Origin of the sequence: Aquimarina gracilis (genome assembly GCF_035285365.1) — a bacterium.
GTDB lineage: Bacteria > Bacteroidota > Bacteroidia > Flavobacteriales > Flavobacteriaceae > Aquimarina > Aquimarina gracilis.
This window is the reverse complement of sequence record NZ_JAYKLX010000007.1, coordinates 1-115,343: the sequence shown is the minus strand read 5'-3', so window position 1 is coordinate 115,343 and position 115,343 is coordinate 1. Positions and strand designations below refer to the sequence as shown.

97 protein-coding genes and 1 tRNA gene (1 of these 98 running past the window's edge) are annotated in these 115,343 nt (G+C 35.4%); 58 read left to right on the top strand and 40 right to left on the bottom strand.

Annotated elements, in window-relative coordinates:
• Positions 1-7,917, top strand: partial view of an MBG domain-containing protein gene (locus U6A24_RS15290; protein ID WP_324180867.1) — the 3' portion only. 1,101 nt of this gene lie to the left of the window's left edge; the window shows 7,917 of its 9,018 coding nt (coding positions 1,102-9,018); its start codon lies off the left edge, out of view; its stop codon occupies positions 7,915-7,917.
• Between the two features lie 68 nt (positions 7,918-7,985).
• Positions 7,986-8,681 carry a fibronectin type III domain-containing protein gene (locus tag U6A24_RS15285; protein ID WP_324180866.1) on the top strand — a complete coding sequence of 232 codons (696 nt, stop codon included), beginning with the start codon at positions 7,986-7,988 and terminating at the stop codon, positions 8,679-8,681.
• Positions 8,682-8,731: 50 nt separating this feature from the next.
• On the opposite strand, the gene U6A24_RS15280 is transcribed toward U6A24_RS15285, so the two are convergent.
• The gene (locus U6A24_RS15280; RefSeq protein WP_324180865.1) at positions 8,732-9,973 is read right to left on the bottom strand and encodes an ABC transporter permease; all 1,242 of its coding nucleotides are present in this window, start codon (positions 9,971-9,973) and stop codon (positions 8,732-8,734) included.
• Positions 9,974-9,981: 8 nt separating this feature from the next.
• On the opposite strand from U6A24_RS15280, the gene U6A24_RS15275 reads away from it, so the two are divergent.
• Both U6A24_RS15275 and U6A24_RS15270 read left to right on the top strand, forming a co-directional pair.
• Positions 9,982-11,298 (top strand): exo-beta-N-acetylmuramidase NamZ family protein, encoded by a 1,317-nt coding sequence (locus U6A24_RS15275; RefSeq protein WP_324180864.1) that lies wholly within the window; start codon positions 9,982-9,984, stop codon positions 11,296-11,298.
• A gap of 196 nt (positions 11,299-11,494) precedes the next feature.
• Positions 11,495-12,178 carry a Lipl32 family lipoprotein gene (locus tag U6A24_RS15270; protein ID WP_324180863.1) on the top strand — a complete coding sequence of 228 codons (684 nt, stop codon included), beginning with the start codon at positions 11,495-11,497 and terminating at the stop codon, positions 12,176-12,178.
• A 79-nt stretch (positions 12,179-12,257) separates the two neighbouring features.
• On the opposite strand, the gene U6A24_RS15265 is transcribed toward U6A24_RS15270, so the two are convergent.
• Complete coding sequence (locus tag U6A24_RS15265; protein ID WP_324180862.1) at positions 12,258-12,752, bottom strand: YkgJ family cysteine cluster protein; 495 nt, start codon at positions 12,750-12,752, stop codon at positions 12,258-12,260.
• Between the two features lie 39 nt (positions 12,753-12,791).
• Between U6A24_RS15265 and U6A24_RS15260 the strand changes: the two genes are divergently transcribed.
• Positions 12,792-13,505: a class I SAM-dependent methyltransferase gene (locus U6A24_RS15260; protein ID WP_324180861.1), complete on the top strand. Its 714-nt coding sequence runs from the start codon at positions 12,792-12,794 to the stop codon at positions 13,503-13,505.
• Between the two features lie 131 nt (positions 13,506-13,636).
• The gene (locus U6A24_RS15255; protein ID WP_324180860.1) at positions 13,637-14,413 is read left to right on the top strand and encodes a hypothetical protein; all 777 of its coding nucleotides are present in this window, start codon (positions 13,637-13,639) and stop codon (positions 14,411-14,413) included.
• A gap of 35 nt (positions 14,414-14,448) precedes the next feature.
• On the opposite strand, the gene U6A24_RS15250 is transcribed toward U6A24_RS15255, so the two are convergent.
• The 3 genes from U6A24_RS15250 to U6A24_RS15240 all read right to left on the bottom strand — a co-directional run bounded on the left by U6A24_RS15250 (position 14,449) and on the right by U6A24_RS15240 (position 17,974).
• Positions 14,449-16,083, bottom strand: a complete 1,635-nt coding sequence (locus U6A24_RS15250) for an amidohydrolase (protein WP_324180859.1) — start codon at positions 16,081-16,083, stop codon at positions 14,449-14,451.
• A gap of 102 nt (positions 16,084-16,185) precedes the next feature.
• The gene (locus U6A24_RS15245) at positions 16,186-16,953 is read right to left on the bottom strand and encodes a LytR/AlgR family response regulator transcription factor (protein ID WP_324180858.1); all 768 of its coding nucleotides are present in this window, start codon (positions 16,951-16,953) and stop codon (positions 16,186-16,188) included.
• On the bottom strand, positions 16,943-17,974 hold the full coding sequence (locus U6A24_RS15240; RefSeq protein WP_324180857.1) for a sensor histidine kinase: 1,032 nt from the start codon (positions 17,972-17,974) through the stop codon (positions 16,943-16,945). The genes U6A24_RS15245 and U6A24_RS15240 overlap by 11 nt, the downstream gene beginning before the upstream one ends.
• Positions 17,975-18,207: 233 nt before the next feature.
• Between U6A24_RS15240 and U6A24_RS15235 the strand changes: the two genes are divergently transcribed.
• The 3 genes from U6A24_RS15235 to U6A24_RS15225 all read left to right on the top strand — a co-directional run bounded on the left by U6A24_RS15235 (position 18,208) and on the right by U6A24_RS15225 (position 22,264).
• Complete coding sequence (locus U6A24_RS15235; RefSeq protein ID WP_324180856.1) at positions 18,208-19,410, top strand: hypothetical protein; 1,203 nt, start codon at positions 18,208-18,210, stop codon at positions 19,408-19,410.
• 387 nt (positions 19,411-19,797) lie between these two features.
• Positions 19,798-20,121, top strand: coding sequence for a hypothetical protein (locus U6A24_RS15230; RefSeq protein ID WP_324180855.1), 324 nt, complete (start codon positions 19,798-19,800; stop codon positions 20,119-20,121).
• Positions 20,122-20,428: 307 nt separating this feature from the next.
• Positions 20,429-22,264 carry a phytoene desaturase family protein gene (locus U6A24_RS15225; protein WP_324180854.1) on the top strand — a complete coding sequence of 612 codons (1,836 nt, stop codon included), beginning with the start codon at positions 20,429-20,431 and terminating at the stop codon, positions 22,262-22,264.
• 309 nt (positions 22,265-22,573) lie between these two features.
• Here U6A24_RS15225 and U6A24_RS15220 read toward each other — a convergent pair whose 3' ends face one another.
• The 4 genes from U6A24_RS15220 to U6A24_RS15205 form a co-directional block, all read right to left on the bottom strand.
• Positions 22,574-23,092 carry a hypothetical protein gene (locus U6A24_RS15220; RefSeq protein ID WP_324180853.1) on the bottom strand — a complete coding sequence of 173 codons (519 nt, stop codon included), beginning with the start codon at positions 23,090-23,092 and terminating at the stop codon, positions 22,574-22,576.
• Between the two features lie 75 nt (positions 23,093-23,167).
• Positions 23,168-23,437 (bottom strand): hypothetical protein, encoded by a 270-nt coding sequence (locus U6A24_RS15215; RefSeq protein ID WP_324180852.1) that lies wholly within the window; start codon positions 23,435-23,437, stop codon positions 23,168-23,170.
• 279 nt (positions 23,438-23,716) lie between these two features.
• Positions 23,717-24,268, bottom strand: coding sequence for a glutaredoxin domain-containing protein (locus tag U6A24_RS15210; protein WP_324180851.1), 552 nt, complete (start codon positions 24,266-24,268; stop codon positions 23,717-23,719).
• Between the two features lie 1,042 nt (positions 24,269-25,310).
• Positions 25,311-26,033 (bottom strand): hypothetical protein, encoded by a 723-nt coding sequence (locus U6A24_RS15205; RefSeq protein WP_324180850.1) that lies wholly within the window; start codon positions 26,031-26,033, stop codon positions 25,311-25,313.
• 299 nt (positions 26,034-26,332) lie between these two features.
• Here U6A24_RS15205 and U6A24_RS15200 point away from each other — a divergent pair, with 299 nt between their 5' ends.
• The 3 genes from U6A24_RS15200 (at position 26,333) to U6A24_RS15190 (ending at position 29,308) form a co-directional block, all read left to right on the top strand.
• Complete coding sequence (locus tag U6A24_RS15200; protein WP_324180849.1) at positions 26,333-27,184, top strand: helix-turn-helix domain-containing protein; 852 nt, start codon at positions 26,333-26,335, stop codon at positions 27,182-27,184.
• A 91-nt stretch (positions 27,185-27,275) separates the two neighbouring features.
• Positions 27,276-28,112, top strand: a complete 837-nt coding sequence (locus U6A24_RS15195; protein ID WP_324180848.1) for an NmrA family NAD(P)-binding protein — start codon at positions 27,276-27,278, stop codon at positions 28,110-28,112.
• 458 nt (positions 28,113-28,570) lie between these two features.
• The gene (locus tag U6A24_RS15190) at positions 28,571-29,308 is read left to right on the top strand and encodes a hypothetical protein (RefSeq protein ID WP_324180847.1); all 738 of its coding nucleotides are present in this window, start codon (positions 28,571-28,573) and stop codon (positions 29,306-29,308) included.
• Between the two features lie 181 nt (positions 29,309-29,489).
• Here the strand turns inward: U6A24_RS15190 and U6A24_RS15185 are convergent, their stop codons facing one another.
• The 4 genes from U6A24_RS15185 to U6A24_RS15170 all read right to left on the bottom strand — a co-directional run bounded on the left by U6A24_RS15185 (position 29,490) and on the right by U6A24_RS15170 (position 37,095).
• Complete coding sequence (locus U6A24_RS15185) at positions 29,490-31,280, bottom strand: DUF885 domain-containing protein (protein ID WP_324180846.1); 1,791 nt, start codon at positions 31,278-31,280, stop codon at positions 29,490-29,492.
• 88 nt (positions 31,281-31,368) lie between these two features.
• Positions 31,369-32,181: a M23 family metallopeptidase gene (locus U6A24_RS15180; RefSeq protein ID WP_324180845.1), complete on the bottom strand. Its 813-nt coding sequence runs from the start codon at positions 32,179-32,181 to the stop codon at positions 31,369-31,371.
• 83 nt (positions 32,182-32,264) lie between these two features.
• A complete protein-coding gene (locus U6A24_RS15175; protein WP_324180844.1) occupies positions 32,265-34,049 on the bottom strand; it encodes a TonB-dependent receptor in 1,785 nt (594 codons plus the stop codon).
• Positions 34,050-34,077: 28 nt separating this feature from the next.
• Positions 34,078-37,095, bottom strand: coding sequence for a tetratricopeptide repeat protein (locus U6A24_RS15170; protein ID WP_324180843.1), 3,018 nt, complete (start codon positions 37,093-37,095; stop codon positions 34,078-34,080).
• A 295-nt stretch (positions 37,096-37,390) separates the two neighbouring features.
• On the opposite strand from U6A24_RS15170, the gene U6A24_RS15165 reads away from it, so the two are divergent.
• Positions 37,391-38,074 (top strand): cell division ATP-binding protein FtsE, encoded by a 684-nt coding sequence (locus U6A24_RS15165; protein ID WP_324180842.1) that lies wholly within the window; start codon positions 37,391-37,393, stop codon positions 38,072-38,074.
• 669 nt (positions 38,075-38,743) lie between these two features.
• Here U6A24_RS15165 and typA read toward each other — a convergent pair.
• The gene (typA, locus tag U6A24_RS15160) at positions 38,744-40,543 is read right to left on the bottom strand and encodes a translational GTPase TypA (protein ID WP_324180841.1); all 1,800 of its coding nucleotides are present in this window, start codon (positions 40,541-40,543) and stop codon (positions 38,744-38,746) included.
• A 1,258-nt stretch (positions 40,544-41,801) separates the two neighbouring features.
• A complete protein-coding gene (locus U6A24_RS15155; RefSeq protein WP_324180840.1) occupies positions 41,802-45,326 on the bottom strand; it encodes a BspA family leucine-rich repeat surface protein in 3,525 nt (1,174 codons plus the stop codon).
• Between the two features lie 1,103 nt (positions 45,327-46,429).
• Between U6A24_RS15155 and kdsA the strand changes: the two genes are divergently transcribed.
• Entirely contained in the window at positions 46,430-47,248 is an 819-nt protein-coding gene (gene kdsA / locus U6A24_RS15150) for a 3-deoxy-8-phosphooctulonate synthase (RefSeq protein WP_324180839.1), read from the top strand.
• Here kdsA and U6A24_RS15145 read toward each other — a convergent pair.
• Positions 47,235-47,597, bottom strand: coding sequence for a DUF5655 domain-containing protein (locus U6A24_RS15145; RefSeq protein WP_324180838.1), 363 nt, complete (start codon positions 47,595-47,597; stop codon positions 47,235-47,237). The two genes, kdsA and U6A24_RS15145, sit on opposite strands and share 14 nt — an antisense overlap.
• Positions 47,598-47,693: 96 nt before the next feature.
• On the opposite strand from U6A24_RS15145, the gene U6A24_RS15140 reads away from it, so the two are divergent.
• The 7 genes from U6A24_RS15140 to U6A24_RS15110 all read left to right on the top strand — a co-directional run bounded on the left by U6A24_RS15140 (position 47,694) and on the right by U6A24_RS15110 (position 52,053).
• A complete protein-coding gene (locus U6A24_RS15140) occupies positions 47,694-48,299 on the top strand; it encodes a hypothetical protein (protein ID WP_324180837.1) in 606 nt (201 codons plus the stop codon).
• Positions 48,300-48,328: 29 nt separating this feature from the next.
• Entirely contained in the window at positions 48,329-48,622 is a 294-nt protein-coding gene (locus U6A24_RS15135) for a winged helix-turn-helix domain-containing protein (RefSeq protein WP_324180836.1), read from the top strand.
• A gap of 52 nt (positions 48,623-48,674) precedes the next feature.
• Positions 48,675-49,142, top strand: a complete 468-nt coding sequence (locus U6A24_RS15130) for a Coq4 family protein (protein WP_324180835.1) — start codon at positions 48,675-48,677, stop codon at positions 49,140-49,142.
• Positions 49,133-49,432 (top strand): hypothetical protein, encoded by a 300-nt coding sequence (locus tag U6A24_RS15125; protein WP_324180834.1) that lies wholly within the window; start codon positions 49,133-49,135, stop codon positions 49,430-49,432. The genes U6A24_RS15130 and U6A24_RS15125 overlap by 10 nt, the downstream gene beginning before the upstream one ends.
• 10 nt (positions 49,433-49,442) lie before the next feature.
• A complete protein-coding gene (locus U6A24_RS15120) occupies positions 49,443-50,087 on the top strand; it encodes a DUF1361 domain-containing protein (RefSeq protein ID WP_324180833.1) in 645 nt (214 codons plus the stop codon).
• A gap of 28 nt (positions 50,088-50,115) precedes the next feature.
• Positions 50,116-51,471 (top strand): cell envelope integrity protein CreD, encoded by a 1,356-nt coding sequence (gene creD, locus U6A24_RS15115; RefSeq protein ID WP_324180832.1) that lies wholly within the window; start codon positions 50,116-50,118, stop codon positions 51,469-51,471.
• 84 nt (positions 51,472-51,555) lie between these two features.
• Positions 51,556-52,053 carry a DUF192 domain-containing protein gene (locus U6A24_RS15110; RefSeq protein ID WP_324180831.1) on the top strand — a complete coding sequence of 166 codons (498 nt, stop codon included), beginning with the start codon at positions 51,556-51,558 and terminating at the stop codon, positions 52,051-52,053.
• Between the two features lie 74 nt (positions 52,054-52,127).
• Here the strand turns inward: U6A24_RS15110 and secDF are convergent, their stop codons facing one another.
• From secDF to mdh, 3 genes are all read right to left on the bottom strand, one after another.
• On the bottom strand, positions 52,128-55,145 hold the full coding sequence (secDF, locus tag U6A24_RS15105; RefSeq protein ID WP_324180830.1) for a protein translocase subunit SecDF: 3,018 nt from the start codon (positions 55,143-55,145) through the stop codon (positions 52,128-52,130).
• A gap of 158 nt (positions 55,146-55,303) precedes the next feature.
• Complete coding sequence (locus U6A24_RS15100; protein WP_324180829.1) at positions 55,304-55,927, bottom strand: hypothetical protein; 624 nt, start codon at positions 55,925-55,927, stop codon at positions 55,304-55,306.
• 189 nt (positions 55,928-56,116) lie between these two features.
• Positions 56,117-57,043 (bottom strand): malate dehydrogenase, encoded by a 927-nt coding sequence (mdh, locus tag U6A24_RS15095; RefSeq protein WP_324180828.1) that lies wholly within the window; start codon positions 57,041-57,043, stop codon positions 56,117-56,119.
• Positions 57,044-57,235: 192 nt separating this feature from the next.
• Here mdh and U6A24_RS15090 point away from each other — a divergent pair, with 192 nt between their 5' ends.
• Complete coding sequence (locus U6A24_RS15090; protein ID WP_324180827.1) at positions 57,236-59,173, top strand: outer membrane protein assembly factor BamB family protein; 1,938 nt, start codon at positions 57,236-57,238, stop codon at positions 59,171-59,173.
• A gap of 97 nt (positions 59,174-59,270) precedes the next feature.
• Here the strand turns inward: U6A24_RS15090 and U6A24_RS15085 are convergent, their stop codons facing one another.
• Entirely contained in the window at positions 59,271-60,272 is a 1,002-nt protein-coding gene (locus U6A24_RS15085; protein WP_324180826.1) for a DUF6588 family protein, read from the bottom strand.
• Positions 60,273-60,363: 91 nt separating this feature from the next.
• Entirely contained in the window at positions 60,364-62,304 is a 1,941-nt protein-coding gene (gyrB, locus tag U6A24_RS15080; protein WP_324180825.1) for a DNA topoisomerase (ATP-hydrolyzing) subunit B, read from the bottom strand.
• Positions 62,305-62,809: 505 nt separating this feature from the next.
• Here gyrB and U6A24_RS15075 point away from each other — a divergent pair.
• Complete coding sequence (locus U6A24_RS15075) at positions 62,810-63,976, top strand: M12 family metallopeptidase (RefSeq protein WP_324180824.1); 1,167 nt, start codon at positions 62,810-62,812, stop codon at positions 63,974-63,976.
• Between the two features lie 132 nt (positions 63,977-64,108).
• On the opposite strand, the gene asnB is transcribed toward U6A24_RS15075, so the two are convergent.
• Positions 64,109-65,773, bottom strand: a complete 1,665-nt coding sequence (asnB, locus tag U6A24_RS15070; protein WP_324180823.1) for an asparagine synthase B — start codon at positions 65,771-65,773, stop codon at positions 64,109-64,111.
• Between the two features lie 258 nt (positions 65,774-66,031).
• On the opposite strand from asnB, the gene U6A24_RS15065 reads away from it, so the two are divergent.
• Positions 66,032-66,565: a DUF2911 domain-containing protein gene (locus U6A24_RS15065; RefSeq protein WP_324180822.1), complete on the top strand. Its 534-nt coding sequence runs from the start codon at positions 66,032-66,034 to the stop codon at positions 66,563-66,565.
• 1,692 nt (positions 66,566-68,257) lie between these two features.
• Here the strand turns inward: U6A24_RS15065 and U6A24_RS15060 are convergent.
• Together U6A24_RS15060 and U6A24_RS15055 are read right to left on the bottom strand one after the other, a co-directional pair.
• On the bottom strand, positions 68,258-68,887 hold the full coding sequence (locus tag U6A24_RS15060) for a 7-carboxy-7-deazaguanine synthase QueE (protein ID WP_324180821.1): 630 nt from the start codon (positions 68,885-68,887) through the stop codon (positions 68,258-68,260).
• Between the two features lie 114 nt (positions 68,888-69,001).
• Positions 69,002-69,445 (bottom strand): RidA family protein, encoded by a 444-nt coding sequence (locus U6A24_RS15055; RefSeq protein ID WP_324180820.1) that lies wholly within the window; start codon positions 69,443-69,445, stop codon positions 69,002-69,004.
• A gap of 109 nt (positions 69,446-69,554) precedes the next feature.
• Between U6A24_RS15055 and U6A24_RS15050 the strand changes: the two genes are divergently transcribed.
• The 11 genes from U6A24_RS15050 to U6A24_RS15000 all read left to right on the top strand — a co-directional run bounded on the left by U6A24_RS15050 (position 69,555) and on the right by U6A24_RS15000 (position 79,226).
• Positions 69,555-71,090, top strand: coding sequence for a helicase HerA-like domain-containing protein (locus U6A24_RS15050; RefSeq protein ID WP_324180819.1), 1,536 nt, complete (start codon positions 69,555-69,557; stop codon positions 71,088-71,090).
• 35 nt (positions 71,091-71,125) lie between these two features.
• Positions 71,126-71,692: a hypothetical protein gene (locus U6A24_RS15045; protein WP_324180818.1), complete on the top strand. Its 567-nt coding sequence runs from the start codon at positions 71,126-71,128 to the stop codon at positions 71,690-71,692.
• 13 nt (positions 71,693-71,705) lie between these two features.
• The gene (locus tag U6A24_RS15040) at positions 71,706-72,071 is read left to right on the top strand and encodes a cupin domain-containing protein (protein WP_324180817.1); all 366 of its coding nucleotides are present in this window, start codon (positions 71,706-71,708) and stop codon (positions 72,069-72,071) included.
• Positions 72,071-72,910 carry an alpha/beta fold hydrolase gene (locus U6A24_RS15035; RefSeq protein WP_324180816.1) on the top strand — a complete coding sequence of 280 codons (840 nt, stop codon included), beginning with the start codon at positions 72,071-72,073 and terminating at the stop codon, positions 72,908-72,910. Before U6A24_RS15040 ends, U6A24_RS15035 begins: the two co-directional genes overlap by 1 nt.
• Before the next feature lie 101 nt (positions 72,911-73,011).
• Positions 73,012-73,836 (top strand): 23S rRNA pseudouridine(2604) synthase RluF, encoded by an 825-nt coding sequence (rluF, locus tag U6A24_RS15030; RefSeq protein WP_324180815.1) that lies wholly within the window; start codon positions 73,012-73,014, stop codon positions 73,834-73,836.
• 95 nt (positions 73,837-73,931) lie between these two features.
• Positions 73,932-74,888, top strand: a complete 957-nt coding sequence (locus tag U6A24_RS15025) for a YybH family protein (RefSeq protein ID WP_324180814.1) — start codon at positions 73,932-73,934, stop codon at positions 74,886-74,888.
• A gap of 23 nt (positions 74,889-74,911) precedes the next feature.
• On the top strand, positions 74,912-75,343 hold the full coding sequence (locus tag U6A24_RS15020; protein ID WP_324180813.1) for a VOC family protein: 432 nt from the start codon (positions 74,912-74,914) through the stop codon (positions 75,341-75,343).
• Positions 75,344-75,458: 115 nt separating this feature from the next.
• Complete coding sequence (locus U6A24_RS15015; protein ID WP_324180812.1) at positions 75,459-76,322, top strand: outer membrane protein assembly factor BamD; 864 nt, start codon at positions 75,459-75,461, stop codon at positions 76,320-76,322.
• Between the two features lie 158 nt (positions 76,323-76,480).
• Complete coding sequence (locus tag U6A24_RS15010; protein ID WP_324180811.1) at positions 76,481-77,416, top strand: sterol desaturase family protein; 936 nt, start codon at positions 76,481-76,483, stop codon at positions 77,414-77,416.
• 42 nt (positions 77,417-77,458) lie between these two features.
• A complete protein-coding gene (locus U6A24_RS15005; protein WP_324180810.1) occupies positions 77,459-78,823 on the top strand; it encodes an aldehyde dehydrogenase in 1,365 nt (454 codons plus the stop codon).
• A 220-nt stretch (positions 78,824-79,043) separates the two neighbouring features.
• A complete protein-coding gene (locus tag U6A24_RS15000) occupies positions 79,044-79,226 on the top strand; it encodes a hypothetical protein (protein ID WP_324180809.1) in 183 nt (60 codons plus the stop codon).
• Positions 79,227-79,322: 96 nt separating this feature from the next.
• On the opposite strand, the gene U6A24_RS14995 is transcribed toward U6A24_RS15000, so the two are convergent.
• On the bottom strand, positions 79,323-80,687 hold the full coding sequence (locus U6A24_RS14995) for an FAD-dependent oxidoreductase (protein ID WP_324181135.1): 1,365 nt from the start codon (positions 80,685-80,687) through the stop codon (positions 79,323-79,325).
• Positions 80,688-80,835: 148 nt separating this feature from the next.
• Positions 80,836-81,639: a class I SAM-dependent methyltransferase gene (locus U6A24_RS14990; RefSeq protein ID WP_324181134.1), complete on the bottom strand. Its 804-nt coding sequence runs from the start codon at positions 81,637-81,639 to the stop codon at positions 80,836-80,838.
• Positions 81,640-81,710: 71 nt separating this feature from the next.
• Here U6A24_RS14990 and U6A24_RS14985 point away from each other — a divergent pair, with 71 nt between their 5' ends.
• The 8 genes from U6A24_RS14985 (at position 81,711) to U6A24_RS14950 (ending at position 88,049) form a co-directional block, all read left to right on the top strand.
• Positions 81,711-82,355: a flavin reductase family protein gene (locus U6A24_RS14985; RefSeq protein WP_324180808.1), complete on the top strand. Its 645-nt coding sequence runs from the start codon at positions 81,711-81,713 to the stop codon at positions 82,353-82,355.
• A gap of 113 nt (positions 82,356-82,468) precedes the next feature.
• A complete protein-coding gene (locus U6A24_RS14980; protein ID WP_324180807.1) occupies positions 82,469-83,857 on the top strand; it encodes an ATP-binding protein in 1,389 nt (462 codons plus the stop codon).
• A 2-nt stretch (positions 83,858-83,859) separates the two neighbouring features.
• Positions 83,860-84,696, top strand: a complete 837-nt coding sequence (locus U6A24_RS14975; protein WP_324180806.1) for an aldo/keto reductase — start codon at positions 83,860-83,862, stop codon at positions 84,694-84,696.
• Between the two features lie 5 nt (positions 84,697-84,701).
• On the top strand, positions 84,702-86,366 hold the full coding sequence (locus U6A24_RS14970) for an FAD-dependent oxidoreductase (protein WP_324180805.1): 1,665 nt from the start codon (positions 84,702-84,704) through the stop codon (positions 86,364-86,366).
• 18 nt (positions 86,367-86,384) lie between these two features.
• Positions 86,385-86,669 (top strand): UBP-type zinc finger domain-containing protein, encoded by a 285-nt coding sequence (locus U6A24_RS14965; RefSeq protein ID WP_324180804.1) that lies wholly within the window; start codon positions 86,385-86,387, stop codon positions 86,667-86,669.
• A gap of 15 nt (positions 86,670-86,684) precedes the next feature.
• The gene (locus U6A24_RS14960) at positions 86,685-87,143 is read left to right on the top strand and encodes a hypothetical protein (RefSeq protein WP_324180803.1); all 459 of its coding nucleotides are present in this window, start codon (positions 86,685-86,687) and stop codon (positions 87,141-87,143) included.
• 106 nt (positions 87,144-87,249) lie between these two features.
• Entirely contained in the window at positions 87,250-87,621 is a 372-nt protein-coding gene (locus tag U6A24_RS14955) for an ArsR/SmtB family transcription factor (RefSeq protein ID WP_324180802.1), read from the top strand.
• A gap of 2 nt (positions 87,622-87,623) precedes the next feature.
• Entirely contained in the window at positions 87,624-88,049 is a 426-nt protein-coding gene (locus U6A24_RS14950; protein WP_324180801.1) for an SRPBCC family protein, read from the top strand.
• Positions 88,050-88,098: 49 nt separating this feature from the next.
• On the opposite strand, the gene U6A24_RS14945 is transcribed toward U6A24_RS14950, so the two are convergent.
• The 3 genes from U6A24_RS14945 to U6A24_RS14935 all read right to left on the bottom strand — a co-directional run bounded on the left by U6A24_RS14945 (position 88,099) and on the right by U6A24_RS14935 (position 89,438).
• On the bottom strand, positions 88,099-88,467 hold the full coding sequence (locus U6A24_RS14945) for a GerW family sporulation protein (protein WP_324180800.1): 369 nt from the start codon (positions 88,465-88,467) through the stop codon (positions 88,099-88,101).
• Between the two features lie 10 nt (positions 88,468-88,477).
• Entirely contained in the window at positions 88,478-88,981 is a 504-nt protein-coding gene (locus U6A24_RS14940) for a hypothetical protein (protein WP_324180799.1), read from the bottom strand.
• A gap of 172 nt (positions 88,982-89,153) precedes the next feature.
• On the bottom strand, positions 89,154-89,438 hold the full coding sequence (locus U6A24_RS14935; RefSeq protein ID WP_324180798.1) for a hypothetical protein: 285 nt from the start codon (positions 89,436-89,438) through the stop codon (positions 89,154-89,156).
• 134 nt (positions 89,439-89,572) lie between these two features.
• Between U6A24_RS14935 and U6A24_RS14930 the strand changes: the two genes are divergently transcribed.
• The 9 genes from U6A24_RS14930 (at position 89,573) to U6A24_RS14890 (ending at position 95,745) form a co-directional block, all read left to right on the top strand.
• Positions 89,573-90,100, top strand: a complete 528-nt coding sequence (locus U6A24_RS14930; protein ID WP_324180797.1) for a GNAT family N-acetyltransferase — start codon at positions 89,573-89,575, stop codon at positions 90,098-90,100.
• Between the two features lie 97 nt (positions 90,101-90,197).
• Positions 90,198-91,046 (top strand): helix-turn-helix domain-containing protein, encoded by an 849-nt coding sequence (locus U6A24_RS14925; protein ID WP_324180796.1) that lies wholly within the window; start codon positions 90,198-90,200, stop codon positions 91,044-91,046.
• 124 nt (positions 91,047-91,170) lie between these two features.
• The gene (locus U6A24_RS14920) at positions 91,171-91,656 is read left to right on the top strand and encodes a hypothetical protein (RefSeq protein WP_324180795.1); all 486 of its coding nucleotides are present in this window, start codon (positions 91,171-91,173) and stop codon (positions 91,654-91,656) included.
• Positions 91,657-91,710: 54 nt separating this feature from the next.
• A complete protein-coding gene (locus U6A24_RS14915) occupies positions 91,711-92,082 on the top strand; it encodes a DoxX family membrane protein (RefSeq protein WP_324180794.1) in 372 nt (123 codons plus the stop codon).
• Positions 92,083-92,623: 541 nt separating this feature from the next.
• The gene (locus U6A24_RS14910; protein WP_324180793.1) at positions 92,624-93,172 is read left to right on the top strand and encodes a carboxymuconolactone decarboxylase family protein; all 549 of its coding nucleotides are present in this window, start codon (positions 92,624-92,626) and stop codon (positions 93,170-93,172) included.
• A gap of 121 nt (positions 93,173-93,293) precedes the next feature.
• Complete coding sequence (locus U6A24_RS14905; RefSeq protein ID WP_324180792.1) at positions 93,294-93,662, top strand: cupredoxin domain-containing protein; 369 nt, start codon at positions 93,294-93,296, stop codon at positions 93,660-93,662.
• 68 nt (positions 93,663-93,730) lie between these two features.
• Entirely contained in the window at positions 93,731-94,309 is a 579-nt protein-coding gene (locus U6A24_RS14900; protein ID WP_324180791.1) for a Crp/Fnr family transcriptional regulator, read from the top strand.
• A 102-nt stretch (positions 94,310-94,411) separates the two neighbouring features.
• Positions 94,412-94,888 (top strand): ester cyclase, encoded by a 477-nt coding sequence (locus U6A24_RS14895; protein ID WP_324180790.1) that lies wholly within the window; start codon positions 94,412-94,414, stop codon positions 94,886-94,888.
• Positions 94,889-95,019: 131 nt separating this feature from the next.
• Positions 95,020-95,745 (top strand): hypothetical protein, encoded by a 726-nt coding sequence (locus U6A24_RS14890; protein ID WP_324180789.1) that lies wholly within the window; start codon positions 95,020-95,022, stop codon positions 95,743-95,745.
• Positions 95,746-95,839: 94 nt separating this feature from the next.
• Here U6A24_RS14890 and U6A24_RS14885 read toward each other — a convergent pair whose 3' ends face one another.
• Positions 95,840-97,006 carry an MFS transporter gene (locus U6A24_RS14885; protein ID WP_324180788.1) on the bottom strand — a complete coding sequence of 389 codons (1,167 nt, stop codon included), beginning with the start codon at positions 97,004-97,006 and terminating at the stop codon, positions 95,840-95,842.
• A 137-nt stretch (positions 97,007-97,143) separates the two neighbouring features.
• On the opposite strand from U6A24_RS14885, the gene U6A24_RS14880 reads away from it, so the two are divergent.
• Positions 97,144-97,992: an AraC family transcriptional regulator gene (locus U6A24_RS14880; RefSeq protein WP_324180787.1), complete on the top strand. Its 849-nt coding sequence runs from the start codon at positions 97,144-97,146 to the stop codon at positions 97,990-97,992.
• Positions 97,993-97,998: 6 nt separating this feature from the next.
• Here U6A24_RS14880 and kynU read toward each other — a convergent pair whose 3' ends face one another.
• Complete coding sequence (gene kynU, locus U6A24_RS14875; protein WP_324180786.1) at positions 97,999-99,294, bottom strand: kynureninase; 1,296 nt, start codon at positions 99,292-99,294, stop codon at positions 97,999-98,001.
• 271 nt (positions 99,295-99,565) lie between these two features.
• Here kynU and U6A24_RS14870 point away from each other — a divergent pair, with 271 nt between their 5' ends.
• Entirely contained in the window at positions 99,566-100,207 is a 642-nt protein-coding gene (locus U6A24_RS14870) for an O-methyltransferase (protein WP_324180785.1), read from the top strand.
• Positions 100,208-100,267: 60 nt separating this feature from the next.
• Here U6A24_RS14870 and U6A24_RS14865 read toward each other — a convergent pair whose 3' ends face one another.
• The 6 genes from U6A24_RS14865 to U6A24_RS14840 form a co-directional block, all read right to left on the bottom strand.
• Positions 100,268-101,761, bottom strand: a complete 1,494-nt coding sequence (locus tag U6A24_RS14865; protein WP_324180784.1) for a S8 family peptidase — start codon at positions 101,759-101,761, stop codon at positions 100,268-100,270.
• Positions 101,762-102,100: 339 nt separating this feature from the next.
• Complete coding sequence (locus U6A24_RS14860) at positions 102,101-102,394, bottom strand: Sec-independent protein translocase subunit TatA/TatB (protein ID WP_324180783.1); 294 nt, start codon at positions 102,392-102,394, stop codon at positions 102,101-102,103.
• A 90-nt stretch (positions 102,395-102,484) separates the two neighbouring features.
• A complete protein-coding gene (locus tag U6A24_RS14855; RefSeq protein WP_407654050.1) occupies positions 102,485-104,791 on the bottom strand; it encodes a M1 family metallopeptidase in 2,307 nt (768 codons plus the stop codon).
• Between the two features lie 60 nt (positions 104,792-104,851).
• Positions 104,852-105,358: a DUF6702 family protein gene (locus tag U6A24_RS14850; protein WP_324180782.1), complete on the bottom strand. Its 507-nt coding sequence runs from the start codon at positions 105,356-105,358 to the stop codon at positions 104,852-104,854.
• 86 nt (positions 105,359-105,444) lie between these two features.
• Positions 105,445-106,200 (bottom strand): hypothetical protein, encoded by a 756-nt coding sequence (locus U6A24_RS14845; protein ID WP_324180781.1) that lies wholly within the window; start codon positions 106,198-106,200, stop codon positions 105,445-105,447.
• Positions 106,201-106,301: 101 nt separating this feature from the next.
• Positions 106,302-107,093 carry a peptidase associated/transthyretin-like domain-containing protein gene (locus U6A24_RS14840; protein ID WP_324180780.1) on the bottom strand — a complete coding sequence of 264 codons (792 nt, stop codon included), beginning with the start codon at positions 107,091-107,093 and terminating at the stop codon, positions 106,302-106,304.
• Between the two features lie 101 nt (positions 107,094-107,194).
• On the opposite strand from U6A24_RS14840, the gene pepE reads away from it, so the two are divergent.
• The 3 genes from pepE to U6A24_RS14825 all read left to right on the top strand — a co-directional run bounded on the left by pepE (position 107,195) and on the right by U6A24_RS14825 (position 109,709).
• Positions 107,195-107,902: a dipeptidase PepE gene (gene pepE, locus U6A24_RS14835; protein ID WP_324180779.1), complete on the top strand. Its 708-nt coding sequence runs from the start codon at positions 107,195-107,197 to the stop codon at positions 107,900-107,902.
• A 10-nt stretch (positions 107,903-107,912) separates the two neighbouring features.
• Complete coding sequence (locus U6A24_RS14830; RefSeq protein ID WP_324180778.1) at positions 107,913-108,827, top strand: glutaminase; 915 nt, start codon at positions 107,913-107,915, stop codon at positions 108,825-108,827.
• A 108-nt stretch (positions 108,828-108,935) separates the two neighbouring features.
• On the top strand, positions 108,936-109,709 hold the full coding sequence (locus tag U6A24_RS14825; RefSeq protein ID WP_324180777.1) for a class I SAM-dependent methyltransferase: 774 nt from the start codon (positions 108,936-108,938) through the stop codon (positions 109,707-109,709).
• On the opposite strand, the gene U6A24_RS14820 is transcribed toward U6A24_RS14825, so the two are convergent.
• The 3 genes from U6A24_RS14820 to U6A24_RS14810 all read right to left on the bottom strand — a co-directional run bounded on the left by U6A24_RS14820 (position 109,706) and on the right by U6A24_RS14810 (position 112,918).
• A complete protein-coding gene (locus U6A24_RS14820) occupies positions 109,706-110,641 on the bottom strand; it encodes a glycosyltransferase family 2 protein (RefSeq protein ID WP_324180776.1) in 936 nt (311 codons plus the stop codon). The genes U6A24_RS14825 and U6A24_RS14820 overlap by 4 nt on opposite strands.
• An 11-nt stretch (positions 110,642-110,652) precedes the next feature.
• Positions 110,653-112,578 (bottom strand): tetratricopeptide repeat protein, encoded by a 1,926-nt coding sequence (locus U6A24_RS14815; protein ID WP_324180775.1) that lies wholly within the window; start codon positions 112,576-112,578, stop codon positions 110,653-110,655.
• A 267-nt stretch (positions 112,579-112,845) separates the two neighbouring features.
• Positions 112,846-112,918 (bottom strand) — tRNA-Gly (locus tag U6A24_RS14810).
• A 313-nt stretch (positions 112,919-113,231) separates the two neighbouring features.
• Between U6A24_RS14810 and U6A24_RS14805 the strand changes: the two genes are divergently transcribed.
• Positions 113,232-115,343 (top strand): beta strand repeat-containing protein (locus U6A24_RS14805; RefSeq protein ID WP_324180774.1); only part of this gene is annotated, 2,112 nt, incomplete at its 3' end.

Here is a 115,343-nt window from a genome sequence, read left to right as displayed (position 1 = left end):
TTTAAAGTATATAGTGCAACGCTGTGCGGAGGAACTCATTATTTTGAATCTACAGGAGTTACCTCATCAATAACACCAGTTTGTTCAGCACCTAATAGCAATAATGGTATTTATTTATATGCAGAACCCACCAATCTACATAACTCTATTGGCGTTGTAAATTTTACAGGAAACAATAATGCAGATGGTAAGATCATGTATATGAGTGATGCAAATAGTTTTACATTACCTACTACCTTACCCGTTGCTTCATTACCTACCGCCAACTCAGATTACTCTGGACAAACAGGTCAAGTTGCCATTTATACGGGTGCAGCAACAGGCTTCAGGGTAACCACTACCGGACTTGATCCAAATACAACATATTATTATGCTGCTGTAAATTACAAAGAGTGTAATGGTGTATTGTACTTTTTCCCAACTGGTATTTATAGCCAACAAACTACCTGTGGTGTTACTTCAGAATTAGCATCAGGTGCAGTGGTAAACAATGTCGATGCAACCGCTATGGACCTAAACTCTTTTACAGCGTCAACGGCAGCGGTAAACGCTCCGGATGGGTATGTTATTAAAATGAATACGACCAACAGCTTTACACCACTAGCTATTGGTACGGCACTACCATCAGGAAATACTGTATATGGTGGCGGAGAACAAGTAATCTATTCAGGAACTTCAGTTACTCCAAATCTTAATATCACAGGTCTTTCTGAAGGAACGCAATATTTCTTTACAATTTACGGGTACAAAGATTGTAATGGCACACCAGTTTATCAACAAACAGGATATACTTTTTCCCAATTTACATTAGGTCTTAACTTTACCCCTCCAACCTTAACGTATGGTAGTGGAGCTACAACTCTGAATGCTACAACGACCAGTACCGGGGCTATTTCATATAGCTTGGTAAATGATACTACCGGAGCTTCTATAGTAGGGAGTGATATTACTCCGGGTAACAGAGGTACCACAACTGTGCGAGTAACAGTAGCTGCAGATGGTATTTACCAGGGAATTTCTAAGGATTATAGTGTAAATATTGTAAAAGGTAATCCTATAATCACCTGGAATCCGCCTGCCAGTATCGAAGCTGGAGTACCCATAGATGCGAGCTACCTAAATGCCGTTACAAACGTTACTGGTACTTTTGAGTATTATCAATTTTATAATTCAAATAATAATACATTCTCTCAAAGTATTATTGAAGGGGTAACTTTTTTTAGCAGCTTTTTTCCAATTGGTAATTTGTATACTCGTTTTGTTCCAGATGATATAAATTATAATGTTGCTGTCGGAAGTACGTCAATTTCGGTTGTAACGTCAAATATAATAGAAATCCTCCCCAATGACGCCATTAAGGCTTTAGGTGGCTCAGATCCAGCTTTAACACACACTATGAGTGGTACATTAACAGGTGGAGATGTAATTTGGGTTCCACTAAAAAGAGAACCAGGAGAAACCTTGGGAACTTATGTGATTTCTGTAGATCAAACCGCACAAGCCCCTGCTAGTTTTGACCGTTTAGGCGTGTGTCCTGCAGGTATTTGTATAGGAAGAGAAAACCCATTTGGAGATGAAGGAGAGATCGTATCGACTACAGGAAATTATGATATACGCTTACAAACAGGAACGTTTACCATTAGCGATAAAGAACAGGTAACCATTACGTTAAACCCATCTGATCTGGGTACTAGCAATTATACTGGAAATCCAAGAAATGCAATAACAGCATCCAGCATTACAGTCACTGCTACAGGAAACCCAGCTTCTCCTGCACCAAATTTAATTTTTACCTATTCTGGTAATAATTATTTAGGTAATCCATATGGTCCATCAACTACACCCCCAACCAATGCAGGTTTTTATGCTGTAACTGCTAGTGTTGATCCAGCTGATGTTAATTATTTTGGGTCTGCTACAGGTAATTTTAGAATCGAACAGTATCGTTTTACTATTACCCCAGATAATCCTCAAGTAAAAGCATATGATGGATCACCTAAAGCTTTTGAGGCTACAGTAACTGGACTATCAGGAGAAAATGTACCGGTGAGAGTATTGTATGATATTGATCTAGGCCCAGGGATTTTATATACCGAAGCAGCACCTACTGAGGTGGGACAATATACGGTCTCAATACTTACCAATGGTGCAGTTAATTATTATATTAGCTATGAAGGTTCTTTTACCATTACAGATAAACAATTAGTAACCATTAATCTGGCAGATCTTACGCAGTCTTATGATGGTACTCCAAAACCGGTAACTATAAGTAGTATTGAAACCAGTCCTGGTGTAGCAGCTACACCCGCTCCTACGGTGCATACTAGGTATCAAGGAATTAACGGTACTTTTTACTCTTTAAGTTCGATAGCTCCTAGACCCGCAGGAGAATATAAAGTCTCTGTATATGTTGATGCAGCAGATGCTAATTTTGCGGGAGCTACTCATCAAGTACTTACTATTCAGGATAAAACATTGGTTACCTTTACCATGGATCCTGCCGATCTTAATGCGACGTATAATGGAAATGCCCAAGGTGTTGATATTACTAGTATAAAAGACGACAATGGAATTGATGTGACTCCAACGTATACCGTAATGTATAGCGGTGAAGATAGTCATGGTAATTCGTACGGGCCATCTGCAACACCGCCAACAAACGCTGGAGATTACACCATAGTAGCAGAGGTAGATGCTGCAGATCCAACCTATAGAGGGCGTAATGAAGAAGATTTTACGATCAACGAAATAGCGCTTACCCTTACTGCCGATGCAAAAAGTAAAACCTATGGTGATGCAGATCCGGCTTTGACGTATCAACTTACCTCTGGAGCACTTATAGGCGGTGATGTATTAACAGGAGATTTATCTCGTGTTGCAGGTGAAAACGTAGGGACCTATGCGATACAGCAAGGAACCGTAACCGCAGGTGTAAACTATAACATCACTTTTGTGTCTAATGACGTAACTATTGGTCAAAGAGCCATCGAAGTTACTGCTGATGCAAAATCTAAAATTTATGGTGATGCCGATCCGGCATTGACCTATCAGATTACATCAGGAAATCTCGTAGGAAGTGATGCATTTATCGGAATCATGACCCGTATTGCAGGAGAAGATGTAGGTACGTATGCCATCCAACAAGATACCTTTACTGCCGGAGCAAATTATAACCTAACTTTTGTTCCTAATGATGTAACAATAACTCCAAGAGCAATTGAGATCACTGCAGATGCAAAGTCTAAGACCTATGGAGATGCAGACCCTGCATTAACTTATCAAATTACGAGCGGTGCATTACAATTTAGCGATGTTTTTACAGGAACTTTAACCAGAGTACTAGGTGAAGATGCAGGAACATACGCAATCCAACAAGGAACCATAAGCGCAGGAAGTAACTATACGTTAAGTTTTGTGCCAAATGACTTAACAATTGGCCAAAGAGCTATCGAAATTACAGTCGATGCAAAGTTGAAGACTTATGGAGATGCAGACCCTGCATTAACCTATCAGATTACTGTAGGAGGATTACAATTTAGTGATTCTTTTACCGGAAGCCTTTCAAGAGTAGCAGGTGAAGATGTAGGAAACTATGCTATCCAGCAAGGAACGGTAACCGCAGGTGATAATTATAACATAACATTTGTTACAAATGATCTAACGATTGGTCAAAGAGCTATACAAATTACTGCAGATGCATTGAACAAAGTGTATGGAGATGCAGACCCTGCATTTACTTACCAAATTACTAGTGGTTCACTAGTGTTTAGTGATGCCTTTACAGGGAGTTTAACTCGTGTGGCAGGAGAAAATGTAGGTAACTATGCCATTAATCAAGGTACTGTAGCCCTTAATGCAAATTATAACCTAACTTATGTAGGAGATGATCTTACTATAGGTCAAAGAGCAATCGAAGTTACTGCCGATGCCAAATCTAAAATTTATGGTGATGCAGACCCTGCATTGACCTACCAGATTACGTCAGGAAGTCTAGTAGGAAGTGATGCATTTATCGGAATCATGACTCGTGTCGCAGGTGAAAATGTAGGTACATACGCTATTCTACAAGATACCTTTACTGCTGGAGCAAACTATAACATCGCTTTTATATCGAATGACTTAACAATTGGTCAAAGAGCTATCGAAGTTACCGCTGATGCAAAAACTAAAACGTATGGTGATGCAGATCCAACCCTAACCTATCAAATTACTTCGGGTGCATTACAGTTTAGTGATGCCTTTACCGGAGTCTTATCTAGAGATGCCGGGCAAGCACAAGGAAACTATGCGATCAATCAAGGAACTTTATCCCTTGGAGGAAACTATAATATTTCTTTCGTAAGCAATAACTTATCTATTGGATATCGTCATATAATTATAGCAGCAGTCGCACCATTACCTCAAAAAGTATATGGAGATGCTGACCCATCATTTAACTTTCCTTATAGAATAGTGCAAGGTTCATTAGCTTTTGATGATAGCTTAGAAACTTTAGGAACAAGTAGATTTTCAGGAGAAGATGTAGGAAGCTATCGTATAGGAGGTTTAGAAGCAAGATTTACATCTACTAACGGAGGAGAATCATCTTATACATATTCATTTACTGGAGCGGCTTCTATTGTATTACAGATTACTCCAAGAGCACTAGAAGTAACCGCAGATGCAAAATCTAAAACATATGGTGATGCTGATCCAACTTTAAGTTATCAGATCACTAATGGTGCATTACAGTTTAGTGATGCTTTCACAGGAAATTTAAATAGAGTCACTGGTGAAGATGTAGGAACGTATGCAATTAATCAAGGAACCTTATCTGCCGGAAGTAACTATACAATGACCTATGTTGGTAATAGTCTTACCATTGATCAAAGAGCTATTGAGATCACAGCAGATGCATTAAACAAAGCCTATGGAGATACCGATCCTGCACTTACTTATCAAATCACTACAGGTTCATTAGCCTTTAGCGATGCATTTACAGGAAGTTTAACTCGTGTAGCTGGTGAAGATTTGGGAACTTATGCTATAAACCAGGGTACAGTAGCTCTTAATGCCAACTATAACCTAACATATGTAGGTGCTAATTTTGAAATTACACAACGTCCTATTACCCTAATTGCCGAGGTAAAATCAAAGACTTATGGTGATGCAGACCCTGCACTTACTTATGGAATACTAAGCGGTTCATTAGTAAATAGTGACGTGTTAACAGGAGCTCTAACACGTGAGCCTGGTGAAAATGTAGGATTTTATAGAATTAATCTTGGTACAATAGACAACCCTAATTATAACATCTCTTTTATTCCTGATAATTTGAATATCAGTGCTAGAGACATTGAAGTAACTGCAGATGCAAAATCTAAAACTTACGGTGATGTTGACCCTGCGCTAACCTATCAACTTACCTCAGGAACATTACAATTTAGTGATGCCCTATCTGGAAGCTTATCTAGAGTTGCAGGAGAAGATGCAGGAAACTATGCCATCCAACAAGGAAGTGTAACCGCAGGTGGTAATTACAACATCGCATTTGTTGCAAATGATCTAACGATTGGTCAAAGAGCAATTGAAGTAACTGCGGATGCTAAAAATAAGGAATATGGAAATGCAGATCCTGCATTCACCTATCAGATTACTTCGGGAAGCTTAGCTGGAAGTGATACACTTACAGGAAACTTAGATAGAGCAACTGGTGAGGATGTAGGTACATATGCCATAAATCAAGGTACCCTGGATAACTCCAATTATGCTATTACTTTTATTGGTAATGACCTAAGTATTACTGTTAGAACAATTCTTGTAGCTCCAAGTAGCTTACAAAAAATATATGGTGAGAGTGATCCAGAATTAAATTTCAGCATTTTAGGACCCCCTTTGGTTTTTGGAGACACTTTCACAGGAAGTTTATCTAGAGCAGCAGGAGAAGATGTAGGATCATATGAAATTAATCAAGGTACACTCTCTTTAAATAATAATTATAGTGTATTTGTCTTACCAAGTCGATTTACTATTAATCCTAGATCTATTGAAATAACTGCAGATGTACAATCTAAAACGTATGGAGATACGGATCTAGCGTTAACCTACCAAATTACTAATGGTTCATTAGCTTTCAGTGATGCATTCACAGGCAGCTTAACTCGTATACCTGGTGAAGATGTAGGAGCGTATGCAATACAACAAGGAAGTGTGGCGCTAAATGCTAACTATGACCTAAGTTATATAGGAAATGATTTTACGATTGGTCAAAGAGTGATTGAGATCACGGCTGATGCCAAATCTAAAACTTATGGTGATACAGATCCTACGCTGACTTATCAAATTACTTCAGGTAGTTTACTTAGTGGTGACACAGTTACAGGTAGTTTAACTCGTATGGCGGGTGAAAATGCAGGTAACTATGCGATACAACAAGGAAGTGTTGCTGTGAACGCAAACTATGCGATCAACTTTGTAAGTAATGACCTTGCGATTGGCCAAAGAGCAATTGAAGTTACCGCTGATGCTCAATCTAAAACGTATGGAGATATAGATCCAGCGTTAACCTATCAACTTACTGCTGGAACATTACAATTGGGTGATGCTCTTTCTGGAAGTTTATCAAGAATAGCGGGAGAAGATGCAGGAAACTATGCCATCCAGCAAGGAACGGTAACTGCAGGTAGCAACTATAACATCAATTTTATATCTAATGATCTTACAATTGGTCAAAGAGCTATTGAAATTACTGCTGATGCAGCTAGTAAAACCTTTGGAGATGCAGATCCAGCACTAACGTATCAAATCACAGCAGGTGTATTACAATTTGGTGATATATTCTCAGGAAGTTTATCTAGAGTAGTGGGTGAAGATGTAGGAAACTATGCTATCCAACAAGGAAGTTTAACTTTAGGAACGAATTACAGCATAAGTTATACTGGTAACACCTTGACTATTGGTCAGGCTTCTCAGTCCATCACTTTTGGCCCACTTGCCAATGTAAACTTTGGTAATTCAAATTTCAACTTGAATGCCACCGCTTCTTCTGGGTTATTAGTATCCTATACTAGCTCAGATCCTTCCGTAGCAACTGTTTCAGGAAATACAGTAACAATAATTGGAATGGGAACCACTACTATTACAGCTTCACAAGCTGGTGATGCAAATTGGAACGCAGCAAACGATGTTACACAGGTATTAACAGTTACTGAAGGGTGTCCAATTAATGAATTGCCTATAGACAATTTTGAAGTACAAGCATATAGTGAAACCTGTACCGATAAAAACAATGGAGCCATATTCATCAACGCGGTTCAGGAATTAGATTATGTCACCACCATCAATAACCAAACGTATAATTTTTCTTCTCATGTTTTAGTAACCGATCTAGAGCCGGGAACCTATCCAGTATGTATAAGTATAGAAGGATATGAAAACTGTGAACAATGTTTTGAATTGGTTATCGAAGAAGCCCCGATACTAGATGGTAAAACATCTGTAAGTGGTGTGACCGCCAACAAACAAGTAGTTGTAGAAATCGAAACAGGTACAGCTCCGTTTACTGTAAGCGTTAATGATCAAGTAGTTGGTGAATTTGATACCAAGACCTTCCTTATCGAAGCTCAAAATGGAGATAAGATCGATGTAACTTCAAGCGTTGCTTGTGAGGGAAAAATCTCAACCGCAATTGACCTATTCGATCAAATGTCTGTTTTCCCTAATCCTACTAAAGCTAATGTTACCTTAGCATTACCTAAGTTTGGAAGTAATATGGTGGCAGTGAGTATTCACAATGCTATAGGAACCGTGGTTTCTTCAAATGTATATAGCGTAGTGGCCAGCAAAGTTGAATTGCCTATGGAAAATCTTCCGACAGGAGTATACTTTGTAACTATTAATGAAGGAACATCCAGAACTTTTAAAATCATTAAAGAGTAAATCTAGAACATCCCTGTCTGTATAGCAGACAGGGTTTTGTTACCCTTTATAATCAAAAATAAAAACAAATGAAAAATATATATATCACCATATGTACCGCATTGCTACTTTTAGGTTGTAGCGATGATGAAGGAAGCATTACGCTCAAAGATCCTTTCAATATTGATGCGACTCCAACGATACCCAGTTTGGTATACCCTACAAACAATTTGGTATGCACCAACTTTGATTTAAATTTTCAATGGAACCCCGCTACCTCTGATATTACGAATGAATTTATGTATGAGATTGAAATTGCTACGCAACCTACATTTGAAAATATTTTACTTACGGCAAATACGTCTCAAACTTCAGTAATTTTCAATCTTGAAAAAGGAACTACCTACTTCTGGAGAATAAAAGCATTTGATAATAATGGAAACGAAAGTCCATACACATCGGTTCAAGCTTTTATCACAGAACCCGATCCTGGGATAAACACAATTCCTTATGTTCCAGAATTAATTACTCCAGCATTACGATCTACTTTAACAGAAAACAACATAACATTAGAGTGGAATGGCGCAGATGCCGATGGAGATCCTCTGCTCTATGATGTATACTTTGGGGAAACCAACCCTCCTGCGCTATTCGCCGAAAACTTAGCAAGCTCATTTGCAGAAGTAACACTAGATGCAAATAAAGAATACTTTTGGAGAGTCGTTGTTAAAGACGATCAACAAGGGGTTTCAATTGGTCAAGTCTGGAGTTTTAAAACAGACTAAATAAGGGGATTTGGGGGAGGAAGAAATTCTTCCCCTTTTTCATTGTAAAACTATTGGAAACGGATAGATTTTGTAGGGGATATTTTTGAAACTATAAAAGATGGAATCAATAACATCAATAAACACAATAGCATTGTACCCAGGTTAAGTAATAGAATATGTCCGGCATTAATGTATACTGGAGCTGTACTCACATAATAGGTCTCAGGATTGAGCCCTACCACACCATATTGGTCTTGAATAAACAATACACCAATACCGATCAAATTTCCCCAGAATAGACCTATTAATATTAAATACGCTGCATTATATAAAAACACTTTTCGTATACTCCAATCCGATGTACCTAGTGCTTTTAGTATCCCAATCATAGGGGTTTTTTCTAAAATTAGCACCAATAATGCCGTGATCATATTAATACCAGCAACCAGAATGATAATAGCAATGATCCCAATTATGTTGAGGTCAAAAAGTTTAAGCCATTCAAAAATTGTTGCATACTTCAGGGTAATGGTTTGACTATCTAGTGTCGAAGGAATATTTTCATAAATCTCCTGTCCCTTTGAGTTAATCTCATTGAAATCATCAATGAAGACTTCAAAATTTCCAACCTCATCCTTTTTCCATTTATTCATACGCTGGATATGTCGAATATCTGCAAAAAGATACGTCTCATCAAACTCCTGAAATCCCGAATTATAAATACCCACAATCTTGAAAGCCCGTATAAATGGTTGTGAATTTGATTTGGCCTTTTTCTTTAAAAAATAAGTAATCGCTTTATCACCTATTTTGAGTCCTAACCGATTGGCTATGTGAGAAGACAAAAGAATCTCATCATTTAGTTTTGCGCTAAAATCAGGTAGCTTACCAGCTACGAGGTATTCTTTAAAATAATTCCAATTATAATCTTTATCTACTCCTTTTACCACTACCCCGTCAAAATCTGTGGCAGTGCGTATAAGTCCCATTTTGGTAGCAACTGCCTGCATATGTACAATACCACTAACTTCAGGAAAATCAGGATAAAACTGTTGGTTTTTTGAAACTGGGATTAAAGATTCTACACTACTATTGTTATCAAAACTAGTAACCAGTATATGTCCATTAAATGCGGCAACTTTTTCGCGTATTTTACGTTGTAAACCTATGCCCGTAGCAACGGTAATTAGCATCATTATCATTCCAATGGCAATAGCCGAAATGGCAATTTTTATAATTGGAGTCGAAATGCTACTTTTATGTTCCTTACCTTTGATGAGGCGTTTGGCTATAAAATACTCGAAATTCAAGCTTAACTATGGTTTTTATTAGAAATGCATTCAAAAATACATTTTTATTCTTTTGTACGGTTCTTATTTCTTGTGGAAGTAGTACAAAAGTATCTTCACAAGAAGTTAATGAGGAAGTTCTGGATACCATCACTAAGAAAAAAACCACAGAAACTGTTCTTACTCAACCCATTCTTGTTGGTGCCAATCAAACCTTAGAATATTTACCTTTACTAGAAGAAAAAAATGTAGCCATAGTTGGAAACCAAACATCAGTAATTTTTAAATATCCCAATATTGCCACAATATTTGAAAGTGAGCAAGGAATGCGCGCTCTTAAATTTAAACAATATACCCACCTAGTTGACTCATTATTATCAAGGAATATCAAAATTAAGAAAGTATTTGCGCCAGAACATGGTTTTAGAGGTAAAGCAGATGCAGGAGAATTGGTTGCAGACGGAAAAGATATCAAGACAGGACTTCCTGTTGTTTCATTATATGGAAAAAACAAAAAACCATCCAAAAAATCTCTTTCAGGAATTGATATTGTAGTCTTCGATATTCAAGATGTTGGCGTTAGATTTTATACCTATATATCAACGTTGCATTATGTAATGCAGGCTTGTGCAGAAAATAATATTCCTGTCCTTATTCTGGATCGCCCAAATCCAAATGCACATTATATAGATGGCCCCACTATGGAGCCCGAACATACTAGTTTTTTGGGAGTACACCCAATTCCTTTGGTGCATGGAATGACCATTGGCGAATATGCCAAAATGGTGAATGGCGAAGGTTGGCTGGGAGAAGGGCTTACGTGTGATATCACCATTATTCCGGTTAAAAATTATACACATAAAACTGCATATAGTCTACCTATTCGACCATCACCAAATTTACCAAATGATAAAGCTATCAATTTGTACCCAAGTCTTGGCTTTTTTGAAGGTACCACCATTAATGCCGGTCGCGGTACAGAAACACAGTTTCAAATTTATGGATCTCCAGATTTAGCAATAGAGAAATATGATTATGCCTATACTCCGAAACCTAATTTTGGAGCAAAATACCCTAAACATCGGGGTGAAGTATGCTATGGGAATGACCTTAGAAAAATCCCACGGCTAAGTAGAATAAATCTTGAATGGTTGGTTAATGCCTATAAAAACTCCAAAGACAAGGAAAAATTCTTTAACACAAAGTCATTTACTGCGCATGCCGGCACCCAGAAATTACAACAACAAATTATTGATGGAGTAAGTGCCACACAAATTAAAAAATCATGGAGTGAAGGTCTCAGGGCTTACAAAGAAAAAAGAAAGAAATATCTATTATATAAATAACATATAACTCAAGATATTCTTGCTATTTCAACAAAAATTATCCAATCGTTTTTTTGGCCGCTAATTTTTAGTTCAAATTTTCCTATTTGAGAATAATTATCATACCTTAGAAGTCCATCAAAAAGTAAATTACTTTACAACAACACTAACCGGGTGTATATTACCTAATTAATAAGTAATACTAAATCAATTAACTATGAAAACAAAGATCCTTATTCTACTCAGTGCATTTGCTTTGCTATGTACTGTTGATTCACAGGCTCAAAAATTAAAAAAATTCGGTGGTTTAACTGAAAAAAAGATTGGTCCAAAGACTATCAAAGTACCTTATACAGATGTCGTTACATATCTTGGGTATGCTGCTCCAGGTAATGAAGATGAAGTAAAAGACAATAAGAAGTTTTACTATATCTACGTATGGATTCCAGCGGTTGCTCCAGAATTAGGAGTGAGAATGATGTCTCCGGTAGGAAAAACCAAAGTTAAAGGTGCTACAATGTCCAAGTCTTATGAAGAAAATGCTGGCTCAGAAGAATATTTTGATACCTATATCACTTTGGAGCGATCAGATATCATAAGTAAAGATAAAATTAGCGATGAAGCTGTAAAAGCAGCTAAATGGGTTACACTAGAACGTAATGATGATAGTGGTGAAATGCCAAAACAACCCAGCGGAAGCAGTTACAACTCTTTATTAAGATATAAAAGTGAAGCTAGCGACCCTCTTAAAGCGTTAACCGCTGGACTTTATAGAATAGGTTTTACGACTTTTAAAACAGGAGAAGTAAAAGGTACTTTTCTTGCGCAAGTAGCAGCTCCAATTAAATTACCTGGAGTTGTAATGGCTAAAACTATAGAGGATTTAAAAAAAGGATTATAATAATAGATCCAAAATAAGACATACACCCGATTAGGTTAAAGTATTCCCATGTTTTTTGTAAAAGCATGGGAGTACTTTTTTATAAAGGCATTTTTGCCTTCATTTTCTCAACAATATTATAAGCTGCCGGGCAAATTGTAACATTCTTTAAAGTAAGGTTTGAGATCTGCTGAAACTTTTTACGATCTGTATGTGGGTATTCGCGACAGGCTTTAGGTCTTACTTCATAGATAGAACAATAATTATCTGCGCCCAAAAAAGTACATGGTACTTGCTGCAGCACCAAATCGCCATCTTCATCTTGTCTTAAGTATTGCTCTTCAAATTTTTGAGGTTTCATTTTGAAGAATTTGGCAATTCTTTCCACATCCTTATCTGTGAATAATGGCCCCGTAGTTTTACAGCAATTTGCACATTCCAGGCAATCTGTTCTTTCAAACTCTTCGTCATGCAATTGCTGCATCATCTGGTCAAGTTTCTTTGGTGGCTTTTTTTTAAGCTTCGCAAAGAACTTTTTGTTTTCGTTATGTTTATCTTTGGCCAACTGTGGCAACTGATCAATAAATTCTTGCATAGGTACAAAATTACACCTTAAGGATTACCAAATAGCATTATGAGCAAAGATATTTTTGGAGAAGCAATAAAAGACCATTACAATCAGAATTCTACTGAAGATATTATTGTTCAGGCACCAGATTTTGATGATGATATAATTCCTACGGCCTATCTCTTCAGATCTTACCAAGAGATGCCATCAATAGAGCAAAGAGCATTGGATTTATCCAAAGGAAAAACATTGGACATTGGTTGCGGCGCTGGAAGTCATAGTTTATATCTTCAGAATGAAAAAAAGCTGGATGTAACTGCAATAGACGTTTCTCAAGGCGGTATTGAAATTGCCAAAAAAAGAGGGGTTCGCCAGGCCTATGTTGAAAATGTTTATCATCTTCAAGATGTAAAATTTGATACCTTATTATTACTTATGAACGGGAGCGGAATTATTGGTAAATTAAATAATATTGATCGATTTTTATCCCACATTAAAACACTATTGCACCCAAACGGACAAGTACTTATAGATTCTTCAGATATTTCATACTTGTTTACTGATGAAGATGGAGGTTTTTGGATAGACGCTTCTGCAGGATATTATGGCGAAATGCAGTATCGATTACAATATAAAAATAAACAATCTGATTGGTTTGACTGGTTATATATAGACTTCAATACTTTACAAAATGCTGCCAATGCTCATGGATTTTTATGCGAATTAATACTGGAAGGAGAAAGTTATGATTATTTAGCTCGACTAACATTGCCAACTTAATTTTATAGCATTTTAGCATTACTGGTACAATGTTTGTGGCTAAAACTCTATTCTAAAAACAATGTTAAACCTAAAAACTGGTGTGTAGTAAATTTACTAATTTACCACCAATACAGAAAAAAATAGATACCGTGCAAATAACAAAATTCCTAAGTTACCTTTTTATATCTTCTTTTATTCTTGTTGGATGCTCTGATGATGATAATGATTCACCCTTTGATAACAATCCTTCACAAGCGGCCAACAGACAACCCTTGGGAACTTCGGCCAATGATTTGTTAAGTGATACCAATTTCAAAAGTTTAACAGTCGAGATGGTTGCCGTACAAGGGTTTGAACCCACCGCAACAGCGGTTAATAATTTTAGACAATTTCTAGAGAATAGAGTATTCAAACCCGATGGTATAACCATCAATCTGCGTACTGTGTCGTCTGCTAACAAGGCCCCATTTACCACGGAAGAAATTGCAGAAATAGAAAATGATACTCGTACTCTTTTCAATGCCGGTGATGACATTACTGTCTATGTATATTTTGCAGATGGTAGTAAAGAAGACGATACCACAGAACAGATAACACTAGGAACGGCTTATTTAAATACCTCGGTGGTTATTTATGAAGGCACCTTGCGCCGATTAGGAGGCTCGCGACCAGGTGGCCCTTCACTTAGTGATATAGAAACTGCAGCTTTAAATCATGAATTCGCTCATTTATTGGGATTGGTCAATATTGGTACTCCGTTACAATCTGATCATGAAGATCCTGATTCTAATGGACATTGCAATGTGCCTAATTGTCTTATGGAAGCAGCAATAGAATTTAGTTCAGGTATTATGGGAATGGGAGACAGCGTACCCGAACTAGACGATTTATGTATTGCCGACTTACAAGCTAACGGAGGGAGATAGAAATTGAACATTCTATGCTCCCCGGTCGTTAAGAATTAATCTTTACCAAATACCTTTTCTCCATTTACATAGGTAGCATTTACCTGTATGTTTGGTATTTTGTCTTCTTCAATTTCCATTATATTTTCTTGCAAAACGACAAAATCGGCAAATTTCCCATTGGTAATACTTCCTTTTTCGGTTTCCTCAAAATTACTGTATGCGGCCCAAAGTGTCATTCCTTTCAACGTTTCTTCTCGGGTAAGCGCATTCTCTTTCTGAAAACCTGCTTTTGGATATTGCTTTAAGTCCTTTCTAGCTACTGCAGCATAAAAGGTATAAAAAGGGCTCACATGTTCTACAGGATAATCTGTACCCAGGGCAATCTTACCCGTCTTTTCCAATAGGTCTTTATAGGCATAGGCTCCTTTAATACGTTCTTCTCCTAATCGTTCATCGGCCCAGTACATATCACTGGTAGCATGGGTAGGTTGCACACTCATCACGAGATTATCATTAAGGATCTCAAATTCTTCAGGAGCAACAACTTGAGCATGTTCTACTCTCCATCTTCGGTCAGATTTATTTTTAAGCACTTCATAATAGGTATTCATTACAACGGCATTGGCAGAATCGCCAATAGCATGGGTATTCATCTGAAAAGGAGACCCTGCTAGTCTTTTTGCCAGTTCTTTAAACTCATCAGTACCTATCACCATAGCTCCATAATGATTTTCCTGATCTGAATACGGTTTTTTCAATACAGCACCACGAGATCCCAAAGCACCATCTGCATATACCTTAAAGGAAGATACATTTAATCTATCCGTTTTATGAACGCCACTCTTTAAGTATTGCTCTATATACGCCGGTACATTGCTCACCATGGCATACATTCTTATCTTTAATTCATCCTTTTTTTGAAGGCTATCTACCAGGGCGATTACCTGTGGACTCAATCCCGCATCATCTACCGTAGTCAAACCGTAACTAAAATTAATTTTTTCTGCGTCTTTAAGAGCCTGTACCTGTTCATGTACCCTAGGGTCAGGAATAACAGCCTCTACAAGTCTCATAGGGTTATCAATCAACACCCCTGTGAGCTTTCCATCTTTTTTCACAATCTCTCCTCCTTCTACCGTAGTATTTACTGTGATTTTGGCCATATCCAATGCCTTTTGATTCACCAACATGGCATGACCGTCGACTCTTCTCACTGCCACAGGTGTATTTGGAAAAAGGCTATCCAACTTTTCTTTGGTAGGAAATTCTTTTACCTCCCAATCATTTTGATCCCAACCCCTACCGGTTATAAAACTCAGATTTTTTTCCTTCTGAAAAGCTGCAATACGCTGCAATACCTCATCATAGCTTTTTGTTCCGGTAAGGTCTACTTTTTGCTGTTGTAATCCTAAACCGTAAAAATGGCAATGGGCATCAATTAATCCGGGAACAATTGTTTTTCCTTTTGCATCCAGTGTATCTAATGCCGAATAGCTTTTAAGAATATCCTTTGTACTGCCTATTTTTACAAATTTACCATCTGCAATGACAAAAGCTTCTGCCTTTGGGTTTGAGTCATCAACAGTATATACATTGGCGTTGATAACCAATAAATCTACCGCTGTTTTGGGTGGCTGACAAGAAACTACAAACAGGGTACTAACGAATAAAAGAATAATTTTTTGCATGTTATAGTTGAGTTGATTTGTGTTTACTGGGGCTAAAAATAGGGATAACTTGGTTTTATAGAGGTTAAGATTTTCTTAATATAAGATACCAAGTTTTTAATGTTATTTCCTTTCAAAAAAAAGTTTTAACCACTTTGAACGCTCATGGCTCAAAACTATTTCGGCACTATAATCTGGAGTTAAAATCACCGATAATTGACCCGGTTTATGTGTGGCCAACTTATGTATTGCATCAAGATTCACCAAAAGTTGTCGATTTAACCTAATGAACTTTTCTTGATCCAACATCGTCTGTAATTGATTAAGAGAGTGGTCCAATAAATATGATTCGCCAGTAAAACTTTTGGCAAAAATTAGCCGATCCCGATAGAAATAAGCAATTTCATTGGTTTTCACCGGAATCATACTGTTTCCTGACTTTACCAAAAATAGTTCCTTGAAGTTTTGCTTCTCATGTCTCTTAATTAATTGCGCAATATCTATATTTCTAATCGCCCACTCAATATTCTTATTGGTTTTATAAAACTTCTCCAGCGCACCTTCAAGGTCTTCTATAGAGATGGGTTTCAATAGATAATCAATCCCACTAGTTTTAAAAGCTTTAAGAGCATACTGGTCATATGCTGTAATAAAAATAATAGGAATATCTATCTCTACTCTCTCCAGGATGTCAAATGAAATACCATCAGACAACTGTATATCCATAAAAATTAAGTCTACGTCTCTATGGGTTGAAAACCACTCGACAGCTTCTATTACCGTAGCAATTTGTTTACAGATATTGATGTTATTATCAATTTTGGTAATCAATTTCAAAAAATGATCCCTGGCAGCAGCTTCATCTTCTATGAGGACGGCATTAATATTCATTTGACGTTGGGATTAAGGGAATTGCAACACTAAACTCACTATCGTTCTGAGAGATATGTACTTTTTGTTTGGTGAGAAAGTTATACCTTTTTTTTATGTTCTCTAGTCCTGTCCCTGTGGTATGTTCAGTAATTTTAGGATTATAATTGTTCTTTACTATAAAATAAGATGCATCTGCTTCAAGATAGAGATGTAAAGGTGAATTTTCGTCGATACGATTATGTTTTACAGCATTTTCTATCAATTGTTGTAATACCAACGGAGGTAAACTTTTGTTCCTTAACAATGCTTCATCAATAGTATCATGAACCTGCAATGCATTTTTATAGCGCTCTTTAATAAGGACCAGATATTGTTTTGCCATTTCAAACTCTTGGGAAATCGGGATAAGAGCTTCTTCGTTATTTTGAAGGATATATCGATATACGGCCGCAATATTTTTCAGAAACTGCTGCGCCAACTTACTGTCTTCATCAATAAGATAATACAGTGTGTTGAAATTATTAAACATGAAATGAGGGTCCAGTTGGTTTTTTAAAATCGACAGATTGGCTTTTATAATTTCTTTTTTAAATTCTTCATTTTGGATATGCGATATATAAAATTGATTTCTCCAATTAAATGTAAGAAGGATCAAACCCAATACGGTTGACAAAGAAAGTCCAATCAATACAGCAAATACCATATGTTGCAGCATGGGCGGTTCACTTTTGAGGATAAAATGATCCAACCATTTATAAAAATAAAACAATATCAAAAACAAAAGGGTTCCTACCAAAGCACTACTGGTAAACATCCAAAAATTACTAGCCTTGCGAAGGATCATTTTTTTCTGTAACTGATGCAACGTTTCAAAAACAGCATATATAATACCCATCATCAGCAAAGTGAAGAAAGGGTCGAGCCCGGGTGGTTCTCTAAAATTGGACGCAACAGAGATGATTCCGTACATTACAGTTCCAACAATCAAAACGATCATTATTCTCCATTGTATTGGCAATTTAGGTGATTGCACATCCATTCTAGATATATTTTTGGATTCTAAAAATAGGCAAATATTGACAAAGCAACACTTCTACAATTATGCAATAACCCAAGTTTTTGCTCTATCAAAATGCCTTCATCGTCAAAATATATCAGTTCACGCAGTTATACGCTATACCTATCATCGAAGTATTTGAGTTCACCGATATTGTAAAAAAACCGACTCATGAAGGACTTATTTTTGACATATCAATCTAAAAACAAGATTCTATGAAAATTTTAATGTATGCTTTTTGTGTCGTATTACTTTTTACCACTTTTAGCCTGAATGCCCAAAAAAAAGAAATTCAACTTGCAGGCTATAGTTTTGAAGTCGAGAATTTATCTGACCAAAAATTTATTGATTTTGTAAAAAAAAGACTAGAAAACAGCCAGTTTACTTTTGTAGGTGAACAGCACGGAATTAAAGAAGTGGGTATTTTTACGAATGCCTTATATAATATTGCACAACCCTATGGTTACCATACATTGTGCATAGAGACCGATGCCATCGCCGCTGAAAAAATAAAAGAAATAGCCGCGTCTAGTACTCCGATTGATAATGCAAAAAAGCTACATCAAGAATTTCAGTTTTCTATTCCCTTTTACAATAATGAAGATGATTATGAGCTATTTACCAATGTAGTAAAGAAGCAAGGAGATATTTGGGGTATCGATCAGACATTTATGGTTCAGTTTCGACTCAATTTTGACTATATCATAAAAACCACGAGCCATCAACCCTTAAAAAAGAAACTAAAAGAGTTGAAAAAAGAGGCCGTGATGGCCTATCAAGAAGCGATAACCAATAAAGATTATAACGCCCCGTATATTTTTAAATATGACGAAAAAACACACAAAGATTTACTAAAACTGGCTAAAGACGAAAAAGAAATTGAAATGATCAATCAGCTATGGAACACTAAAGTAATCTATGCCTATAACAACATCACAAAAGAGTATTATAAGAACAATAATACTCGAGGTCAATTAATGAAAAGTAATTTTTTACGATACTATAGAGAGGCAAAAAAGAAAAATAATACCCCAAAGGTAATTTTTAAGCTGGGAGCCAATCATGCCGCAAAAGGATTAACCCGAACAAATATCTATGACATTTCAAACATGGCCAGTGAATTGGCCATCACAAACGACATGCATTCGTTACATTTTGTTGTCATGGGGATTACGGGTAAAACAGCAACAGGAAATCCCTTTACTCCAGATCCGGTAGTCGCATTTGATAACACAAAAAAGTTTCCCGAAGAGGTGCAAAAGGTCCTTCCAACGATAACAAAGAAGTATTATGTTTTAGATTTGACCCCACTTAGAGAACATGCATATTCTAGTTTCTCTGATGCTTTTAAAAAGGTTATTTTTAAATATGATGTTCTTGTTTTGGTGAAGAATGCCGAAGCCTTTAAAGGTTTTTAGTAAAAAACACTTACATATTGGATAACTAGAGAGGCTGTCTAAAAAGTAATGTTTTCTGTCACATTGAGCGGAGTCGAAATGACAGAATTTTGTTTCTTTTACTTTTTAGACAGTTTCTTTTATTTGTTTATAATACCATAAACCATACCCCCTGTTCTCCAGAAAACACCCCGATCAAAAAGGGATATTTTCCCTCTGGTACATTCTAATTATTTGTTTTAGGTTTGCCCGAAACAAAATAGTAAATAAACTGTAACATAATCGTCATATGACGCAGTTTGCTTTATTCAAAACCGCCAAGAAGGCGGTTTTGTTATTTGGTAATAGGTTTTGACTGTTCAATGGTTTATAACTACCTTGTTACAAACCTAGTAAACAAACTGCGTTATGTGGGAAGAAAAATTAGCCATCTATGATCAACTGATCGATAAATGCCCCAGATTTGAAAGAAAGGGTAAAACGATGCCTTACACTTCGGCAAATGGATACATGTTTTCGTTGTTCAATAAAGATGGTGAGATTGGCATTCGATTTTCAAAAGACGTACAAGAAAAGTATTTAAAAAAGTTTGAAACCACCTTATACAAATCTTATGGTGCCACAATGAAGGGATATATATTAATACCCGACAGCATGCTAGAAGATTTAGATGAACTTGCTGTGTATTTAAATGAGAGCTATGACTATGTGATGTCTTTAGAGCCTAAATGATATTTCAAATTTTGGGAAGTTGCCTTACTATTTTATGGAAAACTTCTATGTCTAGACTCTCTTTAGATAAAAATAATTACTATTATACAATTGTATTGCCTCACAATGCGCTAAGAAAAAGGTAAGGTGCAAAAACGAAAAACTTTCAACTCTCCCATTTAATTTACCGCTTTACCAAAGCTCGATTCCGAGTTTAGAACTTTACGTTTAAAACTGATCATTATCATTATTAAACTGGTGTCAACCTGATAACTTTATTCTCTATTCAACCAATTAATTGCCAATAAATTAAAACTCTTTTTTAGTCATGGAATACAATACCATTATCATAGGCGGTGGACTGGCAGGATTAGTCGCAGGAGCCACACTTTCAAAATTCGGAAAAAAAGTACTTTTACTAGAGCAACATCATAAACCTGGGGGCTGTGCAACCACTTTCAAAAGAGGTGATTTAATTATAGAAGTCGGTCTACACGAAATGAGTGGACTAACTGAAAACGGCCCAATAAGGAATATTTTTAAAATGCTTGAAGTAGATAGGAATGTTCAATTCGTACAAGTACCAGAGTTCTATGGAGTAGTTTCTAATAAAGAAGATTTTGTGTTTCCACATGGATATGAGGCAGCAACCAAGGCATTAATAGATCGATATCCTGAAGACGAAAAAGGTATCAAACGCTTTATAAAATTAATTTCTGGAATACGAAAGGAAGCAGTCGAATTACCCCGTACACCATTAAAACGAAAATTGATTTATCCGTTGATGCCGTTGCTTTACCCCAACCTTGTAGAAGCAACTCGACATACGGTTGGATCTTGGTTGGACAAGTATATTACCAATGAAAATGCAAAACTAGATCTCGTAGCACACATTGCGTATTGGGGTGACGACCCTTATACATTATCTATGTTTTACTTTGGTATGCCATTTTCAGGCTTTATTGAGGCCGGAGGTCACTTCATAAAAGGAGGTTCGCAACAGCTCTCCAATTACCTAGCCTCCTATATAGAAAAAAATGGCAGCAGTATTTTATTAGGTAAAACTGCAGAGAAAATCATTACCCATAATAGCAAAGTGACTGGAGTCACCTTCTGTGATAGTTTTAATAAAAGTTCTGAACCTATCACTATTTCATGCGATAATGTTGTAGCCAATTGTGCCATTCCTTTGGTGCCAGCGATGCTGGATGAACCCTATTCCACACAGCTTCAACAAAAAATCAATTCGAAATCAAATTCTTGTTCTCTATTGTGCATGTATCTCGGCTTTAAGACTGATGTAGCAAAATTTGGTGTAAAACACTACTCAAATGTTTTTCAAGGAGATGATGTAAATACCTTAAGGGATATTAAAAAAAACCACCATGGAGATTGGTCCAAACGTAGATTCATTTTTGTAGATTATAACAAGGTAGATTCTGGACTGACGCCACCCAACAAATATGAAGGTGTAATCTGCGCAGTTGATTATCTTGAAAATTGGGAAAATTTAAATGACGTAGACTATAAGGCAAAAAAGGAAGAAATAGCCCAAGTTCTATTGGAACGATTAGAAAAGCAGTTCCCGGGAATTAGAAATAGTATTGAATACTATGAAATTTCTACCCCCAAAACCATTCAAAGATATACCATGAATCCTAGTGGATCTGTATATGGTTATGCTCAAACTAAAGAACAAACAGCAAGTAACCGATTTAGAAATAACTTTTTGATTCCAAATCTGTATTTTGCATCGGCATGGGCATTCCCGGGGGGCGGTTTTGAAGGTTCAATTCAAGGAGGCTTTTTGGCGGCTTTGCAAATGAATCGTGATAAAATTTGGTCAAAATATAATAAGGTCAAGTATGTTGATCAACGAATTGTTCCATTTTTGGATCGTAAAAAAGTCGATGACAAAAAGATCGAATTGAGTTTTGAAAAACCTACCGGATTTCAATATCAAAAAGGACAGTATACCATTCTTAACCTCACAAATCCAAAAGAAACGGCACTGGATTTACCCTATCGTTGGCTTCCTGTAATTTCTTCTGCTGAGGAAGAAAATATTCGTTTTCATATTAAACTAGATGATAGTAGCTTCTCCAAAAGTTGTGAGCAATTAGACAAAGAAGACAAAGCAATGATCTTTGGTCCTATGGGATAGGAATGTTATAGATGAATGATTAAAACAATAATTGTGGAAGGCGCTATTTTTTTCTCTGGTAAGTGTGGTAGTACCAAACAATACAACAAGTGGATAAGTGAAGTCACCGGGTTACCTGTATTTGATATCAAAAATGCTGGTGCCGGTCCCCTCGCTGGCCCAAGCATCTTGCTCGTGCTCACATGTTGCATTATTTAACCAATCCAAACAAAAATCTATCACTATCTATTTCTAGAATTGTTTGATTGCCTTGATAATTTCTTGCACTACTATATTTCCACTCTACGGGATCGGTTACAAAACCGTATTCTACGGGTTGTTATGTATGTAATTGATTTTTTCTTGGATCACTTTGTCAAACTCGCTGTAATCTGTTTCTTGTTCGTAAAAAGCATTCTCGACCGTAAAAACGGCTTCTCTTACAGAAAACCGTTTTTTCTCCATAGTCTCTAAGGAGGCAAATGCCTTTCGGTATCTATCTGCTCCTTTTTTGTTAGAATAAGAAGGAAGGCTATAGGAAGTAGAAAAATGACTTACTGCTTCGTTAATCAATGCTTGTGCTCTTTTTTGCTTTTCTTCTTGCAATCTTTGATGCTGGGCTACCTCGTCTATAGGTTGCTGATTTTGCTGTTGCCGAGTGCTATAGAATTGCGAAGCCGGGAAACCTTGATGCACACCTCCACGATTAAAACCAGGAGTGACCACCTGCATACTAGAAGTTTGAGGGACAGTTGGTGTATCAACAACAGGGGGCTGTGCAAACACCATAGACATCATCCCTAACAAGATGATAGACTTTACAATACTATGTAATCCAGTTAACCTCATTTTTTACAATAGTAATGGCTGCCAGTTTCAAAAAATGAAACTGGCATTTTTTTATTTTAATTAATCCTTAATAGTTTATGCATATGTTGGCAATTCATTGTGATGAGCTTCTTTGGCATAAAACCCAAACCTAAACCCTACCAATGCTTCATATACAAAGCTCTGAATGCTTACGTCATACAGAATAGGTGCATTTAAACTGCGCATCGTACTTATGACACGATATACCTTGGCTTTTGAGACTCCTAATCGAATCGCCAATTGGTCTGGCGATCCTGTAGCTTGTAAACGGATTAATCGATCGATACGTTCGATCATTTCGATTTGTTTCATGATCATACTCATAGTGTGTTTACTTTTTAATGGTTCGTACTTTTTTTATTCTTTCATATGATGCAACACAACTATGTTTACGATTTGTTTAGTTCGTTAAATTTTGTGGGGTAGCTTTTTTTGACGATATGTTATTATTTGGGTTGTTCGATTACTGGAGTGTTGGATTCTTGGATTATTTAGATCTTTCAATACTTCACTCCTGACTTCTTAACTTCTTTATTCTTACCTCCTGGCTCCAGCAAATACCTTCTTGTTGCTTTACAAGTGGTGCCATGACATAAAACAGTCTTACTCTTTTTCTACTTCCTCCATCATCCGGTCGAAAGTGGTGATCCAGCTGTAGAGCTTGCCTCCTAGACTTATTATGGGACTGGATAAAGAATCCATCTCCTGGGTTGATTTGGACAAAAATTGACCCAACTGTTCTTTTATTTCGGGGTTTTCATCCAAGGAAACACTTCTAAAGATGAAATTTTGAGAATTGAGTCGCCTTACAATACTATCACAAGCATCGCATCCCTTGGATGTATAGATAGTGATCTGTTTCTTTGGCTTGACCTTGGGCGGTGGGATATCCAATGCCTCGAATTCCTTTTTCAAGGCCCGTTTTGATAAACTGTCATTTGTTTTTAATGTTTTGGTGTAGACCGGTTGTTTGCCCCGAAATAAAATGATGGTCTTCAAGTGAACCCTGGATGCTGCCGGAACCCTGATCCACCGGGGTTTGGCTCTACTCTGTCCAAAATTAGAGCCCTTTACCTCGAATAGCACATCATAGTCTGTAAAGGTCCTGTTCTCGGCAAAAAAAGCGATACGGTTCCTGGATTTGGTCTCGATCACCCTGACCGTGCCGTCCTGGGCCTGTGCCAAAGCCGCCATAAGACAAAACAATAGGATCAGGGCAGTACATATGGCCCGAGATAAGCCGATTTTCTTTGGATTTGATAATTGCATATTTCAAATATTAATACCATAATCAGTGGTTAATGAATAGTGGATATAAACCTAAAATGGCACTATTAAAACTACTTTACATCAAATATTGGCTCTTGTGCACAAACTATCTTATAAAAAGTGCTGAGACCTATTAAAAATGGGACGAAAAAGAAGTAAAAAGGGATTATGAAATCTGAATACTTTCCAATTTTGAGGGTTCACTCCAAAACCCGGTGTTTTGACTTTTAGTGTTTTTCAAAATCATATTTTTTAAGTGTCAAAACGTATCAAAAAACAAAAAAAGCACTTATCACATTGTGACAAAGGCTTTTTTATTTGCTCTTGTAATACCCATCCCTTATACACAGGCGTCCCGTACCATAATTATCCCTCCACAGCGGTTGATCATCGTCTCCCGTACCTATACATACTCGTCCCGTAAGCATACAATGCCTTCCCGTAAGCTGCATAGTATTTCCCGTATAGTTACTTGAGTTCCCCGTAGGCTGTGGACATGTTTGTAGGTTACGGGAAGACGTTTTTAACCTACGGGACACATATGTATAGTGCTGTGGAGCTTTATGATATATACGGGAACTCTAAAGTAATCATCAGGAAGAGATAAGCAACCTACGGGAAGACTTATAATATATACGGGAAGAGTTTTGTAACCTACAAGGATAGTCTTTTTGTATACAGGCGATATTGTATAAGCTATGGGGCAGGTTTTTTGTTATACAGAGGTCATAAAAAAATCCCGGGACCCTTATAATGATCCCGGGATTAAAAATATATAGTTAAATCTATAATATTCGTCATGCTGAATACTGAAACGAGTGCAGCACAGGCTTGATTCAGTATTTCATTAATATATCTGTCAACAGGTAAGATGAGATCCCAAATCAAGTTTGGGATGACATTACAAACTGATTATGAGACACAGATTTTATACACGTGATACGTTTTGTCTTCGAAGATATTGATTTACATATCCCTTAAAACGTTCTGGTTCATTTTTAAACACATATTTACCCGCTGCGCGCACTTCGTCTAAGGCTTCTTTTAAGTGGGTAAACGCGCGATCACGTACCAGTTTGGCCAAGGAGTTTTCTTGAGTAGCTCCATTAGCTTTGGCTAGTAACTCGGCCATATCGCTGGATAGCTGGGCTGCTGTATCCAGTTTTTCCATTTTAAATTTGGATACGGTTAACTCTTCGGGATTGCTTTCACCAAGGATGCTTAGGTCACTTAGGTCCTGTATCATATTGGCATCCCCTCGCCCATTAGCAATTTGGCGTACCCGAGCTAACAGATCCGGGCGTTTTCTAAATGCATATCTAAAATCATCTAACAGATCATCGCGCAATTGATAGGCTTTGGGTGATTCGAGTTTCCAGGTTTTGTTGGCCTCTTCCTGGCTATAGCGTTCGCTGATCCAAACCGATTGCGCATGGCGCAGGGCTCCGGCGCGGGTGGGTAGATCTTCTCCAAACGTATCCCAATCCAATCCAGAATTGTTGGTTAGGGTCATTTTATCCTCACTGGCCCATACAAATAGGTTTTCTGCTTCTTGCAGCATCGCATCGATAGGCATATTGGGCATTTTTACTTCGTTGGGTGCTATGGTATTAAGCACGCTTAGTTTTTGGTCAAAATTTTCTTTAGACATAAGTATCTGATTTTAATATATTACTAATTATGGATACAAGAATAAAAGCCCTTTGTTTCATTTTTTGATACTGGAGATATTTTTTTTGAAAAAATGTATCGCTACTGTGGAAATACGTAAAAATAATTGCGGTGGATTTTGGATTTTAGGGAGGCTTGTATTACAATAAATTATATATTTATAAGTGTTTGTAAGTGTTTATAAATATTTACAAAGGGTAATAAAATATAATTGAAATAAAACATATATGTGTTTTATACAATTGTTATGTACAAACTTGATTGGGATAACTCATAAGAATGAATCGTGAAATAATAGATATAAATGATTATACAATCTTGTTGGAAGTGGCTTCTTCCGATAATAATTTAATAGATTCATGTTTTTTTGATGAGCCAGTAATAGCTATCGCCTTTTATGGTTCAGGTGATGTTAAACTTAACGTAAAATTTGATGGAAAAGCCAAAGAGTTCCATCACACCAAAGGTATGGTGCTATCATTTTATGCTGATAATATGGTAGAGTTTGAACATCATGTTTCCAAACTAAAATCGCTGCAATGTTTAGTAATCGCCACAACAATAAGAAACATAGACCAATTGCCTAATGGTGAAGGTCAATTCTTGGAACAATTTCTATATCAATTAATTCACCCAAAAGATCATTATGTTGAAGGCCCAGTTTTTAATATGAGTCCAGAAATGTTTCAATTAGTTGAACAGTTCTTTAGCAATACCTATGAAGGCGAAATTAAAATGATGTTTTATAAAAGCCATATCACAGCTTTATTTTCTCATTATTTTGGACAATTGGCAAAACAACAACACACAAAACTTGATACTTCGCAAATAGAAAAAATCAATCTAGCCCAAGAAATTTTAATATCCGATTTGGAAAATCCGCCTTCCTTAACAGAGCTTGCCTATAAAATCGGAACAAATACAAATAAACTTAAAACAGAATTTAAAGCACAGTTTGGCGTACCTGTTTTCAAATACTTACAAAACGAACGGCTAAAAAAAGCTCATAATTTAATAAAAAACGAACGAAAAACTATTCAAGAAGCTGCTTGGGCTGTAGGTTATGATAGTTTGGGTTCTTTCTCTAACGCTTTTGAAAAAAAGTATGGTTATAGACCTAGTCAAGCGTAAAATTCTTTTCGAATAAATCAAAATTCTTTTTGAATAAGTAACTGGTTCACAGCTACAATAGATTTGTATCATAATTCAAAAAACAAAAATTATGAAATCAAACATTTTAGTTATTGGTGGAACTGGTAAGACTGGTCGCCGAGTAGTTGAACAATTACAAAACAAAGGAATCGAACCAAGAATTGGCTCAAGAAATGCATCACCAAGCTTTGATTGGGATAATAAAGATACGTGGATCACTGCTTTAGAAGGTATAAAAAAAATGTATGTTACTTATTATCCTGACCTCGCTGTTCCAGGTGCCAAAGAAGCCATTGAGAGTTTAACCTATTTAGCAAAAGAATTAGGTGTGAAAAAAATGGTCTTACTTTCTGGAAAAGGTGAAACTGAAGCTGAAGCCTGTGAAAAAATTGTAATGGATTCTAACATGAATTACACCATCGTTCGAGCCTCGTGGTTTAACCAAAATTGGAGCGAAAGTTTCTTTTTAGATCCTATTCTTTCAGGAGAAGTCGCATTACCAATGTCTGATGTTTTAATTCCATTTGTAGATGCAAATGATATTGCAGAAGTAGCAGCAACTGTATTACTGGATGATACTTATAATGGTGAAATTATTGAGGTAACTGGTCCAGAATTAATCACGTTTAAAGATATTGTGAATATCATTTCAAGAACTAGTAAAAGAAATTTGAATTTTTATGATATCACGCTAGAGCAGTATATCGATGGCATGAAACAAATGCAAATACCTAATGATGTCGTGTGGTTAATTGAGTATTTATTTAGTCATGTTTTAACCAATCCAAAAAATCAACTGGTAGTTAATGATATTGAACGAGTTTTAGGAAGAAAAGCGAAAACATTTCTAGAATATGCACAAGAAACTGCTGAAACTGGGATTTGGAGTCAAGTTGAAGTCCAATAACTATTGCCAACAAAGAACTGAGTTAAAAAACAAGATTTTCTAAGTTAATTTAGAAACAAAGTTTTCCCCAGCTGCCGCTAGTTTGCAACTAGTGTGCCACGCAACACTAAGTCAAAAATACAACGAGCCAGTTTCATTTTTTTGAAACTGGCTTGTTGATTTACTTGTTGTAACCCTTACATACTTTGACAGCACCCGTCACAGATGAGCACTAGCTGGGGCTAACACAACATAAACGCAACGCCTTTTAGTGTTGTGTCTAAAGTTAATTACGTATTTTATAAAGTCTGCGTCACAAATTTTATTATTTTACAACTAAATTGAAACACTAAAAAGTGTAACGCCTTTTGCTTATTCGCAGACCTCTACCCTTCTGCATGTGCAGACGTTTACATTTAACGTTGCAATAATCGAGCACAAGATTTTGAAATATCCAAAATTGATAGAAAACTAATAAAATGAAAACACTAATTACCTCTTTTTTATTTTGTATTGTCTATACTAGCTTTTCGCAATCCAAAGAATTTATAATTCTTGATAATGATTCTAAAAAACCAATTGATTTGGTGCAGGTTTTTTATCCTAAATTGGAAATCGGAAGTATATCAAATGTAGATGGTAAAGTCAAAATACCATTATTAGAAAGTGAAGTCATCGCCTCACATATAAATTATATAGAAAAGAAATTCACTCTTGATTTTTTAAAAAAGAAGGACACATTATTTCTCATTCCAAAAAGGAATCAACTAGACGAAGTTGTAATTTACAACCTTGATTTAAAACAAAAATTTAGAGACATCCTAGAAAATAGCTATTTAAAAAAATATTCAACAAAAAAAGTAATACATAATTGTACATATAAGGAAACTTTTAGTGTTAATGATTCGCTTTCGAGATTGTTTCAAGCTCAATTACGTTGGTTCAGTAAAAATTCACTTTACAAAGCGAATACTGCCATAGATAAACAAAATGTTATTAATCTAGAGTCGATTGACTATTCGAAAATTAGAGAGATAGATAATACGATAATTAGTTCAAAGGCTGCTTACGTTGAAAACAAAGTATTTTTTCAGTTCTCACACTTGAACCTACTTTTGGAGTTACTGATTAATTTAACGGAAGATTATGAAATAGAATCTATTCAAAAAAACGAAAATACCAATTCTGAAAATGAAAAGTTTTTTTTAGAAAAATAGATTAAATTGATACCCCCCCTGCTGCCAGTTTGTAACTAGTGTGCCACGCAACACTAAGTCAAAAATACAACGAGCCAGCTTCAATTTTTTGAAACTGGCTTGTTGATTTACTTGTTGTAACCCTTACATACTTTGACAGCACCCGTCACAGACGATCGCTAGCCGGGTACTAAAGGATATACTACTTACTAGCGGCTATCCAATTGTTGATTTTATCCTCTAGCAATGCCAAGGGTACACATCCGGTCTCTAGCACCTCGTTATGAAACTGTCGGATATCGAATTTGTCACCTAATGCTGCTTCGGCTTTAGCGCGTAGCTCACGTATTTTTAATTGTCCGATCTTATAGGATAGTGCCTGACCGGGGTTGGCCATATAACGTTCAATTTCAGAAGTTATCCCAGCCTCAGACTCGGCTTCATTATCCAATGAATACTGTATAGCCTGCTCCCTGGTCCAGCCCTTGGCATGCAATCCTGTATCGACTACCAAACGTATGGCACGATGCATTTCAGCGCCCAGCATCCCGAAATATTGATAAGGGTCTGTGTATAGCCCCAGCTCTTTACCCAACGACTCGCTGTATAAAGCCCAACCTTCGCCATACCCGCTGTACCACAATGTTTTTCTGAATTTTGGAAGCTCAGTACTCTCTTGCGTTAACGAAATTTGATAGTGATGTCCAGGAATGGCTTCATGCAAAAACAAAGATTCATCACTATAGGTATTGTACTTGGTCACGTCTGGGATCGGCGTATAAAAAATACCCGGACGAGTACCATCCAGAGACCCTGGGTTATATTCGGCACTTGCAGATTTTTCGCGAAAGGCTTCGGTGCGGCGCACTTCGAAAGGAGTTTTTGGCTTCACATCAAATAATTTCTCGATCTGCGGTTTCATACGGTCATGAATCGCATTAAAATTATCAATGACCTGTTGCGGCTCGGTAAATGGCATTAACTCTTTCTTGTTGCGCACATGGTCAAAAAACGATTTCAGGTCTCCTTTGTACCCAACCTGTTCTTTTATTGTTTCCATTTCTGAGGAAATACGAGCAACTTCTGCCAATCCTAACTCGTGAATTTGATCGGCTGTCATATTGGTGGTTGTGTATAACTTGATTTGGTAATTATAAAAATCTGCCCCGTTTGGAACATCTGAAATACCAGAACTTTCTCGACCTGCTTTTAGATACTCCGTACTCATAAATGTATGCAATGACTTGTAGGCCGGAATGATTTTTTCTGAAACCATTTTGCCATAGGCATCGGTAAGTTGTTTTTTATCTTCTTCAGAAAACCCTTCAGGGAAACTCTTTACAGGATTGTAGAACAAGTGTTTATCCAAATCTTCTACCGTTAATGCTTCTAATTGCGGGATTACTTTTAGGATCAATGACTTTGGCAACACATACCCTTGTTGCATTCCTTCTTTCATCTTTTCTTCGGCAGATACCATCCAAGCCAGGTATCCTTCAAGACGTTTTAACCAATTGTTATAATCTTCAACGGTTTTAAAAGGTTGGGCACTGGCGCCACTGGCCAATTGACCTGCCACCAGGTTAATCGACCACATTTGATCGATTGGGAAATAGTCTTGTTTAAACCTGAATCCCTCTAGGTTCATGTCACACTCCCATTTTAAAATAGCTTTCGTCATTTTTTCGCTATCAGAAAGTGTGGCATCATCAAATTGCTCCAGTTCTTGTTTGTACTTGGTATAATATCCTTTTACTTTGGCGACAGTTTCATCGGCCAAAGGATTTGGAAACTGGTCATTAAAGCGATTATCACCGGTAAAGGTTGCTTGCACTGGATTAAGCTGAAGTCCTTCTTCATAATAATTGTCAAGCATTTCGTTAAACCTGGCACTAATATTTACTTCGTCAGCCGTGTTATTTGTAGTTACTTCTTTTTTACACGCTGTAAATACAATGGCTAGACATGCCATTGCAAGCATTTTTTTGATCATGATTATTCGAGTTTTGTTTGAGATGAGAAAGATAGGAAAGAAGTATAAGTAGGCCAAAATGTTTAGGAAACCTTTGAGATTTATTACATCAATACGCCCTGGTATACTGTTCTTTCTCGATAAGTTCTATGGCTTCTTTTCCTTTACCGATAAGGAATTTGGTTTTTAAGGTGATCCTATCTGTTATGGTTTGGCGAAATACAATAAAATGCAAGTGTGGTCCTGTGGCCCAGCCTACTTCGCCACTATATCCTATTAACTGCCCGATTTTCACCTGATCCCCGACCTTTACTTTTGCACCATCTTTTTTGATATGGGTATACTCTGCAAAAGTACCATCATCATGATAAATCACTATAAAATTATTGTATTTGGCACATTCTGGATTTGTGCACCTTTTACTATAACTTTCTTCTATATCAACGACAATACCACCGCGAGCCGCATGTATTTTGGTGCCAACAGGCATCTTAAAATCTAAGGCATTTTCATTTTTATGTGATACCGCACCATTATACCCTTGAGACAACCAAAAGGTAGCTCCTTTTTCAAAAGGCAAATAGTATTCAAAATCTTTATTATACTTTTTTAAGGTATGATCGCCATAATTATAAGCAGATTCGAATCCAAATTTGACTCTCTTTCTTCGGTCTATTACATTTAATTCGGTAAGGGTATATTTTTTTGTCTTGGCAGGCACAACGTATATGTTACTATTTCCATTGGAAGAATTAAGATTCTCTAATTTCAAATTTATTTGGGTTGAAACGGGAGTATACTCATCATTATCTGCCAATAGTTTAAACCCATTATTGGTTTCTTCATAGTATAACTTGAAGTTATCTTGTGCATAGGTTAATACAGAAACAGTGCAAAGTACAATGGATAAAAAAATCTTCATTTATTTCTTTTTTACCTAAAATACAACAAAAATTATACCCTATCTCTTAAGAATCTCTATTTGTTCAAAGTTAAGTTCATCTTTTAATAATCAAACTTATAGGTTACCCCTCCAAGAAATTGTATCCCCTGAACCGGAAAATTCACCCATCGGTCATAGTTTTCGCCTACCAGATTATTTCCCTTGACAAAAAAGGATAGTTGATCATTTAAGCGATATCCCAGGTTCACATTGGCATCAAAATAAGAATCCAGCGTAACCGTAGATAGCGGCAATGTAGGAACTGTTACAATAGTGTTATCAATATCTTTTCGTTCGCCTACATAGAATACTTGTGCACCGGCAAACCATTGTTTATTAATTTGGTAATCCACCAATATTGAAGCTTTAACTTCAGGTAAATTCCAGGCTTCCTGTTCATCTTCATTATCATAGCTAAAATACTCTGCCGAGGCTCCTAATTTGAACTTTTTACTGATTTCAAAATTAAGTTCACCATACCCTACAAATGTTGTCATATCATCATAGCGATATGAAAACGAGTTTCCGTAATCAAATCCCTCTAGTAAAAGAGGCGATCTAGGATTATTTACAAACAAAGGTTTTTCATCTTCAGAAATATAACTTCCTCTAAAATTATAACTCACCACATCAGATATTTTTCCTTTCAAACCAATATAGGCATCAAATTGATTATTCGTTTGCTCGATAATTAGTGTTGGCGAGACAAAAGGATTTTGTTGTACTGCATCGCGATAGCTGTTTTGCTTCAATTCTCCTTCTAAGCCTCCATAGGCAATAACGGCTTCATCCAACAATCGATAAGAAGCTGTAACTTTTGGATAAATGTAAAAATCGTTATCACTATTTTCGGTATCAATGCTATAGTAAGCTGCTGCTCCAAGGTTAACTGTAAGATTGTCTCTTAGAATTACCAAACTTGGATGTACTCCTAAATTAAGAATCCCATAATTGTTGGGTGTTTGTAATATAGGGTCGATATCTCTGTCAAAACTACCACTTAGATAATCCACTATAAAATTGGTAGTAATTAAAGAGTTCCCCATTTCAAACTCAAATGTTGGTTTGGCCACCACATGATGTTCTACAGATTCTAAAGCATCACCAAAAAAACGATAATTTAATGATGCATTTTTGAAATACAGATCATCAAATTGAAGTTTTCCTCCAAGTTTAACTCCAAAATAATTTTGTTGCGGGTCTATTCCTTCAATTTGCTCTGGAGTTAATGCGGGAATTTCTGGTAATCCATACCAATTAAACAATTGATGCTCTACCCCTACTTCTAGACCATAGGTGTAATCTCGACTGCGCGAAGTATAATTAAGATCTAAATAAGTATTGTAAAACTTATTATCTAATGGTACATCCTCAATATCCCCTTGCGAAGAATTGTGATGCAAGTATAATCCTAAATTATCCGATCGATTTAACTGAAAATTACTATAAAACTCTGCAAGCACCGAGGTAAAATTTCCAAACCCCAAAGTTGCGTAGTTATCATAAATCTCTATTGGTTTTGGTCTATCGATATTGGCCGCCCTACCTTTTGCAGGAGTATATGTCGATGCTACCGGAACCGAAAAAATGCTATATCGTATTTCCTTTTTCTTTTGGGTAATAGAGTCATTAAGAATCGGTGTTGATTTCACCTTAAAAGCATCACTTATAGTGGGTGTATACGTCTTTACAATAACCACTCGCTCGGTATCCAGGTTTTCATCTTCTTTTTCTTGTGCAAAATTAAAGACGCTTAAAAATAAGCTACCTATAAAAAGTAACACTTTAGACCTCAGGGGTCTTGAAGACCCTTGAGGTCTGTTATTCTTTTTAAAATATGTAAACATATAATACAAATCGTTTTAAAACTGATTATTACTGTTCGGTTTGGATGGATGAATTAGTTTTTGCCTCTTCGGCTTTGATTTTTGTAAGTTCTTCGCGAGCTTCATCTACAACTTCGGGATAATCGGTAAAGTTCTTGATAACGCTCTCTAAAATATACGTCGCCTGATAAGCGTCTTTTAAGCCGTAGAAATTTTTTGCCATAAGAACGAGCCCTTTGGACCCGTATAAACGATATCCCGAATAATCTTTTGCAAGTTTCTGTATGGTCGTATTGGATTCTTTGTAATTTCCCTCTTCATTTTCAAAATACGCCTGGTAATATAATGCCTCTGCCGCCAATTCTCCGGTTGCTATCTTTTGCACCTCGATATAGGCCTTTTTTGCTCTTGGGATATTATTGGTTTGAAATGCTGCCCGGGCGGTAAATATTTTGGCATCGCTTTTTACATCATTCTGTATTTTTGGATTTGCCAATACCTTATCGGCATACTCAATCGTTTTTTGATAATTAAGCAATTGATAATTGGATTTCATCAGATTCGATTGTGCAAAGATGATATTTTGAGGATAATCTGCATCACTTTCTAATCGCTCCAGTACCGGAATTGCTTTTTCATAACTCCTATTTTCAAGATGTATTTGCGACAATCTCGCCAACGACTGTTCGGTAAACTCGGTACGTTCTTTTTGTAATACAAATTCATAGTGAGGAATCGCAGTATTTTTATCTCCTTTCTTGAAATACAATTGTGCCAGATGGAAATGGCTTTTCATGGCATGAATTCCGTTTGGAAACTCTCTCAAATATTTTTCAAACCCATTAATTGCTCCGTTGTCATTGTTTTCTACAAACTGTTTTTCGGCAGCTTCAAACGAAGTATTATCCAAATCGGCATCACTCACATCGACAAAGCTTAACCCTTTTACCCAAGATGCATACTCGTCGGTTCTGCCCAGATCAACATAAATTAATCTTGCCGTATTTACGGCCTGAACAGCCTCTTCGGTTCCTGGATACTCTGCTACTACCCTTTTAAACTTAGACAGCGCTCGATTACCTTGATCTCCATTATAAAAAACCAATCCCTGTTTTAATAAAGCTTTTGGAACGTATGAGCTTCGGGGTACATCTCTAATTAGTCGATCATATGCTTCTATACCCCGATCGATTTTATTTTCAGAAATATAGACATCTCCCAAAGCAAACATGGCATCATCTCTATAGGTAGATCTAGGATATTTTTTGATAAACATCTCCAGATCCTGAATTTTTTGACCATTCTTATTCACAAAACCATAGCTAATTGCCTTTTGGTAATGGGCATAGTCGGCATCTGCACTATTGGTCTTAATAGCTTTATTATAAGCCTCCATAGCCGGCCAATACTTACTCGAGATAAAATGACTATCGCCCAACCTAAGGTAGGTATCATTTTTTCTTGTTTGGTCTATATCTGTTTTGTTTGAAAATGCTTCAAAATATTTTGCAGCTTGGGGGTATTGTTTCAATTTGAAATAGGTATATCCCAAATTATATTCGATTTGTTTGTGTTCATTGGTCGTTGATGCTCCTGTACTTCCTTCAAACTGTTTGAAACCAATCAAAGCCCCATCAAAGTCGTTAAGGAGATAATCGCTCTCTGCTTTCCAATAGATTGCCCTAGCCGTAAAATTGGGAGCTACTTGCTTTGCCAAAGATTTTTCAAAATAGGTGATTGCTTCGCTATAATTGCCTTCATTATACAACTCGATCCCACGATAAAATGCTACTTTTTGATACACCTCTTTATCAGCAAAACTGCGACTTCCCTCAAGCAGATCCATAGCCTCTTTGTAGTTCTTGGATGTAATATACGAACTAATTAACAGCTCTTTGATTTCTTCTTTGAATTCTGAATCAGGATATTCATCCAGGTATCCCAGCAACACCTTTGGTGTACTTACATACGAATTACCAATCTCATAACTCAACTTAGCATAATTGTACAAGGCATCTTCTTTAATTTTTGCTTCAAAATCCATTTCTGAAGCATTCTTAAAGGCATTAAGCGCTTGCTGCTTTTGATTGGTTTTTAAGTATGATTCTGCCAGGTGATAATATGCATTTTGAGCAGTCGCATTGCGCCCACTAACAATTTTATTAAACTCTGAAATTGCATTTTGATAATCTCCTTGCTTGTAGTACGCATATCCCAGATAATAATAATCTGTATTGTTCCATTTTCCTTTTCGTCCCTTATATGCTTTTAAGTATGGAATTGCTTTTTCATATTGACCCAAGTTGAAATAACTTTCCCCGATAATTTTATTTAATTCAGACCTTTCAGACGGTTTAGACTTTGGTAATTGTGTTAATCCTTCTTTAATAGCTTCCTCGAAATTTCCGGATTTAAAGTTCATATCGCTTTGGAAATACGATAAATTTTTATTGTACTCATCCAAATCTTTTACCTCATCAAAAAGTTTATCGGCTTCTTTGTAATTATCGCCTTCATAGGCTATAAAACCTAAATAGTATTTGGCTTTGGCACCATATTCGCGTGAATCCTGAACACGATTAAAATATTTCTTTGCCTCATTAAAACGTTGAATTTTGAAATAGGCATACCCTTTATTGAAGTTAAACCGTTCCTTTTCGCTACGACTTAATTTTCTCTCGTCTACTTTTTCATACCATTTACGAGCATAGGCATATTTTCCGTTATCAAAATAATAGGTCGCCGCATCCAAATAGGCAGAATTGCGTTTAATACTAGTAGGATACTGAACTACGAAATTTTCTAAAAGCTGATCTGCATCTTTTTGATTTAACCAAACAGCACAATTCGCAATATAATAGCTACAATTGGCATCAATGTTTTCATCATCTACAGCATCACGAACCTTGTCAAAAAGGTTTTGGGCAGCCAAAAATTGTTTATTGTTATATAATTCTAATGCCTGATTATACTGCACTAACTCATTGGTGTAAATTGCAGATTGCTGTGCAGGGAGTATTCCAGACAGACCAATCACAAAAAGCATCGTGGTGATGTGTTTGTTCATCTAACTAAAGTATTACAATCAAAAGGTAAATATCGTTTCCCGCGAATAAATTTTTGTGTTAAAGATAGTCTAATCTTCATTGTAATAACGCAGGAATTTTAAGATAATTACAACACAAATTGAGAATTATGAATTCTTTATGAATATTGAAATTATTTACAAATTCAAAAATTAAAATATTTAGAGCAAAATTAGGTTATCCATATATACGGTTAAAAACTATTTTTAACACCATCAATTTTTAACCTAAAACTTTTTACTTTTACCAAGTCATACTAATTCTGAAACATAAACTATGTCCAACACGGTATTAAGCCTTAAAGATGCTTCTATTTATCAACGTGAAAGCTTGATTCTATCTGATGTTAATGTCGAGGTTAACAAAGGAGATTTTGTCTACCTCATTGGTAAAACCGGTACCGGAAAAAGTAGTTTTATGAAAACATTGTATGGTGACCTGCCACTACTTGAGGGTGAAGGTAGCATTGTTGATTTTGACCTGCCAACTTTGCAAGAGAATCAAATCCCCTTTTTACGCAGAAAACTGGGTATAGTATTTCAGGATTTTAAATTACTTAATGATAGGACTGTAAAAGACAATCTTTTGTTTGTCCTTAAAGCCACGGGATGGACAGATGAGAAAGCTATGGATAGTAAGATCGATGATGTACTTGATAAAGTTGGGATGAAGACGAAAGATTTTAAATTCCCGTATCAGTTATCGGGAGGAGAACAACAACGTATTGCTATCGCCAGGGCGTTACTTAATGACCCAGAGCTTATACTTGCCGATGAACCTACCGGTAATCTTGACCCACAAACCTCTGTTGAAGTAATGGAAGTTTTACAGGACATCAACAAAAACGGAAATACCATTTTGATGGCGACACACGATTATGCCTTACTTCTTAAATATCCATCAAAAACTTTGAAATGTGACGGAAACAAAGTTTTTGAAGTGGTACAACGAAAAGGATAATACTTCAAATTTCTTTAATTCATAGAAAAGTAAAAACATATTTTTTACTAAGAAAATTAGTATTAAAATCTACGAAAACGTTATAGTTTGTGTATTTTATCGATAAAAAATTGTATTTTACCGATAGTTTGTTGTTTTTTACAAGTTTTAGTATGAAAAAGCCTCTTATATTTGCATTGTACAATTGAAGAAGACATTAAGGCATTTCGCCCCAAATCGAAAAGCCCCAATACATTACCCCAAGATATTTGGATTAGCCCCCAAATCATACCCCAAAATATCGAGTTTGGTCCCGAGTTCCCCCCTCGGGACTTTTTTATTACTACTAAACCGGGTATCGCCAATCCCTTCTCAAACTATAATCACTTCTTAAAGTTTTAATAAAACTTTGAACAAAAGGTAACTTGGCACAACTTCTGGAGTCTATTATGAAAAGAAGGATTGTATAACATAGAAAAAGAGTAGGCTTATGAAATTATTTTACGGAATTATGGTTATAGACCTTAAGGCATTAAAAAGTTTCCTGAAACAATTACCAGGAGCTAGCCGATATGCTATGAGAAGGTAGTTCTTTTCAGAAATTCTCTGAAAAAATCAAGAAAATGTTTCTTTGATTACAAAACAAAAACCCGAGCATTGCTCGGGTTTTATATATATTGAATGATTGTACTATACAATTTTGTTTCTTTTACGTTCAACCTCGGTAAGGAATATTTTACGTAAACGCAGGTGGTTTGGCGTTACCTCTACATACTCATCTTTTTGAATATATTCCAGGGCCTCTTCTAAAGAAAATTTGATTGCCGGAACAATCTTTGCTTTATCATCGGCACCTGCAGAACGTACGTTGGATAACTTCTTTGTCTTCGTTACGTTCACTGTCATATCATCGCCACGAGAGTTTTCTCCGATGACCTGTCCTTCATAAATATCTTCTCCCGGATCAATAAAAAACTTCCCTCTTTCCTGAAGTTTATCAATAGAATATGGTATTGCAGTTCCTTTTTCCATAGAAACCAAAGAGCCATTAATACGACCAGGGATATCACCTTTTAACGGCTGATATTCTTTAAAACGGTGTGCCATGATTGCCTCACCAGCAGTTGCGGTAAGCAATTGATTACGTAGACCAATAATACCTCTGGATGGAATCATAAATTCACATACCATACGATCACCTTTGGCTTCCATGCTCAACATTTCACCTTTACGCAAAGTTACCATTTCGACTGCCTTTCCTGAAACATGCTCTGGCAAGTCGATGGTCAATTCTTCGATAGGCTCACATTTTACACCATCAATTTCTTTGATAATTACCTGCGGCTGACCAATTTGAATCTCATAGCCCTCACGTCTCATAGTTTCAATAAGTACAGATAAGTGTAATACTCCTCGACCAAAAACCATAAACTTATCTGCACTGTCGGTTTCTTCTACTCTAAGTGCAAGGTTTTTTTCAAGTTCCTTTTCTAATCTTTCCTTAATATGTCTAGAAGTTACATATTTACCATCTTTACCAAAGAAAGGTGAATCATTAATGGTAAATAACATACTCATAGTTGGTTCATCGATAGCAATGGTTTGTAGTCCCTCTGGGTTTTCGATATCGGCAACGGTATCACCAATCTCGAAACCTTCAAGTCCTACCAAAGCACAAATATCTCCAGCTTCTACTTTCTCTACTTTTCTTCTTCCTAGTCCCTCAAAAGTATGTAGTTCTTTTATTTTTGATTTGATGATTTTTCCATCGCGTTTTACCAAAGAAACCTGCATACCTTCGGTCAAAGTTCCTCTTTGAAGACGACCAATAGCAATTCGGCCTGTAAAAGAAGAGAAATCTAAGGATGTAATGAGCATTTGTGGTGAACCTTCCTCTATTTTAGGAGAAGGAATATGTTCGATCACCATATCTAATAGTGGTTCTATATTATCAGTTTCTTTCTTCCAATCTTCGCTCATCCAGTTATTCTTTGCAGAACCGTATACTGTTGGAAAATCTAACTGCCACTCTTCGGCACCCAATTCAAACATTAGGTCAAATACCTTTTCGTGAACTTCATCTGGTGTACAGTTTTCTTTATCAACCTTGTTTACTACTACACATGGTTTTAATCCAAGATCAATAGCTTTTTGCAATACAAAACGCGTTTGTGGCATCGGGCCTTCAAAAGCATCTACCAAAAGCAAAACACCATCGGCCATATTAAGCACTCGCTCAACCTCTCCACCAAAGTCGGCGTGACCAGGAGTATCAATAATATTAATTTTGGTCCCTTTATAAGTTACCGAAACGTTCTTTGAGGTAATAGTAATCCCTCGTTCACGTTCAAGATCATTATTATCTAGGATTAAATCTCCTGTATTTTCATTTTCACGAAATAATTGACAATGGTACATAATCTTATCTACCAACGTAGTTTTACCATGATCTACGTGTGCAATTATTGCGATATTTTTTATAGCTGCCATAAACGCCTCATTTTTAAGGGTGCAAAGGTACGAGTTATTTTGACAGGTTGTATATGAAAAGTGAATTAATAAAAAAGCTTTATACTTCAGTCCATAATACCTTCCTATAAAGCTTATTCTATTTTAAGTGTAAAGGTTATCTACCAAATGCCCAACCTAATCTAAAATTAACTATAGGTGCAACAAATTCATCATTACTATCAAAAGCGTAGCCAACACCAAGTTCTAAACCAAGGTTAAAACCTGAATTATAAGTGCGCTGAAAACCCCAGACTGGCCCAATCTGCCTCAGATAATTCAAATTGAAGCTTCAAATCCCAACATTCAATCCTCAAACCTGTCAAATAGTATACATACCCCCACTTATATAAGTACCCCCTCCCACTTGTATAAGTACCCCGGGGTACTTCAATTGTTAAAGGTTCCTGTAGATTTGTCAGGTAGGGTACTTCTCTAAGTGGGGAGGGGGTACTTCAATTGTTAAAGATCCCGGTAGATTTGTCAGTTCACCCACTTATAGTAGTAGGTGCGCCAGGTAGATTGGCACCTCGTCCCGCCTTTTTGGTAGGCTAGCGGGGTATTTTTGTACCTCGGGCCATCTTTTTTGACGATACGCCCATCTTTTTTGACCATGCCCCTACCTTTTTTGCTAATTTGTTGCTATTCAACCGTATTTTCTGGGGTATCGGCCCTGGTGTTCATGCTTTAAGAAAATCTGGCTTTTATGAGTTCGTGCGCATTTTGGATGCCTTCCATCGGGATTTTGCGGAGCGGTATTTGGTTTATTTATAATTTGAGGGAGTTTCTCTCCTCGATTCCGCTACCGTTGACAGCTTCTTAAACACCTGTATTTCAGTTATTATAACTACTCCTTCCCTTGAGGACGATAACGTAATAACGGCTGGCGAGATGGCACGATAGAGAAGGATGGGTGTTTTTTAAAACATCCTTCTTTTCCAACGCAACGACTCGCCAATCGCTATCGCGATGTCGTTTCAAAGCAGGAGGCAGAAGCTACAAATACAACAAATGTCATTGCATCCACTGGATAAAATTCTTACTGGACTTCTCGAACAGACAGATACTTCCTTAACTTAATGACATTACCCCCACCCCGACCCTCTCCCAGAGGGAGAGGGAGCGATTCACGATTCACATCGAAACTTCAAATCCCAACATTCAGTTTACCGTTTACAGTTCACTCCTCATACCCGACACCTCACACCTAACTCCCCCAACCATTACAGAAGCGTAAAGATCAATAATTCACATAGATCATTTTTGTTTCGTAGTCCAGCCCCGGTTCGTTGTAATCGATCACACATACATAGGAACCTACGGGTACCAGGCTGCCTTTATGGGTGCCGTCCCAGGCATCGCCGGGTCCACCATAATGGGTACTGAACAGTAAGCGTTGGCTTAGGTTGTATATCTTGACTACGTTGTTCCCATATTTTTCAAGACCTTCGATCACCAGATTATCGGCAATACCATCGCCATTGGGGGAAAACCCTCTATTGAAATCTACAAGGGGCTCACCAACTCTGCAATTGCCAATCCCTTTTACCGTTACTATGGCGGTAGCGATAGACGTTTCGCTGCCTTGGGTAGCGGTCAGGGTAATGATCACGGGAGAATCGATATCCTCACAGGTAAAATTTGTCCTGTCCAAACTTAAGGATATGCCAGAGCCACTATAGGAACCATTATCGACTTGTTCAGGGGTGATGGACGCCCGCCCATTGACATCTAGTTCTATGGTAATGTTCTGAGCAATAGCTGTTGGTCCATCATCCTGTATGGTGACCTTCCAGTCTTCAGTTGCACTATTAAAGTCATCATCAATCGCAGTGATGCTGACCTCATAAATGTTGTCACTGTTTGCATCTGCAGGCGCTTCAAAGTCCCTTACTACCATACTGACCTGCCCAGTGCTACTATCGATGGTGAACAAGGCAGCATCGCTTCCTCCCAGGGTGTAGGTGACAATGCCTACTGGTGCGCCAGTAATGGATGGTATTACAGTAGTATAGGCCGTGTTTTCATCAATCGTTATATCAGCGATCGGGTCGATGATGAAGCTGGCTTCTTCATCGACATCCTGTATGATCACCTTATAACCAGTCGTTGCCTGGTTATTATCCTCGTCAGCCGCAATAATAGTCATCTCATAAATATTGTCTTGATTGGCGTCTTGTGGATTTTCAAAATCCCTGGACAACATGCTGACCTGGCCGATAGTGGGGTGAATCTCAAACAAGGCCGCATCTATTCCCCCCAGGCTGAAAGTAACATCACCTATCGGTATACCTCCAGACAAGGCAGGTATGGGCCCGGTATAGGTTGTGTTTTCACTAATGCGGATATCTGCGATTACATCGATGGTAAAAGTGGCTATTTCGTTGACATTCAGTATGGTCACCTTCCAGTCTTCACTCGCGCTATTAGCGTCATCGTCGGTAGCTATGATGGATACCTCATAGACGTTGTCACTGTTTGCATCTGCAGGCGCTTCAAAGTCCCTGGCTATCATGCTGACCTGCCTGGTTGTGGGGTTGATAGTGAACAGGGTAGCATCACTTCCTCCCAAGGTGTAGGTGACAGTGCCTATGGGTGTATCTCCTGAAAGTATAGGTACCGGCCCGGTATAAGCCGTGTTTTCATCAATGGTGACGTCTGCCGTTGGGCTAATGTTGAAACTCACACAATTTGCATTAAGTCCACCGTCAGTGATTGTCCAACCCCGATTATTGATCAGTACGTTCCTGGCTTCTTCGGCATGTGTACCATAGCGCTTGCCTCTAGCCTCTAAAATGACATCTGTTTGAATATTTGGATTGGCTGCCCATCCTATCAGGGTTGCGGAATAGTTGGTACAATCCATGCCGGAGTTATCAAACCATTCCCCTCTTCCAGAAGCAGTTAAAGTCCAGCTGCCCAGGTCCTGGTTGAAGGAAGTAGCGCCTGAGAACATCCCCCTCATGAGTGTCACGTTACTTACATTCCAACCACTGATGTCCTGATTGAAGGAAGTAGCACCTGAGAACATCCAAGACATGGCTGTTACGCTGCTTACATTCCAACCACTGATATCCTGGTTGAAGGAAGTTGCTCTTCTGAACATCCCCTGAGTATTTAACACGTTACTTACACTCCAACCACTGATGTCCTGATTGAATGAAATCGCGTCCATGAACATCCAATTGAAGTTTGTTGCATTGCTTACATCCCAACCACTGATGTCCTGGTTGAAGGAAGTCGCGCCAAAGAACATCCAATTCATCTTTTTTACGTTGCTTACATCCCAATGGCCTATATCCCCGTTGAAGGAAGTGGCTTTGCGAAACATCTGGACCATGCTTTCTACTCCTGACAGGTCGGGTGTATCTGTTGCGTTGACCTGCAGGTTGGTACATCCTGAAAAAGCCTTTTCCATACTTGTCCATTGGATAACTCCCCACTTCTCTACGGTCAGGATCTTGTATTTGTCCTGGCCGTTTAGTCCATTATTGAAAAAAATTCGAGGAAAATCTCCTGTGATCTCAACTCGATAAGTCCCTATTTGAGGAAGGGTGATCTTTGCATTACCTGTCTGGGACGTCAGGGTGCCATTTTGAGATGGGTCATCGATATTTTCCCAATACACATTGTAATTGTATCCTCCTCCTGTAGTAGGAATGGTAATTTCAGTGGGAGTAAGCGTAGGAATAGGAGGAATACCAGAAGTAGAAGTGTCACTGTCTGGGTTATCCGATTTCCAGGTGGTGATGAAGGCACCACAACTTGCATCGAGTCCCTCGTCAGTGATGGTCCAATTCCGACTGACGAGTTCGTTCCTGACTGCATCGGCATGCGGACCATAGCTCCTGCCTAAAGCCCCAACAGTGACGTTCATTAGGCTTGGATTGGCTGCCCATCCTATCAGGGTTGCGGAATAGTTGATGCAATCCATGCCGGAGTTACTGAACATATTATCTCTTCTAGTTGAAGTAGAAGTCCAGTTGCCCAGGTCCTGATTGAATGAAATAGCTCCAAAGAACGCGAAATTCATGTCTGTTACGCTACCTACATCCCAACCACTGATGTCTTGGTTGAAGGAAGTCGCTCCAAAGAACATAAAACTCATATTTGTTACACTGCTTACCTTATCCCCCCAACTACCTATGTCCTGGTTGAAGGAAGTAGCTTCATAAAACATATAACCCATGTCTCTTACACCATTTACATCCCAATGAGCTATGCTCTGGTTGAAGGAAGTGGTTCCGCGAAACATCCCTCGCATGCTTTCTACTCCGGACAGGTCGGGAACATCTTCTGCGTTGATCTGCAGGTTGCTACAACCTGCGAAGGCTAGCTCCATACTTGTCCATTGGATAGCTCCCCATTGTTCTACGGTCAGGATCTTGTCTTTGTCTGAGCTGTTATTGTTATTGAAATAAATATGAGGGAAATTTCCTGTAATTGTTATAGTGTGAATATCAGGGGATACATAGCGGTGCGTAGCGTCTCCGGTCAGGCCAGCTTCTACTGTGCCATCACCCCAATCGACGGTGTAGTTGTAAGGGCCACTACCCGGATTAGTTGGGATGGTAATTTCCTCGTTACTCTCTGTCGTTTGCCAGGTGGTGATGAAGGCGGTATTCGTTTGTGCGTAGGCTGTAAAAAGCGAAGCAAATATTAAAAAAACGAATAACATGGTAAAGCGGCCCGCACGGCCTAACTGGTGAATGAATGCTGATCTCTGGTTCATAACTGCTTTGTTTACGGGTAGTTGTTTTTTCATGATGGGCTTGTTTTTATCACTTTTGAATATTAATTAATGTAAAGAATCCCATTCAAGAAAAATATCCAAAAATTAGTGCCCAACCCCGTTAAAAACGGGATGTTATAAGGTGTTTGGGGGATTTTGGAAATCCAGAAATCCCCTTTGATCTCTTCTTCGTCCCGGTTTTAGTAGATATGGACACTTTTTATCTTGGGTCTTGTACTGAAATCCCCACTTTTGTTTGCAACAAAGGGCAACCCTACGGAAAGTATAGGCAATGGAATAATGGCGGGGAGCCAGATTATCCATTGATCTTATTAAGGGTAAATGTTCTTTTGGCTTTTGAATATATTAATACCAGCGGCGGGGATTTATAACAACGGTCCCCGTCGTTTTTTGTGGGACAAAGCCAGAATATCAAGGGCACTTGTAATGCGTTGGGCCAAAAAGACCTTCCGTTGGGCCGAAAAGGACTTCTATTAAGCTCGGTACGCTCACATTTAAACCCTGAGCGTTAAAATTTGAACCAAAATGGTCTAACATTAGATCTAAGCAGTTAAAATTTAGGCTATATGGTCTCAATTTTAGGCTATCAAAGTCTAACACTTCGTTAAAATGGCCCTTGAGAAGGTTAAAACGGCCCATAACATCCCCGGGACGTTCTAAATTTTGACTGAGCAGCGTCAATTTTTGATAAAGTCAATCAAAATTTTAAAAAATAATATATAATCATACACTGTTAACTATCGACCAGTAACTAAAACAACACCATATTTCAATAGTAGTAAGAGCATAAACTTCGATTACTGTCAGGGATCAGAGTTTAGACGTTAACAATTCAATAGATCGTCCTGTTACACCATACATTGATATACCTTAATATCCTGGAGTATTTTTAGTGCTTTTTTGGAGTTGGACATTCAAAAATAATACACTTATCTGCTCCTTCTTTTTAGGAAACTTGGGCTACTTATTAAAAAAGCTTAACGATTAGAACTTTCAAAACCTATATAAAACACTCTTTTAGTTTAGGTATCAACCTTCTTGCCACAATTTCTTTTATCAAGAATTCTTTACTTCAAATAGGAAAAGAGTTATCTTTGCTTTTTTAAAAAAATCATATGGATCTTTCAAATATCAAAAACCTTAAAAACCTTGATGCCAACAACTTTTTTCTTCTTGCCGGACCTTGTGCCATAGAAGGTGAAGAAATGGCATTACGAATTGCAGAAAAAGTAGTTGATATCACTTCAAAGTTGAAAATACCATATGTTTTTAAAGGATCTTTTAAAAAGGCTAATCGCAGTCGTATCGATAGTTTTACCGGAATAGGAAACAAAAAGGCATTAAAAATTTTACGTAAAGTAGGAGAAACTTTTGAGGTACCTACTGTAACCGATATCCATGAAAATGAAGATGCGGCGATGGCTGCAGAATATGTTGATATTTTGCAAATTCCAGCATTTTTAGTTAGACAAACCGATCTTGTGGTGGCCGCTGCAGAAACCGGAAAGACCGTTAATCTTAAAAAGGGACAGTTTATGAGTCCTGAAGCCATGCAACATGCTGTGCGAAAAGTGAAAGATAGTGGTAATGATAATGCTATGATCACAGATCGTGGAACCATGTTTGGATACCAGGATATGATTGTAGATTTCAGAGGGATCCCAACTATGAAACAATTCGGGACCACAGTTTTGGATGTTACCCATTCTTTACAACAGCCCAATCAATCCAGTGGTGTGACCGGAGGACGACCAGATATGATCGAAACTATTGCTCGCGCAGGAGTTGTGACTGGTGTTGACGGCCTATTTATGGAAACGCATTTTGATCCTGCAAATGCCAAAAGCGATGGAGCCAATATGCTGCATCTTGATCATTTAGAAAAATTGTTAAGCAACTTGGTGGCGATTAGACAAACCGTTAACCAGTTATAAATTTTTCTTTTCTGAAGGTATATGCTTGTTGAAGGATTTCGATAAGCACCTCATCATCAATATCTTCTATACTCTGATAGCGAAGGGATTTTACATACTTTCTTTTGTCGGACTGTAGCTTATCCAAATGCTTTGTAAAATATTGTGCAGCAGGAAAACCTACATCTACATATCCCTTAGTTACATTAAGATAACAGATAAAATTCTTTCCTTCATAATAAAAGGGTAATTTCCATTTAAATAATAACTGCACATCTGGCAAAGTAGTTTCTATAACTATTTGCAGGTGTAACAAAATAGATTTAAAAGGTTCTGGCTGCCCTAAAATATAATCTTCAGCTGGATTCATATCTTCAAAAATAGAACTTTGTGTTTATTAATTACAAAAAATCATTTGCACAATCCAAAATTTTAATTTTACTTTGCATTTCAAAGTACTTTTAAAATGAGCACAGAAGAATATCTAAAAGACATCACCGAGATAAAGGATATGATGAACAAGTCGTCTCGCTTTTTCTCATTAAGTGGTTTATCTGGCATTATGGCGGGTATTTATGCCCTAATTGGTGCAGCAATAGCCTATTATCTGGTTAGTATTAGTGGTAGAGATTACCTCATTCTGGATGGAAAAATATTCAATTATATCTTACTGGATTTAGTTCTTGTTGCATTACTTAGCATAGTAACAGCAATAATCTTAAGTACACAAAAAGCAAAAAAGAATAATGAAACACTCTGGAACGGTACTTCGCGTAGGTTATTAACTGCTTTTCTAATTCCCCTGATTACGGGTGGCATTTACATTATGATCAAAATCTATAGCAACCATTATGGACTTACAGGTTCACTAATGCTTATTTTCTACGGACTTGCCCTGGTAAATGCATCAAAGTACACAATTGGTAACGTAAAATATTTGGGATATATAGAAATTGTATTAGGTTTGATCTGTGCTATATACCCCGGTTATGGATTTTGGTTTTGGGTGCTTGGATTTGGAGTAATGCACATTATCTATGGTAGTTTAATTTATTTTAAACACGACCGGTAAAAAAAGATTTCCGATAGCCGGAAACAATTATGAAAAACATAATACACAATATAAACAAGGCTTTTGATCATCGAATTCGCTTAGGAATCATGTCGATACTGGTGGTTAACGAATTTGCCGATTTTAAAATGTTAAAAGAACTTCTTGGTGCCACCGATGGTAATTTGGCAAGCCATACCAAAGCTTTAGAAAAAGAGGAATACATCCTGGTCGAAAAATCATTTATAGGCAGAAAACCAAATACACGCTATAGTGTAACCAAAAAAGGTCGCGAGGCTTTTAAGAAACATGTAGAAGCTATTGAAAAATTATTAAAACAATAGCTATATTTTTTTATCAATTTACTTTGAATTACAAAGTACTTTTAAATAATAAATGAGAGCATATATTTTGGAAACGATATACGAATGGAGCAAGAAACCATATCAAAAATGGTTTAAAAAGAATGCCGCATGGAGTATTCCCGCGGGTCAATTACTACTATACCCAACAGAAAGCCTGGGGTTTCACTTAGGTTGTTTTTTACTGAAATACAACTTTGATCCCCAACCCAAACTAGAAAATCATGATGTTTTTCATGTGTTGACCAACATAGGAATCACAGTTCCCGAAGAAATTGCCATGCAATTTTATCTTTTTGGAAACGGCAAACGAAGCTTATATCTCCTCGCTGTAATCTTTTTGGGCACCCTGCTCTATCCAGACAACATTCAACTTTTTAGAAAGGCGTACAAAAAAGGTCAAGAGGCTTATGCTTTTCATCAATTGGATTACCAAAAACTTCTTGATCAACCCATACTAAAAATACAAAACACCTTTTTAATTACACCATTATGGAAATAAGACAAAACATAAACAAAAAAGCCTTACAAGTAGCTACTTTAAGCTTTTTGATAGGAACATTTATTTTGACAATTTATCTAATCTCGGGATCTGAGTCTTTTCTCATAGCAGGCGTTTTTTACGCTTTCATAGCTTTGGTTCTAAATAGTATACTATTTATCGAACTTATTGCTAACGCTATTATCAATTACCAATATTCCAAAGAGAACCTTATCACCATTCTGTTTTTTCTTATAAACATTCCGATCGCTCTGGGATACTTCTTTTTAGTAATGAACACCTCTTTTTAAATTATTTGCTATGACACATGCTGTTTACAAACAAACACCCTTTATCAAAGGTTTTGCTATCTCTGCAACCTTTAGTATTTCATTATTACTCATCAGAATTATGAAGACAGATTCCATTTTTTATGTTTTTCTGGTTTGGAATCTATTTTTGGCGTGTATCCCTTATGGAATTACTTTGCTACTTAGTCTTGGTAAAACAAATCGAATCGTTTTTTGGTTTGGCTTTTTGGTTTGGCTTGTCTTTTTACCCAATTCTCCTTACATATTAACCGATTTACAACATATACGTCTCAGCACTTTACAATCGGTTTGGTTTGATGTTCTGCTTATACTTTCTTTTGCGATTAATGGAATGATTGTAGGCTTTGCCTCGCTACAAATGATGCAAAAGTTATTATATCATCGATTATCGAAGCAAATCGTTACTATCATCACCTATATCACCCTACTGCTTTGTGGGTTTGGAATTTATCTGGGTAGAGTATTGCGCTGGAACAGCTGGGATGTACTCCAAAATCCGATCGGAATATTATCTGATATAGGCAAACGGCTATTGTTTCCTATAGAACATATAAATACCTGGGCATTTACTATTGGCTTTGGTGGTTTTTTAATCATCACATACCAATTATTTCGGCGCCCACAGGAAAAATAATAATTCGAACACTATAAATTTTTAAAATATGGAAACCCAAAAACAAAAAAAGTCCTTCGGACAATGGATCAAAACCTCGATTACCGTGCGTATGCTCATGGTAGGAATACTAATCCTAACATTACTAATCCCGTTATCTTATATTAAAAACCTGATACGGGAGCGCGCCTATAGACAAGAATCTGTGGTTAAAGAAATCAATCAAAAATGGGGTAATGAAGTACTGCTTTATGGCCCGGTGCTTAAAATTCCTTATCAGATTCATTCCATTAAGAAAACCTGGGATGACAAAACCAAATCTTATTCTGAAGAAGATCAAATCACCATAAACCATGCGTTTTTCTTCCCAAACACCTTGGACATTAAAACTAATATAGAATCTGAAACCTTGGGAAGAAGTATTTATGAGTCGGTAGTTTATACCGCCAATATGAATATCAAAGGGTCCTTTATTCGGCCAAACTTTGAAATAAAAGATATTGCCGAAGAAGATATTTTATGGAATAAAGCCACCATAATCATCAATTCTACCAATTTAAAAGGAATACGAAGTAATTTGGAGTTAAAAATTGGTAAGGATAGTTATGGTTTACAATCAAGATACAAACAAAATTCTTATACCAATACTTTAGAAACTGATTTTCTAAAGGACTACTCCTTACCCAAAGAAACTCCTATTGATTTTAGTATGGATCTTATTATCAACGGAAGTGAACAATTACGTTTTATTCCTGTAGGCAAAGAAACCAACGTTTCTATGACCTCAAATTGGGCATCACCAAGTTTTAATGGCAATTATTTACCCGACACCAAAACCAAAGAAATAACCGAAAGTGGTTTCAAAGCCCATTGGAAGGTACTACAAATTAATAGAGAATTTGAGCAAGAATTCTTTGGTGTACTTCCAGAAATAGAAAACTCTGCTTTTGGAGTAAAATTATTAATCCCTGTCGATGAATATCAAAAAAGCGAAAGAGCAAGTAAGTATGGTTATTTGGTGATTGCACTTACCTTTTTGGTATTCTTTTTAATACAAACCATAAGTAGAATTCATATTCATCCGTTTCAATATTTGATGATTGGTTTGGCCTTAACCATGTTCTACACTTTGCTTATTTCGATATCAGAACATTCAAGCTTTTTATCTGCCTATATCATTGCAGGAATTTCGGTAGTTCTACTAATCTCGCTGTATTCGAAAGCAATTTTAAAGAGTTTAAAATTCATGGGGTTTGTAGCGGCTTCTCTGGCTACGCTGTACGCATTTATCTTTGTAATTATTCAGCTAGAAAATTATGCGCTATTGGTAGGTAGTATAGGGTTATTTGTAATCTTGGGAACTATCATGATGATTTCTCGAAAAATCGATTGGAAAAACGACTAAGTTGATTTGAAATACATAAAAGTCATACTTCATATTTTTGAGGTGTGACTTTTTTATCTACTTTTAGTCTTTAAAATCAATTTAATGAAAAAAAATATTCGTTTATCTTTACTAGCTGCAGTAATCGTTGGCCTGGTTTCCTGTAAAAATGGAACCAAAAACGAAGAGATCCTAACCAAAGAGATTACCTTTACCAAAGAAGGCGAACTTTCTTTGTTTGATCTTCAGGATTCTATTCCAAAAACTATTACCACATTAGATATCGAAATTGCAGATGACGAGTATCAAATTCAAACGGGTTTGATGTATCGCCAGTCTATGCAAAATAATCAAGGAATGTTGTTCACCTTTCCAGATGAAGCTCCCCGCTCATTTTACATGAAAAACACAGAGTTTGCCCTCGATATTATTTTTATAGATTCGCAAAACAAAGTGGTAAGCATCCAAAAAAACGCACAACCCCTTAACGAGTCTTCTCTTCCTTCTGAAGGTCCTGCGCAATACGTTCTAGAAGTTAATGCAAATCTTACCGATAGTTGGAATCTTAAAAAAGGGGATTCTATTTCTTTTACTAAGATGTAAACTTTTATAAATTACAATAAAAAAATCCGTTGCAGATAGCAACGGATTTTTTTATGTATTACCTCTAAAAAAGATTATTTCTTTTCTTCAGTATCTTTTTCTTTAGTCTTTAATCCCACTTTACGTACCGTATCGTGCATAATTGGAGTTGCGATAAATAACGATGAATAGGTACCTATCAACACCCCTATAATTAAAGAGAACATAAATCCTCTAAGAGGTACTGCAAATATAAATATTGCCACAAGTACCAATAAGGTTGTTAGCGATGTATTCAAGGTACGGCTTAACGTACTGTTCAATGCACCATTTACATTTTTATCCAACGGCCAGGTTGTATGTTCGTTAAAGAATTCCCTGATTCTATCAAACACAACCACGGTATCATTCAGAGAGTATCCAATTACGGTAAGGATCGCTGCGATAAACGCCTGATCGATCTCCATATTGAATGGCATGAATTTCCACGTAAGTGAGAACACACCTAATACAACCAATACATCGTGGAATACTGCCGCAACAGCACCCAAACTAAATTGCCATCTTCTAAATCGTAATAGGATATATAGGAACACTACTATTAAAGACCCCAAAACAGACCAGAAAGCAGCTTGTTTAATATCGTCTGCAATGGTAGGCCCTACCTTCATAGATCTCATAATTCCTACTTGCTTATCCTCATCTCCATTCGAAAATTCGTCATAAGTTAAACCATCTGTCAAATAAGGTTTTAATGCCTCGAATAACTTGTTAGAAATTTCTGCATCTACCTCTTCTCCAGTTTCATTTACTTTATATTTTGTAGTAATCTTTAATTGGTTTTTGGCACCCAAAGTTTTTGCTTGTGCGCTTTCAAAAACAGCAACAAGATCTTTCTCTACAGCTGTTGGCACTACATCTTTTGCAAATCGCACAGTATAGGATCTTCCTCCAACAAAATCAACTCCATAATCAAGGTTATTTGTAAATAAAGATCCAACACCAGCAAGAATAATGATTCCCGAGATAACGTACGCCATTTTACGCTTCTTCAAGAAATTGATATTTACATTCTTAAATAGATTTTTGGTAACCGGAGTTGAGAAAGCAAGTTCCTTTCCATTTTTACCATAACCATCGATAAACAATCTTGTAACAAAAATTGCGGTAAATAATGAAGTTAAAATACCGATTAATAAGGTTGTTGCGAAACCTTTAATTGGTCCTGTACCTATTACTAATAATATAAGTCCCGTAAGACCCGTAGTAATATTGGCATCAAGAATAGATGATAACGCATTATTGAAACCATCTTTTATGGCATCTACTTGTGATTTACCTCTTGCAAGTTCTTCCCTAATTCTTTCAAAGATTAACACGTTTGCATCGACCGACATACCAATCGTTAATACAATACCCGCAATACCAGGTAATGTTAACACTGCTTTTAATCCAGCTAAAACACCAAAAATAAATAAGATGTTTACGACCAAGGCAACATCGGCAAAAGCACCGGCTTTACCATAATAGAAGATCATCCATATCAGGATTAATACCAACGCAATAGCGAAAGACATAACACCACTATCTATGGCCTCTTGTCCTAGAGATGGTCCTACAACTTCACTTTGAATGATATCCGCAGAAGCTGGTAATTTACCTGCTCGTAGTACGTTTGCTAAATCTTTTCCTTCTTCAACAGAAAAGTCTCCAGAGATCTCACTTCTACCTCCACTAATTTTTCCTTTGGAAACACCAGGCGCAGAGTACACAATGTTATCTAGTACAATAGCGATTTGACTTCTTTGGTTAAAAGCGCGCTCGGTCATTTCTTCCCATTTCTTGGCACCTTTACCATCCATCTGCATAGAAACTACAACATTATTGGTTTGATCATACGTCTGAGAAGCATCCGTAATAACACCACCACTTAATTCTGGCTCGTTATCTCTATTTCCTTTAAGCGCATAAAAATCAATAATCTCTGCATCTTTCTTTCCTTTGCTCCAAGCAAACTTAACATATCTAAGATTTTGTGGAAGCAATGCTCTAATATCTGCTCTTCTGAAAAATGCTCCTAATTGCGCCGTATCCTTTACGTTAGCAGAAAACAATGCTCCAGGAACCAATGGGAAATTGATTAAATCATTAATAGGATTTACCTGAGCCTCGGTAACTGTAGAATCTTCTGCATCCTCTAGTAAATTCTCGATTGCAGCATCCTCTGAAGTTTGAGTAGTATCTACTTGAGCAGAATCAAGTACTTTCTCTGCTTCTTCTACTTCTCCATCATCTTTTTTAGTATCAGCCTCAAGTTCTTGTCTTAACTTTAAATTGGCTGCATTAATAAAACCACCCAATTCCTGTGATGTTTCAACATCCCAGAATTCAAGTTGAGCGGTACTTTGAAGTAACTTTTTAACCCTTTCAACATCTTTTGCCCCTGGTAATTCTACCAAGATTCTTCCAGATTCTCCTAAACGCTGAATATTAGGTTGTGTAACTCCAAATTTATCGATACGCTTACGTAATACTTCGAATGCCGAAGTTACAGACTCATCTATTTTTCTTCTTAGAATCGGCTTAACCTCATCATTGGTCATATCATAAATGATATCATCGCTCAAGTTCTTATTTGCGAAAATATCTGGCGAAGCTAGTTTTGCATCCGGAATTTTTTCGAATTCTATAAAAAAGTCTTCAATATAAGTATTCTGGCTATTTTTCTGAACCTCATCTGTAGCTAGCAGTGCCTGGTTAAAAGATGGGTCTTTCGATTTATTAGCCAAACCTCTTAAAATATCTTTTACAGAGATTTGAAGAATCACATTAATCCCCCCTTCAAGGTCAAGACCTTTATTTAATTCTTTGTTCTTTGCATAGTTATAAGTGATTCCAGCAAAGATTTCTTCTTTACCTATTGAATCCAAATAATCACGCTCTGCAGTTTCTCTTAATTTCGAGTAATCTTCTACAGTTTCTGGGTACTTCTGTTGTGCGTAAGCCTCTGCTTCGTTTTCTTTTGTATAGGTGAAATACGTATATGATAATTGGTACACACATACCAATCCAAATAAAATCGCAAATATCCTAACAAGTCCTTTGTTTTGCATTATTTATTTATTTTGGTCAAACCCATTAAATCATGGATTCGACAATTACATTTAGTTATTGATTTATATACTTGAGTCTTATCTCAAATTGAAATAAGCGTTATTAAAGTAAAATGACATGAAAATTCTGGAATTCTTTAAAAAAGACAAATTCCAAATTAAGAAATAGGTCCTGCTCTTACTTCTGGAATTTCATATGAAGAATTATCGAAAGCTATAATTGTAGTGGCATTTACTTTTTGTGCCACTTTTACAAGCCCGTTAATTTTATGATCGTATGTTACGCAAACAACATTAAATGTATTATCAATTGAATACCCTTCACGTTCTTGCCTTACTTCAACAATATACTTATCATTAAAATCAGAACCAAAGTCTAAGCCTTTCTGAATTTCATAAACATCAAAGTTAAAGTCCTTTGAATCTTTGTCGTCTGAAGATTTATTATTACCATTATTGTTTTGATCAAAAACGATATAATCAAGCGCTACATTTTGATCTTCAAATAATATTCTTTTTATACTCTCTACATCAGCATCACTATAATAAGCAATCTTGAGTTTTCCGCTTTTCTTGTCTTTTGATATTCTTGTATACTCAACTCCAACAGATTTCAATTGTTTTTTAACAACTGCAATCACATTTTGAGCCTCCTCAGAAGTTGGTTCAACACTAATAAACTCTAGGACAATTTCTTGATTAGGCACCACGGCTTGCTGCCGCATTACGACGAGCATCGTAAAGGCAGTAATTAAAATTCCGAAATACCATTTTTTACTCATGCGGCAAATATAAAAAAATTACGATTGCATTTCTAAGGTCTACCTATAAATATCCATAACACTATATTTAAGAAGTCTATAACTTATTAAATAAGAATAAATTGTAAACACCTTAAAAAAACAGGAAACCAAATAAAAAGCTGCCCAGAAAGCAGCTTTTTTATAAACCTTAATATGTTAGAAAGGCAATTACAGTTCTAACAATCCATTTGTTTTCTTAACACCTTCGGCACTTTCTGTTAACTTAGCTTTTTCGGCATCACTTAGTTCTATTTCAACAATTTTTTCGATACCGTTTCTACCCAATACCACAGGAGTACCGATACAGATATCATTTAACCCGTACTCTCCTTCTAAAAAGGTAGAACATGGGAAAATTTTCTTTTGATCACAGGCTATTGCTTGTACAAGACCTGATACTGCTGCACCAGGCGCATACCACGCTGAAGTTCCCAGTAATTTTGTAAGTGTTGCACCTCCTACTTTGGTATCTGCTGCAACTTGCTCTAATCTTTCATCAGAAATAAACTCTGAAACTGGCACACTATTTCTGGTGGCTAATCTGGTTAATGGCACCATTCCCTTATCACTATGTCCACCGATTACCATTCCATCAACATCAGAAATTGGAGCTCCTAAAGCTTCAGCCAATCTATATTTAAAACGTGCGCTATCCAACGCTCCACCCATACCAATGATTCGATTTTTCGGCAAGTCTGTTGTTTTGTGCACTAAATATGTCATTGTATCCATAGGATTACTTACCACAATAATAATTGCATTTGGAGAGTGTTCTATTAAACTAGAAGATACTGTTTTAACAATTCCTGCATTTATACCTATCAATTCTTCACGAGTCATTCCCGGTTTACGTGGAATACCAGAGGTTATCACAGCAATATCACTACCTGCAGTTTTAGAATAATCTCCTGTAGTTCCTGTAATTTTGGTATCAAACCCATTTAAAGAAGCCGTTTGCATAAGGTCCATCGCTTTTCCTTCTGCATACCCCTCTTTGATATCTAACAATACTACTTCTGAAGCAAAATTCTTAATGGCGATATATTCGGCACAACTCGCACCCACCGCACCAGCTCCTACTACTGTAACTTTCATTATATTTCTTTTGATTATAGTTAAACTTATTTGCCCTGCGAAAATACAAATTCTTAAAGGAATTCGTTAAGAAATAGCGTGTTAATTCAGCCTCAAATTTAAGTGTTAAAAAAAGTATAAAACAATTTTATTTTTAGCCTCTCATCTTTTCACTATATTAACAAAATAAATTTAAGTAACACATCCTAAATTATGAGAAAAAACTATTTCGCTATTTTCTTTGCAATGGTGACTTTTTTGACCTACTCGCAAAGGAACGCAAATCAAACTCTTGATTTCGACTCCAAGGTTCAAGATTTAATTATTGTACCATTTAACGGTATTGCTGCTATATCAGACAATACCACCATGCATGGTTACAATCCAGAAGATGGAAAGACTTTATGGTCTGTCCCCATCCCAAAAACAAGCGCCACTTCAATGGGTGCAAATTTGGCAACAGACGCATTGGCAAATGGACTCACACCTAACTCTTTATTAGGGCTTAATGCCAAAGCAAATGGTGCAGATTTTTCTGTAATACCAGACACCCCGTTCTTACAAAAGTTTTTTGATAATAGATTATATGTTATTAATAGCTTTAATGGTGATATGATTTTTGAACCCAAAGAATCTAATGTATTTTTCTTTCAAGCTGAATATCTTTTTGATGAAGACGCACTCTTGATTAGAGGTATGGAACAAAAAAAGTTAATCATTGCAAAATATGATATTAAATCAAAAGAATACATTTGGAAAACCACAGTTTCAGAAAAATTTGGATCGGTTTTAACCAAGTTAACCGCAATAATCGGTAAAAATCCGACAGCTGGAAAAGACGAAATGGTTTATACCAAAGACAAAGTTTTTTTATTAGCCAAAGGTAAATTTTATGCTCTTGATAAAAAAACCGGTAAGTTACTTTGGAACGCAGAAGATGAAGACACAGATTATAATAGTTTCTTTTCTAGTTTGGATGGTCAAAATGTATTATTGACACAAGCCGTAGGCTTATTTAAAGGGAAAGAAATACTTGATTTACGAAATGCTAATGACGGCATCCCTATTTGGAAAGACCCGATTAAAACAAAATTTTTGGTTCTTTTTGAAGACTGGCAAGATAAAATGCTATTAGCCCATTACAAAGGGTTTAATTTCTACGATTACAAAACCGGAGAAAAAGTCTGGAAAAAAGACCCTAAAGGAAAAGGAATAAAATCGGTAATCCCAATTGACAAGGATTTTCTTTATGTGTATGACGATGAGATGATGCTTTTGGATAAAGAAGGACAAAAAAAGTGGAAAAAAGATGTAAAAATCTGTGATGACGAGGAAGATCCCATTTTCTTTCTTGAAAAAACAAATAATGGCAAAATACTATACGTTACAGCGACCTATGCCAATCTAGTAGATTACACTACAGGTAAAAAGCTATGGAAAGGGAATCTAAAACTAAATGAAAAACGTCCAACTTTTGCAAAGTTTAATGACAAAACAGGAGATTTCGTTATTTATAATGACGAAGAACTCTATAAGTTCAACGAAAACTCTACAGAAAAACCAAAACCATACGCCAAACTCAAATTGAAAAATGAAAAACTCATTACCAGCATGGAACTATTCGGGGATAACGTTTCTATTACAGGTCAGAGTGAAGTTGTAGGAGTAGATAATTCTGGTAATGTAACATTTCACAATAAATATGTACAACCGGGCGAACTAGGACGGAGACTAGGAAAATCTGCATTAATGCTAGGACGATTTGCAGCAGCGGCCGCTACAACAACAGTAACAACATCAGTAACCTATAGAGACGCCAACGGTAATACCGTTACACAAACATCAGGCCCTCAAGCTGTTTTTGGAGAAAGAGCGAAGGCTATTGGTGAAGCTGGATATATGGGCGGAACTTTCTCTCAACAATTCGTACAAGATCGCTACCATGCTTTACAGGAAACCGACAAATACGCTATTATTTTTGCTAAAGGTGATAATGGAGAAAGATTACTTATTAAAGTAAATAAACAAACCGGTAAAGAAGTAGATAAAATTATTGTAGAAAGTACAAAACCTGTATATGATTACGACACTGTATCAGAAGATCTATACTACAGTAAAGGAAACAAAGTAATGATCTTTAAAGCCGAATAATTTTTAAAAGTTGCTATATAAAAAAGCCATCCTATTTGAAGTGCCCCCAAAAAGTTAGACACTATTTGGGGGTATTTTTATATAGCAACTTTTCTTATTACCAGCCAAAAGCAAGTCCTAATGAAAGGTTACTAAAATTCTGTAAAGTGTAGTCCAAATTGGCCTTAAAAATACCATACTGAACTCTACCTCCAATTGTGGCTTTAACTCCGTTTGTTTTTGTTCTTACGCTTATTGGATCTACTACAACATCTGAAGCAAAAGGGCCACTTTGAATTTGATAAGTACCCAACAAATCAGCATCGTTTGATCCAAAATAGTATCCAAGCCCTGCATAAAAATTAAAAACCGGAAACTTTGTAGATGCAATACCTGTAAGCAACCATGAATTTGAATTTAATCTCACTTCTTGGTCAGTGCCTGGTACTCCTGTAGTCGCATTAAGGTCGTAAAACCCCTTAACATTGGTATACCCTAACAAAGCTGATACTTTAACCGGCCATCTTTTTGCCGGATACACCCAATCGGTAAACTCGTGTTGAAAAGCAACCCCATACAATTGTATTTCGGCATCTTCTACTGCTTTAATTCTAGGCAAAAAACGAAGTTTTATCTCTGTACTCTTAATTAAACCCATTGACCCCTGAACAAAGCCTCCTGGCAAAGAATTTATCACAGAACTCCCGATTCCATCTGGTAAAACCACTTCTAATTGCGAAGCTTGCCCTTCATTAATAATAACAGATAAGTTATCTGAATTGTTTCCAAGTGCGGTTGCTGTAAACTGACTAAAACTTCCATCAGGCAAAGACAGATTTGTATATTCTGCTGTTCTTAATAGAAAGGATTGTTTATCATTACGAACAAATGAAAGATTCCCCACAATACCTACTTCAAAATGCCATAGCTTTTTTACTTTAGCTGTAGTATACCAACCGTTTGACATATTGTTTATTAAAGCCTGGCCCGCCGAGGCAAAATAATCTTCACTAAATCGTTGGGCATTCTCAACCCCTATTTCTAGAATTTGGTCAATATCGGTCTGCGAAAAGCCAAAACAACCAAAAAATAAGGCCAATAGCAATGTATGTTTTTTCATTAGGTTTGGGTTTTATTGGGAAATGCAATATAAAAAAAATCCGTTATACCAAGTATATAACGGATTTTGATTCTAGTTCTTATATAACAATTTATGCATCAATATTTGCGTATACCGCATTCTTTTCAATAAATTCTCTACGCGGCGGAACCTCATCCCCCATTAACATTGAAAATATGCGATCTGCTTCAGTAAGATTATCGATACTCACTTGACGCAAAGTTCTATACTCTGGATTCATAGTAGTATCCCAAAGCTGTTCTGCATTCATCTCTCCAAGACCTTTATATCGCTGAATTTTCGAGTTTTCTCCAAATTCTTTTACAATTTGATCTCGTTGATCATCATTCCATGCATACTGTTTCTTGGCACCTTTTTTAACCAAATAAAGTGGTGGTGCTGCAATATATACGTGACCATTTTCTATCAATTCCTTCATATAACGGAAGAAGAACGTAAGAATCAAAGTAGAAATATGGCTACCATCGACATCCGCATCACACATGATTACAATTTTATGATATCGCAATTTTGAAATATTTAATGCTTTACTATCTTCTTCGGTACCTATAGTTACACCAAGCGCCGTAAAAATGTTTTTGATTTCTTCATTTTCAAAAACCTTATGATGCATGGCTTTTTCTACATTCAGAATTTTTCCACGAAGTGGAAGAATTGCCTGAAACATTCGATCACGTCCTTGTTTTGCTGTCCCCCCTGCCGAATCTCCTTCGACAAGGAACACTTCGCATAATGCAGGATCTTGTTCTGAACAATCAGAGAGCTTCCCAGGAAGTCCTCCGATACTCATCACGGTTTTACGCTGTACCATCTCACGGGCTTTCTTGGCTGCATGACGTGCCTGAGCTGCCAGGATTACCTTTTCTACAATCATTTTGGCATCAGCTGGATTTTCTTCAAGGTAGTTTTCCAACATTTCAGAAACTGCTTGAGAAACTGCAGATGTCACCTCGCGGTTACCCAGCTTGGTTTTTGTTTGCCCCTCGAACTGAGGTTCTGCAACTTTTACAGAAACAATTGCGGTCAATCCTTCTCTAAAATCATCTCCTGCTATCTCAAACTTCAGCTTATCCAACATTCCTGAAGAATCTGCATACTTCTTTAATGTATTGGTGAGCCCTCTTCTGAAACCAGAAAGATGTGTACCTCCCTCATGGGTATTGATATTATTTACATAAGAATGAAGGTTTTCTGCATACGAATCATTATAGATCATTGCAACTTCTACGGGAATGTCGTTTTTCTCCCCTTCCATAGAAATAACGGCTCCAATAAGAGGATTACGACTGGCATCCAAGAATCTAACAAATTCACTCAATCCTTCTTCAGAATGAAATGTTTCAGCAACGTACTTACCATCATCATCTTTGTGACGCATATCGGTAAGTGTAATTGTGATTCCTTTATTAAGGTATGCCAACTCTCGCATACGACTAGCCAGCGTATCATAATTATATTCTGTTGTTTGCTGAAAAATAGTAGTATCAGGCTTAAAGGTCACTATTGTACCTCTAAAATCTGTATCTCCAGTAGATTTTACTGGGTATAATGGCTTACCTCTTTCATACTCTTGTTCCCAGACCTTACCATCCCTATGTACATAAGCATGTAAATGATCAGACAATGCATTTACACAGGATACCCCTACCCCGTGCAAACCTCCGGATACTTTATAAGAGTCTTTATCAAATTTTCCTCCAGCACCAATTTTGGTCATAACCACTTCTAATGCCGAAACTCCTTCTTTTTTATGAATTTCTACAGGAATACCACGACCATTATCCTTGGTGGTGATCGAGTTATCCTCATTAATAGTTACTTCAATAGTATCACAGTGCCCTGCAAGAGCTTCATCAATCGAATTATCGACAACTTCATATACCAAATGGTGCAATCCTCTTACTCCTACATCTCCAATATACATGGATGGACGCATTCTCACATGCTCCATTCCCTCTAATGCCTGAATACTATCGGCAGAATAATTACTTTTCTTTTTTTCTTCGCTCATAAACCAGCTTTATTTTATGATAATTTTGGTCAACGAACAAAGATAAAAAAACAGCAAAAGGATAAAAGGATTTTATCAAAGATGATTTAAAGAGTTATCAACAATTAGTTAAGATTAATACCAGAAAAAGAAAAAATGCTCTTAAAAACGATAAAAACACCCTTAAACGAGTTTTATAAAAATTTTAATATTTTCAATTATTCATTCTTTAATCTCCACAAAAACATAAAATTTGAAACGTTTTATGGCGCAAAAAAAAGAATCATACTACTCAATTTTTATATCTCCAGATTAAATTTTCTTAGGGCTTTTAATTCTTTTTTGGCTTTCAATTCATCTTCAAGAAAAACGCTTACTAGACAGACTCTTACGAATACTCAGAGCTTAACATGAATTAACACTTTTTAAAATAGTTTTAACATAGCAATTTGTAATAACATCAAAGACCTATTAGTTATCACGCTTGTTAAAAATACACAAACAAACTCTAATTTTTAATTCAAAAATGAAAACAAAAAATCTAATTAATTTAGTAAAGGTAACAGCATTAGGCTTAGGGCTGTTTATCACATCATGTTCAAACGAGAATTTTGAAGAACTTCCACCAGAAACTTCAGAAACACCAGAACTTATAGAAAAATACTTTAGAGGAGGACTGGTAGAGGTTGAAGATCTTAAAAATGGAATGTTTAAATGGGGAGATATTTATTTCACCGAAGAACAGTTGCAGGACGAAAAAACCGATTTTGGGCCGGTAGAACCTGGTAGCGGAATAGATGCCAAATTAGGTCTTGCTTCAGGAGTAAGGAAATGGCCAAACAACACTATAATCTATGTTCTTGATAATAGTTTAACCAGTAACCAAAGACAGGTTACTTTTGACTCTATGGAGGAGTGGACTTCAAAAACCAATATAAAATTTAAAGAAAGAACCAGCGAAAACTACTATGTAACGATAAGGAATAGTGGTCGTCAATGTAATTGTGCTTCTGCAAGTTTAGGTGTTCAAGGAACAAGAGGAACTATTAATATGGGGGTTAGAACTGGAATTGGAGTGATGACTCATGAAATCGGACATACTTTAGGTTATTTACACGAACAAAACCGTAGTGACAGAAATCAATATGTTCAAATTTTTCCTGAAAACATTCAGGATGGTGCTATAAGTCAGTTTAGAGTAGATAACAATTCGGTAAATCCCGGAACATTTGATGTAGAATCTATTATGATATACAGTAGTTTCACATTCAGTAAAAATGGTCAGCCTGTAATGCTAGAATTAGACGGTAGTCGTATCCCTTTTAGAAGTAGATTATCTGCTGGTGATATTGCAGGAACTAATCAACTTTATCCTGCCGGAGACGGCGGCGGCGGCGGAGGCGGCGGAACTGATATCTGCGCCGGAGTTGAAGAATGGGTACGAGGAAGACAATATAATGTAGGTGACAAAGTTACTTACCAAGGATTTTTATACGAAAGAGATTTTACAAGATGGAATCGAATTGGTGAATGTGAAACTACCACACCAACACCTGCAGATATTTGTGAAGGAATAGCAGCATATAGCAGAAACAGAAGTTATAGCCCTGGAGACCAGGTTACGTATGCTGGATATTTATTTGAATTACAGAATAACAGAAGATGGTCTAATCTGGGACGTTGCGGAAGCTAGGCAACACCATTCTAATACAAACAAAAACCCCTAAGAAATTCTTAGGGGTTTTTTAAAAAAATCTCAATTAAAACTCAACTCTCAGCTAATACAATAAACTAGTTTCTTAATTATAAAACTTAAAATAAATTATTAATATGCTTCTTCATGAACATTGGCAACTGCTCTACCACTTGGGTCGTTCATGTTTTTAAAAGCTTCATCCCATTCTAAGGCAATTTTCGTGCTACACGCCACTGAAGGTTCCTGCGGAACACTAAGTGCAGCGGCATCGCTTGGAAAATGACCTTCAAAAATTGAACGATAATAAAATTCTTCTTTATTCTGTGGTGTTTGTATTGGAAATCTAAAATGGGCATTTTCCATTTGTTCATCAGAAACTTCTTGTTCTACCACATCTTTTAAAGTGTCGATCCAACTATATCCAACTCCATCAGAAAATTGCTCTTTCTGTCTCCAAGCCACACTCTCGGGCAAATAAGATTCAAAAGCCTTACGAATAACCCATTTCTCCATCCTCTCGCCGTTAATCATTTTATCTTGAGGATTAATACGCATCGCTACATCCATAAACTCTTTGTCCAAAAACGGTACCCTACCTTCAATTCCCCATGCCGCAAGTGATTTATTAGCTCTTAAACAATCGTACATATGCAATTTACCAAGCTTACGAACGGTTTCATCATGAAACTCTTGTGCATTTGGTGCTTTATGAAAGTACAAGTATCCTCCAAAAATTTCATCCGCTCCTTCTCCAGATAGTACCATTTTCACTCCCATAGATTTAATAACCCTTGCCATTAAGTACATAGGGGTCGAAGCCCTAATGGTTGTAATATCATAGGTTTCCAGATTATATATCACATCTTTTATAGCATCCAAACCTTCTTGAATCGTAAATTTTATCTCGTGATGGACTGTTCCTATATGATCTGCCACTTTTTGTGCTGCAGCCAAATCGGGAGACCCCTCTAATCCAACGGAAAAGGAATGTAATGTTGGCCACCAAGCCGTATCAGCATCATCAGACTCTACTCTTTTATCTGCATATTTTTTCGCAATAGCAGAAGTAACAGATGAATCCAAACCACCAGATAACAACACTCCGTAAGGCACATCAGACATCAATTGTCTGTGCACTGCAGCTTCCAAAGCCTCACGAACCTCATCGATACTCGTCTGGTTCTCTTTTACCGCTTCATATTCAGACCAATCTCTTACATACCACTTTTTAAGTTCTCCCTCCTTACCATACAAATAATGGCCAGGAGAAAACAATTCGATTTTGGAACAAACTCCTTCTAGACCTTTTAATTCTGAAGCAACATAAAAAGTTCCATTTTGATCCCAACCCATATATAATGGTATAATTCCCATATGATCTCGAGCTATGAGATACGTATTCTTTTCTACATCATATAAAGCAAAAGCAAAAATACCGTTCAATTCATCAATAAAATCTGGGCCTTTCTCTTGGTACAATGCTAAAATCACTTCGCAGTCTGAATCTGTTTGGAAGTTATATTTCCCTTCAAATTGTTTGCGTAATTCTCTATGATTATAAATTTCTCCATTAGCCGCCAAAATCAATTTCTTATCCTCACTGAACAGAGGTTGTTTTCCGGAAACTGGATCTACAATTGCCAATCTTTCATGAGCCAATATTGCATTACTATCTGAATATATACCACTCCAATCCGGACCTCTATGACGAATTTTCTTTGACATTTCCAACAATTGGGGCCTTAAAACTTCTGAATCCTGCTTCAAATCAAAAGCACAAACAATTCCACACATAATTCTTCTTTTTCTATTAATTGTGAGTTCAAATATCACTTTAGAGTTACAAAATAAAAACAATTACAATAGAAAAGGTTTCATATTGAAACAATAAATAAAAAAAACATATTCAATAGTAACTCAAAACAAACCATTACGCTATAAACACTATCAATCTGTTATTTGGAATATTTAACAGAATTTATAGAGGCGATTAACATTTAGTTGTAAGTTCACCTATATCTTTACGTCTGTTAAAGAAATAAATTCACCATTATGAAAAAATCACTCTTACTAATTGCCATTATGTTAATGGGAACTTTAAGTACTGTAAATGCGCAGAAATTTGCAGGACTACAAAAAAGCCCAACCGATATTTCTTATGCGAAAGCAGATAGGGGCTCTAAACCAGAAATAAAAGTTGTTTACAGCAGGCCACAAAAAAAAGGACGTAAAATATTTGGCGGTCTAGAAAAGTATGGTAAAGTATGGAGAACCGGAGCGGACGAAGCAACCGAAATCAAATTCTTTCAAGATGTAAAGATGGGAGATAAAACTATCAAAGCCGGAACTTATTCATTATTTACTATTCCTGGAGAAAAGGAATGGACAATAATTATAAATTCTGATCTTGATAGTTGGGGAGCCTATTCCTATGAAGAAGGAAAAGACGTCGCAAGAATAAACGTCCCGGTAGCTTCAGGAGAAGAATTAGAGGTGTTCTCTATCGCCTTCAAAAAAGTAGACAAAGGATATCATATGGTAATGGGATGGGATACTACCCGTGTAGAAGTTCCATTTTATATGTGATCCTTTAGTTTTAGTATTTAGAACAAAAAAGAGAAAGCTTGGCAAATTACCAAGCTTTCTCTTTTTTAATTTTAACTATTATTATTTTATGCCCCTAAAATAATATGATTGTGATTATCCTAAAAAGATAAGGATAATAGAATTCTTCACTTATTACCTATGGATCGCATGCCCTGACGCTCCTGGTAATTCTCTTAGAAAATCCATTACAATTCTAAAAGTTAATCTAAATTTTGTGTAAAATAGCCCCATATACTTATAATTAAATTATTATTAAACAAATATAGCATCATAATAATATGAATTCAACATTTTATTTACATTTTAGATATAATCCGAGATTTTATCGATAACCTACACACATATCTAATTATGTGATAATTAGCCCCTAATAAGATTGTCTTTTTTTACAAGGAAAATGGGGTAATTTCCCCAAATATAATACTATTTCAATTCATTCTTTGAATGCAAACATTATCGTATCAATCAAAGTTTTTAATTAAAATTTTTTACCTATGAATTGCGTTACTGCAAGCAGATGGTAACTGCTTTAAAAAAGACTTTAGTGCTTTAATATCAATTGTCAAAATACCGTAAAATAATTTCATAATCACTTCATTTTTAATTTGTTACACAAAGATAACACCTGCTAAAGATGTTATTAAAAAAATTAACACTCCCAAAAGAAAATTTTAGATATATGATATTCAAATCTCGACAAAACACGAAAACTACTCAAAAACCTGTTAAATTTTAGAGAAAATACCTACGTAAAAAAGTAGCTTTTTGGGGGTTTTTTCCCCTAATTTCCATTGGTGTTTTTTGTAATTACGTTTTAAAAGAATATTTTTTTTCCTCTATATTTCCAAAATCCCCTTGTCTTCCCTTTTTAACCAAACTTTGAAATAATAAAAAAGAGACCATACCACACTATTTTGGGGACAGTCTCTTTTTTAATTTTTAAACGTAATTATTCTAGGTTTTCTAAATAAATATCCTATTAATTACGCATAGCGTTACCTGAAGCACCAGGAAGATCTTTTATAAATCCTATCAAAGATTTACAACCTAACCAGATACTAGTAAAAAATTTATTCATTTCTAAATTTGATTAAAAAGTTAATTCAATCGTTTCTAAATATAATCAATAACTCTCAAAAAGTAAAGAATTAGTTCGATATAATTTATACTTTTTGACAAAGCACTTATTAAATAAGACGACTCTGTCTTTTAAATAAAAAACCTACATTGTAGTGAAGTTTTTTCTTACAAAAAAAGACCGCCTAATGGGCAATCCAATATTTTTATTATCTGCGCATTGCATAACGAGAACCTGATGGTAACTCATTGATAAAACTAACTACAGTTTTAAAATTTAATCCAAAAATTGTGTAAAATTGTTTCATAGCTTCTTGATTTCAAATTACTTAATTCAAATTTATGAACTAAAAAAATACGTTTTACAAAAATGTTAAGGTAAAAATTAACATTTCGATACAAACCAATTAAACGAGGACCAAAAGCATGGTTAAATCTTAAAAAAATCAAAAAAAGTAAGATTTTTCTTTCTTTAATAATTTTTTCAAGGGGGATTTTTCCCCTGATATTATGGTTTTACCGTAAGCAGCTAAACTTCAATTACTTGTATTTTTTTTTGGAAAAGTCAGAAAACCGTACTCTATCTAAGTCTTCTTATGGAATATTTAGGTATTTATGAGTTTGAAGAGAAACCCGCCATTTTGGGTTATTCATTACATAATCGACAATTAACGGCACCACTTTGTCTCTAACACTCCATTCTGGCTGGAGATACAATATACAATCTTTAGAAACTTTGCTTGCTTGTTCTTCTGCGAACGCAAAATCACTCTTATTATAAACGATGCATTTTAATTCATCGGCAACTTCATAAATTTCTTCCTTAGGTAATTTTACTTTTTTTGGTGAAAGACAAATCCAATCCCAATGACCTGTTAATGGATAGGCACCAGATGTTTCTATATGGGTTTGAGCCCCTTTATCTTTAAGCCCTTTTGTAAGCATAGTCATATCCCAAGTAAGTGGCTCCCCTCCTGTAACCACAACAACTTGGCTATATTTCACAGCATTATTTATGATTTCTTCGGTAGCCGTAGGTGGATGTAAATTGGCATTCCAACTTTCTTTTACATCACACCAATGACACCCAACATCACACCCACCTATTCTGACAAAATAAGCAGCAGTTCCTTTATGATACCCTTCTCCTTGAATGGTATAAAATTCTTCCATTAAAGGAAGCATCTCTCCGGCATCAACCAATTTTTGTACACTCTCTTGCATAAGGGCGCAAAGGTAATCAATATTACCTTACAAAGGTAGGAATACCCTATCTCGTTTAATTCAAAAAGCTCCCTAAACAATTAGATTATTGCATCCACGACAAAGTATACTTTATCATTGCTTCACGGCAATACACTCTATCTCAATTTTTGCCCTTACTGCTAATCCTTTTGCCGCAAAAGTAGTGCGAGCTGGTTTCTGAGGAAAATAGGTTTTATATATCGCATTAAATGCCGAAAAGTCATCTATATCAGATAAAATAACAGTGCATTTTACAACATCTTTCATTTGCATATCATGATGTTCTAATACCGATTTAATGTTTTCTAATGTTTGTGTTGTTTCCGCTTTAATTCCACCCGGCACCAGTTTTCTTGTATTGTGATCCATACCAACTTGACCTGATAAAAAAAACAAATTGCCTACCTGAACAGCGTCAGAAAAAGGAGCTTCTGATTTCTTTGGCTCATGTGTTTTATGAAAGATTGCTCGAGAGGACTCTGTATTACAACTTCCCAATACTAAAACCGTACACAGAAAAGTGATTACATTTTTCATACAAAATGATACTATAATTTGTTATTACCTAGTTACTATACATTAAAAATAGCTTATAATTTCAATAGAAAACTTAAGATTCCTATTTTTATCAAAAATTAATTCAACTATGAGTGACAATCAAGCATTTTTTGATCATATAAATGAAGGCTATAAAACCAAAGGTGATTTCATTACTATGGGTGCTGCCATGCTTAATGGGGAGACAATTACCAATGCACATGTAAAAGTGCCTTTGAAGACTTTGAATAGACATGGATTAATTGCTGGTGCAACAGGTACAGGTAAAACCAAAACCCTTCAAGTAATCGCCGAAAACCTAAGTGATAAAGGAATCCCTGTATTGTTAATGGATATTAAAGGAGATTTAAGTGGTATTGCTGCGGCGAGCCCAGGTCATCCGAAAATTGATGAACGTCATGAAAAAATCGGAATCCCTTTTGAGGCAAAGGATTTCCCTGTTGAAATATTATCCCTTTCAGAACAAGATGGTGTTAGATTGAGAGCAACCGTAAGCGAATTTGGCCCTGTTCTACTTTCAAGAATTCTTGATGTAACCGAAACACAAGCAGGAATTATTTCGATTATCTTTAAGTATTGCGATGACAACAAATTACCACTTTTGGATTTAAAAGATCTTAAAAAAGTACTTCAATTTGCGACGCAAGAAGGTAAAAAAGAATTAGAAAAAGATTATGGACGCATATCTACAGCGTCTACAGGATCTATTCTTCGAAAAATAGTTGAACTAGAACAACAAGGAGCCGATCTCTTTTTTGGAGAAAAGTCTTTTGATGTTCAAGACCTGTGCCGTATCGATGAGAACGGACGTGGAGTAATCAATATTATTAGATTAACAGATATTCAGGATAAACCAAAACTGTTTTCAACATTTATGTTGAGTCTTCTTGCCGAAATTTATGGCACTTTTCCAGAACAAGGTGATAGTGGACGACCAGAGTTAATAATATTTCTTGATGAAGCTCATTTGATTTTTAAGCAGGCTTCTAATGCATTAATGGATCAAATTGAAAGTATTGTTAAGCTTATTCGTTCCAAAGGAGTTGGGTTATACTTTGTAACTCAAAATCCAACCGATGTTCCTGATGGAGTTTTAGGTCAGCTTGGTCTAAAAGTACAACATGCGCTTAGAGCTTTTACCGCCAAGGATCGAAAAGCGATAAAACTTACTGCAGAAAATTATCCTATTTCTGAATACTACGACACCAAAGAAATACTCACTTCATTGGGAATTGGAGAAGCATTGGTATCAGCATTAGACGAAAAAGGACGCCCTACGCCTCTAGCAGCTACAATGTTGAGAGCGCCAATGAGTAGAATGGATATACTAACTCCCGATGAGTTAAAAAGCTTATTGAAAAAGTCCAAACTTTCATCAAAATATAATGAAGAGATCGATGAAGAAAGCGCTTACGAACTTTTAAATGAAAAAATTGAAAAAGCCCAAGCCGAAGAAGCCAAAGCTGCGGCCAAAAAAGAAAGAGAGAAATTAAAGAAAACCTCATCAAGTTCTCGATCCAGAAGTAGAAGAACAAGTACCACCGAAAAGGCAGTTATAAAAGTACTTACAAGCGCTACCTTTATTCGTGGTGCATTAGGAGTGCTTAATAAGTTATTGAAATAATTTACGTTTACTAGAAAACACAAATTATTTAAACTATGAATATTAGACTATTTTCTTTATTGATTCTAGCGATGCTTATTTTAAGCTGCCAAAAAGAAGAAAAACAAGACCCATTCGAGATTTCCAATAACCGAATTGGATTGCTTACCAATGAGATTACTGTAAAACAGTTGGATTCAATCTTTGCCACCGATTCCATTGTCAAAAGAATTGCCAGAGGCCAGTCATTAAGAAATGTAAATGAAATTGAGATTTTTGAAAAAGGAGGAAGTAAATTATTGGTTTTGGAAGCTAGACAGAAATCGGCCCCTTCGGCTACCATTCAAAATATACAAATTATCGATCCGAGATATAAAACAGGGTTAGGTGTATCCTCCTCCAGTAATTTTAAAGATATCAAAGACAACTATTCTATTTCAAAAATTAATAATACATTAAGTACCGCTGTAATTTTTGTAGATAGCATCCAGGCGTATTTTACTATAGATAAGAAAGAATTGCCTCAGAAATTTCAATTTAACACCGATACTAAAATTGAAATTTCAGATATTCCTGATACCGCAAAAATTAAGCATTTCTGGATTCATTGGGACGAACAATAATTTTACCAGAACTATGAGTAAAAAATTTCAGATTCAAACATCTCCTTTTATTGTTCCAACAACCGATGGAAAATTAATAGAGGAGCATTTTGGAAAGGCCACCGATGGTAATTCACAAATCAGCATTGCTCACATGATTGCTCCGCCTGGGTGGAGTGAACCTTTTCAAACTCCAGAATTTGATGAATATACTTATATCATTAAAGGGAAAAAGCAATTTATTATTGAAGGTGAAATTGTAGTGCTTACGGCGGGGCAATCAATAAAAATTGAAAAAAACACAAGAATCCAATATTCTAACCCATTTGATCAGGAATGTGAGTATATTGCAATTTGTCTTCCAGCTTTTACTATAGAAGCTGTGCATCGTGAAGATTAATGAAAGAAAAGTTTGAAAAATACCTACCCATTTTAATCGGAAGATATTTTCGGTTTTTGTTCTTTTTTACTCCCAAAAGAGCGGTTAGCAAAGCCTATATTTTATTTTGTTCGCCTAGAAAAGGCAAAGTATTACCAGAGCAAGAAGATTTTTTGGAAGATGCTGAAGATGAAATTGTTTTGGTTAACGATGTCGAAATCCAAACCTATCGTTGGCCTAGTATGGGAGAAACCATATTAATGATACATGGGTGGGAAAGCAATACTCATCGCTGGAAACGTATCATTAAAAAGTTACATAAGACAGGTTACAATGTCATTGCATTTGATGCTCCCGCACATGGAAATTCATCGGGCAAGATTTTAAACGTTCCTTTATATACAGAATGTCTTCAAAAAGTAATAGAATTATATAGACCTAATCACTTATTGGGCCACTCGGTTGGAGGTATGACTACCATTTATCATCAATCCATTTATCCAAACCAGGAAATAGAAAAATTGATCATTTTAGCACCGCCTTCAGATTTAGCCCGAATAATGAGAGGATATCAACGAATATTACGGCTATCTCCCAAGTTTATGAAAGTGCTGGATCAATATTTTAAAGACAAACATGGTTTTTATTTTGAAGAATTTTCGGCTTCAAATTTTGCCAAAAAACTCACACATAAAGGACTTTTGATTCATGACAAATATGATGATATCGCTCCATATAAAGAAGCAGAAGCAATTGGTGAAAACTGGTCAAATGCACAATTTATTACCACAGAAAATTATGGACATTCCCTATTTTTTGAAGAAGTTGATCATATGATTATAGATTTTTTGAACAAATAATCGTTTCTTAAAAAAAACGAATATCCAATAGGCTTATATATTCTTATTTACAAGCCTCAAAGTTGTAGTTTGTAATTCAATATTATAATTACCTTTGCACTGTGGAAAACACTAAACTTACCAGACTTAACAAATACCTTAGTGAAGTAGGATATTGTTCACGTAGAGAAGCCGACAAATTGATCGATCAAGGTCGGGTTACTATTAATGGCAATGTACCAGAAATGGGCACCAAAGTTGCTCCTGGCGATATTGTGCATGTAGATGGAGAGCAAATCAATCAACCCAAAGAGAAACATGTATACATGGCCTTTAACAAACCGGTAGGTATAGTTTGTACCACGGCACAAAACGAAAAAGACAATATTATTGATTTTATAAATTACCCTAAACGTATCTTCCCTATAGGTCGATTAGACAAACCAAGTGAAGGGCTTATTTTTCTTACCAGTGATGGTGATATTGTAAATAAAATATTGAGAGCTAGAAATAATCATGAGAAAGAATATGTGGTAACGGTAAACAAGTTAATCAATCCCCAATTCATAAAAAGAATGGGTAACGGAATTCCAATATTGGATACGGTTACTCGAAAATGTGAAGTCGAACAAATTAGTAAGTATACTTTTAGGATTGTTCTTACACAGGGGCTTAATCGACAAATTCGTAGGATGTGCGAGTATTTGGGATACGAAGTGGTAACTCTTAAGAGAATTAGGATTATGAATGTGTCTCTGGATGTCCCGGTTGGAAAATGGAGATATTTAACCCAAGAAGAGTTAAAAGTTATCAATACAGATGTTGGCGATTCAAGTAAAACTGAAGAAGCATCATTTATTGAAACCAAAAAAACAAGGCAAAGGAACACTGCGAGAAGAGAATCATCTAGACCAAGAAGTAAAAAACGTAGAGATCGTAGAAGTTAAATTTCTATTGTTAATTAAATCCTAATTTTAAATACCTATATCCCGCTAATACTTTCAAAATAAGTACATTAAACGTATTAATAAATTTTACTTTTATGATACGATCAATGTTTTTTCTGTTTTTTTTAGTTTTTTCATATGGTTGGGGGCAATATGAATATGAACCTTCAGAAGCTTATCCTTTTGGAAGACCAAATCCTAATGCACCAAAAGAAATCCTTGATTTTGATAACCTAATAGGTCTTTGTGATTGTATTTCAGAAACAAGAAATAAAGACCAAACCTGGGCAAAACCCAATAAAATGACCTGGGAATTTAAATACATAATGAACGGAATGGGCGTTCAAGATCAGACCCTAAAAGAAGACGGAAAACACTCTGGAAGCATAAGACAATTTATTCCAGACAGTAGTAAGTGGTATGTACATTATTATTCTTCGACCCTCCCCACCACAATCCTCTCTGCATGGGAAGGAAATAAAAAAGAAGACAAAATCATTCTATATCGTGAACAAAAAGCTCCTAACGGAATGGATGGTTTCTACAAAATTAACTTCTATGATATTACAAAGAATGGTTTTAAGTGGCTTGGAGAATGGGTAAATACCGATGAAACAATTTCTTTTCCCACTTGGAAGATTGACTGTAAAAAACGTAAAAACACGCAAAAACTAAGTGATGAAGAGCAAATTAAAGCAGCGACCAAAGCTTTTTCTGCTTCTTATCTAAAGCAAGACTTCGAGGCCATCGCAAAATCTTATACCGCCGATGCAAAAATATTCCCAAATAATACACCCATTATATCAGGATATGAGGCCATTAAAAAAAGATGGTCCAATACTGCGGGGTACACTCCTATTGCGCATGAAATTATACCCGAAGAAATTGTTATCCTTGGAGATACAGCACATGATTATGGAATTTATAAAGGAAAAAATAAAAAAGAAGACGGTACAGAAATATCTTATAAAGGAAAATACGTAGTCGTTTGGAGAAAAATAAACAACCAATGGAAGATGTATCTGGACATCTGGAATAGGATTAAAGAGTAGTTTTTATAAATGTTCGAAAAAATATGACAAATAATACATTATCGCCTTTTCATTTGGCAATACCCGTAGATGATCTACAAACAGCAAGAAGTTTTTATAATGAGATTCTAGAGTTAGAAGAAGGCAGAAGCAGCGACCATTGGGTAGATTTTAATTTCTTTGGGCACCAACTCGTTATTCATTACAAACCAAAACCAGACTTGAAAAAAAACCACACTAATCCCGTTGACGGAAAAGATGTACCTGTACCACATTTTGGAGTAATACTCGAATGGGAAATATGGCAAAAATTAGCAAAAAGACTATCTGAAAAAAGCATAGAATTTGTGATTGAACCCTATATAAGATTTCAAGGAGAAATTGGTGAGCAAGCTACAATGTTTTTTTATGATCCCTGCGGAAATGCCTTAGAGTTCAAGTCTTTTAAAGATATTCGTGAAATTTTTAGAAAATAAAATTATTTTTAACATAAAATAGTACGGTTTTAACGTAAAATTATGACTGTTAAAGCTTTTTTAGTATATTGAGATCCAATATTTAATAGCAAAATAGTCCTAAATACACCCTACTATGAAAAAAACTACTCTAATCGGGTTCACCCTACTCCTTTTCTCTATTCTCAGTTGTGGTGTCCCCCAAGCAGAATATGATAAACTAAAAAAAGAGAATGAAAATTTGAAAAAAGACCTGGCAGATTGCGAGTTGACACCCTCTCAACTCTTTGATCAAGCCAATTCTTATTATGACGAAGCAAATTATACAAGAAGCAGAGAACGCTTTCAAAAATTGATTGCAAAATACGCCAATTCTAATGAAGGCAAACAAGGAAGAAAGTTACTTAAAGAAGTAGAAAATAAACTACTAGAAACCGCAAGAGCCAATAGGAACAAAACTGAAGATAAAAATGAAGGCAAAGACGATTCTAGTCAAGCCAAGGAGGAGATAGAAAATACTGATACCAATAACAAGGCAATTACCAAGATGAAAGTAAAATATGACATTAACGATGATGTCACGTGGTACTCTGACCCTTCATCTGCTACGACAAATACAACAAGCTACATTCAAACTTACATAGGTCAAAGAGAAAAGAAACCTTGGATGGGATTGTCAATAAATTATTTCTCGAAGAAGAAATGGCTTCATCTAGAAAGAATTGAAATAACCGTAGATGGAGAAACCTTTGAAATCGAAGAAGAATCCCCCGGAGAATTTAAGGCTGCCAACATTTCTGATGGAAAAAGGGAATGGATTGATAGAATAGTTAAAAAAGAAGATCTAAGACTTACCGAAAAAATAGCTGCTAGTAAAACAGCCAAAATAAAATACGTTGGAGAAGATGATGTCTACACAAAAACAGTGAGCAAAACGGAAAAAAAGGCTATAAAAAATGTCTTAGACGCTTTTGAAGCATTAGGAGGAAATACAGATTGATCGTAACAGGCACTTAACATAATTTTTTTTTGAAATCATACTTTTTTAATTAGACAATCGTTAAAAAAATGATCTCGAGGTGAAATACCACAAAATTGTTAAAGATTTACTAAAAAATCTTCCTATATTCTGCCCCATAAAAATTGAACAAAAAAAGAATGGATTTTACCAACCCTTTGGTTTATGGAGTACCCTGTTTTTTGGGGTTAATTTTATTGGAACTCACTTATAGCAAAACGCACGATCATAAAAACAAAAATCTGTACGAGTGGAAAGATTTGGGTGCTAGTTTATTTATGGGTGTTGGTTCTGCACTACTGGCTCCTTTGATAAAAACCATTTCTGCTATTGTTATTTTCAACTATGTTTATGAATTTTTTAATCCGGAAGTGAACGGGATTCGTACAAATATTTTTGGATGGGAATCCTTTGGATACGCATGGTATGTTTGGTTGGCCTGTCAACTTTTAGATGATTTTACCTACTATTGGTTTCATCGACAAAACCATATGGTAAGAGCCTTATGGGCAGCTCATATTGTCCATCATTCATCCGATAATTTTAATCTGGGCACTGCCGTTAGAAATGGTTGGTTCACTATACTTTACAAACCTCTATTTTATATGTGGATTCCCGCTATAGGGTTTCCTCCAGAGATGGTTGTAGTATGTTTAGGAATAGAAGCTTTATGGCAATTTCAATTACATTCTGTTTATATTCCAAAAATGGGATTTATTGAAAAGATATTCAACACCCATACTATGCACCAAGTACATCATGCTAAAAACGTAGAGTATATGGATAAAAATCATGGTGGTTTTTTAAACATTTTTGACAAGATGTTTGGTACCTGGAAAGAACTTGATGAAAATATTGAAGTTGAATATGGAGTTACACACGCTCCAAACTCTTATAATCCTTGGGTGATTCTAACTCATGAGTATCGAGATATCTGGAACGACACCAAAAAATCTAAAAATTGGTATCATAAATTCATGTACGTATTTGGACCTCCAGGATGGAGTCATGACGGAAGCACACTTACTGTAAAACAAATGCAACGTGAACTTGAACTTAAGAAACAAAAAGCTTAACTTAGTTATCTTAATTTTAATCAAAACACTGCCAATTTCGTAATGAACTTTCAAGAAATTATAGACCTGCAACGGCAATTTTTCAATACAAATACTACCAAGAACATATCTTTTAGAATACAAGAGTTAAAACGATTAAAAGGCGTATTGAAAAAAAATGAAGCCGAGCTATATGAATCTATCTATAAAGACTTCAAAAAATCTGAATTTGAAACATATACCACTGAATTATCTATAATTTATCATGAAATCGATTTAGCGATTAAAAAGGTAAAAAAATGGGCTAGAAAGAAAAAAGCGTCAACAGGACTTACGAATCTTCCGGGCAAAAGTTATATAATCCCAGAGCCTTTCGGAACTGTGTTGGTTATAGGTGCCTGGAATTACCCTTATCAACTTTCTTTATGTCCTGCAATCGCTGCAATTGCGGCTGGCTGTACAGTTGTTCTTAAACCAAGTGAAGTTCCATCGCGTACTTCGGCTACTATGGAAAGATTAATTAATCAAAATTTTGATTCTTCATTTTTTAAAGTGATCGAAGGCGGTGTAAAAGAAACTACAGCGTTACTTGATATTAAGTTTGATAAAATATTCTTTACCGGTAGCGTACCTGTAGGAAAAATTATTTATCAAGCGGCAGCAAAACATCTCACTCCGGTCACTCTTGAACTTGGAGGAAAAAGCCCAGCTATTATTACCAAGGATATCAATATTGATATGACAGCCAAAAGATTAGTCTGGGGAAAATTTCTTAATGCCGGCCAAACATGTATAGCCCCAGATTATGTAATGGTAGAATCCAGCATTAAAGATGCATTCTTATCCGCTGTGAAAAAACACATTGATAAGTCTGATTATCATGTAGACAACGATAACTATACGCAGATTGTTAATGACAAAAATTTTGATCGACTGGTCGAGATGATCGAAGAAGAAAAGATTTATGTAGGCAGCACCGGTAATAAAGAAGAAAGGGTAATTCCACCTACCGTACTGCGAGATGTAGATTTTTCAGACAAAGTTATGCAAGATGAAATCTTTGGTCCCATTTTACCTGTACTTACGTTTGATACGATAGACGAAGCAATTAGTAAGGTTAAAAAACTTTCTAAACCGCTTTCTTGTTATATTTTTACCAAAAATAACGCCGTTCAAAAGAAAATATTAAACGAAATCTCATTTGGCGGAGGAGCTGTAAATGATGCTGTGATGCACTTTACCGAGCAAACCTTACCATTTGGAGGTGTAGGAGATAGTGGGATTGGCAACTACCATGGCAAGTTTGGATTCGAAACATTTTCCCATTACAAAAGCGTACTTCAGAAACCATTTTTGATAGAACCAAATTTGAAGTACCCCCCTTACAGCCCTACAAAGTTAAAATGGTTAAAACGAATTATTGGGTAATAAAACACTACATTTTAACAACACATATCAATAGAGAAAGTAAAACATAAATTGTTCTAAAAATACGTTAATTGTGAAATCAGAAAGCAAATAGTCTTTTCAAAAAACATATCTTTAAAATACAATTGTGCGCACATTTGAATCTGTTTTTTTCTATAAAAACACGGGATTATTGGTATACCAATAATTCTATAAATCTTAACTTTTAAAACCTAAAATCATGAAAAATTTTGAAAGACTTAAGCAGTCAAATTATCGTGCATTAGAACGTAAAGAGGCAAGCCTTATTAATGGCGGCGGAAATCCTTGTAATGCAATTAGAGCAAATTGTGCAGCCCGATGTGGAAACGATTACGATTGGTGTTTTCATACCTGTGTTAGCGATGCTGGGTGTCCGGTATAGAAACTAGAATAATTAAAAACGCATATTAACTTAAAGAGACATAACTGCATTTTAACAGTGCAATTTTGTCTCTTTATTTTTTTATATTCTAGGCAATCAATTTTGAAGTTTGTATGTTTTCTCGGCTAGTAGTTCCAAAATATACTGTTCCACTTCATCGGTTTCCCAAATATTTTCTATGTTTTCCATCTCCATTACTCGATCCATAATTGATGCTTGCTGATCGCCTGTTTTTAAGGCTTCTGCATAAGGTCTATGACTAAATGTAACTCTAGAATACAACGGCAGCCATTTATCTGGATGTTTTTCTGAGAAATGTTTTTCGATCTTTTTCCTCAACAGAAAATCAGGATCGGCCGTTTTACTGCTCATTTCAATAAAATTGCGATAAGAAAGCTCGGCAATGGCATCTGCATTAGGTTTTCTTGACTTTTGATAGGTCTCAAAAATATCCTGCCAATTATCTCTGCCAAGTTCATCAATAATTTCATCCAAGATTGAAATATCTTCAAACCCGGCATTCATACCCTGACCATAGAAAGGAACAATTGCATGCGCAGAATCTCCAACTAGAGCTACTTTATCCCAATAAGTCCAAGGATAGCATTTCATGGTAACCAAAGCACTAGTGGGGTTGTTTTTAAAATCACTTAACAATGTTGGCATAATCTTTATTGTATCAGGAAAATATTGTTCCCAAAAGCTCATTACCTCATCATCATTAGTAAGTTTTTCAAAAGAATTTTCTCCTTCATGAGGCATAAAAAGTGTGCACGTAAATGTGCCATCGAGATTTGGTAAGGCAATAAGCATGAACTTTCCTCTTGGCCAAATATGTAGAGAGTTTTTATCAAGTTTATGAGACCCATCAGGGTTGGCAGGTATTCCCAGTTCTTTATATCCCGTATCAAGGAATTTTTGAGAATAATTAAATCTACTTCTTCTTTGCATTTTATGTCTTACCCTTGAAAAAGCACCATCACATCCAAAAATCATATCATATTGATATTCTTTCCATTCACTTTTTTCTGTCTCGCCTGTATAGATTTTGGCCTCAGGTAAATTTACATCCCATACTTTCTCGTTAAACCTAAAAACGGCACCTGCATTTTCGGCTAAAGTTATCATCTCTTTGTTTAGTATTCCTCTGGGAATAGATGAAATAGCCTCTCCTTCTTTACCATAATATTGATGATAAATAGGCTCTCCTTGTACATGCATTGTTCTCTTATACATGGGAATAGCCAATTTCCTCACCTCATCCCCTATTCCTATTTTATCCAAGGTTTTCCATCCTCTTACGGACATAGCTAGATTAATTGAACGCCCGCTGAACTTGATTGTTCTAATATCGGGTCTTCTATCAAAAACCGTTACGTTATAATTACGTTTTCTAAGGTAAAGAGCTAACAGTGAACCTACGAGGCCACTTCCGACGATTGCAATATTTTTTGTTTGCATAGGGATATTGAGATTCTCACCCGCCAGAATAATACATAGAATCTTAAACATGATTCGAGCTTTAATGTATCTGGAGGGCCCGTTCGATTTCTTAAAAGAACGAATGCAAACATTAAAACCTTCGGTAAAAATAACAAATATTGCCGAATTATCCTTTTTTGGCCTTTATTGCAAACAGTAATGGATACAATTTGTCTCTGGTTTCAAACATTCTATTCTCATTTTCAATTAGGGCAGGAAATATTTTATAAGGCGATTGATCATATTCTTTAGCATATTCAATGGTCAGCCCTGCTTCAGACAAAGCAGTAATTACTTCTCCTAATCCATGATTCCATCCAAACTCTTTACTTATAATTTGAGAGTTTTCATTTGCATAAGTTCCTTCATATTCTTCATAAATCACTTCTTTTTGATGATACCCATATTTTATGATAGGTTCATTTTCAAGATAATCAAACATCCAAACAATTGGATGAAACTCCACAATATAAAAAACACCGCCAGGTTTCAGTCTTTCGGCTATCATCTTACCCCATGGTTTCAAATCAGGCAACCAGCCAATAACACCATAACTAGTAAATACAATATCAAACTTATCATTTATATATTTTGAAGTATCAAGGACATTACAACAAACAAAATTAGCATCCAGTCCCAATTCAAAATTTAATTGTGTCGCTAATTCAATTGCTTTGTCTGAAAGATCAACACCAGTGCACTTTGCTCCTTTTCGGCTCAAGCTTAGTGTGTCTTGTCCAAAATGACATTGCAAGTGTAATAACGATTTATTTGAAACATCACCCAATGCTTCAAGTTCATAATGATTTAATGAAGATTTACCTTTTTTGAAAGCATCCAAATCATAAAAGGTACTGGCGACATGTACGTCTACTTTTTCGTTCCAGGTTTTCTTATTGGTTTCGAAATATTTTTTGAATTCTTCAGACATCTTCGGCAGATTAATTAGTTTTGAAATAGTATACGCTTTTTTCTTCGACAAAAGATAAATATAAGACATAAATGAATCATTTTTCTTCAAACGATCTTGATAAAATGCCTTCAAGATATAGAGCAAACCTTATTAATAGTTGCACTGGTTATAAACCCTGTAATCTATTGGCTACCAAAAATCAAAATGGTAATACCAATGTTGCTATTTTTAACTCTGTTATTCACATTGGCAGCAATCCCGCAATGCTTGGTTTCATTTTAAGGCCGACAACAGTACCCCGAAATACTTATAAGAATATAAAAGACACGGGAGTTTTTACGGTAAATCAAGTTCCCAAACACATGATTAAGGATGCTCATCATACCGCTGCCAAATATGATGAGGATATTTCAGAGTTTGACCATACCAATCTTGAGGAGAAATATCGAGATGAATTTTATGCTCCCTATGTAAAAGGAAGCCCAATACAGTTGGGATGCAGTTATATTAATGAATATTTGATTAAAGAAAATGATACCATTTTAATCATTGGAAAAATTGAGCACTTGTATTTGGATAAAGAAATTATACACAATGATGGTTGGGTGCAACTTGACAAATCGGAAACCGTTTCCTGTATAGGATTGGATGGTTATGCACTACCAACTTTATTAGATCGTTTTGAGTATGCAAAACCAAACAACGAAACCAAATCGCTTTTGAAGAATTCTTAGAATCATTAAAGTCTCACAATATCATACTTTGAAATTAAATTTTATCAAAACCTTAAGAATTGTAGTATTTATAAGTGTTGCAAGGTGGGTTTTAATTAAGTAATTTTAGTGAGATGAAACTCACTCCACATAATCTTCAAGAAATACCAGAATTTACAAATGTTCCAATTCAACAATTACAATGGTTGATTGACAAGTCCGAAATTCAAACATTCAAACAAGGAGAATTTGTCTTTAAGAAAGGAGACTCCATTGATCAATTATCTATTGTTCTGAAAGGGAAAATAGCCATAAAGTTCGAACAAAATGGAAATTATAAAGTTGTTGGTGAAATTACGAAAAACGGAATCGCAGGATTACTACCTTTTTCCAGAATGAGCTCTGCCATGGGATATGGAGAAATAATGGAGGATGCCGAAGTTTTATTTCTTGATAGATCAATGTTTAGAGAAATGGTTGCGAATCATTATGAACTCACTGAAAGTCTAGTGCACCATATGACCTCAAGAGTGAGGGAGTTTACCAAAAACAATGTGCAATCAGAAAAAATGATGGCCCTGGGTAAGCTTTCTGCTGGATTGGCTCATGAGCTTAATAATCCGGCTTCGGCTATGTTACGCAGTGCCAAGGCACTAAAAGAACATCTTGGTAATGTGCCTGAAAAGTTTAAACGAATTATCTCAATACGTGCTTCAGAACAAGAGGTAAACACCATAAACAATGTGCTTTTTGATAGAATTAACCATCGTCCTGAAAATAACATGAAACTCACCGAACGTAATGAGAAAGAAGATGAACTTGAAGAGTGGTTAGAAGATCAAGGCGTCGACAATGCCTTTGAGCTTACAGAAACTCTTCTTGATTTTTGTATGGATGTCCCCGTAATGAAAGAAATACATAAGGCAACTGGAAAAGAAAATTTCCCACATGCTATCGAATGGATAGAAAATGTATTAACTACAGAAAAGATGGTTGATGAAATAGGCGAGGCATCCAATAGAATTTCGAACCTGGTACAATCTATAAAAAGTTATACCCATATGGACCGTGCCCCAGAAAAAGTTGCTACCGATATTCATACGGGCATCAAGAGCACACTGACTATGCTTAACCATAAGTTAAAAAAGAAAAATATTTCCGTAGAAAAAAACTTTACCCTTCAGCTTCCCGAACCCAAAATATTTGTAAGTGAAATTAATCAGGTATGGACCAATTTGATTGATAATGCTATTGATGCTATGGAACATTCTGGAGTATTAAAAATTGAAACCAGTCAAGACAAAAGCTTCATAAAAATTAACATTACAGACAACGGAAAAGGAATCCCCGAAGCTAATATTAATCACATTTTTGATCCATTTTTCACCACAAAAGGTATTGGCGAGGGCACCGGTATGGGTTTGGAAGTAGTACAACGAATTATTAACCAACATAATGGCGACATAAAGGTGGTATCAAGACCTGGAGAAACCACCTTCACCGTATGTTTACCTATTAACTAAGAATGAAAAAAATCACAGATATACAAGGCTCATTTCTATTAAATAATGGAGTTAAAATGCCGTATCTTGGGCTTGGTGTATACCTTGCAGATAATGACAGCGAAGTAATCAATGCAGTTCAATGGGCATTGGATGCTGGTTATCGTCATATCGATACAGCAAGTATTTATAAAAATGAAGAAGGAGTCGGTAAAGCCATTCGAACTGCCGCGATCCACAGAGACGATGTTTTTGTGGTAAGCAAAGTATGGAATTCGGATCAAGGTTATAATAGCACATTGACGGCTTTTGAAGAAACCCTCAACCGATTACAATTAGACTATCTTGATCTCTATTTAATACATTGGCCAGTAAAAGGCAAATACAATGACACTTGGAAAGCATTAGAAAAATTGTATCGTGAAAAACGTATAAGAGCTATCGGTGTTAGCAATTTCATGAAGCACCATCTACAGGATCTCATATCGCAATCAGAAATTGTACCTATGGTAAATCAAATGGAGTTTCATCCACGACTCATTCAACAAGATTTAATTGATTTTTGTAATAAAAAAAATATTCAATATGAAGCATGGTCGCCGATGATGCAAGGAAAAATTTTCTCTTTATCAATACTGGATAATCTGGCAAAAAAATATAGTAAAACTGTAGCTCAAATTGTATTGCGATGGAATCTTCAGAAAGGAGTAATCACGATACCAAAATCTGTCAAAAAAGAACGTATTATTTCTAATGCCAATCTTTTTGATTTTGAATTATCAAATGAAGATATGAATTATATCGATACACTAGATAAAAATCAACGAATAGGTCCAGATCCCGATAATTTTAATTTTTAGTAGGTATGAAGAAACCAATCATTTTTGCACTCGATGATGATACTCAAGTTCTAAGAGCTGTAACAAGAGACCTTAAATCTAAATACCGTAAGGAGTACCGAGTCATGAGTACCGAATCGGCTAATGATGCTTTGGAGGCACTTATAGATTTGAAAAAGAAAAGTGAAGTTGTAGCTTTATTTCTTGTAGATCAGCGTATGCCCGAAATGCTGGGAGTAGAATTTTTGAGTGAAGCCAAAAAACACTTCCCAGCGGCAAAAAAAGTACTGCTAACCGCTTATTCTGATACCGATGCTGCTATCAAAGCAATCAATGATGTGCAGCTTGATTATTATCTTACCAAACCCTGGAATCCACCTGAAGAAAAATTATACCCGACCCTGAATGACCTGTTAGATGCTTGGCAATTAGATTTTCAACCAGAATTTGATGGTATAAAAGTTATAGGGTACCAATTTTCACCAAAATCTCATGATATCAAAGATTTTCTATCGGGAAACCTATTTCCTTTTCAATGGCTCGATGCAGAGACAAGCGCAAAAGCAAAAGAACTTATCGAGTTACACGAGCTTGAAACCACCGATATGCCAGTTGTCTCATTACAGGATGGGAATTGCTTCAAAAACCCCGAAATTATAGAACTTGCAACGGCTTTGGGGTTAAACGCACACCCAAAAGATAACTTGTATGACGTTGTAATTATTGGAGCCGGACCTTCAGGATTGGCGGCTGCCGTTTATGGAGGGTCAGAAGGGCTCAAAACATTATTAATCGAAAAACATGCCCCAGGCGGACAAGCAGGTACCAGTTCGAGAATAGAAAATTACTTAGGATTTCCTAATGGTTTAAGTGGTCAGGAGTTAACCCATCGAGCCATTACTCAAGCGAAAAGGTTTGGAATAGAATTCTTATCTCCTCAAGAAGTTACTTCAATTTCAGAAAAAGACGGCTATAAAAGTATTATGCTTGGTAACGGGGAGTGTATTAGCACCAAAAGTGTGGTTATCACGACAGGTGTAAACTATAGGAAACTTGAAGCTGAAGGTATTGATAATTATACAGGAGCAGGTATTTATTATGGCTCATCAATGACCGAAGCGCAAGCATGTAGCAATAAAGAAGTCTATATTGTTGGAGGAGGTAATTCTGCAGGGCAATCTGCAGTTTATCTTTCAAAATTTGCCAAAAATGTATATATAGTAGTTCGAAAAAAAGATTTAAGCAGTAGCATGTCTAGCTACCTTATCGATCAAATTAATGATATCGATAATATCACATTGTTAGGCCATACAAATATCACCAAAGCAACCGGCGAAAATGAGCGTCTCACTCAATTAGAGCTTACCAATAGTGAAACCTCAGAAATCAAAACAGTGCCAGCAGACGCACTATTTATTTTTATAGGGGCACGACCATATACCGACTGGATTCAATTAAATATTATCAAAAATGAAAGAGGTTTTATCGAAACAGGCAGGGATCTTTCACGATATGATAACTTCAGAAAGATATGGAAAAAAGAAAGAGAACCCTTCTTACTAGAAACATGTAGCCCGGGAATATTTGCATCAGGAGATGTACGCGCTGGGGCTATGAACAGAGTAGCTTCTGCAGTAGGTGAAGGTGCTATGGCAATAAAATTTGTTCATGAGTATCTGGCTGAAATTTAACCTGAAAACAACTTCTTTATGAAACTAAGGCCTAAAGTATGCGAACATCTCGAAAATTTTGATGCTAAGGCGATCAAAAAAGATACCAGTTACCAATGCTCCGAATGCATAAAAACAGGTAATACATGGGTACATTTACGTACATGCCAAGAATGCGGAGTTACACTATGCTGTGATTCTTCGCCAAATAAACATGCTAGTAAACATTATGAGACGCACAAAGAACATAGTATTGTTATTTCTGCCGAACCTAATGAGCGTTGGGCATGGTGTTATGAACACAAATCCTTTATTGAATATTAAAAAACATCTGTAGTTATGAAAAGGTTATCTCTATTGATATTATTATTTATGTCGGTATCATTATTTGCTCAAGATAAAAGCGATTGGAAACTTATTTACCATAATGACAAAGATGGAAAAACAATTGAAGGAAAAATAACTCATCTGATTGAGGCGGTAAGACAAGGAAAAAAAATACGTATTTATTGGTCCTCACAAAGAAAAAACGATACTACCAAAAAGGTTGAACATTTTGCTGAAGCAAAATTCTTAACCGTCTTAAGCGATACCATTGTATTTGCTCAAATTGACCCTATTATTGGACAAACACCAAGCTTCGAAAAACAAACCATTCAGTTAAAAGAAAATCTTGAATGGTCATTAATTGCAGCAAGTAACGGTAAATCTGATACCATGATGCGAAATGTAATTACCGGAGAAATTATTGGCCATGGTCAAGGTAAATTTGGTATTAAATGGTTTATTAAAGAGTAAACTACCTCAGGGCAAACTTTGGGACATTTAAATCTCGATTATCGAGTAAAATCAAAACTTTTTTGTTAAAATATTTCCGCAAGTATATACTTGCATAAATTAAATCATGGAGACAAGAAGAGATGTTTTTCAAGCTATTGCCGATCCCACAAGACGAAAGATCATTGGCCTATTAGCTCGGCAAAGTATGAATCTTAATAGGATTTCAGATAATTTTGAAATGAGCAGGCAGGCGGTATCCCTGCATATCAAAATTCTTCAAGAGTGCAATCTTATTACCATTAGAAAATATGGGCGAGAAAGAATATGCGAAGCAAAACTCGAAAATCTTAACGAAGTACACCAATGGACAGAACAATTTGGCATCTTCTGGTCCCAAAAGCTGAAAGCTCTTAAACACGTTGTAGAATATACTTCTACGGAACCACCTAAAACTAGTAAAAACAGACCTATAGACCCACCAAAAAGAAACAAGTAATTATGAAAGCAGTAGTTGTTGAAGAAATTTACAATGCCTCTATCGAAATGGTATGGAAAGCATTAACAGACAAAGAAGAAATGAAAAAATGGTATTTTGATCTATCAGAGTTTAAACCCAAAGTTGGTTTCGAATTTCAATTTACCGGCCAGGGCGTAAAAGGCGACAATTATTTACATTTATGCAAAATCACTGAGGTAATTCCTCTTGAAAAACTTCAATATAGCTGGCAATATGAAAACTTAGAAGGATATTCCCTTGTGACTTTTGAGTTGTTTGAAGAAGAAAATAAAACTCGTTTAAAACTTACGCATTCTGGTATTGAAACCTTTCCACAAAATAATAGTGACTTTGATATTAAAAATTTCGAAGGAGGGTGGGCAGAACTACTTACAAAACTTTTAAAGAAACAGCTAAGAGCTCTATAAAACACTTGTCCTGCAAAGTTCAATTTTTATAACCTTGCAGGACATAGTCTTAAACCGTTTCTTCTTCTTTGGCTCTCGTCTTTGCGAAACTTTCGATCATATCGGGTACTTTTTCAAATAAAGCAGCCAATCCTCTTGTTTTTCCAGCTGCCAAGAATGATATTTCGTCCCCTTTAGTAACCAAAAAACCGATAGGTTCTATTCCCACTCCGGCCCCTGCCCCAACTCCTTGTCCTTTTCGAACTTTTGATTCAGAACCTTCTCCGCCTCCTGAACCAAATCCCATACCTACTCTAATAACAGGTACACATTTAAATTCTCCCAGGTCGAATGGCTCTCCAACAACAGTTTCTGTCTTTGCTTCACTTTTTATAAAATCAGTGATTTGTCCTAATAATTCTTCAAAATGTAATTCCATGATCGTGTATTTATTGGTTTATGAATGATTTAATAATATGTATTGGCCTACAATACATTTGTAATACCAATTGATTTCTATCTTCAAAATTGATATTAAATGCCTCTGTATTGTAATTTAGAAATCCTACCAGGGGATATAATTTTGCATTAAAAACATTATCTCCTGTATCTATATCAAGGACCAAATGCTTTATCTTAAATGATCGTAAGACAGCTATTATTTTCCTAAAAGAAAATCTTTTATTGTTCTTTTTTCTCGGTTTCCTTCCCGTCTTCTTCTTTTTGGTATTAGAATGTATCCCTTTGAGTGGATAGAAATAGAAGGTCCAAAGAAAAATTTTAAGTTTGATTCGAAGTATTTCTTTGACATGTTCTTCGATACTGGCTTTTACTACACCTTGTAACCGTATTTCATATTGACCCTTTTCTGTATTTATAGTTACTACAATTGGAGTTAGCAACATATATAAAACAATCAACAAAAACACGATAAAGAACAATGCAATCCACATGATCCGGTTTTTCTGCGAAAGAAGTTCAAAAACAAAAGAATAACTATGATAATTATCATGCAAAAGCAAATGATTGTGTTAATTTTTCACAAATACCATGTTCTTAAAATTGATTACTTTCAAAAAACTATTTTTTATTAAGTTTCTTTTCAAATCTGCATTACAATCGTAATTATGTTTTCTTTAATTTAACTTCTATAGCTCCATAGATCTCCAATTCATAACCCTCATCTCGAGCTTTTAAGATCATATCTTTTACGATATTCTTCTCGTGTTTTAGTTCAGAGATTCGTTTTGCAGAATGTAAATTGGTTTTATCAGCTCCTTGTTGTATTTGCAACATTTGAAGGTTATGAAATTTTATCTTGTTAGCAATTAAAGAAAACAAAACATCGGCAGCTTCAATTGCAGAAAAAGTACCTTCAATAAGTTTAATATGTCTTTCTTTACTTTTCATAGTATCTAATAATTTTATGTTAGTACTAAAAAGATTTATCAAAAATCATACTAACACCTATCATGTATTATTTATATTTATAATGCTTTTTATAAGTTTATTTTATTAATTACCCAAAAGGACAAAAAAGAATAATGAACTATTTACTTACCGGGCAAGAAACCGAAAGGTTAAAATTTAGGCTTCTAAAACCCAGTGACTTTGATGTTTGGGTAGATTTATTTAAAGAAAAGAATGTGGCTAATTTTTTGGAGATGGATCCCTCACTTTCTCCAGTTGAACTATGCCAAGTCTGGTTTGATAAATCCTTCAACAGATATGAAAAAAAATTGGGAGGCATGAACGTATTAATTAACAAAAGTACCAATGAATTTGTTGGACAATCTGGGTTACTCGTTCAAACTATTGAAGAAATTGATCGATTAGAGGTTGGATATTCTATCCTTCCAAAATTCTGGAACAAAGGGTACGCATATGAAGCGGCTTCAAAGTGTAAAAATTATGCTTTTGAGAATAACTATGCAGATTCTCTAATCTCTGTGATACATATTGACAATATAGGTTCTGAAAAAGTAGCCCTTAGAAACGGCATGAAATTCGAACGAAAGCTTGATCCTCAATTTAATATTTTTAGTATTGACAAAGAAGATTGGAATAAATAAAAATTAACAGTAACTATTTACAATTCTTTATAGTTAAGTTAATACAATATTATGGGTCATTTTGTAATAAAGTGCACCTTATCTCGACCAATAAATTATGATAAAAGAGTTTAAAGAATTTTCTACAGGAGCAATACTTAAAATAGCCGATCAAGAGTTATTAGAACCCTACACCACCTCACAACTACTTGGGCTTTATACTTTTATACGGGTGCTAGACAATACTTTACGCATAGAGGTTGATGGTATTTCGTTAACTATCGAAAAAAATAAAATTGTTGTGCTTACTCCAAATCAATACTTCAAGTTTATTGATGGATCCAACATGATTGTATATCAATTTAATCGAGAATTTTACTGCATCAAAGACCATGACAAGGAAGTAAGTTGCATGGGTGTACTTTTTTATGGAAATAGCGTAACTCCAATTGTAGATCTAGATGACAAAAATAGAAATAAACTCGATTTATTACATCAAGTATATTTAGATGAACTTGATACAGTAGATACTATTCAAGCAGAAATGCTTCGTATGCTGATGGCTCGTTTTATAATCACTACAACTCGTCTTATCAAACAGCAAAATAATTTTGACCGCGCAGAAGAGAAAGTAGATATTCTTCGTGAGTTTAATGCATTAGTAGAATTTAATTTCAGAAAAGAACATTCTGTTGGGTTTTATGCCGAAAAATTGTTTAAGTCTCCCAAGACGCTATCAAATTATTTTGCTAAATTTGAGAAAAGTCCTTTACAGATTATACATGATCGTATAATCCTAGAGGCAAAACGCCTACTTATATATACTGACAAGACTGCTAAAGAGATTGCCTACGAGATAGGTTTTGACGATGCCTCGCATCTTAGTAGAATGTTTAAAAAGCATACAACTTTGTCTCCTTCAGAGTTCAAAAAAAGATTAAAACTAGAACCTGAAGCTACATACTAACAGAGTCTTGGAATACACTTTTATGTTAGTCAATTTTGTTAACGCCCCAATAGTAGTTCAAGTATTAAAAACTACCGAAATATCTTATACATTAATAAGATTCGGGCAAAACAAATATATAAATATGACACAGCTCATAAACCCCATAAAATTAATCCTACTTGCTCTATTTCTTCTAACACCCTATGCTGGAACCTCTCAAATAATGTACAAGGACCAATTAGAGACTGTATATCTTAATCACAAAGGGGAAGAAGTTGTTTACACCAACAACTTTAGTAGCTATAATGATAGTTTAATTTCTTCTGATGGGTTTAATTTCAGGATAGAGATTCGAAAAGCAAAAGAAGAAAATAGTTATTTATTATTTCTCTCCGAGATTTCTAACCTGGAAGTACCAAAAGCGGGATATTTAAAAACGATTAGAAAGGGAGCAAATAGAAGTACCAATGTTAAGGCATTTGAAAATTATTTAAATGAAAAACTCCCTGAGCTTATTAATCAATTCAGAAAAGATAATAATCTCGAGGAATTATATATAACCTCACGTAAAAATACTTTTAATGGAAAAATAGATTCTTTACCTAGTGTTCTATCTATAGATTTTTGATTACCCCTTAAAACAAAAAAAGTAAACACAAACAAACACCACCCACTAATTAACATGAAAAAAATAGCACCCCTATTGTTACGAATTGTTGTAGCAATAATTTTAATTCAAACCCTAAGATTTAAATTCACTGCACATCCAGACAGTGTATATATTTTCACCAAAGTAGGTCTAGAACCTTATGGCCGTATAGGAACAGGAATTACCGAACTTATTGCCGGTATCCTCCTCTTGATACCAAAAACTATATGGATCGGAGCCATGTTAACGCTTGGTATTATTGGCGGAGCAATTATGATGCACCTAACAAAGTTGGGTATCGAAATTAATAATGACGGGGGCGTTCTTTTCATCACCGCTGTTATCACATTCGTTTTGAGCGCCATAATTCTATACATAGAAAGAAAACAAGTTAAGTTTTTTTAGCTTCAAGAAGCTTTTCGACCATTTAGAACACTTTTAAAAGTCTATAAAAACGCCTCTACAAAATAGAGGCGTTTTTTATTTGGGAAATATTGACAAGCTGTCGGGAAAAACCAACATTCTAATAAGAGGATTTTGAACGCATCTTTGTATTGAAAATTAAACGAATCATAATAATCGCTCTAAAAGGTTTTCAAACCTTTATCAAGATTAGGGCAAAACACAAACAAATAGTATGACAACAATACAAAACAAATCGGTTTTTAATCTTATAGAGATTTTCCGTAAAGGAAAAAAACAAATTGTAAACTCTTTAAATTCGAAAACGCATTGCGAACAAAAAGGGATACATGATTTTTATTGTGAAGCAGAAAAACCTTTTATAAAAAAATAACCTCCTCGGGAAGATTTGACAAGTCATCGGGAAAAAGAAACATTCTTTTATAACCATTTCAGTCGGATCTTTGTATCAGAAAATTTAAACAAATAATTAAAATCAAATATTAACAAATCCCTTTTGTAGAGGGTATAAAAAAAATAAATTATGAGCACATTTAATGTTCCAACGAGAGAAGAAGTAAGTAGTAACAACCAAGCTATATTTGACAATCTTAATAAAGCTTTAGGTTTTGTTCCAAATTTGTATGCAACATATGCACATAGTGACACAGCATTAGAAAATTATCTAAACTTTTCGAATGCAAAAACTTCACTTTCAGCAAAAGAAAAAGAAGTAGTAAACCTAGCGGTTAGCCAAGTTAATGAATGTATCTATTGTTTATCTGCTCACACCGCAATAGGAAAAATGAACGGGTTTAACGATGAACAAATTTTGGAACTAAGAGCTGGACGCGCTTCTTTTGATAATAAATTGGATGCCTTGGCAAAATTAGCCAAGAATGTTACAGAAAACAGAGGTAGAGCAGATCAAAACATTATTGAAAACTTCTTTGCAGCAGGATATACCAAAGGAAATTTGATAGATACTATTGTATTGGTAGGAGACAAAACAATTTCTAATTATATCCATAGTACAACTCAGGTTCCTGTTGATTTTCCGGTTGCACAACCACTAGAAACCGAAACGGTGTAAGTATAACCACTACGGGATAGATACCCCATTTATATATCTGAGTAGGGTAGGAAATAAAACTTCCCACTCTACTCAGAACATCCAAAAAATTAGTAAATCATTTAAATAAATAATAAATATCATGAAAAAGTTAATCACATTATTCACTTTTATTTTTGCAATCACATTAAGCGCTCAGGCTCAAGAAGTAAAAACTGTATCTCTAGAGCAAACAAAAGGAGAGTTTACACAAAAAGAAGTAAAACTTTCTGAAGGAAGTTATGTTTTTAATATCGCTAACAACAATGCTGGTACAGATGTAGGTTTTGTACTTGTTCTAGAAGGGAAAGATGCTTCAGATGCAAAAAATCATATTAAAGAAGCGTATGTAACCAAGGTAGTGGCTGAAGGTAAATCAGAAAAATCAAACACGGTAACCCTTAAAAAAGGAACCTATAAATATTTCTGCCCTCTTAATAAAACACCACAATATACTTTGACTGTAGAATAATCTTTTTTACAATAATAAAACTGAAAAGCTTCCTCAACCGGAAGCTTTTTTTATGTAATTTAGTTGGTATGATTTCACAAATCGAAAAACACCTTTCAAAATACATTGAGCTTACTCCAGAAGAATTAAACCGATTTTCTTCTATTCTACTACACAAAAAACTACGAAAACGACAGTATCTTATACAAGAAGGTGATTATGTAACCCATGAATATTATGTAATTAAAGGCTGCCTTAAGGCCTACGAAATTGATAACCTGGGGGATGAACATATAGTACAATTTGCAATAGAAGATTGGTGGATTAGTGATTTCAAAGCGTTCTTTAAAGAAGAAAAAGCCCGACTAAACATAGAATGTATTGAGGACTCTGAGCTCATTGGAATTAGTAAATCTGACCTGGAACAACTATTTCTAGATGTCCCCAAATTTGATCGCTTTTTTCGAATTAAACTCACCAACGCTTTTGTTGCTTTGCAGGACCGTATTTTATCTTCGCTTGAAAAAACCAGTGCTGAGCGCTACATAGAATTCCGGAAAACTTATCCTAATATTGAGCAACGTGTACCTAATTATCTTATTGCCAATTATCTAGGAATCAAACCTGAAAGCTTAAGCAGGCTTCGGAAACAACTAGCTCATTCTTAACATAGATCAATTAGATTTCATAACATTGATCAATCATTTTATTATCAGCTGGTTACGATATTTGCGATGTACAAAATAATAACATCGTAAAAATCAGAAATCATGACTAAACAAATTTCACACAATCAAACACAAGACATAAAGAACAGAAAAACAGTAGCGGCATCATTCTTTGAAGCTTATAAAAAACATGATTTAGATACAGCCGTATCTTATACTACTGCGGATGCTACTTTTAGATATGTACCATTAGGAGAAAATGGTGTTGGTAAAATTAATGCCGAAAAAGGTACAAGTTGGAAAGGTATTGCAAATGCCCTAATTACAGCTTTCCCCGATCTTTCAAATGATGTTAAAAGTATTACGGTCGATAATGAAGGAAACGCAGTAGTACGTGTTTTTATTGGTGGGACTCAAGAAAATGAAATATTAGGTATACCGAGTCAAGGTAAATATTATAATACCGAGCATTTATTTATCCTAAAGATTAATGATAATAATAAGATCGAAGATATTACCTGTTTCTGGGACAACTGGGACTGGTTTCAACAAATTGGCTTTAATCCCGGATTAAACTAAATCTATTCGATATAGGGATAATAAAACACTAAAACATATCAGATAATCCAATTTGCAAAAACCCTAAAACCTTGTTAATCTCGATTAGCAAGGTTTTTCTTTTTTTATTTTAGCACAAAAACTAACCTAAAATGAAGTATTTACTCCCGCTAGCTATTCTTTGTACATTATACCTTTCCTGTAAAACTGAACAGAGAAAAGAAAATACATACGAAGATGATGTAGAAATGAAACATTCGGAGCCTAGGTCTAATATTGAAAAACCAAAAATATCTACTACTGCCGAAGCTATAGCCTATGCCAATGGGTTAAAAAACTGGAACGAGGTAAAAGAAATAAGGTTTACATTTAATGTTGACCGTGACACTACACATTTCGAACGTTCATGGAGCTGGCGCCCCAAAGAAGATCTGGTTACTATGACTTCAGAAAAAGATACAATAACTTACAACACAAAGAAAGTAGATAGTATTTCGCAAAAAGCCGACCAAGGATTTATTAATGATAAATATTGGTTATTAGCTCCATTTAACTTGGTATGGGACAAAGAAAGTTTTACTTCAAAACACCAAGTAAAAGCTGTGGCTCCAATTAGCAACAAAGAAATGCAAAAATTAACTATAACATACAAAAATGAAGGCGGATATACACCCGGTGACGCTTATGACTTTTATTTTGAAGGAGATTTTATCATCAAAGAATGGGTGTTTAGAGAAAAGAATGCAGAAAAGCCTTCATTAATTACCTCATGGGAGGATTATAATGATTATAATGGAATCAAAATTGCCAAAACTCATAATCGAAATGAAGGAGATTGGAAACTTCACTTTACAAACATTGAAGTAATCACCGAATAAAATATTCTTTTTATTCTGAAAAAGTATTTACCCCGAAAAAGCCTCTAGGGTTTTTGGGGTTTTCTCTTTTATAAAAGTAAGATAGATGTATTCTTTAACCCTGTCTTTTTTTAAGAAAAAAGGTAATTATCATTGCTAATACTGTACCCAATAAAAGCACGATAAAACTTAATCGTAAACTTTCTATTTTTGATAAAAACCCCAATATAGGTGGACTTAGTAAGAATCCTAAATATCCAAAACCAGCCACGAATGAAATTCCTTCGGCAGCAGAAATTCCTTTAGCTTTACCCGCCAATCTAAAAAGCTCAGGGATTATTACCGAAAAACCTAGACCTACCAAGCCAAAACCAACTATTGTTATTGCCACTTGCCCAGACAAAACTGCCCCAAAACCAAACATACCAATAACACATCCCCCAATAATGATTAGTAAAGAACCAAAACGCTTACTCACTTCGTCTCCAAGGAATCTCCCCAGGGTCATCATCGCAGAAAAGGCTACAAATCCAAATCCAGATATCTTCTCAGAGGTTATCCCAACGATATCCTGTAGGTATAGCTTACTCCAATGTTCTATGGCACCCTCACTTCCCATAATTAAAAATGCTATAACCGTAAGCCCCAATAAAGGTTTTAGTAATTTTAAAAAACCTAATTTTTTTTGCTCTTCTTTTTGTTCTTCCCTCCCTTTTATGGAAACATAAGCACGCGCCAGCAATAAATTGGTAACAATTACAAAAACTGCTGCATACATCATATGCAATGCAGGCAACTTTATGTATATAATAAGAAAGCTTCCTATACCAGCACCGATAACCCCTCCTAAACTAAAAAAACCATGGGATGCCGACATAAAATGAACGTCATCTTCTTGTTCAATATCTGAAACTAGCGCGTTCATAGCAATATCGGTTAAGCATGCCAATAATCCAACGGCAAAAAGCGCCACACAAAGTGTTAAGTAACTCGGTACAAGTAATGGAACCAAAAACAACAATGAAAATATTATAATCGAAAAAAGTGTAACCTTACCCACTCCTATTCTTTTGATAATAATCGACGATAAAGGAATCATGATCAAGGTTCCCAAAGCAAAACAAAATAATGCAATTCCTAATTGCGCATCATCAATGGTTAACTTTTCCTTTATCCTGGGAATATATAAAACCCAAGTTCCTACAATAATATTTAATGAAGCGAATACCCAAGCCGGACCAAAATAGCGAAGCCTTGTTAAAATTTGTTGCAATGAATTCATTATAAAAAGTAATTATGAAGGTACTATCTTCAAAATTAAAAACTTAAACTACTCATTTTTATAACAAAATATTCAAATAACAAAACATAATATTCTTATTCTATAGTATTATAAAAACTAAATGGTAATTTTGTTACATGCAAGTTTCTTATGAACAGATATATCTGGGGCAATCAAAATCACTGAAAATTGAAAGCTATACAAATAAATCCCATTGCGATATTGTAAGCTGGCATTTGCATCCCGAATATGAGTTGGTGTTTATAAAAAGCGGAAAAGGAAGCATTCAGATCGATTCGCATCATGAGGATTATGAAAAAGGGTTACTCATTTTTTTGGGACCAAATATCCCTCACATGCCTTTTGGGAACAAACAATTCAAGAATAACATTGAAGTTGTAATACAGTTTCCCGAAAGTTTTATAACAGAAAAACTAATCCATTTTCCTGAGTTCAACAAGGTTAGCGAATTTGTAAAAAAATCGAAGAATGGCGTTGTATTTTCACAAGAAACTCACAAACAACTTAAGTCCTCTTTTTTAAAATTTTCTAAGCAAAATAACACCGAAAAGCTATTGAATTTTATCGATGTTTTATATCAACTTTCAATTTCAAAAAACCAAAGACCGATCCTGAAACACCCTCTTTTATTGGATATTAACAAACACTCTCTTGAAAGAGTTTCCAAAATATTTAAATATGTAAATGACAATTACTCTAAAGAAATTCGATCTGAAAATCTAGCAAAAAAGCTGGGATTAACGCCAAATTCATTTTGTAGAATGTTTAAAAAAGCAACTGACCGAAATTTTATAGATTTTTTAAATGAATTTAGAATAAAGAAAGCACAAGAGTATTTCGAATACGAAGATACTTCGATAGCCGAAGTAATGTATAATTGCGGATTTAATGACCCTTCTTACTTTTCGAAACAGTTTAAAAAATATACGGGAAGTCTACCTTCTCAATACACTAACTCGTTGTAGTAACACTTAGTTAGACAACTCACTAGTCTTTTGCAAAATCCCTTGTTTAAGTATTTGTCCAAAATTATACATATCTTCAAAAGAACAGTAGAAAGGTGCTGGAGCTAGGCGAATAACATTGGGTTCTCTCCAATCTGTAATTACACCGTTTTTCATTAAATAATCAAATAGCTTTCTACCTTCGCCATGCAAGAATACAGAAAGTTGTGTCCCACGTTCTGAGGGATCAGAAGGTGTTATAACCTCAAAAGTACTATCAACTTGTTTATCAATTTCTTTTAAGACAAATTCAAGATAGGATACAATTAAATTTCGTTTTTGTATCAAAGCGTCCATACCAACTTCATCAAATAACTCTAATGATGCCAGATAAGGTGCCAACGCTAAGACTGGTGCATTGCTAAGTTGCCATGCGTCTGCATTGGGCATGGGTTCAAATTCGGGTTTCATAAGAAAACGAGTTTCTTTATTTGTTCCCCACCATCCCTCGAATCGAGGAATATCTTGTCTATTATGAAATCGTTCATGAACAAAACAACCAGAAGTATTTCCTGGGCCGCTATTCATATATTTATAACTACACCAAGCAGCAAAATCAACATCCCAATCATGCAATTCGAGTTTTATGTTGCCTGCTGCATGCGCCAGATCCCATCCTACAAACGCACCAATGTCATGGCCTGCTTTGGTAATAGTTTTCATATCAAAAACCTGCCCCGTATAATAATTAACTCCACCAATTAGAATTAATGCGCACTCCTCTCCTACTTCTTGAATAGTTTTAATAATATCTTCTTTTCTGAAATTATGCTCACCATCTCGCTTTTTAATTTCTACAATGGCATCTTTGGGATCATATCCATGAAACTTTACCTGGCTTTTCAACATATATTGATCGCTTGGGAATGCCTTTTCTTCACAAATAATTTTATATCGCTTATCGGTTGGCCTATAAAAAGACACCATAAGTAAATGGAGATTCACTGTTAATGTATTCATTACCGTAATCTCCTCAGGTTTTGCTCCTACTATTCTGCTTAGAGGTTCGGCCAAACGTTCATGATAATCCCACCAGGGTTTTTTGGCATAAAAATGCCCTTCTACAGCCAATTCGGACCAATCTTGCATTACCTCATCAACAAATCGCTTTGTGTTTTTGGGTTGAAGCCCTAAAGAATTACCCGTAAAGTAGATCACCTGCTTTCCATTCACCTTTGGAAAATGAAACTGATCACGATACTTTCTTAACACATCTTGTTCATCAAGATCTTGTGCAAATTGTTTGGTATTTTCGAATTGCATTGTTAGTATTTTGATTTCAAAAATACATATTAGAGTTGATTTGAAGAAAATTATAATGCCAACTATAACAATTTACAATGAAATCATAGTTTAGGTAAAAAAATTAACATTTATAGAATACCCAGTTTCAAAAAATGAAACTGGGCGATCGTAAATTTATAGAAATCGTGAAAAGAGAGAATAACAATATTTGAAAAACCAGGGGGATTCTTTTGGTTTTTTATTGACCTAAATGTTTAAATCTCTAGTTTTGCAAAAAAGCTATAGATATATGCACTTTATTCCTGAAGAATTGGATGATTATGTAGTAAATCATACTCAGAAAGAACCAGAGTTATTACAGAAATTAACTCGAGAAACCTACCAAAAAATTCTACAACCGCGAATGCTTAGTGGGCCATATCAAGGAAGGGTATTAAGTATGTTATCAAAACTGATTAACCCAAAGAACATCCTTGAGATTGGGACTTATACAGGATATTCGGCATTATGCCTGGCAGAGGGAATGCAACCCGATGGCGAATTACACACAATAGATATTAATGAGGAATTAGAAACTTTTCAAAGAAAATATTTTGATCTTTCTCCTTATGGCAATCAAATTCATCAGCATATAGGAGATGCAACTGAAATAATTCCTACTCTAAACACAAAATTTGATCTTGTATTTATTGATGCGGACAAACCTAATTATCCAAAATATTTCGAATTGATTATAAACAAAATGAATTCGAGTGGAGTGATTCTATCAGATAATGTTTTATGGAGCGGAAAGGTAATAGAACAAGTTGCAGATGAAGATATTTCAACAAAAGCCCTATTGGCTTACAATAAGCTCTTGGTTGATAATCACCGTATAGAAACAGTGCTTTTGCCAATACGTGATGGGTTAACCATTAGTAGAGTAATATAATAAAGGGAGCTCATAAGCTCCCTTTATTTGTACTTTTTCAATTACAACTTTAATTTCTTTCTATTGCACTGCTTTAAGTGCATCTATGTTGCCATAACCAAACTTGCTGTTACGGTTTGGATAGAACTCTCCTGCTCTTTTTAATTTATCCAAAACCTGGGATCTTGTCATATTTGGATTACGTGCCCAAACTAATGCCGCAATACCCGCAGTGGTAGCAGTAGCTACCGATGACCCACCTACATAATTTCTTGCACCAGAGTTAAACCCAATTACCGGTACATTTCTACCAGAATCTCCTGCTCTTTGCATTACAATAGTAAAATCGATCTTGCTTCCATCGTGGCAATTGCTACATCTATTGTACCCATTATCTTTGATTCCAGTAACGGCTACAGTCTCGCTCATACTTGCGGGGAAAATTACCCCATACCAATTGGTAAAAGAAGTAGAAGTTCCACCAGCTGCTATTACCATTTTTCCTTTACCATATGCATATCGCACTGCATCTTTTACATTACCGATTGACCAGGGATATCCTATAGACATAGAAATTATTTTTACATCACTTCTATTACCTAACGCCTTTAATGCATTACTTACTCCTTTACGTTCATGGTAATCCTCTAAAACTACATCTGCCGTACCTCTATAGGATACAAGGCTACTATTGTAAGCAACTCCAACTGGCATTCCATCATCATTACGTGGGGAAGCCAAAGCTGAAGCCATCGAAGTTCCATGTCCACATCTATCATTGGGACCATCTACATTATTAGACCACCACCAAGGTGAGTCGATATAGGTACCAAATCTTTGAACAAACCTTCCGCTAGAAGCTCCATCATTAAAATTGTTTCCCAAGAGGCTTTGATTGGCCGAAAGACCTGTGTCTATTAAACCAACAGTGATTCCTGCGCCTGTACTGTAGTTCCAGGCTTGCGATACTTTATGGATATCAAAATTCCAGGGCAACCATGCATTAGGAGATATAACTCGATAATCATTACCATTAATATTTTCTCCACTTTGCACACAACCAAAGTCTTTTTGCTGTGTATTATCTTCTTTTAAATACGCCGTGTAAAAAGTATCAATATATCTAATTTTATCAGCTTTTTGTAAAGCTATAATAGTCTCTAGTTTGGTGACCTCGACATCAACAAAGTTTAGTACTTTATCTTCCTGCTGAATAACACTAGATTTATCTTGTGCTTCGGTGCTTCCTACAATATCAAGAATATTGTTTTTAACTGCTATTAACTCTGGTGAACGTTGTACAGAGAAACTCTGACCCTTTTCGCCGTAGCCTATACTGATAATATTTCCACTGTGCATTGCTGCACTCCATAAAACAACCGCTGGAGCATTCAGCCATACTAAATCACCGTTCTGTTTTAATTCGCCTTCTATATAGGAATTAATTTCTGATATAGATAATAGTTTTTGAGAATCTAATGATTCTGAGGTCTGATTACTAATTTCATTAGAGGTTTCTTGTTCACAAGAAAGTACAAGGAATACCCCTAAAAGGAGGAGAACAATTCTTTTCATTTTTAGAATAAGTTTAATGAGTTTGTGTATAAAAATGCCAAATGAAGAATTTTCAAAAAAATAAGAATAATTATCATTTAGTTAGTTTCAACGCTAATATATTAAATATATCTAAAATATTAAGTTGTTTTTTTGAAAGAATGACAATAAAAACTCAGATATTATGCTCGCATAGCACTAAATTTTGAGGTGAAATTTCCCCAAAACCCCAGTAACCATTGGCTTTTCTTAGGAACACACATTGTTTTACAATAACAGCAAAAAAAATGTTGTTTTTTTATGGAATAACCAGAAAATACATGTAGAAATAATCAAAAATGCAAAAAAAAGAAGTGTTTCTTAGAACTGACGTTTTACCGGACCGGTAATTTCGTCTATATCATCCTTAACCTGATCGATTTCCTTCTTAATGTCGGTAGTAATAGAAGAAGTAACATCTGTATCGAGGCCGTGCTTTTCAGCACTTTTAGTGATTTCAGTTTTTATATCGTTGGTAGCATCTTTAACAATACGCATACCTTTGCCCAATCCTCTAGCGATTTCAGGGATTTTATCTGCTCCAAAAACCATAACCAATATAAAAACTATAAAAGCAATTTCGGTCCCACTGATAAATAAAGGTACTGTAACCATAATGGTACAAATATATATAATATCTTAAAAACAAAAGCCATTCGACATATGCGAATGGCTTTATTTAAGAAAATTTTATTTTTAGCTATATTATTGTCCTTTAACTTTGTTTTTGAATTTTTCAAACTTACCTAATTTTTTTCTTTTTGGCCAGGTATTATTTGAAGTATCAATATCTGCAGTTTCCTCATTGGGATCTACTACAATTTTGGTTATTGCTTTTTCTGAAGCCAAGGTTCTTTTGGCTTTTTTATCATTTTTACGCCATATTTCTGCTGGATACGTCACCATTTCTTTAGTTCCATCATCATAGGTATATTCTACTATTAAAGGCATAACCAATCCCCCGGGTTTCTCGAAGGTAATCTCATAGAAATACTTTGGATTCTTAATTCTTTTCCGCTCATCTACAGAAAAATTATCCATTAAATATTCTTTTAACTTCGTTGGATCTTCAATCAACCCATCATTGGACTTGATCCTATTATAATCTTCACTTCCTTCCTCGACCATTACAACAAGATCAGCAGGGTTTGCAAATCTTAATCTTCTATCCTTTGCAGCAAATGTTTGTGATTCTAAAGTAGGTATTTTTGATACTACAAATCTCTTAACATCGCTTACACCAATATCGGTATAATCTGTGGTGTAAAACCATCCTCTCCAGAACCAATCTAAATCTACAGCCGAAGCGTCCTCCATAGTCCTAAAAAAGTCTTCGGGTGTTGGGTGTTTAAACATCCATCTTTGCGAATAAGTCCTGAAAGAATAATCAAAAAGTTCTCTGCCCATTACCGTTTCTCTAAGAATATTTAGCCCAGTTGCTGGTTTGGCATATGCGTTTGGTCCAAATTGATGAATATTATTAGATTGCGTCATAATTGGCGAAAGACGGTCCTGATTACCGCTCATATACGGAACTATTTTTTTGGCCGGACCTCTTCTAGAAGGATATGCCTTATCTTTACCTAAAGCTTCTGGATACCACTCTCCAAAATCTTGCTCGGCAACGTATTGCACAAAGGTGTTTAACCCTTCATCCATCCAGGTCCATTGACGCTCATCACTATTTACAATCATTGGAAAAAAGTTATGTCCTACCTCATGGATAATAACACTCATCATTCCATATTTTGTACGGTCACTATATGATCCATCTGGATTTGGTCTCCCATAGTTCCAACAGATCATAGGGTACTCCATTCCCTGATTTTTGGCATGTACCGAGATCGCCTTGTGATAAGGATAATCAAAAGTCATTCGACTATAAGATTTAAGTGTACTTGCTACTACTTTTGTAGACCAGTCTTCCCATAGCGGATTTCCTTCTTTTGGATACATCGATACCGCCATAATATCTTTGCCTCCAATTTTAACAGCCATCATATCCCATATAAATCTTCTTGATGTGGCAAACCCAAAATCACGAACATTTTTGGCTTTAAACTTCCAAGTTTTTTCCTTTTTTGAAAACTTGTCTTCTTTGGCAACAGCTTCTTCTTGTGTTACAATTAAAACAGGTTCATCGTATGATTTTTTTGCTTTTTCATAACGACTCATCATCTCTTTACTAAACACATCTTTTCGATTTACCAAAACTCCGGTTGCATCCAGAATATGATCTGATGGAACTGTGATATTTACATCAAAGTCTCCAAACGGTAGTGCAAACTCTCCTCTACCCCAAAACTGATGATTTTGCCATCCTTCTACATCATTATATACCGCCATTCTAGGATAAAATTGTGCTATAACATAGGCTCTATTCCCATCTTCAAACTCTTCATATCCAGATCGTCCACGCCCATTAACATGATCATTAATATTATACCACCAATCTATAGAAAACACAAACTTACCACCCGGCTCCAGGTCCTTGGGCATTTCCACACGCATCATAGTTCTATTAATGGTATATTTTAAAGGTTGACCATTCACATCTTTTACAGAAGTGATATTAAATCCACCATCAAAAGGCTCTGAGAGATACTTGGTCAAAAACCCTTTTGGAGAACTTGCCAAATCCATCCCAGCTCCTTGAATCAAGGGTGTTTTTGAATCCTTGGCACGCATATTTTGGTCCAACTGCACCCAAAGAAATTCTAAATTATCAGGGGAATTATTGGTATAGGTAATAGTTTCTTTTCCTGTAAGTTTTTTGTTTTGATCATCAAGCTTAATGTCCATCTTATAATCTGCCTGTTGTTGATAATAAGCCGAACCAGGAGCTCCAGAACCTGTTCTATACATATTAGGAGTAGCAAACTCCTCATACATCTGTTTGAATTTATTTTGATTTGTATGACCCAATTCACGAGTTTTTCCTGAGTCCTGTCCATACATCATTGCCCCCGACAATAAAGAAACCATTGCGAAAACTAATAGTGTGTTTTTCATTTGAGATATGTGTTAATGTAAATAAGTTGCAAAATAACTGTTTTTTAAAATTTCAATGATTTATTCACTAAAATTTAACAGCCCATTGCTCTTTCCTTTTTCCAATATCAAACTTTTTCGTTGATTATCTTTTTTAACATGAACAATATTTTGTTGTTCCTCAAAATAATCCATTAAAATATCATTCGAAACTTCAATACTCGATAAAGAGTCAATTTCTAATATTTCTAGATAACAAATCATTAGATCATCTTCGTATTCTTTGCCTAAAAAAGTAAATGAGACCTCTTTATCATTTACTTTTATTTTTAGTTTTTGATCGAAATATTTTTCAAGATATTTCTCTGTAATTGATGTTTCTTCTTTTACATTTAGGACTATTGATTGATCATATCTTTCTTGAAGAAGGTCTTCAATATCATCAATAAAAACTCTAGATATAATTTGTAAAGATTGCCGTTCTTTATTGTACTCTATTTGTGTAACACTTACATAAAACTTATGTGTTATAAAAGAACATAGAGTTATTGAGAGCACGAACAAGAACATTAACTTTATTTTCTTCATATTTGAAATTCGTAAAGCGATAAAAGTAACCAATTTTAAGATTCTGATTCAAAAAATTGTGCCAAAGTTGAAAATTGAGTTAAAAATTAATCTATCTCTTTATGTATCCTGTAAGACTTTGATTTTTCTTGAAAAAATTCAAACAATTCCAATCTCTTTTGATCATCAAGTAGATCATTATAAGATTCATCTTCTGCGCAGTAATATATGAAGTCTGATATAAGATCTTTTGGTACACCCAAAGAATCGACAAAAAAAGAGGTGGTAAGTATGATCTCTCCTTGATTAACAACATTTTTAAAATCCTCTATCTTTTTGATGCGTTTTAGCTTTTTGACAGTTCCGTTTAAATAATTAATAGGGCCATCAATTATCCCAGATTTTGCTGTATATAATCTTCTTTCGGCCAATGTGGGCTGTGGTTTATCACTAAATGGAAGCCCCAGTATTTTATTATCTACATAAGGCTGTGTTTCAATATTTTTACTGTCTTTATCAAGATTTCCGGACAATTCAACGTTACTCACCTTTACCTCCTCCAATTTTTGCACTACTGATCTCAGAACAATTTTAAGTGTATCGTTATTAAGATAGTTTTCATTAACAATCAAAGATAAAATCTCATATTGCACCGATGAAAATATAATTGAATCCCCTACAGTTGCAGGAATCTCAAAAGATCCTTGCCTATCATTTGTAGCACCTATTTTCTTTGTATAATTTACTATGTTAATGGCATACCCTTGTAAAGAGTCGGCAACAATTCTTCCCTTTAGATTTTGGGATTGACCAAACACCTGAACAGAAATAATCGTAAATAATAAGAGTATTTTTTTGGTCATAAGATCACCTTCATTGATGATCTATTTTTTAACTAGCATAAGGATCATCCATCAAAAAGACGAAGTTATAGTTGCTGTATTACAATTTTTGTTTCAAAAAATTATTGTCGTTGACGATATAATTTGCTTTGATAAACCAAAAACTGAAGCAAATCGAGTTCTTTTCCGGTTTCAAAATATTTATTGTCTAAGCCATTATCTTCGGCAAAGAATAAAAAATCATTAATTTGATGTATTTCTAGAGCAAGATAATCCTTAAAAAAGTCATCATTATACATATCTCTCACTTTTACATCGATATCCTTTCCTTTTTCTTTCTTTTTCTTCTTTTCTTTATTATTGTAAACCAACTTAAAGAGGTTTACAAAATTTAACCCGTTGATCATTCTATCCTCTAAAAACACTTTATTTTCTAGAGCTGTTAAGCTATCTGGTCGAAAATCATAATCGGTATCGTTTATTCGAACCGAGGTTTCTTTGGATACCGTACCAATACCACTTTTACTGAAACCAATTTTTTTAACATCAACCGTAACATTACCGTTGAGGTCGTAAGGAGTCACAACTACTTCTTCAAGTTGATTAACAGATTCATTCAGAAATACATTTAATCGTTTACTGTCCATAACACCTTTATCAATCAACACAATGAAATGCTGGTATTGCATGGCAACAATCTCAATTCTGTCATTTATTCCCACACTTATTTTAAAAAGACCTTCTTTATTTGTAATAGTACCCTTATTAGTACTGCGATTAAACACCACAACACCTTCGACATCATCACCAATAGGTGCGCTTATTTTTCCATCGATCATTACTCTAGAAGTAATTTGTGCAGTGGATATTGTTAGACCAAAACAAATTAAGAGGGTAGAAAAAAAGATTTTCATAATAGATACGGTTAATTTATTTATTAAGATACTACATTTTTTTATCTTCCCTCAAGATTTTAAATATAAGAAAACGTTAAACTACCTTTACCAAAAAAATAATGAAAAACTGTATCATAGCTAGTACTTCTACAATTTATGGAAGTGGCCCATTAGAGTATCTACAAGAAGCTTTACTTGAACTATTCGAAAACATAGACGAAATTCTCTTTATTCCTTATGCCCGTCCTGGGGGAATTTCACATGATGAATACACTATTGGTATCAATAATATATTCAAAAAAATAGGTAAAAGGGTAATGGGTATACATATGTTTGAAAACCCCATTGAAGCTTTGCAAAAGGCTAAAGGCATTTATACAGGAGGCGGAAATACTTTTCTACTTGTTGATCAATTGTATCGAAATGGAATTTTGGAGCCGCTTCAACATAAAATACTTTCAGGAACACCTTATTTGGGCACTAGTGCCGGAAGCAATATTTGTGGGCTCACCATGCAAACGACCAATGATATGCCGATTGTATATCCCCCTGGCTTTAAAACACTAGGTATTTTTCCATTCAATATTAATGCTCACTACCTTGATCCAGACCCTAACTCTACTCACAAGGGAGAAACAAGAGAAACCAGGATTAAAGAATTTCACAAACTTAATTCACAACCTGTGGTAGGGTTAAGAGAAGGTAGCTGGTTAAGGATTAAAGGCGAAGAAATTACTTTGGAAGGAAATCTAGACAGTAGGGTTTTTGAACAAAACAAAACTCCATATGAAATATCTCCCAAAAGCTCTTTGTCAAAACTAAGTTAAGATCTCATAAGTGGAATACCAACAAATATTAAATACCATTAATTCGGAATTATCTGGAATATCAAATTCTGGAGAAGTTGCCACTTACATACCAGAATTAGCAACTATATCCCCCAAAAAACTTGGGATGCATTTATATTGCATAAATTCTGGTCACTACAGTTTTGGAAACAACGAAGAACGATTTTCTATTCAGAGTATTTCCAAAGTATTTAGTCTCACTATGGCTATGTCGATTTTGGATGACCAACTTTTTCGGAGAGTAGACGTTGAACCTTCAGGAAATCCATTCAATTCCTTAATACAGTTAGAATACGAAAACGGAATCCCAAGAAATCCTTTTATTAATGCCGGGGCCCTGGTCATTTCAGATATTTTAATTTCAGAACTTAAAAATCCTAAAAAAGATTTTCTTGATTTTGTTCACAACATCACAGAAAACAATAGCATTTCTGTTAATCAAAAAGTATTCATATCAGAAAAAGAATGTAGTTTCCGCAATGCAGCTTTGATAAACCTAATGAAATCTTTTGGCAATATTAAAAATGACATTGAAGAAGTATTAGACTTTTACATCTACCAATGTGCTATAGAAATGTCATGTAAAGAGCTGGCAACTGCATTTATGGTATATGCCAATAGCGGCAAAAAGTTATCAGACACCACCCAAATATTATCTGAACAAAAAACCAAGCGTATTAATGCGATTATGCAAACTTGTGGATTTTATGATGAAGCCGGTGAGTTTAGCTTTAGAGTTGGCCTTCCTGGTAAAAGTGGTGTTGGCGGAGGAATAGCCGCTATACATCCGGGTCAGTATGCCGTAACTGTATGGAGCCCTCCCCTAAACCCAAAGGGAAATTCTGAACTTGGGATGCATGCCTTGGAGAAGTTAACTACCTTGACAGGATATTCGATTTTTTAGGAATCAAAAACCATGTGATAATGAACATTGTTATTGGATAATGTTTATTTTAATTAAATTGCGTTAAAACTGAATATCCAAATCACTTCATATATAAAACAGAAATAAATGAGCGATCTTATAGAACAACAACGAGAGCACTTTGAAAATATATCTGAGAAATATTATAATGCTCGAAAGTCTACAAATCATTTATATCTAAAAGAATTAATGTGGCGTTTCTTTTTTAAGAATAAAACGCAGTTAAAAGACAATCAACTTTCTGTTTTGGAACCTATGTGTGGTTATTCTGAAGGAAAATCAATTCTTGAACGAAATATTGGTGTTTTAGGCTCCTATGAAGGGTTTGATTATAGTTCAGTTTTAGTTGAAAAGGTAAAAGAAATGAATCCGGACCTGAATGTATATGTCCAGGATGTTTCTACCTTTAAAAGTGACAAAAAATTTGATGTCATTATTATTATCGGAGGTCTGCACCATGTACCTTCTATGTGTGAAGAAGTGGTTCAAAACTTAAGAAACAATCTTAAATCTCAAGGAGCTTTTATTGTTCTTGAACCTACACATAATAATATCATATTTAGAAAAATTCGCGAACGCATATATAATAAAAACACTTTATTTGATCAGGAAACCGAAAAAGCTTTTCGATTGAAAGAATTGAATAATCTTTTTCTTAATAATGGATATAAATTAGCTGATCAAATGTATCCCGGTTTGCTTTCGTATATATTGTTTTATAACCCAGATGCTTTCCCGTTTTTAAATATAGGAGGAAAAGGATTGGTAAAGTTGGCTTTTAAAATAGACTCTTTCTTTTTTAGAAATTATATAGGAAGAAAATTATCCTTCGCGACTTTGAGTATGTTTACCATAGACTAAGAAATATCATTTGTTTTTTTCTTGACAAGATATAACGGTCTGGATTTTGTTTCATTAAATATTCGAGATACGTATTCTCCAATTATAGACATAATTAGAAGTTGAATTCCGCCCAAAATTAAGATGGTGATCAAGATAGACGTCCAACCTGCAACATTAAGCCCTATAAAGTAGTTATACAGTATAAATATTGCATACACTATACCTGTAACAAAGAAAATCAATCCTAGATACAAAGAAATTCTTAATGGTCTTGAAGACATACTTGTTATGCCATTTACTGCCAATTTGATCATTTTCTTAAGCGTATAAGATGATTTTCCCGAGAATCTTGGATTAGCTTTGTATGCTACGGTACCTTGATGAAACCCTATCCAGCTAACGAGTCCTCTTGTAAAACGATCATGTTCTTTGATACTAAGAAAAGCATCAACCGTCTCTCTACTCATTAATCGAAAATCGGCTCCAAAAGGCTCTACTTTGGTATCGGATAGTTTATTAATAATAGCATAAAACAGGGATGAAGTTTTCTTCTTAAAAAAAGACGTCGACTCATCATCAATCCTTCTGGTATTTACAATGTCATAGCCTTCCTCATATTTACTTATCAAATCGGGAATAACATGAGGAGGATGTTGTAAATCTCCATCCATCGTAATAACAACATCGCCGGTCGACCTTTCTAAACCCGCCAACAATGCTATTTGATGTCCAAAGTTCCTAGAAAGAGAAATTCCAGATACGTAGTCATAAGTATTAGCTATTTTTTCTATTTCAAGATAGGTATGATCTTTACTACCATCATCAACAAAAATGACTTCATATGAAAAAGAGAATGTAGTAACTACCTCTTTTAACTCTTTAAAAAGTTCCTGGATGTTACTTTCTTCATTGAAACAAGGTACTACTATGGATAATTTTGATATACTCATCAATGATGGTATTAGTTATTTCTTTTTTTAACTTCTCGAATTAACATTGTTAAATATGCCTGATTTATCTTATATCCAAGTTTTTTTGCTTGCAAAGCATCTTTTAAAGAAAGCTTCCAGTTATTAGTACTCACTCTTGCAACAGACCTGGAAAAATAGTATTTGGATTTTTTATTATCAACCCCGATAGCCATAGAAAGATATTTTTCGGCTTCTTTGTAATTCTTCAACGTTAAGTAACTATGTCCAACTATATAAAAAATATGGCTTTCCTTTGTTTGATTTACTTTTATAGTATTAAGACCGTCTTCTAATGCCTCTGTATATTTTTTTTCTTTAAAATAAAACTTTGCACGTGAGATCAAATACCTTTCATTTTCTGGAGAAAATTCTAAAAGTTTATTCAAATCTTTTAAATATTTTTCCCTCTGATTGGTAACAAAATATAGATAAGCTCGATTTTCATAGGCATGTTCATAAGCAGGATGCAATGCAATTGCTCTAGAGACATGATAGAAAGCACTATCATATTGCTTTTGTTCATAATACAGTTTCGTAATGTTATTATGAGCTAAAAAATAATTGGGACTTAATTTAATAGATTTTTTATATAAAATTTTTGCCGTATCTAATTTACCCTGATTTCTATAATAGTAACCTAGACTGTTGTATGCAAATGGGTTTTTAGGGTTTACCTCCAAAGCCTGTGTCCATAGATTTTTGTTGTTTTTAAATACATGAACTCTATTAAATGAAGAAATTGAAAAGAAAACTATGAATAATCCTAATGAAATAACAAACCAACCTTTATTAATCATCTTCAATTTTTCTTTTAAATAAAAAAGAGAACGATATAATAGTACTGAAAAACCTATTATCGCAACATAAGCATATCGATCGGCCATATGTGAATCTCTTAAATGAAAAAACGCAAAAGCCAATGCAAGGCTCAAAAACCCAAGAGTCCATAAAAACCCGAATCTAAATATTCGATCCTTAATAGAAATAAAACTTCCTAAAAGTAAAAGGATTAAAGTCGTTAAAACTGTAAAAACAGAAACATTGGATTCTTTATATGGATAGGGATATGAGTATGAAAGTTCTATAGGAAATAAAAAGTTATAAAAATACAATAAGAAAGTTTTTGACAGCAATGCTATCTTTTCATAAAATGAAACATTCCTATCTATTATATTGGGACCTCCAGTTTTTGTAATTTCTATCGTTACCAATCCAAAAATTAGTGTTATTACAACACAACTAATCATCTCTACTATTACCCTTTTATTCCAAATCGAATCAAACTTTATTAAATTTATGAGCAAAAGCCCTACTGGAAACAATATTGCTTGTTCCTTGGTTAATAAAGCTAGAACATAGCATATCAAAACAGGAATCAATCTAATTTTTTTAAAATTGCTTTCTAAATACTTCAGGTAAAAAAGATATCCCAAAAACATCAGCAAAACTGCATTTCTAAAAATAACGGATATCCAACCTATGGTTTCAACCTGCATAGGATGTATGGCAAAAAGTAAAACAACAATGATAACGAGTAACTTATCCTTAAAAAGTTTATCAAAAATTTTGAATAATAAGAACACATTAACAAGATGTACTAATAGTGCACAAATCTTGAAAGCTGTGGCATTTTCACCAAAAAAATAGTATATAATTGAATGATAAACTTCTCCTAAAGGAGAGTATTGCCCCCCTTGAAGTGTACTAAAAATATTCTTTATTGATTGCCATGATAAATTGATTACATTTTCATTTTCGTAGATATACCAATTATCATCATAAGATAAAAATTCAGAACCTGTAAAAACTGAACCAAAAACGATTAAGGTAATAACTATGATTCCCAATATAATCTTCTGTGAACTTACGCTTTGCAGAATTTCTTCATAGTTCATCAAAAAATTTTTTACTTTCATAAATATTTATTTTCAGTAAATATAATAAAATAAGCAAGCGAACTAAGAAATTATCAAAACCCCTTATTCGATAAGGCAATAAGATAATGGACACATGATTATTGAAGTCTTGTGTATTTACTTTTCTTAGGAGTTAGCGCGTATATCTAACCAAAAACTTCTTTCTTCTTATCAAGCTCGAAAAGAAAAAATATCTTTTTCATCAAGCATGCAATTATAATTCATGAGAATAAAAAAATCTCATCTAGTAAGATGAGATTTTTATTGAGCGGGAGACCGGGTTCGAACCGGCGACATTCAGCTTGGAAGGCTGACGCTCTACCAACTGAGCTACTCCCGCTTTTGTGACGGCAAATGTATATCTTTTTAATTAAAAAAATAAAAATTTGTTTAAAAAATATATAAAACACCGCTTATGGCAATATTTTTACGGTTAAACCGTAATTAAAAAAAAGGTTAAAACGTATTTAATCGATAAAAATTGCTGTTAATCCGAAAAAAAGTTTATTTTTGTTAATAAATATTTAATTATCTAAGTAGTTATTACTATTATTGTTAGATAAATTATTTAAATAGCGACTTTAATTAGTAAATATATTCGTCATTATTAATTTAATAGAGTTTCCATTTATTGCAAAGAAATACCCAATATTATGAACGTAAGAATTACCCTGATTCTTCTACTACTATTGAGCTCAAGTGCTTTGTTTTCTCAAGTAAAAGTAGGAGATGCCCCCAACACTATTGATTCTTCATCTCTTCTTGAATTACAAAGTGCAGACAGAGTGTTTGTTCTCACTAGGGTTAATGACAGTCAGATGAGTGCTATTACACCTCTCCCTGGTGCAATGGTCTACAATACCGAACAAGGTTGTGTATTCCAATTTGATGGAACAAACTGGCAATCATTGTGTACCGCTGCCGAGACAATTACTTTTGTTGTTGAAAACCCTGATGGTTCTTTTACTTATACCAACGAGGATAATGTTGCTGTAACCATTAATAAAGCTCAGCTTACTGATAATAGTGATGGAACATTTACTTTTGATAATGGAGATACTACTACCGGTCCTATTACGTTTGTAGGCACGGATAACCAAGATGCTACTCAAGTAAACCTTAATCCCTCTATAGATATAGATGGTGACAGTACTCCAGAGACAACTGTACAAGAAGCAATTGAAGCGTTATCTACTGCAACAGATAACAACACTACTAATACCTCTTTTACTCAAGACGGCACTAACCTTATCATCACTGATTCTGATGGTAGTACGGTTTCCATTGCTCTTGCTGATATTGACACCAATACTACCAATGCTAGTATTACTGAAGATGGTACCAACTTAATCTTAACCGATTCTGATGGTAGTACAGTTTCTATTGCTCTGGCTGATATTGATACCAATACAACCAATGCAAGTCTTACCGAAGACGGAACTAACCTTATCATCACTGATTCTGATGGTAGTACAGTTTCTATTGCTCTGGCTGATATTGATACTAATACTACCAATGCAAGTGTAACTGAAGACGGAACTAACCTTATCATCACTGATTCCGATGGTAGTACGGTTTCTATTGCTCTGGCTGATATTGATACCAACACTACGAACGCAAGTCTTACTGAAGATGGCACCAACTTAATCTTAACCGATTCTGATGGTAGCACTGTAGCGATTGCGTTAGCTGATATTGATACCAATACTACCAATGCTAGTCTTACCGAAGACGGAACTAACTTAATCTTAACCGATTCGGATGGTAGCACCGTAGCGATTGCTCTGGCTGATATTGATACCAATACAACCAATGCAAGTCTTACTGAAGATGGTACCAACTTAATCTTAACCGATTCTGATGGTAGCACCGTAGCGATTGCATTAGCTGATATTGATACCAACACTACAAATGCTAGTCTTACCGAAGACGGTACCAACCTTATCATCACTGATTCCGATGGTAGTACGGTTTCCATTGCTCTTGCTGATATTGACACCAACACTACGAACGCAAGTCTTACTGAAGACGGAACCAACCTTATCATCACTGATTCTGATGGTAGTACAGTTTCTATTGCTCTGGCTGATATTGATACCAATACAACCAATGCAAGTCTTACCGAAGATGGAACTAACTTAATCTTAACCGATTCGGATGGTAGCACCGTAGCGATTGCGTTAGCTGATATTGATACCAATACTACCAATGCTAGTCTTACCGAAGACGGAACTAACCTTATCATCACTGATTCCGATGGTAGTACAGTTTCTATTGCTCTGGCTGATATTGACACCAATACAACCAATGCTAGTCTTACCGAAGACGGTACCAACTTAATCATCACTGATTCCGATGGTAGCACCGTAGCGATTGCATTAGCTGATATTGATACCAACACTACGAATACTAGTCTTACTGAAGATGGTACCAACTTAATCATCACTGATTCAGATGGTAGTACAGTTTCTATTGCTCTGGCTGATATTGATACCAACACTACCAATGCTAGTCTTACCGAAGACGGTACTAACTTAATCTTAACCGATTCTGATGGTAGCACCGTAGCGATTGCATTAGCTGATATTGATTCAGATACAAATACTACCAATGTTAGTCTTACTGAAGATGGTACCAACTTGATCTTAACCGATTCCGATGGTAGTACAGTTTCTATTGCTCTGGCTGATATTGATACCAACACTACAAATGCTAGTCTTACCGAAGATGGTACCAACTTAATCTTAACCGATTCGGATGGTAGC

What these genes read in the sequence shown, in the direction of transcription:
- U6A24_RS15285 (WP_324180866.1), top strand. Translation starts at nt 7,986, where the DNA reads ATGAAAAATATATATATCACCATATGTACCGCATTGCTACTTTTAGGT.
- U6A24_RS15275 (WP_324180864.1), top strand. Translation starts at nt 9,982, where the DNA reads ATGGTTTTTATTAGAAATGCATTCAAAAATACATTTTTATTCTTTTGT.
- U6A24_RS15270 (WP_324180863.1), top strand. Translation starts at nt 11,495, where the DNA reads ATGAAAACAAAGATCCTTATTCTACTCAGTGCATTTGCTTTGCTATGT.
- U6A24_RS15265 (WP_324180862.1), bottom strand. Translation starts at nt 12,752, where the DNA reads ATGCAAGAATTTATTGATCAGTTGCCACAGTTGGCCAAAGATAAACAT.
- U6A24_RS15260 (WP_324180861.1), top strand. Translation starts at nt 12,792, where the DNA reads ATGAGCAAAGATATTTTTGGAGAAGCAATAAAAGACCATTACAATCAG.
- U6A24_RS15250 (WP_324180859.1), bottom strand. Translation starts at nt 16,083, where the DNA reads ATGCAAAAAATTATTCTTTTATTCGTTAGTACCCTGTTTGTAGTTTCT.
- U6A24_RS15245 (WP_324180858.1), bottom strand. Translation starts at nt 16,953, where the DNA reads ATGAATATTAATGCCGTCCTCATAGAAGATGAAGCTGCTGCCAGGGAT.
- U6A24_RS15240 (WP_324180857.1), bottom strand. Translation starts at nt 17,974, where the DNA reads ATGGATGTGCAATCACCTAAATTGCCAATACAATGGAGAATAATGATC.
- U6A24_RS15235 (WP_324180856.1), top strand. Translation starts at nt 18,208, where the DNA reads ATGAAAATTTTAATGTATGCTTTTTGTGTCGTATTACTTTTTACCACT.
- U6A24_RS15230 (WP_324180855.1), top strand. Translation starts at nt 19,798, where the DNA reads ATGTGGGAAGAAAAATTAGCCATCTATGATCAACTGATCGATAAATGC.
- U6A24_RS15225 (WP_324180854.1), top strand. Translation starts at nt 20,429, where the DNA reads ATGGAATACAATACCATTATCATAGGCGGTGGACTGGCAGGATTAGTC.
- U6A24_RS15220 (WP_324180853.1), bottom strand. Translation starts at nt 23,092, where the DNA reads ATGAGGTTAACTGGATTACATAGTATTGTAAAGTCTATCATCTTGTTA.
- U6A24_RS15215 (WP_324180852.1), bottom strand. Translation starts at nt 23,437, where the DNA reads ATGAGTATGATCATGAAACAAATCGAAATGATCGAACGTATCGATCGA.
- U6A24_RS15205 (WP_324180850.1), bottom strand. Translation starts at nt 26,033, where the DNA reads ATGTCTAAAGAAAATTTTGACCAAAAACTAAGCGTGCTTAATACCATA.
- U6A24_RS15200 (WP_324180849.1), top strand. Translation starts at nt 26,333, where the DNA reads ATGAATCGTGAAATAATAGATATAAATGATTATACAATCTTGTTGGAA.
- U6A24_RS15195 (WP_324180848.1), top strand. Translation starts at nt 27,276, where the DNA reads ATGAAATCAAACATTTTAGTTATTGGTGGAACTGGTAAGACTGGTCGC.
- U6A24_RS15190 (WP_324180847.1), top strand. Translation starts at nt 28,571, where the DNA reads ATGAAAACACTAATTACCTCTTTTTTATTTTGTATTGTCTATACTAGC.
- U6A24_RS15185 (WP_324180846.1), bottom strand. Translation starts at nt 31,280, where the DNA reads ATGATCAAAAAAATGCTTGCAATGGCATGTCTAGCCATTGTATTTACA.
- U6A24_RS15180 (WP_324180845.1), bottom strand. Translation starts at nt 32,181, where the DNA reads ATGAAGATTTTTTTATCCATTGTACTTTGCACTGTTTCTGTATTAACC.
- U6A24_RS15175 (WP_324180844.1), bottom strand. Translation starts at nt 34,049, where the DNA reads ATGTTTACATATTTTAAAAAGAATAACAGACCTCAAGGGTCTTCAAGA.
- U6A24_RS15170 (WP_324180843.1), bottom strand. Translation starts at nt 37,095, where the DNA reads ATGAACAAACACATCACCACGATGCTTTTTGTGATTGGTCTGTCTGGA.
- U6A24_RS15165 (WP_324180842.1), top strand. Translation starts at nt 37,391, where the DNA reads ATGTCCAACACGGTATTAAGCCTTAAAGATGCTTCTATTTATCAACGT.
- typA (WP_324180841.1), bottom strand. Translation starts at nt 40,543, where the DNA reads ATGGCAGCTATAAAAAATATCGCAATAATTGCACACGTAGATCATGGT.
- U6A24_RS15155 (WP_324180840.1), bottom strand. Translation starts at nt 45,326, where the DNA reads ATGAAAAAACAACTACCCGTAAACAAAGCAGTTATGAACCAGAGATCA.
- kdsA (WP_324180839.1), top strand. Translation starts at nt 46,430, where the DNA reads ATGGATCTTTCAAATATCAAAAACCTTAAAAACCTTGATGCCAACAAC.
- U6A24_RS15145 (WP_324180838.1), bottom strand. Translation starts at nt 47,597, where the DNA reads ATGAATCCAGCTGAAGATTATATTTTAGGGCAGCCAGAACCTTTTAAA.
- U6A24_RS15140 (WP_324180837.1), top strand. Translation starts at nt 47,694, where the DNA reads ATGAGCACAGAAGAATATCTAAAAGACATCACCGAGATAAAGGATATG.
- U6A24_RS15135 (WP_324180836.1), top strand. Translation starts at nt 48,329, where the DNA reads ATGAAAAACATAATACACAATATAAACAAGGCTTTTGATCATCGAATT.
- U6A24_RS15130 (WP_324180835.1), top strand. Translation starts at nt 48,675, where the DNA reads ATGAGAGCATATATTTTGGAAACGATATACGAATGGAGCAAGAAACCA.
- U6A24_RS15125 (WP_324180834.1), top strand. Translation starts at nt 49,133, where the DNA reads ATGGAAATAAGACAAAACATAAACAAAAAAGCCTTACAAGTAGCTACT.
- U6A24_RS15120 (WP_324180833.1), top strand. Translation starts at nt 49,443, where the DNA reads ATGACACATGCTGTTTACAAACAAACACCCTTTATCAAAGGTTTTGCT.
- creD (WP_324180832.1), top strand. Translation starts at nt 50,116, where the DNA reads ATGGAAACCCAAAAACAAAAAAAGTCCTTCGGACAATGGATCAAAACC.
- U6A24_RS15110 (WP_324180831.1), top strand. Translation starts at nt 51,556, where the DNA reads ATGAAAAAAAATATTCGTTTATCTTTACTAGCTGCAGTAATCGTTGGC.
- secDF (WP_324180830.1), bottom strand. Translation starts at nt 55,145, where the DNA reads ATGCAAAACAAAGGACTTGTTAGGATATTTGCGATTTTATTTGGATTG.
- U6A24_RS15100 (WP_324180829.1), bottom strand. Translation starts at nt 55,927, where the DNA reads ATGAGTAAAAAATGGTATTTCGGAATTTTAATTACTGCCTTTACGATG.
- mdh (WP_324180828.1), bottom strand. Translation starts at nt 57,043, where the DNA reads ATGAAAGTTACAGTAGTAGGAGCTGGTGCGGTGGGTGCGAGTTGTGCC.
- U6A24_RS15090 (WP_324180827.1), top strand. Translation starts at nt 57,236, where the DNA reads ATGAGAAAAAACTATTTCGCTATTTTCTTTGCAATGGTGACTTTTTTG.
- U6A24_RS15085 (WP_324180826.1), bottom strand. Translation starts at nt 60,272, where the DNA reads ATGAAAAAACATACATTGCTATTGGCCTTATTTTTTGGTTGTTTTGGC.
- gyrB (WP_324180825.1), bottom strand. Translation starts at nt 62,304, where the DNA reads ATGAGCGAAGAAAAAAAGAAAAGTAATTATTCTGCCGATAGTATTCAG.
- U6A24_RS15075 (WP_324180824.1), top strand. Translation starts at nt 62,810, where the DNA reads ATGAAAACAAAAAATCTAATTAATTTAGTAAAGGTAACAGCATTAGGC.
- asnB (WP_324180823.1), bottom strand. Translation starts at nt 65,773, where the DNA reads ATGTGTGGAATTGTTTGTGCTTTTGATTTGAAGCAGGATTCAGAAGTT.
- U6A24_RS15065 (WP_324180822.1), top strand. Translation starts at nt 66,032, where the DNA reads ATGAAAAAATCACTCTTACTAATTGCCATTATGTTAATGGGAACTTTA.
- U6A24_RS15060 (WP_324180821.1), bottom strand. Translation starts at nt 68,887, where the DNA reads ATGCAAGAGAGTGTACAAAAATTGGTTGATGCCGGAGAGATGCTTCCT.
- U6A24_RS15055 (WP_324180820.1), bottom strand. Translation starts at nt 69,445, where the DNA reads ATGAAAAATGTAATCACTTTTCTGTGTACGGTTTTAGTATTGGGAAGT.
- U6A24_RS15050 (WP_324180819.1), top strand. Translation starts at nt 69,555, where the DNA reads ATGAGTGACAATCAAGCATTTTTTGATCATATAAATGAAGGCTATAAA.
- U6A24_RS15045 (WP_324180818.1), top strand. Translation starts at nt 71,126, where the DNA reads ATGAATATTAGACTATTTTCTTTATTGATTCTAGCGATGCTTATTTTA.
- U6A24_RS15040 (WP_324180817.1), top strand. Translation starts at nt 71,706, where the DNA reads ATGAGTAAAAAATTTCAGATTCAAACATCTCCTTTTATTGTTCCAACA.
- U6A24_RS15035 (WP_324180816.1), top strand. Translation starts at nt 72,071, where the DNA reads ATGAAAGAAAAGTTTGAAAAATACCTACCCATTTTAATCGGAAGATAT.
- U6A24_RS15025 (WP_324180814.1), top strand. Translation starts at nt 73,932, where the DNA reads ATGATACGATCAATGTTTTTTCTGTTTTTTTTAGTTTTTTCATATGGT.
- U6A24_RS15020 (WP_324180813.1), top strand. Translation starts at nt 74,912, where the DNA reads ATGACAAATAATACATTATCGCCTTTTCATTTGGCAATACCCGTAGAT.
- U6A24_RS15015 (WP_324180812.1), top strand. Translation starts at nt 75,459, where the DNA reads ATGAAAAAAACTACTCTAATCGGGTTCACCCTACTCCTTTTCTCTATT.
- U6A24_RS15010 (WP_324180811.1), top strand. Translation starts at nt 76,481, where the DNA reads ATGGATTTTACCAACCCTTTGGTTTATGGAGTACCCTGTTTTTTGGGG.
- U6A24_RS15005 (WP_324180810.1), top strand. Translation starts at nt 77,459, where the DNA reads ATGAACTTTCAAGAAATTATAGACCTGCAACGGCAATTTTTCAATACA.
- U6A24_RS15000 (WP_324180809.1), top strand. Translation starts at nt 79,044, where the DNA reads ATGAAAAATTTTGAAAGACTTAAGCAGTCAAATTATCGTGCATTAGAA.
- U6A24_RS14995 (WP_324181135.1), bottom strand. Translation starts at nt 80,687, where the DNA reads ATGCAAACAAAAAATATTGCAATCGTCGGAAGTGGCCTCGTAGGTTCA.
- U6A24_RS14990 (WP_324181134.1), bottom strand. Translation starts at nt 81,639, where the DNA reads ATGTCTGAAGAATTCAAAAAATATTTCGAAACCAATAAGAAAACCTGG.
- U6A24_RS14985 (WP_324180808.1), top strand. Translation starts at nt 81,711, where the DNA reads ATGAATCATTTTTCTTCAAACGATCTTGATAAAATGCCTTCAAGATAT.
- U6A24_RS14980 (WP_324180807.1), top strand. Translation starts at nt 82,469, where the DNA reads ATGAAACTCACTCCACATAATCTTCAAGAAATACCAGAATTTACAAAT.
- U6A24_RS14975 (WP_324180806.1), top strand. Translation starts at nt 83,860, where the DNA reads ATGAAAAAAATCACAGATATACAAGGCTCATTTCTATTAAATAATGGA.
- U6A24_RS14970 (WP_324180805.1), top strand. Translation starts at nt 84,702, where the DNA reads ATGAAGAAACCAATCATTTTTGCACTCGATGATGATACTCAAGTTCTA.
- U6A24_RS14965 (WP_324180804.1), top strand. Translation starts at nt 86,385, where the DNA reads ATGAAACTAAGGCCTAAAGTATGCGAACATCTCGAAAATTTTGATGCT.
- U6A24_RS14960 (WP_324180803.1), top strand. Translation starts at nt 86,685, where the DNA reads ATGAAAAGGTTATCTCTATTGATATTATTATTTATGTCGGTATCATTA.
- U6A24_RS14955 (WP_324180802.1), top strand. Translation starts at nt 87,250, where the DNA reads ATGGAGACAAGAAGAGATGTTTTTCAAGCTATTGCCGATCCCACAAGA.
- U6A24_RS14950 (WP_324180801.1), top strand. Translation starts at nt 87,624, where the DNA reads ATGAAAGCAGTAGTTGTTGAAGAAATTTACAATGCCTCTATCGAAATG.
- U6A24_RS14945 (WP_324180800.1), bottom strand. Translation starts at nt 88,467, where the DNA reads ATGGAATTACATTTTGAAGAATTATTAGGACAAATCACTGATTTTATA.
- U6A24_RS14940 (WP_324180799.1), bottom strand. Translation starts at nt 88,981, where the DNA reads ATGTGGATTGCATTGTTCTTTATCGTGTTTTTGTTGATTGTTTTATAT.
- U6A24_RS14935 (WP_324180798.1), bottom strand. Translation starts at nt 89,438, where the DNA reads ATGAAAAGTAAAGAAAGACATATTAAACTTATTGAAGGTACTTTTTCT.
- U6A24_RS14930 (WP_324180797.1), top strand. Translation starts at nt 89,573, where the DNA reads ATGAACTATTTACTTACCGGGCAAGAAACCGAAAGGTTAAAATTTAGG.
- U6A24_RS14925 (WP_324180796.1), top strand. Translation starts at nt 90,198, where the DNA reads ATGATAAAAGAGTTTAAAGAATTTTCTACAGGAGCAATACTTAAAATA.
- U6A24_RS14920 (WP_324180795.1), top strand. Translation starts at nt 91,171, where the DNA reads ATGACACAGCTCATAAACCCCATAAAATTAATCCTACTTGCTCTATTT.
- U6A24_RS14915 (WP_324180794.1), top strand. Translation starts at nt 91,711, where the DNA reads ATGAAAAAAATAGCACCCCTATTGTTACGAATTGTTGTAGCAATAATT.
- U6A24_RS14910 (WP_324180793.1), top strand. Translation starts at nt 92,624, where the DNA reads ATGAGCACATTTAATGTTCCAACGAGAGAAGAAGTAAGTAGTAACAAC.
- U6A24_RS14905 (WP_324180792.1), top strand. Translation starts at nt 93,294, where the DNA reads ATGAAAAAGTTAATCACATTATTCACTTTTATTTTTGCAATCACATTA.
- U6A24_RS14900 (WP_324180791.1), top strand. Translation starts at nt 93,731, where the DNA reads ATGATTTCACAAATCGAAAAACACCTTTCAAAATACATTGAGCTTACT.
- U6A24_RS14895 (WP_324180790.1), top strand. Translation starts at nt 94,412, where the DNA reads ATGACTAAACAAATTTCACACAATCAAACACAAGACATAAAGAACAGA.
- U6A24_RS14890 (WP_324180789.1), top strand. Translation starts at nt 95,020, where the DNA reads ATGAAGTATTTACTCCCGCTAGCTATTCTTTGTACATTATACCTTTCC.
- U6A24_RS14885 (WP_324180788.1), bottom strand. Translation starts at nt 97,006, where the DNA reads ATGAATTCATTGCAACAAATTTTAACAAGGCTTCGCTATTTTGGTCCG.
- U6A24_RS14880 (WP_324180787.1), top strand. Translation starts at nt 97,144, where the DNA reads ATGCAAGTTTCTTATGAACAGATATATCTGGGGCAATCAAAATCACTG.
- kynU (WP_324180786.1), bottom strand. Translation starts at nt 99,294, where the DNA reads ATGCAATTCGAAAATACCAAACAATTTGCACAAGATCTTGATGAACAA.
- U6A24_RS14870 (WP_324180785.1), top strand. Translation starts at nt 99,566, where the DNA reads ATGCACTTTATTCCTGAAGAATTGGATGATTATGTAGTAAATCATACT.
- U6A24_RS14865 (WP_324180784.1), bottom strand. Translation starts at nt 101,761, where the DNA reads ATGAAAAGAATTGTTCTCCTCCTTTTAGGGGTATTCCTTGTACTTTCT.
- U6A24_RS14860 (WP_324180783.1), bottom strand. Translation starts at nt 102,394, where the DNA reads ATGGTTACAGTACCTTTATTTATCAGTGGGACCGAAATTGCTTTTATA.
- U6A24_RS14855 (WP_407654050.1), bottom strand. Translation starts at nt 104,791, where the DNA reads ATGAAAAACACACTATTAGTTTTCGCAATGGTTTCTTTATTGTCGGGG.
- U6A24_RS14850 (WP_324180782.1), bottom strand. Translation starts at nt 105,358, where the DNA reads ATGAAGAAAATAAAGTTAATGTTCTTGTTCGTGCTCTCAATAACTCTA.
- U6A24_RS14845 (WP_324180781.1), bottom strand. Translation starts at nt 106,200, where the DNA reads ATGACCAAAAAAATACTCTTATTATTTACGATTATTTCTGTTCAGGTG.
- U6A24_RS14840 (WP_324180780.1), bottom strand. Translation starts at nt 107,093, where the DNA reads ATGAAAATCTTTTTTTCTACCCTCTTAATTTGTTTTGGTCTAACAATA.
- pepE (WP_324180779.1), top strand. Translation starts at nt 107,195, where the DNA reads ATGAAAAACTGTATCATAGCTAGTACTTCTACAATTTATGGAAGTGGC.
- U6A24_RS14825 (WP_324180777.1), top strand. Translation starts at nt 108,936, where the DNA reads ATGAGCGATCTTATAGAACAACAACGAGAGCACTTTGAAAATATATCT.
- U6A24_RS14820 (WP_324180776.1), bottom strand. Translation starts at nt 110,641, where the DNA reads ATGAGTATATCAAAATTATCCATAGTAGTACCTTGTTTCAATGAAGAA.
- U6A24_RS14815 (WP_324180775.1), bottom strand. Translation starts at nt 112,578, where the DNA reads ATGAAAGTAAAAAATTTTTTGATGAACTATGAAGAAATTCTGCAAAGC.